This is a genomic window from Arcobacter arenosus, from assembly GCF_005771535.1.
Classification (GTDB): domain Bacteria; phylum Campylobacterota; class Campylobacteria; order Campylobacterales; family Arcobacteraceae; genus Halarcobacter; species Halarcobacter arenosus.
In genome coordinates, this window is the sequence record NZ_VANU01000004.1 from 288358 (window position 1) to 387375 (window position 99018).

95 protein-coding genes, 6 tRNA genes and 1 rRNA gene are annotated in these 99018 nt (G+C 26.7%); 23 read left to right on the forward strand and 79 right to left on the reverse strand.

The window, feature by feature from the left end:
* Positions 1 to 5 precede the first annotated feature (5 nt).
* The 4 genes from FDK22_RS10645 to rpmB form a co-directional block, all read right to left on the reverse strand.
* Positions 6 to 227 carry an HP1242/YdcH family protein gene (locus FDK22_RS10645; protein ID WP_138152941.1) on the reverse strand — a complete coding sequence of 74 codons (222 nt, stop codon included), beginning with the start codon at positions 225 to 227 and terminating at the stop codon, positions 6 to 8.
* A gap of 129 nt (positions 228 to 356) precedes the next feature.
* Positions 357 to 1538 (reverse strand): bifunctional glutamate N-acetyltransferase/amino-acid acetyltransferase ArgJ, encoded by a 1182-nt coding sequence (argJ, locus tag FDK22_RS10650; protein ID WP_138152942.1) that lies wholly within the window; start codon positions 1536 to 1538, stop codon positions 357 to 359.
* 57 nt (positions 1539 to 1595) lie between these two features.
* Positions 1596 to 2717 (reverse strand): potassium channel family protein, encoded by a 1122-nt coding sequence (locus tag FDK22_RS10655; RefSeq protein ID WP_138152943.1) that lies wholly within the window; start codon positions 2715 to 2717, stop codon positions 1596 to 1598.
* Between the two features lie 24 nt (positions 2718 to 2741).
* On the reverse strand, positions 2742 to 2930 hold the full coding sequence (gene rpmB / locus FDK22_RS10660) for a 50S ribosomal protein L28 (RefSeq protein ID WP_138152944.1): 189 nt from the start codon (positions 2928 to 2930) through the stop codon (positions 2742 to 2744).
* 151 nt (positions 2931 to 3081) lie between these two features.
* Here rpmB and FDK22_RS10665 point away from each other — a divergent pair, with 151 nt between their 5' ends.
* Positions 3082 to 3891 carry a DNA ligase gene (locus FDK22_RS10665; protein ID WP_138152945.1) on the forward strand — a complete coding sequence of 270 codons (810 nt, stop codon included), beginning with the start codon at positions 3082 to 3084 and terminating at the stop codon, positions 3889 to 3891.
* On the opposite strand, the gene FDK22_RS10670 is transcribed toward FDK22_RS10665, so the two are convergent.
* Positions 3888 to 4736: a glycosyltransferase gene (locus tag FDK22_RS10670; protein WP_138152946.1), complete on the reverse strand. Its 849-nt coding sequence runs from the start codon at positions 4734 to 4736 to the stop codon at positions 3888 to 3890. The two genes, FDK22_RS10665 and FDK22_RS10670, sit on opposite strands and share 4 nt — an antisense overlap.
* Before the next feature lie 100 nt (positions 4737 to 4836).
* On the opposite strand from FDK22_RS10670, the gene FDK22_RS10675 reads away from it, so the two are divergent.
* Positions 4837 to 5166, forward strand: a complete 330-nt coding sequence (locus FDK22_RS10675; protein ID WP_138152947.1) for a ribonuclease E inhibitor RraB — start codon at positions 4837 to 4839, stop codon at positions 5164 to 5166.
* Here the strand turns inward: FDK22_RS10675 and FDK22_RS15935 are convergent.
* The 36 genes from FDK22_RS15935 to FDK22_RS10855 all read right to left on the reverse strand — a co-directional run bounded on the left by FDK22_RS15935 (position 5163) and on the right by FDK22_RS10855 (position 42569).
* A complete protein-coding gene (locus FDK22_RS15935) occupies positions 5163 to 6926 on the reverse strand; it encodes a polysaccharide biosynthesis protein (RefSeq protein WP_171012974.1) in 1764 nt (587 codons plus the stop codon). The genes FDK22_RS10675 and FDK22_RS15935 overlap by 4 nt on opposite strands.
* A 44-nt stretch (positions 6927 to 6970) precedes the next feature.
* Positions 6971 to 7942, reverse strand: a complete 972-nt coding sequence (locus FDK22_RS10685; protein WP_138152948.1) for an MraY family glycosyltransferase — start codon at positions 7940 to 7942, stop codon at positions 6971 to 6973.
* Positions 7939 to 8796: an NAD-dependent epimerase/dehydratase family protein gene (locus FDK22_RS10690; RefSeq protein ID WP_138152949.1), complete on the reverse strand. Its 858-nt coding sequence runs from the start codon at positions 8794 to 8796 to the stop codon at positions 7939 to 7941. Before FDK22_RS10690 ends, FDK22_RS10685 begins: the two co-directional genes overlap by 4 nt.
* A 3-nt stretch (positions 8797 to 8799) precedes the next feature.
* On the reverse strand, positions 8800 to 9903 hold the full coding sequence (locus tag FDK22_RS10695; RefSeq protein ID WP_138152950.1) for a glycosyltransferase family 4 protein: 1104 nt from the start codon (positions 9901 to 9903) through the stop codon (positions 8800 to 8802).
* Positions 9900 to 10946, reverse strand: a complete 1047-nt coding sequence (locus FDK22_RS10700) for a glycosyltransferase (RefSeq protein WP_138152951.1) — start codon at positions 10944 to 10946, stop codon at positions 9900 to 9902. Before FDK22_RS10700 ends, FDK22_RS10695 begins: the two co-directional genes overlap by 4 nt.
* Positions 10933 to 12006 (reverse strand): glycosyltransferase family 4 protein, encoded by a 1074-nt coding sequence (locus FDK22_RS10705; protein WP_138152952.1) that lies wholly within the window; start codon positions 12004 to 12006, stop codon positions 10933 to 10935. Before FDK22_RS10705 ends, FDK22_RS10700 begins: the two co-directional genes overlap by 14 nt.
* Positions 11993 to 13114, reverse strand: a complete 1122-nt coding sequence (locus tag FDK22_RS10710; RefSeq protein WP_138152953.1) for a glycosyltransferase family 4 protein — start codon at positions 13112 to 13114, stop codon at positions 11993 to 11995. The genes FDK22_RS10705 and FDK22_RS10710 overlap by 14 nt, the downstream gene beginning before the upstream one ends.
* On the reverse strand, positions 13115 to 14242 hold the full coding sequence (locus FDK22_RS10715) for a glycosyltransferase family 4 protein (RefSeq protein ID WP_138152954.1): 1128 nt from the start codon (positions 14240 to 14242) through the stop codon (positions 13115 to 13117).
* A 117-nt stretch (positions 14243 to 14359) separates the two neighbouring features.
* A complete protein-coding gene (locus FDK22_RS10720) occupies positions 14360 to 14941 on the reverse strand; it encodes an acyltransferase (RefSeq protein ID WP_138152955.1) in 582 nt (193 codons plus the stop codon).
* Entirely contained in the window at positions 14938 to 16107 is a 1170-nt protein-coding gene (locus FDK22_RS10725) for a glycosyltransferase (protein WP_138152956.1), read from the reverse strand. Before FDK22_RS10725 ends, FDK22_RS10720 begins: the two co-directional genes overlap by 4 nt.
* A 1-nt stretch (position 16108) precedes the next feature.
* Positions 16109 to 17305, reverse strand: coding sequence for an O-antigen ligase family protein (locus FDK22_RS15730; protein ID WP_138152957.1), 1197 nt, complete (start codon positions 17303 to 17305; stop codon positions 16109 to 16111).
* Entirely contained in the window at positions 17302 to 18792 is a 1491-nt protein-coding gene (locus FDK22_RS10735; protein ID WP_138152958.1) for a polysaccharide biosynthesis protein, read from the reverse strand. The genes FDK22_RS15730 and FDK22_RS10735 overlap by 4 nt, the downstream gene beginning before the upstream one ends.
* Positions 18793 to 18801: 9 nt before the next feature.
* Positions 18802 to 19461, reverse strand: a complete 660-nt coding sequence (locus FDK22_RS10740; protein ID WP_138152959.1) for a class I SAM-dependent methyltransferase — start codon at positions 19459 to 19461, stop codon at positions 18802 to 18804.
* A 15-nt stretch (positions 19462 to 19476) separates the two neighbouring features.
* Positions 19477 to 20694 carry a glycosyltransferase gene (locus tag FDK22_RS10745; protein ID WP_138152960.1) on the reverse strand — a complete coding sequence of 406 codons (1218 nt, stop codon included), beginning with the start codon at positions 20692 to 20694 and terminating at the stop codon, positions 19477 to 19479.
* Entirely contained in the window at positions 20691 to 21830 is a 1140-nt protein-coding gene (locus FDK22_RS10750; protein ID WP_138152961.1) for a glycosyltransferase family 4 protein, read from the reverse strand. The genes FDK22_RS10745 and FDK22_RS10750 overlap by 4 nt, the downstream gene beginning before the upstream one ends.
* Positions 21827 to 22876 carry a DegT/DnrJ/EryC1/StrS family aminotransferase gene (locus tag FDK22_RS10755; protein WP_138152962.1) on the reverse strand — a complete coding sequence of 350 codons (1050 nt, stop codon included), beginning with the start codon at positions 22874 to 22876 and terminating at the stop codon, positions 21827 to 21829. Before FDK22_RS10755 ends, FDK22_RS10750 begins: the two co-directional genes overlap by 4 nt.
* Positions 22876 to 23496 carry a DapH/DapD/GlmU-related protein gene (locus tag FDK22_RS10760; RefSeq protein WP_138152963.1) on the reverse strand — a complete coding sequence of 207 codons (621 nt, stop codon included), beginning with the start codon at positions 23494 to 23496 and terminating at the stop codon, positions 22876 to 22878. The genes FDK22_RS10755 and FDK22_RS10760 overlap by 1 nt, the downstream gene beginning before the upstream one ends.
* Complete coding sequence (locus FDK22_RS10765) at positions 23496 to 24116, reverse strand: PIG-L deacetylase family protein (protein ID WP_138152964.1); 621 nt, start codon at positions 24114 to 24116, stop codon at positions 23496 to 23498. The genes FDK22_RS10760 and FDK22_RS10765 overlap by 1 nt, the downstream gene beginning before the upstream one ends.
* On the reverse strand, positions 24117 to 24587 hold the full coding sequence (locus FDK22_RS10770) for a DapH/DapD/GlmU-related protein (protein WP_212745002.1): 471 nt from the start codon (positions 24585 to 24587) through the stop codon (positions 24117 to 24119).
* Positions 24559 to 25254, reverse strand: coding sequence for a WbqC family protein (locus FDK22_RS10775; protein ID WP_138152966.1), 696 nt, complete (start codon positions 25252 to 25254; stop codon positions 24559 to 24561). The genes FDK22_RS10770 and FDK22_RS10775 overlap by 29 nt, the downstream gene beginning before the upstream one ends.
* Positions 25254 to 27122, reverse strand: coding sequence for an asparagine synthase (glutamine-hydrolyzing) (gene asnB / locus FDK22_RS10780; RefSeq protein ID WP_138152967.1), 1869 nt, complete (start codon positions 27120 to 27122; stop codon positions 25254 to 25256). The genes FDK22_RS10775 and asnB overlap by 1 nt, the downstream gene beginning before the upstream one ends.
* Complete coding sequence (locus tag FDK22_RS10785) at positions 27110 to 28213, reverse strand: DegT/DnrJ/EryC1/StrS family aminotransferase (RefSeq protein ID WP_138152968.1); 1104 nt, start codon at positions 28211 to 28213, stop codon at positions 27110 to 27112. The genes asnB and FDK22_RS10785 overlap by 13 nt, the downstream gene beginning before the upstream one ends.
* Before the next feature lie 8 nt (positions 28214 to 28221).
* Positions 28222 to 28800, reverse strand: a complete 579-nt coding sequence (locus tag FDK22_RS10790; protein ID WP_138152969.1) for an acyltransferase — start codon at positions 28798 to 28800, stop codon at positions 28222 to 28224.
* A complete protein-coding gene (locus FDK22_RS10795) occupies positions 28800 to 29765 on the reverse strand; it encodes a Gfo/Idh/MocA family oxidoreductase (protein WP_138152970.1) in 966 nt (321 codons plus the stop codon). Before FDK22_RS10795 ends, FDK22_RS10790 begins: the two co-directional genes overlap by 1 nt.
* 1 nt (position 29766) lies before the next feature.
* Positions 29767 to 31014, reverse strand: a complete 1248-nt coding sequence (gene tviB, locus FDK22_RS10800; protein WP_138152971.1) for a Vi polysaccharide biosynthesis UDP-N-acetylglucosamine C-6 dehydrogenase TviB — start codon at positions 31012 to 31014, stop codon at positions 29767 to 29769.
* A 20-nt stretch (positions 31015 to 31034) separates the two neighbouring features.
* On the reverse strand, positions 31035 to 32099 hold the full coding sequence (locus FDK22_RS10805; protein ID WP_138152972.1) for an NAD-dependent epimerase: 1065 nt from the start codon (positions 32097 to 32099) through the stop codon (positions 31035 to 31037).
* A 66-nt stretch (positions 32100 to 32165) separates the two neighbouring features.
* Complete coding sequence (locus FDK22_RS10810) at positions 32166 to 33461, reverse strand: Wzz/FepE/Etk N-terminal domain-containing protein (RefSeq protein ID WP_138152973.1); 1296 nt, start codon at positions 33459 to 33461, stop codon at positions 32166 to 32168.
* An 82-nt stretch (positions 33462 to 33543) separates the two neighbouring features.
* Complete coding sequence (locus tag FDK22_RS15735) at positions 33544 to 34797, reverse strand: O-antigen ligase family protein (protein ID WP_171012976.1); 1254 nt, start codon at positions 34795 to 34797, stop codon at positions 33544 to 33546.
* Positions 34787 to 35869 (reverse strand): glycosyltransferase, encoded by a 1083-nt coding sequence (locus FDK22_RS10820; protein WP_138152975.1) that lies wholly within the window; start codon positions 35867 to 35869, stop codon positions 34787 to 34789. The genes FDK22_RS15735 and FDK22_RS10820 overlap by 11 nt, the downstream gene beginning before the upstream one ends.
* Positions 35866 to 36942 (reverse strand): glycosyltransferase, encoded by a 1077-nt coding sequence (locus tag FDK22_RS10825; protein WP_138152976.1) that lies wholly within the window; start codon positions 36940 to 36942, stop codon positions 35866 to 35868. The genes FDK22_RS10820 and FDK22_RS10825 overlap by 4 nt, the downstream gene beginning before the upstream one ends.
* Positions 36939 to 37928: an ELM1/GtrOC1 family putative glycosyltransferase gene (locus FDK22_RS10830; RefSeq protein ID WP_138152977.1), complete on the reverse strand. Its 990-nt coding sequence runs from the start codon at positions 37926 to 37928 to the stop codon at positions 36939 to 36941. Before FDK22_RS10830 ends, FDK22_RS10825 begins: the two co-directional genes overlap by 4 nt.
* Positions 37922 to 38578: an SGNH/GDSL hydrolase family protein gene (locus FDK22_RS10835; protein ID WP_138152978.1), complete on the reverse strand. Its 657-nt coding sequence runs from the start codon at positions 38576 to 38578 to the stop codon at positions 37922 to 37924. Before FDK22_RS10835 ends, FDK22_RS10830 begins: the two co-directional genes overlap by 7 nt.
* On the reverse strand, positions 38571 to 39593 hold the full coding sequence (locus FDK22_RS10840) for a glycosyltransferase family 4 protein (protein ID WP_138152979.1): 1023 nt from the start codon (positions 39591 to 39593) through the stop codon (positions 38571 to 38573). Before FDK22_RS10840 ends, FDK22_RS10835 begins: the two co-directional genes overlap by 8 nt.
* Positions 39590 to 40408 (reverse strand): polysaccharide deacetylase family protein, encoded by an 819-nt coding sequence (locus tag FDK22_RS10845; RefSeq protein WP_138152980.1) that lies wholly within the window; start codon positions 40406 to 40408, stop codon positions 39590 to 39592. Before FDK22_RS10845 ends, FDK22_RS10840 begins: the two co-directional genes overlap by 4 nt.
* 1 nt (position 40409) lies before the next feature.
* Positions 40410 to 41495 carry a glycosyltransferase family 4 protein gene (locus tag FDK22_RS10850; RefSeq protein WP_138152981.1) on the reverse strand — a complete coding sequence of 362 codons (1086 nt, stop codon included), beginning with the start codon at positions 41493 to 41495 and terminating at the stop codon, positions 40410 to 40412.
* A 24-nt stretch (positions 41496 to 41519) separates the two neighbouring features.
* Positions 41520 to 42569, reverse strand: coding sequence for an NAD-dependent epimerase (locus FDK22_RS10855; RefSeq protein ID WP_138152982.1), 1050 nt, complete (start codon positions 42567 to 42569; stop codon positions 41520 to 41522).
* A gap of 143 nt (positions 42570 to 42712) precedes the next feature.
* Between FDK22_RS10855 and FDK22_RS10860 the strand changes: the two genes are divergently transcribed.
* On the forward strand, positions 42713 to 44182 hold the full coding sequence (locus FDK22_RS10860; RefSeq protein WP_138152983.1) for an MBOAT family O-acyltransferase: 1470 nt from the start codon (positions 42713 to 42715) through the stop codon (positions 44180 to 44182).
* Positions 44183 to 44189: 7 nt separating this feature from the next.
* Positions 44190 to 45032: a hypothetical protein gene (locus tag FDK22_RS10865; protein WP_138152984.1), complete on the forward strand. Its 843-nt coding sequence runs from the start codon at positions 44190 to 44192 to the stop codon at positions 45030 to 45032.
* Here FDK22_RS10865 and FDK22_RS10870 read toward each other — a convergent pair.
* Genes FDK22_RS10870 through gltB form a run of 7 tightly spaced genes read right to left on the reverse strand, consistent with a single transcriptional unit; the run spans position 45022 to position 55101 of the window.
* Complete coding sequence (locus tag FDK22_RS10870) at positions 45022 to 45897, reverse strand: ELM1/GtrOC1 family putative glycosyltransferase (RefSeq protein WP_138152985.1); 876 nt, start codon at positions 45895 to 45897, stop codon at positions 45022 to 45024. The genes FDK22_RS10865 and FDK22_RS10870 overlap by 11 nt on opposite strands.
* A complete protein-coding gene (locus tag FDK22_RS10875) occupies positions 45875 to 46783 on the reverse strand; it encodes a lysophospholipid acyltransferase family protein (protein ID WP_138152986.1) in 909 nt (302 codons plus the stop codon). Before FDK22_RS10875 ends, FDK22_RS10870 begins: the two co-directional genes overlap by 23 nt.
* Positions 46777 to 48249: a Ppx/GppA phosphatase family protein gene (locus tag FDK22_RS10880; RefSeq protein WP_138152987.1), complete on the reverse strand. Its 1473-nt coding sequence runs from the start codon at positions 48247 to 48249 to the stop codon at positions 46777 to 46779. The genes FDK22_RS10875 and FDK22_RS10880 overlap by 7 nt, the downstream gene beginning before the upstream one ends.
* Complete coding sequence (locus FDK22_RS10885; RefSeq protein ID WP_138152988.1) at positions 48249 to 48503, reverse strand: YfhL family 4Fe-4S dicluster ferredoxin; 255 nt, start codon at positions 48501 to 48503, stop codon at positions 48249 to 48251. Before FDK22_RS10885 ends, FDK22_RS10880 begins: the two co-directional genes overlap by 1 nt.
* 33 nt (positions 48504 to 48536) lie before the next feature.
* Positions 48537 to 49280 (reverse strand): inositol monophosphatase family protein, encoded by a 744-nt coding sequence (locus FDK22_RS10890; RefSeq protein ID WP_138152989.1) that lies wholly within the window; start codon positions 49278 to 49280, stop codon positions 48537 to 48539.
* A 6-nt stretch (positions 49281 to 49286) separates the two neighbouring features.
* Positions 49287 to 50663 (reverse strand): glutamate synthase subunit beta, encoded by a 1377-nt coding sequence (locus tag FDK22_RS10895; protein ID WP_138152990.1) that lies wholly within the window; start codon positions 50661 to 50663, stop codon positions 49287 to 49289.
* A gap of 1 nt (position 50664) precedes the next feature.
* The gene (gene gltB, locus FDK22_RS10900; RefSeq protein ID WP_138152991.1) at positions 50665 to 55101 is read right to left on the reverse strand and encodes a glutamate synthase large subunit; all 4437 of its coding nucleotides are present in this window, start codon (positions 55099 to 55101) and stop codon (positions 50665 to 50667) included.
* A gap of 257 nt (positions 55102 to 55358) precedes the next feature.
* On the opposite strand from gltB, the gene FDK22_RS10905 reads away from it, so the two are divergent.
* The 4 genes from FDK22_RS10905 to FDK22_RS10920 all read left to right on the forward strand — a co-directional run bounded on the left by FDK22_RS10905 (position 55359) and on the right by FDK22_RS10920 (position 59529).
* On the forward strand, positions 55359 to 56354 hold the full coding sequence (locus tag FDK22_RS10905; protein WP_138152992.1) for a TRAP transporter substrate-binding protein: 996 nt from the start codon (positions 55359 to 55361) through the stop codon (positions 56352 to 56354).
* 211 nt (positions 56355 to 56565) lie between these two features.
* Positions 56566 to 57621 carry a DctP family TRAP transporter solute-binding subunit gene (locus tag FDK22_RS10910; protein ID WP_228711697.1) on the forward strand — a complete coding sequence of 352 codons (1056 nt, stop codon included), beginning with the start codon at positions 56566 to 56568 and terminating at the stop codon, positions 57619 to 57621.
* Between the two features lie 4 nt (positions 57622 to 57625).
* Positions 57626 to 58252, forward strand: a complete 627-nt coding sequence (locus FDK22_RS10915; protein WP_171012977.1) for a TRAP transporter small permease — start codon at positions 57626 to 57628, stop codon at positions 58250 to 58252.
* Positions 58249 to 59529 (forward strand): TRAP transporter large permease, encoded by a 1281-nt coding sequence (locus tag FDK22_RS10920; RefSeq protein ID WP_138152993.1) that lies wholly within the window; start codon positions 58249 to 58251, stop codon positions 59527 to 59529. Before FDK22_RS10915 ends, FDK22_RS10920 begins: the two co-directional genes overlap by 4 nt.
* A gap of 67 nt (positions 59530 to 59596) precedes the next feature.
* Here FDK22_RS10920 and FDK22_RS10925 read toward each other — a convergent pair whose 3' ends face one another.
* The 6 genes from FDK22_RS10925 to FDK22_RS10950 form a co-directional block, all read right to left on the reverse strand.
* Positions 59597 to 60301, reverse strand: coding sequence for a peroxiredoxin (locus FDK22_RS10925; RefSeq protein WP_138152994.1), 705 nt, complete (start codon positions 60299 to 60301; stop codon positions 59597 to 59599).
* A gap of 135 nt (positions 60302 to 60436) precedes the next feature.
* Complete coding sequence (locus FDK22_RS10930) at positions 60437 to 60820, reverse strand: NifB/NifX family molybdenum-iron cluster-binding protein (RefSeq protein WP_138152995.1); 384 nt, start codon at positions 60818 to 60820, stop codon at positions 60437 to 60439.
* Between the two features lie 158 nt (positions 60821 to 60978).
* On the reverse strand, positions 60979 to 62112 hold the full coding sequence (gene cydB, locus FDK22_RS10935; RefSeq protein ID WP_138152996.1) for a cytochrome d ubiquinol oxidase subunit II: 1134 nt from the start codon (positions 62110 to 62112) through the stop codon (positions 60979 to 60981).
* A gap of 1 nt (position 62113) precedes the next feature.
* Entirely contained in the window at positions 62114 to 63640 is a 1527-nt protein-coding gene (locus tag FDK22_RS10940) for a cytochrome ubiquinol oxidase subunit I (protein WP_138152997.1), read from the reverse strand.
* Complete coding sequence (locus FDK22_RS10945) at positions 63640 to 63852, reverse strand: DUF4492 domain-containing protein (protein ID WP_138152998.1); 213 nt, start codon at positions 63850 to 63852, stop codon at positions 63640 to 63642. Before FDK22_RS10945 ends, FDK22_RS10940 begins: the two co-directional genes overlap by 1 nt.
* Positions 63853 to 64142: 290 nt before the next feature.
* Positions 64143 to 64793 (reverse strand): winged helix-turn-helix domain-containing protein, encoded by a 651-nt coding sequence (locus FDK22_RS10950; protein ID WP_138152999.1) that lies wholly within the window; start codon positions 64791 to 64793, stop codon positions 64143 to 64145.
* Positions 64794 to 65039: 246 nt separating this feature from the next.
* On the opposite strand from FDK22_RS10950, the gene FDK22_RS10955 reads away from it, so the two are divergent.
* Complete coding sequence (locus FDK22_RS10955) at positions 65040 to 65378, forward strand: MerR family transcriptional regulator (RefSeq protein WP_138153000.1); 339 nt, start codon at positions 65040 to 65042, stop codon at positions 65376 to 65378.
* Here FDK22_RS10955 and FDK22_RS10960 read toward each other — a convergent pair.
* Complete coding sequence (locus FDK22_RS10960; protein WP_228711698.1) at positions 65371 to 66855, reverse strand: cache domain-containing protein; 1485 nt, start codon at positions 66853 to 66855, stop codon at positions 65371 to 65373. The genes FDK22_RS10955 and FDK22_RS10960 overlap by 8 nt on opposite strands.
* A gap of 133 nt (positions 66856 to 66988) precedes the next feature.
* Here FDK22_RS10960 and FDK22_RS10965 point away from each other — a divergent pair, with 133 nt between their 5' ends.
* On the forward strand, positions 66989 to 67675 hold the full coding sequence (locus FDK22_RS10965) for a response regulator transcription factor (RefSeq protein WP_138153001.1): 687 nt from the start codon (positions 66989 to 66991) through the stop codon (positions 67673 to 67675).
* Here FDK22_RS10965 and FDK22_RS10970 read toward each other — a convergent pair.
* From FDK22_RS10970 to FDK22_RS10985, 4 genes are all read right to left on the reverse strand, one after another.
* A complete protein-coding gene (locus FDK22_RS10970; protein WP_138153002.1) occupies positions 67672 to 68499 on the reverse strand; it encodes an EI24 domain-containing protein in 828 nt (275 codons plus the stop codon). The genes FDK22_RS10965 and FDK22_RS10970 overlap by 4 nt on opposite strands.
* A gap of 18 nt (positions 68500 to 68517) precedes the next feature.
* Positions 68518 to 69396 carry a radical SAM/SPASM domain-containing protein gene (locus FDK22_RS10975; RefSeq protein WP_138153003.1) on the reverse strand — a complete coding sequence of 293 codons (879 nt, stop codon included), beginning with the start codon at positions 69394 to 69396 and terminating at the stop codon, positions 68518 to 68520.
* Positions 69397 to 69399: 3 nt separating this feature from the next.
* Positions 69400 to 69939, reverse strand: coding sequence for a hypothetical protein (locus FDK22_RS10980; protein ID WP_138153004.1), 540 nt, complete (start codon positions 69937 to 69939; stop codon positions 69400 to 69402).
* 54 nt (positions 69940 to 69993) lie between these two features.
* Positions 69994 to 70070 (reverse strand) — tRNA-Gly (locus tag FDK22_RS10985).
* A gap of 56 nt (positions 70071 to 70126) precedes the next feature.
* Here FDK22_RS10985 and FDK22_RS10990 point away from each other — a divergent pair.
* The gene (locus FDK22_RS10990) at positions 70127 to 70543 is read left to right on the forward strand and encodes an NUDIX domain-containing protein (protein ID WP_138153005.1); all 417 of its coding nucleotides are present in this window, start codon (positions 70127 to 70129) and stop codon (positions 70541 to 70543) included.
* Positions 70544 to 70657: 114 nt separating this feature from the next.
* Here FDK22_RS10990 and FDK22_RS10995 read toward each other — a convergent pair whose 3' ends face one another.
* From FDK22_RS10995 to FDK22_RS11065, 15 genes are all read right to left on the reverse strand, one after another.
* A complete protein-coding gene (locus FDK22_RS10995) occupies positions 70658 to 71806 on the reverse strand; it encodes an ATP-binding response regulator (RefSeq protein WP_138153006.1) in 1149 nt (382 codons plus the stop codon).
* Complete coding sequence (locus tag FDK22_RS11000; protein ID WP_138153007.1) at positions 71796 to 72197, reverse strand: response regulator; 402 nt, start codon at positions 72195 to 72197, stop codon at positions 71796 to 71798. Before FDK22_RS11000 ends, FDK22_RS10995 begins: the two co-directional genes overlap by 11 nt.
* Entirely contained in the window at positions 72190 to 75663 is a 3474-nt protein-coding gene (locus FDK22_RS11005) for an ATP-binding protein (RefSeq protein WP_138153008.1), read from the reverse strand. The genes FDK22_RS11000 and FDK22_RS11005 overlap by 8 nt, the downstream gene beginning before the upstream one ends.
* Positions 75660 to 76505 (reverse strand): TIGR02285 family protein, encoded by an 846-nt coding sequence (locus FDK22_RS11010; protein ID WP_138153009.1) that lies wholly within the window; start codon positions 76503 to 76505, stop codon positions 75660 to 75662. The genes FDK22_RS11005 and FDK22_RS11010 overlap by 4 nt, the downstream gene beginning before the upstream one ends.
* A 189-nt stretch (positions 76506 to 76694) precedes the next feature.
* Positions 76695 to 76771, reverse strand: a tRNA-Gly gene (locus FDK22_RS11015).
* A gap of 53 nt (positions 76772 to 76824) precedes the next feature.
* Positions 76825 to 76901, reverse strand: a tRNA-Gly gene (locus FDK22_RS11020).
* Between the two features lie 20 nt (positions 76902 to 76921).
* Positions 76922 to 76998: transfer RNA gene (locus tag FDK22_RS11025), tRNA-Ile, on the reverse strand.
* Between the two features lie 29 nt (positions 76999 to 77027).
* Positions 77028 to 77118: transfer RNA gene (locus tag FDK22_RS11030), tRNA-Ser, on the reverse strand.
* A 113-nt stretch (positions 77119 to 77231) separates the two neighbouring features.
* The gene (gene pyrF / locus FDK22_RS11035) at positions 77232 to 77918 is read right to left on the reverse strand and encodes an orotidine-5'-phosphate decarboxylase (protein ID WP_138153010.1); all 687 of its coding nucleotides are present in this window, start codon (positions 77916 to 77918) and stop codon (positions 77232 to 77234) included.
* Position 77919: 1 nt separating this feature from the next.
* Positions 77920 to 78315, reverse strand: a complete 396-nt coding sequence (gene nusB, locus FDK22_RS11040; RefSeq protein WP_138153011.1) for a transcription antitermination factor NusB — start codon at positions 78313 to 78315, stop codon at positions 77920 to 77922.
* A 1-nt stretch (position 78316) separates the two neighbouring features.
* Positions 78317 to 78787 carry a 6,7-dimethyl-8-ribityllumazine synthase gene (ribH, locus tag FDK22_RS11045; protein WP_138153012.1) on the reverse strand — a complete coding sequence of 157 codons (471 nt, stop codon included), beginning with the start codon at positions 78785 to 78787 and terminating at the stop codon, positions 78317 to 78319.
* Between the two features lie 29 nt (positions 78788 to 78816).
* The gene (gene kdsA, locus FDK22_RS11050; RefSeq protein WP_138153013.1) at positions 78817 to 79617 is read right to left on the reverse strand and encodes a 3-deoxy-8-phosphooctulonate synthase; all 801 of its coding nucleotides are present in this window, start codon (positions 79615 to 79617) and stop codon (positions 78817 to 78819) included.
* Positions 79618 to 79632: 15 nt separating this feature from the next.
* Positions 79633 to 81318: a potassium channel family protein gene (locus tag FDK22_RS11055; RefSeq protein WP_138153014.1), complete on the reverse strand. Its 1686-nt coding sequence runs from the start codon at positions 81316 to 81318 to the stop codon at positions 79633 to 79635.
* A 12-nt stretch (positions 81319 to 81330) separates the two neighbouring features.
* A complete protein-coding gene (locus FDK22_RS11060; RefSeq protein WP_138153015.1) occupies positions 81331 to 81708 on the reverse strand; it encodes a DUF6394 family protein in 378 nt (125 codons plus the stop codon).
* A 27-nt stretch (positions 81709 to 81735) separates the two neighbouring features.
* Positions 81736 to 82620 carry a DMT family transporter gene (locus FDK22_RS11065; protein WP_138153016.1) on the reverse strand — a complete coding sequence of 295 codons (885 nt, stop codon included), beginning with the start codon at positions 82618 to 82620 and terminating at the stop codon, positions 81736 to 81738.
* A 146-nt stretch (positions 82621 to 82766) separates the two neighbouring features.
* On the opposite strand from FDK22_RS11065, the gene murA reads away from it, so the two are divergent.
* From murA to FDK22_RS11080, 3 genes are read left to right on the forward strand one after another with little or no spacing between them, the layout of a single operon-like run.
* Complete coding sequence (gene murA / locus FDK22_RS11070; protein ID WP_138153017.1) at positions 82767 to 84032, forward strand: UDP-N-acetylglucosamine 1-carboxyvinyltransferase; 1266 nt, start codon at positions 82767 to 82769, stop codon at positions 84030 to 84032.
* A 43-nt stretch (positions 84033 to 84075) separates the two neighbouring features.
* Positions 84076 to 85173, forward strand: a complete 1098-nt coding sequence (locus tag FDK22_RS11075) for a DUF5644 domain-containing protein (RefSeq protein ID WP_138153018.1) — start codon at positions 84076 to 84078, stop codon at positions 85171 to 85173.
* Positions 85174 to 85181: 8 nt separating this feature from the next.
* Positions 85182 to 85802, forward strand: coding sequence for an HNH endonuclease (locus tag FDK22_RS11080; RefSeq protein ID WP_138153019.1), 621 nt, complete (start codon positions 85182 to 85184; stop codon positions 85800 to 85802).
* On the opposite strand, the gene FDK22_RS11085 is transcribed toward FDK22_RS11080, so the two are convergent.
* On the reverse strand, positions 85799 to 87286 hold the full coding sequence (locus FDK22_RS11085; RefSeq protein WP_138153020.1) for a type II secretion system protein GspD: 1488 nt from the start codon (positions 87284 to 87286) through the stop codon (positions 85799 to 85801). The genes FDK22_RS11080 and FDK22_RS11085 overlap by 4 nt on opposite strands.
* A 50-nt stretch (positions 87287 to 87336) precedes the next feature.
* Positions 87337 to 87861, reverse strand: a complete 525-nt coding sequence (locus FDK22_RS11090) for an IMPACT family protein (protein WP_420836717.1) — start codon at positions 87859 to 87861, stop codon at positions 87337 to 87339.
* 156 nt (positions 87862 to 88017) lie between these two features.
* Here FDK22_RS11090 and tlyA point away from each other — a divergent pair, with 156 nt between their 5' ends.
* Both tlyA and FDK22_RS11100 read left to right on the forward strand, forming a co-directional pair.
* Complete coding sequence (tlyA, locus tag FDK22_RS11095) at positions 88018 to 88725, forward strand: 23S rRNA (cytidine-2'-O)-methyltransferase TlyA (protein WP_138153022.1); 708 nt, start codon at positions 88018 to 88020, stop codon at positions 88723 to 88725.
* Positions 88694 to 89533, forward strand: coding sequence for a bifunctional riboflavin kinase/FAD synthetase (locus tag FDK22_RS11100; RefSeq protein WP_138153023.1), 840 nt, complete (start codon positions 88694 to 88696; stop codon positions 89531 to 89533). The genes tlyA and FDK22_RS11100 overlap by 32 nt, the downstream gene beginning before the upstream one ends.
* A gap of 44 nt (positions 89534 to 89577) precedes the next feature.
* On the opposite strand, the gene FDK22_RS11105 is transcribed toward FDK22_RS11100, so the two are convergent.
* Entirely contained in the window at positions 89578 to 90594 is a 1017-nt protein-coding gene (locus tag FDK22_RS11105) for an Lcl C-terminal domain-containing protein (RefSeq protein WP_138153024.1), read from the reverse strand.
* A 181-nt stretch (positions 90595 to 90775) separates the two neighbouring features.
* Here FDK22_RS11105 and FDK22_RS11110 point away from each other — a divergent pair, with 181 nt between their 5' ends.
* The 6 genes from FDK22_RS11110 to FDK22_RS11135 are packed head-to-tail and all read left to right on the forward strand — an operon-like array spanning position 90776 to position 97856.
* On the forward strand, positions 90776 to 93298 hold the full coding sequence (locus FDK22_RS11110; RefSeq protein WP_138153025.1) for a glycosyltransferase family 2 protein: 2523 nt from the start codon (positions 90776 to 90778) through the stop codon (positions 93296 to 93298).
* Positions 93299 to 93343: 45 nt separating this feature from the next.
* Complete coding sequence (cmoA, locus tag FDK22_RS11115) at positions 93344 to 94054, forward strand: carboxy-S-adenosyl-L-methionine synthase CmoA (protein ID WP_138153026.1); 711 nt, start codon at positions 93344 to 93346, stop codon at positions 94052 to 94054.
* A gap of 14 nt (positions 94055 to 94068) precedes the next feature.
* Positions 94069 to 94575: a thioredoxin-dependent thiol peroxidase gene (bcp, locus tag FDK22_RS11120; protein ID WP_138153027.1), complete on the forward strand. Its 507-nt coding sequence runs from the start codon at positions 94069 to 94071 to the stop codon at positions 94573 to 94575.
* A gap of 8 nt (positions 94576 to 94583) precedes the next feature.
* Complete coding sequence (locus tag FDK22_RS11125) at positions 94584 to 95666, forward strand: plasminogen-binding N-terminal domain-containing protein (RefSeq protein ID WP_138153028.1); 1083 nt, start codon at positions 94584 to 94586, stop codon at positions 95664 to 95666.
* Positions 95663 to 97054, forward strand: coding sequence for an FAD-binding oxidoreductase (locus tag FDK22_RS11130; protein ID WP_138153029.1), 1392 nt, complete (start codon positions 95663 to 95665; stop codon positions 97052 to 97054). Before FDK22_RS11125 ends, FDK22_RS11130 begins: the two co-directional genes overlap by 4 nt.
* 10 nt (positions 97055 to 97064) lie before the next feature.
* Positions 97065 to 97856 carry a YihY/virulence factor BrkB family protein gene (locus FDK22_RS11135; RefSeq protein ID WP_138153030.1) on the forward strand — a complete coding sequence of 264 codons (792 nt, stop codon included), beginning with the start codon at positions 97065 to 97067 and terminating at the stop codon, positions 97854 to 97856.
* A gap of 1 nt (position 97857) precedes the next feature.
* On the opposite strand, the gene FDK22_RS11140 is transcribed toward FDK22_RS11135, so the two are convergent.
* Positions 97858 to 97933: transfer RNA gene (locus FDK22_RS11140), tRNA-Thr, on the reverse strand.
* Positions 97934 to 98035: 102 nt separating this feature from the next.
* On the opposite strand from FDK22_RS11140, the gene FDK22_RS11145 reads away from it, so the two are divergent.
* Positions 98036 to 98812: a magnesium transporter CorA family protein gene (locus FDK22_RS11145; protein WP_138153031.1), complete on the forward strand. Its 777-nt coding sequence runs from the start codon at positions 98036 to 98038 to the stop codon at positions 98810 to 98812.
* A gap of 92 nt (positions 98813 to 98904) precedes the next feature.
* Here the strand turns inward: FDK22_RS11145 and rrf are convergent.
* A 5S ribosomal RNA gene (gene rrf / locus FDK22_RS11150) occupies positions 98905 to 99018 on the reverse strand; the annotation flags it as partial.

Below are 99018 nucleotides of genomic sequence, written 5' to 3' on the forward strand. Positions count from 1 at the left end.
TTCTGTTATAAATTGTTCTCTTTTTTATATTTTACAATATATGAGTATACCTCATCTTTTAGTTTTAATTTATCTTTTTTCTTAGCTTCAATTTCAAACTGATCAGCAAAATTTTTCTCTAAATCAACAATCTCTTGATCTAATTCATTATGTTTATCAAATACTGATTGAAAGTGTGCGTCTTGCTGTTTTAGTTCAGCGATAATATCTCTATGTTCATTAAACATTGGCTTATCCTTTCTTTTAAAATTAATTAATTATATCAATAGAGGACTTAATAATTTTTAAAGAAATTTAAGAAATATTTTTCTTTATAACTAAAAACAGTCTAGAAAATAAACAACAATTTTTAAATTTTATGTTCTATAATCTGCGTTGATTTCAACATATCTATAGCCTAAATCACACCCATATGCAGTGAAAGTACCCTCACCTACACCTAAATCACAAATAACTTTAAATTTGTCATTTTGTAACACTTTTCCTGCAGCTGCTTCTACTTCTTTAGTAAAAACAATCTCACCTTTATTGAAAACAACTACATCATTATAAGAGATAACCAATTTTGAATCATCACAAAATACTCTACTTGCACCAATTGTTGAAGCTATTCGTCCAAAATTTGGGTCTTCACCAAAAAGTGCAGTTTTAACAAGTAATGAATTTGAAAGTGCTTTAGCTGCAATTTCTGCTTCTTCATTAGATGCTGCATTTATAACTTCAAAAGCTACTGCTTTTTTTGCACCTTCACCATCTGCAACCATTAACATAGCCATATCATGCATTACAAGTCTTAAAACCTCTTTGAAAGCTTCTTTATCATACGAGTTTGATTTTTTATTTGCTAGAAGTAAAACTGTATCATTTGTAGAAGTATCTCCATCTACAGAGATTGCATTAAATGTAGTATGAATATTAACATCTAATAACTCTTGCATATCTTCAGTTGGAATAGCTGCATCAGTACAAATAAAACAAAGCATTGTTGCAAGGTTTGGATTAATCATCCCAGCACCTTTTGCAACTGCACCTATTTTAAAAGAGCTTCCATCTTCAAGTTTAACTTCATAAAGGCAAGTTTTAGGAAAAGCATCTGTTGTCATAATAGCTTGACTTAAATTTTCACCATTTTTTGAAGATAAATCAAATGAATTTGCTCCATCAATTATTTTTTGTTTTGGTAAAGGATTTCCAATAACTCCAGTACTACTCATAATTGGATTAGTGATTTCATGATTTAATGATGAAAAAATCTCATTAATATCATCAATCCCTTTTTGTCCTGTTAGAGCATTTGCATTTTTTGAATTAACTAATACAAAGTTTGTTTGAAAATCTTTTTCATAGTTTTGATAATGTTTTAAAGGTGCTGCTTGAAATTTGTTTAAAGTAAATACTGCTTTAACATCACACAAAGTATCACTATATATAAATCCTAAATCTTTATTTCCTTTTGGTTTTAAACCTGCATGAATTCCATCACAGTAAAATCCATCAATTGAGTCTATAAACCCTTTTATTGGTAAAATTGTAAACATAATATTATATCCTTATAAATGTCCCATTTAAAAGGGACCTAAATCTGTAAACTTCTTTTAAATCTCTTCAGGTTGTTTTTTTAAATTGATAATTCTTTTTGCTTTTGATATTGCTTTTTGATTACCAACCAGTAGAAGTTTAGAACCGGGGCTGATTACTGCACTACCTTTTGGCATTTGGATAAATCTTCCTTTTTTCTCAGTAATTCCAATAACTGAAACTTTTATCCTATCCCTTAGGTGTAAGTCTTTAATCTGCCTGTTAACAACCCATGAATCTTCTTTTACAAAAGCTTCCTCCATATCAATAGGAGTATCTGGTTTATAAAGAAACTCTTCAAGAACATTTTCCATATCAGGTCGAATAGCCATTGCAGAAACTCTTTTTGCCATAAGTGATGGTGTTGCAACCACTTTATCAGCTCCAAGTTTTTGAAGCCTTATTTTTTCATTGTTTGTTTCGGCATTTGAGATAATCAAAAATGGGCTACGTCCTAACTCTTTTTCATAAAGTCTAACTGATGCAATAAGTGTAATATTGTTTGAAATATTTTTCGAAAGTGAGATTGCACCCTTTGCTGAACTTAAATGAGATTTTAAAAAAGCTTCCTCTTTAAAAGGTTCTTCTTTTACAAAATATGGATAATTGCACTCTTTTGCAATCTCTTCAATATCATCACTTGGGTCAACTACCACAAATGGAACATGATTTTGGTTAAACTGTTTAGCTAACTGTGCTGTATACTCATTGTGATAAAAAATTACGAAATGACGTCTAAGTCTAGCAATTTTATAAAGCATATTTCGTTCCTTGTATAGTTCAAATAGATTCCCTTTGATAATTGTATCAATTAATACTGCCGTTGAAAGGGTAAATATAGCAAATCCAAAAATAATTAGAGTAATAGTAAAAAATCTTCCAGCTGGTGATATTGGAGCAACTTCCCCAAATCCAACAGTTGTAAATGTAATACCTGTTTGATAAACTGCATCTAATATTGGAAAATCATCGATTAATATATAACCCATCGTTCCAATTATCATAATAAATTGGACTAAAACAAGAGGTAATCTAAAAGGTTTTAATTGAGAATATATGATTGGGTTTAAATCATATTCTGGTTTGGCTGAATGAAGTTCCCAGCCCAGAGCTTTCTTAACTCTTCTAAAAATGCTCATGAAAGCACTTTCTTAAGTGCTCTCTTATGAGTGTTTTTTAAGAGTTCTTAACTCTTTAGCAGAAACTCTAATTTTTCTTGTTGTACCATCTTCTAAAGTAACTCTTACAGTTCTTAAGTTTGGTAAAAATCTTCTTTTAGTCTTGTTGTTTGCGTGACTTACGTTGTTTCCAACCATAGGTCCTTTTCCTGAAACTGAACATCTTCTTGACATTTTTTATTCCTTAAATTTTGTAGTGAAAAATATTCGCGTATTGTACCTTGTTAAACTTAAGTGAAGTTTAATATTTGACCATCTTGTATAAGTTATTTAATTAAAGATAGTTTTGATAATATTTTATATTATTTATAATAAGGATTTATTTATGAATTTTTTCACAAAATATATTGTACTACTTTTTTTATCAGTTTTTTCTTTTGCAGTTGATTTACAAAAGCCTAAAATATATGAAGAACAAAATATAAAAGGCTGGGTTATGAGTGAAAAACTAGATGGGATACGTGGTTACTGGGATGGAAAACAATTATTAACAAGAAAAGGTAAAAAGATATATCCACCAAAATGGTTTATAAAAAATTTCCCAGATTTTGAACTAGATGGCGAGTTATGGACAAAAAGAGATGATTTTGAAAATATACAAAATATAGTAATGGACCAAAAGCCCAGTAAATATTGGGAAAATCTAACTTATAATATATTTGAAGTTCCTAATACAAAGGGAGATTTTTTTAAAAGATTAGATAAAGCCAAGTTTTGGTTTAAAACGCATCCAAATAAACATGTAAACATAATAAAACAAATAAAAGTAAAAAATAAAGAACACCTAAATAAGTTTTTAGAAGAGATTATAAAAAATAAAGGTGAAGGTATAATTGTAAAAGATCCAACTAAAGATTATCATACAGGAAGAACTCCCCATGTTTTAAAAATAAAAAATGTTCAAGATATGGAGGGTATTGTTGTGGGAATAAATATGAATGAAAAGACTAAGCTTTTAAAAAGTTTGATTGTTAAACTTGATAATGAAATAACATTTAATCTAGGGAATGGATTTACAAAAGAACAAAGAATTAAAGGTTTTAAAATAGGTACAGTTGTAAACTTTAAATACTATGGTTTTACAAAATATGGCAAACCTAAATTTGCCTCATTTATACATGAAAGAAAAGATTAAATCTTAGAGATAATATCTTTTAGTTTTTCTAATTGTTTATCTAAAGTATACTCTTTTGAAACATCATAATTTTGCTTTTTGATAGTATTTAACTCCTCTTCGTTTTGTAAAAGAGCATCAAGTTTAAACTGCATACTTCTATCTTGGGGAGATTCCATTGTTGAAAAAACATCCACTAACTCAGATGCATCATTTATAACTGTTGTAAAAACAGCACATTTACAATACATAGCTTTTAGAATATTTGTATTAAAAGTTTTGTTTGTTGTTGGAAGCAAAAATATATCAGAAGCTATAAAAAGTTTATCTATATCATCATAATCATCTAATAAAATCAATTTTTCATTTACTTCCATACGAGATATTTTGAATTTTAGATTTGCAATCTCTTTTTTATCCCCTGCAATAATGGCTACAAAATCTTTAAAATTTATATAATTAATAATGTTTAAGAAATCATATACCCCCGAAGTTTTAAAGTTCTTTGCTGTAAAAAGAATTGTTTTTTTATTTATTCCTATATCAAGTTGTGAGTATACTTCTTTTTTAATTTTTTCTATATCATCATATTTTATATCAAGTGAAGGATAAATAACTTCAATTTTTTCTTCAAATTCACTAAGCTCTTTTTTTACTCTTTCTGAGTTTACAATTACCTTTTGTGCATTTTGAATATTTAGATGGGCTTCTTTATCTAAACTTCCACTATGAAAATATACGTCAGCATTTTCTTTTTTCTTTAGTATTTTTCCAAATACAGAAGATTTTGAAAGCTCTTTTATATTTTCATCTTCTAAAATTTTTTCTATTAATTTTGTTTTTGATTTATAAGTTATTGTTTTCATTGAGACATTTTATAATCAATGAACTTAAAGAATTGATGCCTTTATAATAATTTTATTTATAATTAGTAATAATTATAATTATATATTTAGGCCAAACAATATGATAAAAAAATCTTATATAAAAGAATATTTTAAAACAATCAATAGCATAAAAAATTTAGACCTAAAAAAAGAATTAAATTGGGGTTTTTATTTTTCTCACAAGGAAAAAGAGCATCTAATTAATATAAGTAAGAATTCTGCTTTAAATAAATATGATTTTAAAGAAATTGTTTCTTGCGATAACATTTACTATCTTCAAATTGCAAAAAATGAGATACATACAGAAGAATCTTTATATAAAAGATGTGTAGAACTTTATAAATTTTCAAAAAATCAAGGGATAGATAGATTTGATGGCTTTGATGTTGAAGAGGTTTTAAAAGCTTAATTTAATTGATGATTAAACTCTGGTACTATCTCTTTTAATTTTGCTATTTTATCTTTACATAGCAACAATTCTTCAATATCACTATTAAGTTTATCAATATTATACTCTGTTTTACTTGCAACTGTTATTGACTCATATTGTGTTTTCATGTCACTATCGTTTATTAATAACTCTTCATAAAGTTTTTCACCTGGTCTTAAACCACAAAACTCAATTTCAATATCTTTTTTACCACTTAAATCAATCATTTTTTTAGCTAAATCTACTATTTTAATTGGTTCTCCCATATCAAGAATAAATATTTCACCACCTTTTCCAATACTAGCTGCTTGTAACACTAATTCACAAGCTTCTGGAATAAGCATAAAATATCTAGTGATATCAGGATGGGTTACTGTAATTGGTCCACCATTTTGTATTTGAGATTTGAATTTAGGAATTACACTTCCACTACTTCCTAATACATTTCCAAACCTAACTGAAATAATCTCAGTATTTTTACTTTTAACATTTTGAGCATATAATTCACAAACTCTTTTTGTAGTTCCCATTACATTTGTAGGTCTTACAGCTTTATCTGTAGAGATTAAAACAAATTTCTCTGCACCATATTTAACAGATAAATCAATACAGTTTTTAGTTCCGATAATGTTATTTGAAATACCCTCTAAAATATTTTCTTCTACTAAAGGTACATGTTTATATGCTGCTGCGTGAATAACTATTTGTGGTTTATATTTTTCAAAAGTAGACTCTAAAAAGCTTAAATTTCTAACTGTTTGCATTACAGGAATTACTATATTATCATTTAATTCTTCTGTTATGTTATAAAGATTATATTCACTATGATCAAGTAAAATTAATTTTTTTGCACCAAAAAGTTTACATTGTCTACTTATCTCAGAGCCAATACTTCCACCTGCACCTGTTATAAGTATAACTTTATTTTTAATAAAAGACTCAATTTTCTCCTTATCTAAATCCTTTGGATGCCTTGCAAGTAAATCTTCAACAGATATATCTTTTAACTCTTTTGTATTAGTTGAACTTAATGTATTAATTTTTTTAATATCATTTATATTCAAATTATTTAAAATCTCAAAAATATTTATCAATCTATTTTGTTCATAATCTTTTGAGATAATTACAGCTTCAATACTTTTTGTTTTAATTATGCTTTCTATATCTTCAAAAGAAGATACTTTTAAATTCATAATATAACTATTTATTAGAATTTTATTATCATCAATAATTGCAACTGGTGTATAATCAATGTTTTTAGAATCATTTAATATATTTTTTATACTATTGTCAGCCCCTATAATAAGTGTATTTTTATATTTAGACCCCTTACCACTTTCTATAATAATTCTTTTTGAAAGTCTTAATAAAGAGATAAATACCAAAGAAAACATAAAATCTATGATAATAATACTTCTAGCTAAAGGACTAAGTTCTTCTCTAAAAAGAATAAAAACAATAATAAATAATCCATAGCTTAAGATATGAGCTAATATGATTTTTTTTATTTCATATAATGAAAAAAAACGCCAAGCAGTTCTATATAATTTGAAATAAATAAAAAAAGAAACCTTTATAAAAAATATTACAAAAAATATTATAAAAAAATTATTTAAAAAATCACTAGGTATTTCAAAATTAAATCTAAGATTATAAGATAAATATAATGACGTAAGGGACAATAAAAAATCAAATACTAAAAAAAATATTATTCTTTTTAGAGGAGAAGGTTTTAGCAAGTATCAAATCCTTTTTTATAATGGTCAGTATTATACTAAAGTAGCTATGAATATTTGATAAAGCTTTTCTTTTTATCTATATATTTCATAACAAAATTCAACAAAATTATACTAAATATAAAAGCAATAAAAATATTAGAGACAAAATAAACTAAACAAAATAAAATTATATTTACAACTACCGAATAGTTTGTAACCTTATAATGACTCCATCCAGCTTGTGTAAGTCTTTGATATGCATGTTTTTTATGAGCTTGAGATAATTTTTCACCATTTAATTTTCTTCGTATCAAAGTAACAGTAGCATCAAACCAAAACAAAGAAAACAAAATAATCCATATCCAAAAATTTTCACTAGTTTGATTTGAATAATAAATTGTAAAAACGGCAATATTGTACCCTAATAAAGTGCTACCAACATCCCCCATAAATATCTTTGCTTTATTCCAATTCCAGTATAAAAATCCAAGAACTGCAACAATTAAAACTATAAAATGATTTTCATTAAAAAGGATAAACCCAGATAAAGATAAAAATATAGCTTCACTTCCTGCATAACCATTTATTCCATCTAAGAAGTTATAAAGATTTATAAACCATATAATCATAAAAAATGCAAATATATTTGTAACTATTTGATTTTCTATAGAAAAAACAAAAAAATCTAAACTCTCAAATCCACCTAAAAAATACAATCCACCTAAGGATACTAACGATTGAAATATAAGTCTTAATTTAGCACTTAACTCATAAATATCATCAAGAAAACTAACTAAACTAATGACTATGCCAACTAAAAGTGCATAAAAAAGGTTTAAATCTATATCATCAGTAAAATACAGATAAAGTAATCCTAAAAACCAAGTGATAGCTAATGCTATACCTCCACCATGGGGAGTTGGTACAGTATGAGAACTTCGTTCATTTACAGTAGCAACTAGTGATTTTTTTATAGCATACTCTTTTATAAAATATGTAAGTGAAAATGAGATTAAAAGTAATATTAGATAAATCAATCTTTGCCTTTTATCATAAGTTTTATACCCTCTTCAACAGAATATGGATTTTTAAGATTTAATTTCTCTTTTGTAATACTATTATCAATTTCTAAACTACCATATAATCTTTTATGAAATGAAGGTTTTACTATTTTTAATAAACTCTCAAAAAATGGTATTTTAACTAAATATACTTTTTTTTCTAAATTCTTTGCTATAAGTTCACAAAGTTTTGTAGTACTAAGAGGTTCATTATCACTTGCTAAAAAGATTCCTGATTTTTTTTGACTAATCACCTCATCAACCAAATGACAAAGATTTCCGATATAAACCATACTTCGTTTATTTTCAATTTTTCCAAAGGGTAAGACTGAAATTTTATTAACTAAAGTTATGAAATTTTTAATATTTGCTTTAACTCCAAATCCATACACAATAGGAGTTCTTACAATACTTATCTTAAAATTTTCATCTTCTAATTTTTGAAGTTCAAGTTCTGCTTCTAATTTACTTTTTCCATAATCATCTTCTGGGTTGCAAATAGTATTTTCTGTATATTTACTATTTGTCTCCTCTCCATAAACTTTTACAGTACTCATGAAAACAAATTGTTTTATTCCCTGTTCTTTTGCTTTTTTTGCTAGCTCTAAAGTTTGAATAATATTTACTTTTTCATACTCTTCTTTACTTGCTCCACCCATTTGATGAACTAATGCCGAAAGATGAAAAACGACACCTATACCAGCAAAATCTAAAGTATTAATATCACCACTTCTAAAACTAAATATTTCAATTTGATATTTTGCTTTGTATTTATTTATAAAATAACTTCCTATGAATCCTGATGAACCTGTGATTAATATTTTCTTCATCTTTTAACTCTCATATATTTCAAAATGCTTTTCAACTACTTTATTTATATCAAATTCTTGTTCTGCAAGTTCTCTACCGGCTTTTCCCATACTATTTCTGAGCTCATTATCTTGTATAAGTCTTTCAATACTCTCAGCTAGAGATTTTGGATCTTTTACTTTAGATAAAAGTCCAGTCCTTTCAACTTCTATAGCATCTCTACAACCAGGAACATCAGTAGTTACAACCGCCCTTCCACAAGCTGCTGCTTCAATAAGCACTTTTGGTAATCCTTCACGATAAGATGGCAGAACTATTATATTTGAATCTGAAAATATTTTTGATATATACTTATTAAAACCATATATTTCTACTATCTTATCTTTCTTTATCTTATCAACTTCTTCATTAGTTAAACTTGCTGGATTATAAATATCTGTATCACCATAAAGCCCAAATTCTACCATTGGAAACTTTTGTTTTATCATTTTAGCAGCCTCAATATACTCAAAAACTCCTTTGTCTTTTAAAAGTCTACAGGCCATTGTTACTTTTACATTTTCACAATTTTCTTTAAAATATTTATATTCTTTTAAATTTACACCTGAACCTCTAATTAAAGTAGTAGGAGCTTTTGTTATAGAATTAACTAATGATTTATCATCAGGATTTTGAACAATTATATGAGTGTTATTCCCACTAAAAACAATTCTATAGATTGTCTTAATTATACTTCTTACAAAAGAAGCTTTTACACCCTCTTTAATAAATAAAAAACCAAGTCCAGAAATTGAAAAAACTTTTTTATCAATATTTAAAAATTTTGTGCATAAACCACCATAAAGTACTGGCTTAATAGTTACAAAATGTACTATGTCGGGTGAAATTTCTTTTAAAGTATTATAAATTCCAAAAAAAGTTTTAATTTCTCCTTTCAAACCTACACTACTTCTTGACAAATTAAGAGGGTGTACTTTTAAACCGATATCTTCTAAATAGTCCTTTTTATCAGTTAAAGCACAAGATAAATGAACTTCATATCCTTTTTCTATGGCTTTTAAAGCTAATGGTAATCTATGAGATACAAAAAACCAATCTACATTCACAACAAATAATATTTTTTTCATATTAATTCTCTATAGATTTTTTCATGATCATTAACTATTTTATCAATAGAATAAGTTTTACTAATTACATTAAATAAACTCTGACTTTTTTCTTTTGCCCTATCGTAATTTGTTATAACCTCAATCATATTTTGTTGAAACTGTTCTAAATTAGATAAATACGCATTTTCATTGTCAAGAAGAGAGGGAATACTTCCAACAGGAGTTGAAATTATAGGTAAATTAGAAGCTCCTGCTTCAAGTATTACAATAGGTAATCCTTCCCAAATAGAAGGCATTAATAAGCAATGTGATTTATTTAAAAGATTAGGTATATCATTTCGAAGACCAAGAAGTTTTATATAATTCTCTAATTTGTATTTTTCAATTAGTTTTTCTAACTCTTCTTTTAAATAACCATGACCTACTATTTGTATTTCAAAATCAAATTTATCTTTTAAATCATTTGCAAGTTCCAATAAAAACTTGTGATTTTTAACAGGTTCAAGTCTACCAATTGCTATAAAAGTAAACTTTTTATTTTTTTCTAACGCTAATACATATTTATTTATTTTTATACCATTAGGTATGATTTTATAATTCTTTTTATAAAAAAACTTTAATATGTTTTTTGAAAACACAATATCTATATCTCTAGTAAATTTTATACTCCAAACAATAAACTCTCTTATTTTAGATCCGATATTAAAACTATGAGAAGTAAAAACGATTTTTAACGAAGGATTTAAAATTTTTAAAATCGAAGAAACAATTACAGAATGTGTCATATGTGCATGAATTATTTGTATATTTTTCTCTTTTATAAATTTATTTATAATATTAACTATAGAAAATATATTAAATAATGAATTTGATTTTCCTAATATTGTAGTATTAATACCATTGGAAGTAAATTCAGATAGAAGCTCATCTTTTTTTGAAAGAGATACTACATAAGTATTAAAATCTTTTTTTGAAGTGTATTTTGCCAAATCTAATACTACTTTTTCAGCTCCACCCATTCCTAAACCTGTAATTAAATGCATAATATTAATTTTTTTCATTTATTAATCTTTCCATCTTATAATTAATATAATTTGCAACATTTTCCCATTTATAATTTTGTGCCAACTTTAAGTTAGTTTTTGACATTTTTTTCCGTAATACTTCATTTGTTTTTAATAATTCAATTTTTTCAATATATTTATTTTTATCAAAATCTTTTATAATAAATCCATTTTTGTTGTCTTTAACAATATTTCCAAGGCCTCCTGCATTTGAGCTTATTATAGGCAATCCACAAGCCATAGCTTCAAGTGCAGAGGTAGGTGTACCTTCTGCAAAAGAAGTAAGTAAAAAACAGTCACTTTTTTGATAATTACTTCTAACCTCTTGTGGAGTTTGGAAGCCTAACAACTTTACATTCAATATATTTTCACTTTTTATTTTATTAATTAATTGACTTTTTTGTGTTCCATCACCTACTATAATAAACTTATATTCTTTTAATTTCTTTGCTATTTCCAAAATTAATTCAATATTCTTTTTTGGAAATAAGTTTGCTACGGTGATGACTGTAAAAACTTCATTTTTAACTTCTAAATAATTCTCAAAAAATATCTCATTAATTCCGCTGGGTTGTACTATTATTTCTCTTTTACTTAAATACTCTAATACTTTTGCAGTATCATAACCTGTTGAAAATACCAAATCAATATATTTAACTAATTTTGGTAAAAGTTTTTGATGCATATAACTAGAAGACAGTTGGTCATGTATTGAAAATACAATAATCTTTGCATTAGTAAGTTTTTTTAAAATTTTAGAGAAGAATGCTGAGCTCCAATCTCCATGGATATGAACAACATCATATTTTTCTTTTTTTAAAATTAAATTTAATATTATTATAAAATAAAATATAAATATACCTACAAACTGTGGTCTAAATTTATGAAGTCTTATGTTACAAATTTTCTTATCATGTGAAGAGATTTTTTCCCCCTCATTATAAAATACAGTTACATGATTTCCTTTTTGTATTTGTAATTTACTCAAATTATATATGTGTTTTTCCATACCACCTTTTAATGGAGGTAACTTCGTATAGATTCTAAGTATTTTCATATTTCATACTTTTTAATTCATTTCTATAAAGTTCAAAAACCTTATTCCATTCATACTTACTTATGATATCTTGGTAACCTTGTAAAGCAAGCCTCTCTCTTAAGTTGATATTATTAATCAAAGTTTCAATAGCTTCTACTAATTCATCTACTTTATTGGGATTAATTACAATTGCATTTGTATTATTTAAAATTCCAGGAATTGCTGCAATATTTGTAGCTATTATTGGAAGTTTCATAGCCATTGCTTCAAGTATAGTTCTTGGCATAGCTTCACCAAAGTATGGTTTAGATGGTTGAATATAAATATCAGACTCTTCTAATAAAACTTTTAGCTCACTCTGTTCTATCCATTTTATCAACTTAATATTTTCATAACCTTTTGATAAATCAACATATTTATCATATAAATTACCACCTCCAATTAGATACAGTTCAATGTAATGACGATAGCTTAATTTTTTTATCGCTTCTATTGCTATATCATAACCTTTTTGTTGAACAAATCTTCCTATACTAATAATCCTAATAGGACTATGTAATTCATATGATCTTTTTTGACTTTTAAATAATTCTAGATTTACTCTATTAGGTACAACTTTTATATTTTCACTAATTCCATACCTATTTAACATATCGTTCATAGCAATACTTAATGATCTAATTTTCGTAGCATTATTAAATGTAACTTTTGTAATTTTTGAAAATATTTTATGAACTAAAGTTTTTTCTTGCATATATTTAAAATATATATCTCCGTGTATCTCCACAAACAAGGGGATTTTAAAAATTTTACTAGCAATTACCCCCATAAATCCACCCACAATAGGACACTGGGCTAAAAGGTGAGTGATCTTATATTTTTTGATTATCCAAAACATCCAAAAAGATGTAATAAAAAATATTTTAGATTTTTTTGTAATTCTTGGTAGTAAATGTAAATGTATATTTCCTTCATTAGAATAACTATAACTATTTGTCTTGTTTCTTGCTAATACATGATATTCATCAAAACCTTTAGCCAGTTCTTTCCAAATATTTTTTGTATGATGATGTTTGCCATTAAGTGGTTGATATATATTGGCACTTATGTGTAAAAGCTTATCCACCTATATGTTCCTTTTCCAAATATTTATATAATTTTTTGCTACTTTTTCTACAGTATAATTATTTGCTTTATTACGCGCATTTAAACTTAGTTTTTTTCTTAATTCTTCATATTCAAGTAATCTAATTATTGCTTCTTTTAAATCTTTAACCTTAGGATCAACTAAAATACCATCCTCTTCGTTATCTATAATTTTTTTTGTGCATATAAGATTTGTTGTAACAACAGCTAAACCACTTGCCATAGCCTCAATATAAACCCTTCCAAAACCTTGATATCTTGCTGGGACACTAAAAATATCTGAAGATTTAAAGTAATTTGGTAATTCACTTGAAGGTACTTGTCCTAAATATTTTATTTGATTTGGATACTTTAATGTATTAATCTTTTTATCTAAATAACTTTCAAAATCACCTGAACCACCTATAAATACATTTATCTTTACACGTTCATTTATTAGTTCAGTTACTGCATCTATAAAAATATCTGCACCTTTTCTTGAAGAAAGTCTTGATGCATAAATTATAATTGGATAATTATTTCTGAAAACATCTCTATACGATTTTGTTTGGGTTGAAAACCTTTCTATATTTACTGAATTTGGTGTAATCTCATATTTTTCTTTCCAATCAAGCCCATAAGGTATACATTGTTCTTCAGCAACCCAAGGGCAACAGCTTATCATCTTTGTAGCCCTTTTATGAATATATCCCGTTGTTAAGTAATCAATGATTTTTTTTGATATTGGATTACTTTCTTGTTGAACTCTACCATCTCCACAAAGCCAATGAAAAAAAGGTTTCTTATAAACCCAAGATATTGTAGCTGCTGTAATACCTAAAAACGATAATATATGGGAGTAAACTAAATCAATATTATTATTTTTTATTATTAATTTACCAACTTTATACATATCTTTTACAAGTAAAAACTTTTTTATACCCTTATATTTTTTGACAGGATAAACTTTAATATTAGGATGATTATCTTCGCTACTATAAAAATCTTCACGACAAACTATATGTAATTTATGCCCTTGCTTCGCGATTTCAATAAACATTTCAGTAAGTGGTGCATATAAATTACTTTGTTGCAAACCATAACCATTTGAAAAAACTAATACATTCAAAATATAAATTCCTTTATTTTTTTATTAAAATATTTTACTCTATTATTATGTCAGGATATATGATTAAGATATAACTAAATTTAAAATAATAAATTGAACTTTTGATATATCAATCATTTATATTCTCTCTCCAATTTTTTTTGCTGGGACTCCTGCATAAATGAAGTTTTGTTCACAGTTCTTTGTAACTATACTTCCATAAGCTATTGCAGAATTATCATGAATATTAACACCACCCATTACAGCAACTCTACTATACAACATAACATTATTACCAATATGTATCTCTTGAAAACACTCTTTTGATTTATTAACTAAAATATTTTTATCACTAATGTTATGATAATGTGAAAATATATCATTCTCTCTTCCTATGTGAGTATCTCTTCCTATAGTTACTTTTCCACTTCCATCTATTTTTGTATAAGATAAAATCTGAGTATCTTCACCCACAGCAATAGTTCCACCAAGAATACAAAATTCTTTTATAACTACTCCTTTAGATAATATTAGATTAGAGTTTCTACTAATCTTTACACCTCTATAAATCTTTACTCCATTTGATATTTCCATATTAGGAAGTAATTTCAAAACTTTTGCTCTTAATTTAGTGATATTTCTAAACCAAACACGTATCATATAAAAGTCTGGTAAATTTGATAAAATTACATATATTAGATATATAAATTTATTTTTCATATTTTCTCCATAAAGTTTTTAATATTTTCCGCTCTTTTATCCCAAGTATAACTTTGAACATCCATAAAAGCTTGATTAACTATATCATTACAATCATTCTCTAATACCCAATTTATTTTGTCACCTAGATCTTTTGAATTATCAGGTTCACACAATATAGCATTTTTTTTATCTTTCAATACTTCAACAATAGATGGTAATCTAGTAGCAATAATTGGTCTTTTACTTCCCATATATTCAAACATTTTTAAAGGAGACATATAATAAGCATAATGAGTGGTAAAAGGGAAAGGCATGAGAAGAATAGTTGAAGCAGAAATGTATTTAAATAATTCTGTAACAGGTTGTCTATCAATAAATATAAGTTTATCTTCTTGTATATTAAAACTTTTTGCTAACTTATAATAACTAGATACATTATCCATAGGGCCTCCTAAAAAAATAGCTTTCACGTCATCTTTTAAAAACTGCAAACTTTCTATTATTTGAGGTATTCCTTTTTCTTCACCTAATGTATTAAATTTACCTACATAAATAATGTATTTATAATTCTTATCAAACCCTAATAACTCTAAAGCTTCATCTTTTTCTATTGATTTAAAAGTTTCAAGGTTTACACCATCATGTGCAACTAGATTATTCTTTATACCTTTTTCTTCATTCATTTTTTTCAAATGCCCATTAAGTACTATAATACCATCAGCTTTTTTTAAATTTAGTATCAAATGGTCTGAAAATTTATGCGCTTCATAATATATTTTATTTTTTATAAGGCCTATTTTTTTTCCAAAAATAAGTGTTTTTAATACCATCCAATCTCTTGTAAATACAGTATAATTTTGTCCATATAGTTTTAGTTTCAACAACACACTTATAGCAAATGTTACAGCACTAAGATTAGACCATATAAATTGATTGAGATTATGAATCCACCAATAATTGATAGTAAATAGTTTATTTATTTCAAAATTTTTTTTTATCCCATAAAAACTATATGGATCATCTTCATAATTTTTCATCTCTTTAGTATTTATACCATTTGGCACCCACATTTGTACTTCATCATACAATTTTGAAAAGCTATTACACATTTGCATTGATTGATATGTATTTGCCTTTTCAGAGGGGACTCTTGTATTAGTTATATAAATAATCTTAGTTTTCACACTAATCCTTTTTTGTTAAATAGTATTTTTTATTCAATTTATTATCAAGTTTTGTTATTTTTAACTCACTATAAAAATAAGCAATAACAAAAAAATACCAACCTAGTAAACCTGAACCAATATAGAAAAATGTATTAAATAATGAGCTAAAATATAAAATACTTATATAACTAGCTATAGTCTTGTTAAATTTATAACATCTCAAAAAATAAATCAATATCCCAATATATGTAATAAATCCAAAAAGACCATATGCAAGAGTAATTGCTAAAAATTCATTATGTACTCTAAATCTTGAAGCACTTGAACCAATATTTATTTCGTTTTTAGAATAAGTATCCTCAATCATATTTTGGTAATTATTACCATAGCCAAATAAAAGTTTTTCAATACTTTCATTATAAATAATACTTATTGTATTTTCAGCCATTAAAATCCTCTGCATATTAGAAGATGAAGAAAATATACCATACTGTTTCAATTGATTAATTTTATATTGTAACTGGTTAGAGAATGCATACGCAACAATCATTGATAGAACAATACCAAATAACATATAAATATAATTCTTTTTTAATCTGAATTTTATTAAGAAATACAAAAATAGTGGAAGGATAACCGCTTTTATACCTAAAAATAATATAACAAATATAAAAAATAATATTAAAGCATAATTCTTTCTATTTTCAAATAAATATATAATTGACAATACTATAACTACACTAGTAAAATGATGATTAAAATATATCTGATCAATATCAAATATTGAAAATATAGACAATACCAGAGTACTAAATATTATAATATTATAAGGAATATATTTTATATAAATTATTATATTTATAGTTCCTAATGTAATTATAAATAATTCAAAAAATCTAAATAAAAAGTTAAGTTGGAACTGTATTATTAATGTTATTAAAAGCAATATAAAAAATAGAAATACAAATTTAAATGAATTTTTACTACTTAAAATAAAAGGAAAAAATAAAATAGTATATAGATCTACAAACCTTAAAAAACTGAAATATTTTAATGGCAAATGTGTATCCATTAATTGTAAAACAGCAATAAAAATCCAGCTATACAAAATAACTTTACAATATTTTATTTTTGAAATTTTAAAATCATACTCTTGTAAACGATTAAAAAAAATTTTATTATAAATATTTAAATTTTTATCTATTATTTTTTTCATATGAATTTCTTTGGTAGATACTTTTTATATTTATACAGCCCTAACTCACTGAATATAAATTTATCATCGTCAGTTATATTAAGTGTGAAATAAAATAATATAATAAATATTAAGAAAGATAAAATTGAAGCAAATATATAGTTAGTTATAAAATGTCCTACTAATAAAGCTATTGTAATTGAAAATATTGATTTAATTAAAAATAAGAATGGAAAATTAATATTCAAATATTTATTTTGTATATATATTAATGAAGATCCACTATATATTAACTGGTTGAAGAACAATCCAATCAATATTGCGTATATACCTAAAAAATCAATTAGAAACCAAAAACTTATTTGCAATGAAATAATTGCAAAAATACTTGAGTAAAGTGTTATTTTATAATGTTCATTTATTTGAGTTAGCCAATTTGCAACACTCAGAATAGAGGCAAATATCATATTAATGAAAAATAAGTTAAACAAATTATTTTCAACTTTTATAGAATATAAAATATTAATAATAGGATCAGACAAATAAAATATAATTACAAATATGATAAAAAATATAAAAATATAATATTTCAGCACAATATTGTATATTTGATTCATTTTATACTCATTTTTATCTTTAAAAGCATTAGAGAATAACACCCCAGTGACTTTACTAATTGGTATTCCAACAATATTAGCAATAACTGTTATTATTTTTAAAATAATAGCTATATACGATAACTCAGTAAGTAAATTATATTGATTCATTACAATTGCTATAAAAGAAATACTTGAAAAATAAGTAAAGAATCGAACAAGTGTAATAGTTAAAAAATGTTTAATATATTTTTTAGCTAAATTTCCACTTAAAATAGATACATTTATCAGATTTAATTTCCTTATGAATTTTAATGATCCAACAAACAATATTAATGATGATAAAAAATTTATTATTATTATTACTGATAAAATAGTACTGGTATTATAAGAACCATCAAATGAAGCATAAATAAGCCACAATGGTACAAAAAGAGAATTAATAAAAGATGATATCAATGTAGTTTTATTTTCAAGCTCTGCACTTAAAATAGATGAAAAAATATTTGAAAGTATTACTGACGAAATAATTAAAAATATCCCCCATTCGGGAAGAACTCCTATAAATGAAGTACCAAATATACTTTTAAAAGAACTAGGAAATAATAATAAAAGTATTATTAATACAATAATAAGAAATAATTGTAAAAAAAAACTTGTAATAAGCACTGATTTTCGGATTAATTCATTATCATTTTCTATCCACATTTTAATAATAGTTTGTGAAAAGCCTAAATTTGTCACTAAACTTATAGTACCACTTAATGCAGATAATATAACTATATTGGCATAAAGCTCCGTCCCTAAATTTCTTATAACAAAAACTGATGATAAAAGTCCTAGTATCATTAAAATAGGCTGAAAAACTATATTTAGTTTTATAAACTTTTTTGTTTTATTTTTTAAACTCATTTAAATTAATTACTTTTTAGCTATAACAATCAAACCGTTACCTATAATTGGTAAAGCAGGAATATTAATATATCTTTTTTTTAATAAAGGTTTAGTTCCAGTATATGTTTTAATTTGCTGAAAACTGTATTTTTTTAAATCGAATTGTAAATTAAAAATATCATAATATTTTATATGAGTTTCATCGAGATCTGCATACCACTTTTTACCGAAAAGAGGAGATATTACTCTCATTATATCAAGTCTATTAGGTGTTTTAAAGAGTATAATTCCCTTAGGCTTTAAAACTCTATAAGATTCACTTAAGTAATTTTCTAAAGATTGTAAATGTTCAATAACTTCATGAGATACTAATAGATCAATACTATTGTCTTCAAAAGGAAATTTCTCATTTTCCAAATTACATTTTAAAAAAGTGATATTTTTATATTTATTTTTTGCTTCTGTTAAAGGAATCTCAAATGCATCTAAACCCACGACATTCGAATTAGGATACTGTTTTTTTAAGAAGGCACATAAAGTCCCAGAACCACATCCTAAATCAGCTATTTCAGATGGGTTTATATCATCTTGAATATATGATAAAAATTTTGTATATTTTGATTCCATTGAAGATACAGTTTGTTCATTGATATCCAAATAATATTTCTCATTATAGGCATTTTTCATAAATTAACACTCCCATCAAAAATATTTACTTAAGTAAACTTCACTATTTATGTCAAATTCTTTACAAGTTTTTATCATATTATTTTTCATTGCATTTTTTTCTTTATTATTGAAAGATAATGCTTTTTCAACTTTTACAACAGCTTCCTCTATATTCTCATTTTCAAAAAGTAAACTATTTTTTTCATTTATTAAGAATTCATTTAGTGCCGGAACATCTGAGGCTACTATAAGTGAATCATTATACCCAGCTTCAATTGCAGGTAATCCAAAGCCTTCATATCTTGATGGCATAAGGTATATATCACATTTTTTATATAGATAGTTTCTTTCTTCATTTGACAATTTATGCAAAATTTTTATTTTTTCACTTAGTCCATTTATATTTATATCTTTATTTATAGATTGTATTAAACCTTTATTATTTGACCCACTTGCAAGAATAAAAATAGTATCACTTCTTTTTTGACAAATACTTTTTGCTACTTCCAAAAATATATCATAACCTTTTCTTTTTTTTAGCTGGCAAATTAAAAATATAACTTTTTTATTGTTTAAGGAAGAGTATTTATTTTTAATCTCTTGAGAAGTCTTTTCATTTATTAAAAAATCAAAATTCAAATAATGTCTTATAATTTTTATTCTATTTAAATCCATACCTATTAGTTTTGCATATTGTACATTATGCTTTGAATAAAATAAAATTTTATCAGCATTATACCATTTCCAATGTCTAAGATAATTTTGAATTTTATCAATAAATTTTCCGTTATGACTTTTAAATGTCTTATAATCATATATTATATTTTTGCTCTTAATTTTATTAGACAAAGGCCTATCTCTATCATCAGTAATATATTCATCATGCAATATTCCTGCTTCTGATAAAATCACTTTAATCCGAAATAACTTTGCTAATAAAACTAGACAATGAGTTCCTGAACGAAAATGGTTTACAAATAAAATATTTGGTCTTAATAATAATAGTAGAACTAATGACATTATTAATGATAGTATAACAGATATTAATCTCGTTCCATCAAATAGATAAGGCAATCTATAAATTGGAATATCATAATATTTTGAAAATATTTTATAATTTTTATTATAAGAAGTTGCAAAAATAATATCAAACTTATTTTCCATTGAAAGTTTACGCCCTAAAGTAAATTCAGGAAATAAATTATAACGTGGTTCAAAACCATTTGGAGTTACTATTAACAATTTTTTCAAATTTCATACTCCATAAATGATTTTGGCAATGGTCCATTATCTAAAATATATCTATATAAGTCACCATATATTTTACCCCATTTATTTATATCAAAATGAAGGGAAACTCTTTTTTGTGATTCCATACCAAACTCTTCTCTTAAATTTTTATTTTGTATTATTAATTCTAATTTATCTGCTAACTCTTCTGCATTTGAATTAACTATTAAACCATTCTTTCCATCTTCTACATACTTTTCGCTATCTATTTCGTTAGAAATTATAGGAGACAATCCACTTGCCATTGCTTCAAGTGTTGACAATGAGGGGACTATAAGTTCAGATATATTCACAGTAATATCACTTTGTGAATACAATTTATTCATCATATTTCCATCTACTCTATAATCTATCCATTCTATATATTTTTCCAATTGTTTCTCGTTTATATAACTATTTACTTTTTCTCCTAAGGTAGATTCTAACCTTTTTGATCCAACAATTATAACTTTAAATGTCAAGTTTTTATTTTTAAGAATATTTATAGCTTCAAAAAATACCATAGGTCTTTTGTCAGGAATTAATCTATGATTATAAAATATTGTAGGAACAACAATATTTTCTTTTTTTATTGAAAAAAATCTTTCAAAATTTATTGCATTATAAAGTAAATAATTTTCTTTTCCAACATATTTAGAAACTTCAACTAAAGTTTTATCATTGCAAATATGAAAAATTGAGTTCTGTAAAACTTTAATAACTCGCTCACTAAATTTTTTAGTTACATTTTTATTTTTATCTAAAATATATCTTTCTTTACCATATAAATTTACTAAATAATTTTTTCTAAAAATTTTACTTACTAAATAAACGATATAACTTTCTTTTGACTGAGCCATTTTTGTATCTATTAAATCATATTGATTAAATAAAAGATGTAATATAAACTTAATAATGTAACTTTTATAACTTTTAATATTTTTTCTATTTAATAATATAAAATTATCTAATTGATTCAAAGGATGATTGGATAATTCTTCATAATTCACATTCATTGGAAATATTGAAATAGTTATATCAGAATTATTTATTAAAATTGCATATATTTGATCTAATAATTGATTTTCCAAAACATTTAAACTCCAAAATACTTTCATAATAACAACTCCTTGAAAAACTCTTTTAATCCACTCTCATTAATATTTGGATATAAGGGAAAAGAGTATGTATAGTTTATAAGTGTTTGTGTATTTGGTAAAGATTCTTTAAAATATTGAGATGCAAACAGCGATAAATCTTCAAATATAGTATCCCCTAGAGCTATCTTATGTTTTCTACAAAGATTTTCAAAAAAATCTTTTTTTTCTCTATCTATTTTTATAATAAACCTGTAGTTTGAGGAAATTTTCTTTTCATTTACTTGATTTAAAACCTCTAACCACTTTATACTGCTAAATATATCAAAATATTTATTTGCTAACATCTTTCTCTCATCTAAAAATGATTTTAATTTTTCAAATTGAACTAGACCTACAGCTGCATTTATATTTTGCAGTTTATAATTAAATCTTAATTTATAGTCTCGTTTACCACCATAGTATCTCAAATCTTTTAATAGTTTTGCCAATTTTTCATCATCTGTAAGAATCATACCACCATCTATACTTGTAAACATTTTTGTCGCATAAAATGAAAATATCGATGCATATCCAAATGAGCCAACTTTTTTACTGTTATACATAGCACCAATAGATTGAGCACAATCTTCTATTATAGGAATATTTAATTTTATAAGTTCATCTATATCTGATGGTAATCCAAACATATGAGGAGCGATTATTGCCTTTGTATTATCTGTAATAATTTTTTTTGCATACTCAACAGATATATTAAAATTGTTTTCATTTATATCAGCAATTACTGGAGTAGCTCCTGTGTATTCAATAGCATGCATAACACCAGGACAAACTGAAGCAGGAAGTATAACTTCATCTCCTTTTTTAATATCCATACTGTAAAGTAAGAGATGAATAGCGGTTGTTCCACTTGATGTAGATACTGCATATTTTTTACCTACATAGTTAGCAACTTTTTTTTCAAACTCTTCTATCTCTTTACCAACAGCTATATTACCACTTTTGTAAACTTCTATAATCTTTTCTAATTCAATATTATCTAAAAAAGGTTTTGAGTGTGGAATCATTAATATACACTCCTATAGAGATTGTTATTTTTAATTTTTTTAGCAGGGACTCCAACATAAACACTATTTTCTTCCACATTTTCTAAAATTATACTTCCTGCACCGATTACACTGTTTTTTCCAATTTTAATTCCATCAATTATTTTTGCACCGATACCAATATAGACATTATCTTCAATTGTTACACTTCCTGCAATATTTACACCCGGTGCAATATTTACATTATTACCAATCTTTGAATCATGTTCGATAGTAGAATTTGAAAAAATAACATTTCCATATCCTAATCTTACATTCACTCCTATTTGTACAAAAGGTAAGATAATATTTCCAAAACCAATTTCTGTATTAGAGGAAAAATTTACATTAGGTGATATGGCATTTAATGATAATAAATTTTTATTCTTTAAATCTTTTAATATTTTTTCTCTAAGCAACATATTTGATAAAGAACCAATAGCAAGAAATGATGGAAAATTACCAATATTAGATAATTCTCCTAAATAATAATTTGTGTCGTGTAATCTATCATCGTAAAACCCCTGATATAATTCTTTTCCTAAAATATCTATGATAATATCGTGCAAGCCGCCTTTCCCTAGAATCGCATAATTGTCCATTATAGTTTCACCCTAATTACTTCAAAAGCTTCTGCATATTTTTCTTTAATTTGTACACCTCTTACTTTAGCTAAAGACCAAATAAAATCTTCATCTACATAGTTTTTACATTTTTGACTTTTATAAAAATCAAGTGCCTTTATCTTATTTTCTATATCTTCTTTTTCTACTTTAATGTGGCAATTTGATTTAAACTCTGTGTTATTCCAAGGCATCTCATATCCTAATATAGTACTACTTTTAAATACTCTTTCACATTCAATAGCAATAGTAGAGTGATCTTGATGTAAATCATTTTTTGAATGGCAAAACACCATATCTGGAGAAAAAGATTTATTTAATTCAAACATAATATCAAATATTTTATCCCTTACTTTCCATAGTTCTGTAGCTCTAAATCTGTATATATTTATATTTTCTTCTTTCACACCAAGTGATTTTGCTGCATTCGTCGCTTCACTAAAAAGTATATCCATTGGAAACTCTTTTGGTACCCACTCTTCACATATAGAAAAAGCTATATATTTAACTTCTGCACCTTCTTTTATATATCTAGAAAGTGTAGCACCACATCCAAGTTCTATATCATCTGTATGTGGTGCAAATACTATAATCTTCATTTAAACCTCAAATCTTTTTTTAATAATTTTACAAGGGTTCCCATATGCAATTACATTTTCTGGTATGTCTTTAGTCACAACACTTCCTGCACCAATAACTGAATTATTTCCAATATTAACTCCTGGCATTACTAATGTCCCTCCACCTATCCAACAGTTATTACCTATAACAACTTTCTGAGGAATACCTTTATATAATTCTTCTCCAAACTTTGTATAATCATGAGTAATAGAATAAATTTGTACATTAGGTCCCAATAATGTATTTTCACCAATTTCTATACCACCCCAACCAATCAAAATTGCATTTACATTTATTCCAATATTCTCTCCCAATATAATTTTTTTATGTGCTTCTATTGTAATAGGCTTTTTAATTTTATATTTTGTAGGTAAATTCATTTGATTTATATTATAACTATGTAATAAATTTAGACATCTATTAACAAGATAATAAAATATTTTTTGCATTATTTTTCCCTTCATTACAAAGTAAATCAATAATGGATAAATCTTTTTGAAAATCTATCCCAGACTGTTTGTAAAAGGGATGTTCAAAACTAAAATATTTAATTTTTATACCCTCTTTATTAAATTCTCTTTCATCCATATATCTCATAGAACCTGGGCCATCTCCTGTTAAATATATTGTTGCATTCAATTGTTTATTTATATCTATAATTTTATTAACAGTATTATCATAAGTTTTATTTTTTAAAATTTCTGAGGACCTAAAAAACTGTATATTTTTAAATTCTAAATAATTCAAAATTTCTTTAGTAATAAAAATATTAACTTCACATATTGTTTCAAACTTTTCTGTTTGTTCAAGTAAATTTACAATCCAATTTCTAGTTGGTGTATTTTTATAATAATTATTTATAATAGATTTGTGCTGTTTTATATATTCATTAGATGCTTTATTTATATCACAAATAAGATTACTTTTATTATTTTTTGACTTTGTGATAGTAAGCCATTTTAATTCATTTTCATACTTAATTTTTGCTCTATGTACAACTGATTTTCCTTGTGGCATTTGAACATCATCAAAAAATACATATTTATCACTTTCAATTATTTTTTTTATCTGTGCAAAAGATAGAAAATAATGTGGTTGATGTATTGATATAATCATTAATTTTTCCTTTCATTAATAAAAAAGCTATTAATACTTACTAAACTCCAAAGAAGTAATCTATTATTTTGCTTATGATTTAAATGCTCATCAAACTTATTTTTAAAATAATCCATATTAAATATTTTTTCAAGATCACTATTTCCTAAAATATTTTCTATGTATTCTTTTCTACTATCTCTCATCCATGACTCATCGGGAGCAGAAAAACCTTGTTTTTTTAATTCAACTACTTCTTTTGGGAGTAATTTACTTAATGCTTTTCTTAATATATTTTTTCCATCATGTGATTGAATATAATATTTTTTAGATTTTGCTGTTTCATTTTCATCAAGCCTTATAACATTACTTAAATTTTTAATCTTATATTTTGCAGGAATTTTTTGTGCAAGTTCTACTAAATCATTATCCATAAAGGGTACTCTTGACTCTACACCATGGGACATATTGAGCTTATCATCAAGATAAAATAATCCTTGTAAAAATGTTTTAGCTTCAAAATAAAGTGACTTATTTATATAGTCCTCTTCAGTTTCAAGGTTCCCCTTATAATTTTTAAACACATTTTTAAAAGCTTTAAATGGCCAATCTTTATCCATTTTATCATATATTTCTTTGGTAAAAAGTTTTTCTTTGTCTACATCAGGAACTAGTCTTTGCCAATAATCATAGTAACTTTTTATATAACTATCTTCTCCTAATCCATTATTTGTAGTATGATAATATCTCCATGGATATCCTCCAAAAAGTTCATCACCACCAGCTCCTGAAAATACTACTTTTACATATTTACTTGCAAGTTCAGACACATAATAGTTTGGATATGACATACCAAGGATAGGCTCATCAAGATAGTACATTACATCATCTATACACCATTCCAAATCTTTAGAATTTAAAACAATCTCATGATGTTTTGTATAGAATTTAGCTGAAATTAATTCAGCATATCTTCTCTCATCAAAATCTAGTTCTAATCCAGATACCTCAGAAAGGTCAAATCCACATGTAAAAGTAGAAAGTCTATCAATATTTGAAGCTGCTATTGCAGTAATTGAACCAGAATCAATTCCTCCACTTAAATAACTACCAATAGATACATCAGATACCATTTGTCTTTTTACAGCGTTAGAAAAAGTATCTTTTAATATCTCAATTGTTTCTTCTTCATTGTATTGCCAAGAAGATGAATTAAAATTAAAATCCCAATATTGAGTAATATCAAATAGTTTTTTATTTAAATCAAAAATTAAATAACATCCATGCTCTAGTTTTTTTATATCTTTATAAAAAGTCAAGTCAGAAAAAATATTTTGAAAAGAAAAGTACTCATTTAAAGCATTATACTCTAACTCTTTTTTATATTCAGGATGTTTTAATATAGCTTTAATCTCTGATGAAAATATTAAATTTTCATTTATTATTGCATAATAAAGTGGTTTTACGCCATGTCTATCTCTAGCAAGAATAATTTTTTGTTCTTTTTTATCATATATAGCCAATGCAAACATACCATTTATCTTTAAAAATGCATCTTCTTTAAACTCAATATACAATTTTAAAATTACTTCCGTATCAGAATTAGTAGTAAATGAATAGCCAAGCTTTTTTAAATCATCTCTAAGTTCTTTAAAGTTATAACTCTCACCATTATAAATTAATATATACCTATTTGTTTCATCATAAAAGGGTTGTATACCCCCTTCAATATCGATAATAGAAAGTCTTCTATGTCCAAAAGCAACTTTATCATCAACAAAAAAACCTTCTGAATCTGGTCCCCTATGTGAGATTGAATCTGTCATTAATTTTATAAGTTTTTGTTTATTTTCAAAATGACAATTTGAAAAACCTACTATACCGCACATTTAATTAACTTCTTTATAATATAATTGATTTCTTCATCTGTTAAATAAGGATTCATTGGTAAACTCATAATCTCTTCTGATACTAATTCAGATATTGGGAAGTCACCTTTTTTATATCCTAAATATTCAAAACATTCTTGTAAATGTAAAGGCATTGGATAATGAACTGCTGTTGGTATTCCATTCTCTTTTAGTGAGGACTGTATACTATCTCTATTTTTTACTCTTATAGAATATTGTGCCCATGATGATGTGGCATTTTCATCTACAAATGGTAAAATAAGATTAGATTTATTTTCTAAAGATTTTGTATATTTAGTAGCAACCTCTTGTCTTAAAGCTAAATCTTTTTCATAATATTTTAATTTTACATTTAAAACTGCAGCCTGAATAGTATCAAGTCTTCCACCCATACCAATATATTTATGATGATATCTTTTTGATTGCCCATGAACTCTCATAGACCTCATCTTTTTTGCTAGTTCTTCATTATCAGTAAATACTGCTCCTCCATCACCAAAACATCCAAGTGGTTTTGCAGGGAAAAAAGAGGTAGTTGATATATCTCCTAAAGCAGAATCTGTTATATTATTAAAGGTAGAACCAAAGCTTTGTGCTCCATCAATTATCACTTTTAAATTATGCTTATTTGCAATATTCTGGATTTTATTCATATCCGATGGTTGACCATAAAGAGACACTGGAATAATTGCTTTTGTTTTAGAAGTGATCTTTTCTTCTATTAAATCAGGATTAATATTATAAGTTCTTTCATCAATATCTACAAAAACAGGAGTTGCTCCTAAAAATGCAATTGTTTCAGCTGTTGCTATAAATGTAAATGGAGTGGTAATTATTTCATCACCAGGTTTTATATCAATGGCCATCATAGCAAGAAGTAAAGCATCTGTACCGGAACTACATGAGATTACAAATTTTGCTTTGGTAAACTCTTTAAGAGACTCTTCTAATTCAGTTATTTCTTCTCCCATAATATAATTTGATTTATTCAGTACAGATTGAATGGCTTCATCAATTTCTAATTTATATAATTGATATTGGTCTTGTAGTTTTGCAAAATCTATTTTCATAATTTAAATTATTCCTCTATTAAAATAACTTCATCATTTTGAAGTTTATATTTAGAATTATCAAATGAATCTATAGCAATATCATCTTCATTAAACTCTAATCTATTTCCAGCAACTGATACCCAGCCAATTTGTTTTGCGGGTACACCTACCATAAGTGCAAAATCTTTAACATTTTTATTTATAACTGAGCCAGCTCCAACTAGTGCATATTTACCAATAGTATTACCACAAACGACAGTTACATTTGCTCCAATTGAACAACCTTTTTTTAAAAGTGTTATTTTAAACTCTTCTTTACGCACTATAAAAGATCTGGGATTTATAACATTGGTAAATACCATTGATGGTCCTAAAAATACATCATCTTCTACTTCTACACCTTCATAGATAGAAATATTATTTTGTACTTTTACACCATTTCCAATCTTTACTTTTGGTCCTACTACACAATTTTGACCAAAAGAACAATTCTTTCCTATATTTGAACCTGCAAGAATATGAGAAAAGTGCCAGATTTTTGTATTTTCACCAATATTTACATTGTCATCTACATAAGAGGATTCATGAACAAAATAATTAGACATTAGATAATCTTTTTACAAAATGGATGATAATCATTTTTTAAACCAATAGCCGTCATTTTTCTAATTTGAGAAACAATATCTATTGAACCGTAAGCTTCATCAAGGCCAAATCCATTACCAGCTAAAATCTCTTCATAAGATCTTGTATGAAGATCTTTAAATCCACCAGAGAATTCTATCTCTTCACCTTCAACAGTAATAGATCTAAATGTAGTTTGTCCTTGAGCTTTTACTTCCACTGGAATATAATCATAGTTTACAGATAAAAACCATCTTACATTTGCATTTTTAAGTCTTAATAATCCTGCATTTGAATCAGGTTGTTTTAAATGAACAATATTCTCTTTTACTTCTCCAAAAATCCAAGAAAGCATATCATAGAAATGTACCCCAATATTTGATGCAATCCCGCCTGATTTAGATTCATCTCCCTTCCAAGATACAAAATACCATTTACCCCTACTTGTAAGGTAAGTTAAATCAATATCATAAATTCTATTTGGATTTTTTTCTAGTTCTTTTTGAACTTTTTCTTTAAGTGCAATAATTGAAGGATGAAGTCTTAACTGTAATATATTATTTACTTTTTTTCCTGTTTCTTGCTCTATTACTTTTAATTGATCAATATTGTGTGGGTTTAAAACCAATGGCTTTTCACAAATAGCATCACATCCACTTTTTAATGCAAATCTAATATGCGCATCATGTAGATAATTTGGTGTTGTAATAGCCATATAGTCTATTCTTTTATCACTTTCTCTATGATATTTATCTACAAATCTATCAAATCTTTCAAACTCAGTAAAAAAGGAAGCTTGAGGGAAATGAGAATCCATAATACCGATTCCATCATATGGGTCAAGTGCAGCTACTAATTCATTTCCTGTTTCGCTAATTGCTTTCATATGTCTTGGAGCTATATATCCTGATGCTCCTATCAAGCCGAACCTTTTTTTATTTGACATTTTATAACCTACCATCAGTTTCATCTAAAATAGATTTAATATCATAAACAACAGTATCATCTGTAGGTTTGATATCTAAACTCTTAAACTCATCATGCGATACAGCAAGTACAACGGCATCATAAGTCTTTGAATCCATATTTTCTTGAAGTTCTAAATTGTATTCATGTTTTACTTCATCTTTATCTGCCCATGGGTCATAAACATCTATATTACATCCAAACTCTTTTAATTCTTCAATTAGATCTATTACTCTTGAATTTCTTATATCTGGACAATTCTCTTTAAATGTAATACCTAAAATAAGAACATTACTCCCTTCTATTTTATGACCTTTTTTTATCATTAGTTTTATCACTTGATTAGCTACATATATCCCCATATTATCATTTAGTCTTCTTCCTGCTAATATAATCTCTGGGTTATAACCTATTGATTGTGCTTTATGAGTTAAATAGTATGGATCTACACCTATGCAGTGTCCTCCAACTAATCCTGGTCTAAATGGTAAGAAGTTCCATTTTGTTCCTGCTGCTTCTAGTACATCATTTGTATTAATACCAAGTTTATTAAAAATAATTGCAAGTTCATTTACAAATGCTATATTTATATCTCTTTGAGAATTTTCTATTACTTTTGCAGCTTCTGCAACTTTAATAGTTGGAGCTAAGTGAGTTCCGGCAGTTATAATTGAAGAGTATAAATCATCAACTATTTTACCAATCTCTGGAGTTGAACCAGAAGTAACTTTAAGAATTTTTGTTACTGTATGTTCTTTATCTCCTGGATTAATTCTCTCAGGAGAATATCCACAAAAGAAGTCTTTATTAAATTTTAAATTTGAAAAATTTTCTAATACAGGAACACAATCTTCTTCTGTAGCACCTGGATAAACTGTTGATTCATAAATTACAATATCATCTTTTTTAAGTACTTTTCCAACAGTTTCACTAGCTTTTATTAAAGGAGTTAAATCTGGTCTCTTATTTTTATCAATTGGAGTTGGTACAGTTACAATATAAATATTACAATCTTTTATATCATCAATATTACAAGTAAATTTAATATTATTATTCAAAGCTTCTTTTAGTTGAGTTTCATTTAATTCTAAAGTTCTATCGTATGCATTATTTAATTCATCAATTCTTGTTTGGTATATATCTAATCCTACTACATCATATTTAGATGAAAATGCAGCTGCTAGAGGTAAGCCTACATATCCTAGACCAATTACACATATTTTATTCATATTTATTTTTTCCTTTTTTATTACTTGTTGTATCCAAAAAACTCTAAGTACCAATCAACAAATTTATTAATTCCTTCTTGTACTGGAGTTTCAGGTTTATAGTCTAAGTCTTCTACTAAATCATTTACATCTGCATATGTTGCGGGTACATCTCCTGCTTGTAAAGGCATAAAGTTTTTTTCTATTGTTTTTCCAAGTTTATTTTCAATAGCTGTAATAAAGTCCATTAATTTTACTGGGTTATTATTTCCAATATTATAGATTTTATAAGGAGCTGATGAAGTTGATGTTTCATGGTTCCAATTAGGATTTGCTTTTGGAGGATTATCTATTACTCTAATAAGACCTTCAACAATATCATCAATATATGTAAAATCTCTTAACATTTCACCATTATTAAAAACATCTATTTTTCTTCCTTCTAGTGCTGCTTTAGTAAAAAGGAAAAGTGCCATATCAGGTCTTCCCCAAGGTCCATAAACGGTGAAGAATCTAAGACCTGTAGTAGCTATTCCAAACAAATGTGAGTATGTATGAGCCATAAGTTCATTTGACTTTTTAGATGCTGCATATAAAGATATAGGATGGTCTACATTATGGTTTGTAGAAAAAGGCAATTCTTCATTTAGACCATACACAGAAGAAGATGAAGCATAAGATAAATTTTTTACATCATAATGACGGCAAGATTCAAGGATATTCATAAAACCTATAATATTTGAATCCATATAAGCATCAGGATTTGTTAAGGAATATCTAACTCCAGCTTGTGCAGCAAGGTTACACACTGCATCAAACTTTTCTTGAGCAAATAGTTGCATCATTGCTTCTTTATCTTCAAGGTTTAGTTTGATAAATTTATAATTAGGATTAGTTGATGAAGTAATTAGTTTCCCATAAGGGATACCAGGACCTTTTTCTAAAGAATCAATAATACCAGTTCTTTGCAGTCTTCCATATTTCACATTTTGATCATAGTAGTCATTTATATTATCTAATCCTACTATTTCATCTCCTCTTTCTAATAACTTTATTGCTAGGTGTGATCCTATAAATCCTGCTGTTCCTGTTACTAATATTTTCAATTCTTATTTCCTTTTTCTATAAATTTGTTATCCTTTTTTTCGTTTAAAATAATATCTTCATTAGTTTCATGTTTTTTCATTATCATCCTCTTTTTTAAAACTTTTTATAAATTGAATAAAAAATACTAAAAATATTGATAATATAAATCCTGTTACAAAGGCAACTATTACTATTGATTTTTTCTTTGGTTTTATAGGATAATCATTTATTTGAATATCACCAACAATCTCACTATTTTTTACACTACTATTTGTAAGTTTAAGTTTTTCTAAATTAATACTATTTTTTAAATCTTCAATCTTTTTTGGAATATTTATATTTAAATCAATTTCTAATTTTCTTATGTTATCGTTTTTATAATTTTCTTTTTGTAATTCTAAATCTTTCACATCAATATTAAGTAAATTTTTCCTTTTTATTTCTAATTCTTTTATATCGATATTAAGTAAGTTTTCCCTCTTTACTTCTAACTCTTTTATATCAATATTAAGTAGATTTTCTCTTTCTTTTCTTAAATTTTCTATTATATTCTGGACATCTAAAATTAAATTTTGTGTATTTAATATCTGCATTGCCATGAGCATATTTTGGGTATTGTCAGATGATTTTTGTTTTGAAATTTTCAGTAAATTTACTTGATATTCATTTAACTTATTTGTATTAAACTCTAACTTATGTTCAATACTTTTTATCTCTACATTTTTAATTAATTCTATTTTTTTATCTATCTTCGGTATTGATTGAGTTTTTATTAATTCTATTTTTTTATCTATCTTCGGTATTGATTGAGTTTTTATTAATTCTATTTTTTTATCTATCTTCGGTATTGATTGAGTTTTTATTTTTTCAATATTTTTTTCAATATTTACTTTTTCAACTTTTTCAATATGCGCAATCTTTTCTTCTAGATTTTTGATATTTATATTTGTTCTTAGAATGAATTCATCTATTTTATATTTATATTCGTTTTGTAAAAAATTTACAACTTCTTTATTTTTCATAATAGCAAGTTCATTAGAAAATGCTTGAGTAGATATTTCTAAAAAATTTTCGACTTTTTTTACGGTACTTATATTTGAAACAATTGCTTTGTCTTTTTCTATACCATTAGTTTTAGTGTCTACACCAAAAATAAGTCTTAATTTTTTTTCTAATATATTACTGTCTTCAACCAAAGTATCATTTAAGTACCCAACTCTAACTACAGATTTCACTTCATAAATTGGTTTTTTTGACATAGCATAAACTATTGCCAATACTGTAACAACAAATGTAAAGACAATTATGAATTTTCTTTTATCCCAAATAATTTTTAATAAGTCTCTTAAATCTATTTCATCATTTAAATTTATTCCAGTCAATTTTATACCTACCTAATTGTTATTTTGAGAAAGAAATAGTTCATTTATATTCTTAATTTTTGGTATTTTAGCTAAAGAAATATTATGTATTAATTATTTTATTTTTAAATTCATTGTTAGAAGATAATATTATTCCAATTGCAAATGATAATAAACCTAAATATCTAACATTATTATAAAAAATTGTACTTACACCTAAAAAAATAAAAATTAAAATAGCTAAATATTTAAAGTTCTTTATTCCCTCTTCTACTCTAATTTTAATCAAAATATATAAAAAAACTAAATACAACAGTAATGCAATAATACTTCCATCCATCCAAATTTGAAAATACTGGTTATGAACATGTGGTTCCCTGACAATTATAAGCTTATTCCTATCATTCTCTAGTATATATTTTTCAAATTTTGTTTTAGTATCCCCCATACCTAAACCTAAAAGAAAATTATTCATATCACCAAGTAGTAATTCTAAACTCACTAAATTTAGTCCAATCCTAATACCAATAGGGGTACTATAATTCCCATCATTAAAAGTTTTCAGAAAATTATTTTTCCCAATGATAATTCTATTATTGAAATTTAACAATAAAAAGATTATTAAAAATAATGAACTAAAAAGTATAATTATATTTTTCATTTTTATCATATTATTTTTGAACATATAATTTAAAATTAAAAAAGTGTAAAATACTACTAAAATTAATAGCCCTATTCTTGAACCACTTATAAAAATATTATGACTAAATAATAAAACTAAAAATAATAATAAAAAATTCAAAATATAATATCTACTTATTGTGAAAAAATAATACGCAACAGATATTCCCAAAAGAAGAGCTACAGCAAAATTATTTTTATGCATATAAATTAACTCTCTAATACCTAAATCTATAAAATTAAAATATACTAAATATGAACAAATAGAAAGATATGTAACTTGAAATAAAAACCCTATCATTAAAAAAAATCTATATTCTTTTTTTAAAGATGTAGAGATAAATATTGCCATTAAAAAAAACTGAATTGGTTTATTAAGTATATAATAATAACCATTAGGATTTTTATTATACCAAAATCCATTTTCAATACTTGAACTTAAAAAAGTTAATGAGAATAAAAAACAACATATTATTAATAAATAAATTAGTATTATTTTTTGTTCATATAACTGATTAAATTTCTTTTTAAAATCGCCTTCTATTAACCAAAGTAGTGTAGCTAAATAAATACATAATCTATGTAATCCACTATCAACTAAAAAAGTTAAAGAAAAGATTAAAAAAACTATGTTTAATAATATTGATATATAATTTTTATTTATTTTAAATTTCATTTTTATTTTTTTCTACATAATTAATAAATTTTTTTTTGATTTCGACTTTATCAAAACATTTCGTATAATCTTCATGGATTTCAGGATAACTTATTAATGCTTTATTTACATTAATTGATAGTTTTTCAGCATCATTAACTTTTGATAGATATTTACTTAACTCATTAATTAGAAGTTCCCTTGGTCCAGTATCACAGTCTGTACTTACAACTGGTGTTTTAAGAATTAAACTCTCTACAATTACTCTAGGTAAGCCTTCTCTATCTGAGCTTAAAACTAATAACTTAGCATTTTTTATATAAGGATATGGATTTTGAGCAAATGACTTAAAAATAATTCTCTCTTTTTCAATATTGAATTTTTTAATTAAATTTAATATATCTTTATTTTCAGCCGTACCAAGAAGTAAAAGCTTTATCTTTTTGTCTTCTATTTTTGAAAAAGCTTCTAATAAAATATCTTGTCTTTTTTTCCTTATTCCTGAACCTATTTGTATAATATATTCTGCTTTTGGTATATCTACTTTTTCTAAAGCTAGTTGCCTAATCTTTTCTTTATCAAAGGGATTATAAATTGTTTCAATTACTTTAGGATTAATAACTTTACATATATTTGTTTCAGTATCTTTTGATATAGTAATTAAATTTTGATTATTAAAAAGTTTTTTATATAATCTTTTTCTTTTTTTATATCTAAAAGATGATTTTTCTTTTAATGTTTCAAGTTCTTGTGTAATATCAACTCTCATATAAAATATTTTTGGAAGACTTATAAACCTTACAATTTTTGCAGTAACTTCCATATGTGAGATAACTAAATCAACTTGAAGTTCATTCAATAATTTTTGAAGCTTTTTAGATAAAAGATAGTCACCAAGTAAATCAAATTTTTTATATATTTTTTTATCTTCAGATAATGAATATGTTTTAATATCAGGTATATCATAATTCCTTTTATTCTCAAGGAGAATAAGATGATTATCAAAGGTATCTGCAGTAGCTCTAATTAAGTCTATAGTACTCCTTTGACCACCACCTTTTCCTAAATTCACAATTACATGAGCGATTTTCATATTTCATTAACCAATTTTTCTAATTCTTTGTATACTGTTTCTTTTTTAAATTTATTAATATATTCTTCTTTTATTATTATATTAGATTCTAATGCTAAATCAATTTTTTTAGCCATTTCTTCAGGATTTTCCATAGGAACTAACCATTTTTCTAGGTCTTCTACTAATACTTCAGAAGGTCCAGTTGGACAATCTGTACTTACAACGGGTGTATCTAAAACTAATGATTCTACAACCACTCTAGGTAAACCTTCCCTATCAGAAGAGAGAACGAGAAGTTCGGCATTTTTTATATATTTATATGGATTTTGTTGAAAACCTAAAATAATAACTTTATCTTCTAATCCTCTTTCTTTAATCATTTTTATAATCTTTGGTTCACTTTTAACAAGTAATAAAAGTTTAATATCATGTTTGATTAATTTAAAGGCATCAAGTAATACATCATGTCTTTTTTGTTTTTTAAATGCTGCAGGAGATATAATATATTTATAATTTAACTCAATATCTTCTTTACCCTTATTTCTTATTTCTTCAAAATCAAAAGGGTTATAAATCGTTTTTACTTCTTTATAATCAATTTTTAAATCTTTAAAGTCTTCAATCATTGCCTCTGATACAGTAATAAGTTTTTCATTTTTATAGAGAAATCTATAAAGTTTTAACTTTTTAGTTGCTCTTTTTTTACTAAATCTTTCTAGTTCAGCTTTCAAAGACATATGAATTGTAAAATATTTATTATTATGTTTTAGTAATTTAACAACTCTATCAGCTCTTGGTAAATGTGAAAAAACTATATCAAAATTTACATTTGTTTTTCTCATTTCTCTTTCTAAAATTTTCATATAAATATAATCACCAATTTTACCAAAGACTTTAAATGTATTTCTATATTTAGTTAATGAAATTATAGGAAAGTTAAACTCTGACACATCATAGCTTTTAGAATCTTCTATTAAAAACATATAAATATTATGACCATTTTTTTCTAGTATTTTAGCTCTATTTAAAACTGACTTTTGTGCACCACTACCTTTAAGATCAGTTATAACAATTGCAATATTCTTTTTCACTTACAAATTACCTTTTTAATTTCATCATAAACTCGTTGAGCTGGCGAATAATCTATTTCATTAAACTTTTCATCTAAAGTTAAATTATCAATATCTTCTACACTCAAAGAAACTAAATATTTCTTTTTTGTTAAATTATTCATAAAGATAGTGAAAATTTTATCAAGATTTTTATTTTTAGAAAATATTGAATATACTTTCTTTTTAGAAAGAACTGACTCAGTAATCATACTTCCACTATCTTCTGTACAAAATACTACATCAGAGTTTTTTAAAAAATATTTTACAACTTTTTCAGGTTTTTCATTATAAAAAACTGCCTTTTCAAAAAGTTCTTTTTTCTGAGACACTAATAATTTAATTTTAGTTTCTACCTCTATAGGTGTCCTTCTTGAGGTAGTTAGAAATATCTTAAAATTTTTCTTTTCAGCTAAAAAAGTTAATTTTTCTACAATAGTATAAAATTCATCATTTGTAAAATTGTAATTCTTTGTAGCACCACCAATCAAAATTGAAAAAAACTTTCCAGGTAATTCTTTCTCTTCTATATCAATATTTATAGGAGCAATATCAACAAGAATTTCATTTTTAAAGCCATTATCAATGATAGAAACTATATTTGTAAAATGATTGGGTTTTAATCCTCGTAAAGAACTACAATAAAAATTTGGGATATTAAAATATTTTGAAATCAATATATTCAGTAATGCAGTATCTCCACCTGTTGAAATTAAAAAATTATATTCTTTTGATTTATCAATTTCAATATTTTTATACAATATTTTTATTAAAATAGAAATTATTGCTTTATTTAAAGGTAAAAAGTTAACTAAATAAACTCCTATTTTCATCAAGACCTTTATTCTTCTTTTTGCATAAACTTCATTAATTTTTAAATCATGTTTTTTTTGAATATAGCTTAGTAAACCCCTAGATATAGATTCATGACCTGCTTTTTTATCAGTAACTAGAATTACATTTAACATTCTTGATACTTTTCATTTAATCTTTTTGCAATTAGATCATAACCTTTATCATTTATATGGGTTTCATCTAAGTAAAAATTATCTAAATTTTTTTCAAATTCATCATATAAATTTACTTTATGACAATTTTTATTATTTGTTGAAATTTCATCTAATATTGAATTATATTGTTTTATATAAATATTTCTTTTTAAATCTTTGTTAGGAATTGTATCTATTAAAAAAACAAGTTTATCTTTAGAATCATTTACTATCTTTTCTATATTTCTTTTATACTCTTCAGGAGAAACAGAAAACTTACTACCAAAAAGAGTATTTAAACCTAAGGATCTTGCAATTTTCTTATATTTTTTTATAATTTTTCTTCCAAGTTTCCTAAAAAAACTATCTGGATAATATAAAACATAAGGTGAATATTTAAATGTTCTCCATGAATCTACCAAACCATATTGAATTAAAATAACATCAATCTCTTCAGATATATTGTCATTGTAAAAATTAATCATTTCTTTAGTAGTACTCATAGTGTATCCACAATTAATACATTCAAAATCTATTTGTTTTGCAAAACGCTCTGGAAAAGCATTATTTCGAAAGTGAACATCACCTTCTGTATTACAATCTCCTAATGCAAGAATTTTTTTACTCACTTTTTAATCCTTTGTAAACTTTAATTGTTTCATTCACCATATTATCAATAGTAAAATTTTTTTCAGCAAACTCAAATTTTTCTTTAAAATCATCTACTACATTTTTATAGTTATTTTGCACATAATTAACCTTATCAACAATATCATTTAAATTATTGAATTGAATAATGTATTTTTCTCCTAAAAGTTTTTTCATATCAGATACAGGAGTAGAGATAAAAGGTGTTTTACAAAACATTGTTTCAACAAAAGTATAAGGAAAACCTTCATTATCTGAACTCATTACAAAAAGTGATGAGTTTGAAATTATTTTTTTAACTTCTATATTATCTAAAGCACCTGTAAATGTAATTTTTAAATCAACATTTAATCTTGATGCTAATAATTTTAAATTATCTGACTCTGTTCCATCACCAACCAATAGTAGATGAATATCTAAACTTTTCATTGCTTCTACTAAAAGCTCAAATCTTTTAACCTTTGTAAACCTTGCAACACTACAAATTATAAATTTGTCTCTTTGAATATTATATCTTTTATATAAGTCTAAATAAAGATTTAATGAATTATCAAAATTAATTCCATTATAAATTGTCACTTTATTTGGATTTTTTAAATTTTCAGAAATTTTATCAGACACAGTTATAGCATAATCACTTTTTTCAAAAGCTTTTAAATTAGATTTATAATTATGTAAAGTTGATACAACTTTTATATCATTTATGAAAGCTCTTATTTTATTCACCATATCTGTAGCTTTATTTGCTTGTGTATGAACTATATCAAATTTTTCTTTTTTTAAAATTTTAAAAAGCTTATATAGAATAAAAAAATTGTTTCGCCCTTTAGATAAATCAAGAGGAATAAAATTTATATCTTTAAAATGTGGAGTAAAATCTTTGTGAGCTATTACACTTACGTCAAAACCTCTTTTTTTAAGTTGTTTTGATAATTCAATTGTATGTTTTTCTAAACCACCATCTTCATTTCCAGCTAAAACTTGGCATATTTTCACTTTTTTAATCCTCTAAGCCCTCTTCTTAGCTTTATTTTAAATGCGCTCATATTGTCTTTACCACTAATTGTTATTCTTTTTAATTCGTAAATATTATCATCATTTATATTATCAATACCTTTTTGTGTAGTTGTTGCATTTGTATATCCGCTATTTTTTACTAATTGTATATCTAAATTATCATATAAACCAAAAGGATAACAAAATGATTTACACTCAATATTGAAACTTTCTTCAATATTTTTTTTAGACTCTCTAATCTCATTTAATTTTTGTTCTTCTTTTAGTGTGGGTAAATTATCATGTGTCATTGTATGTGAACCAATTTCAATTAGACCAGACTCTATTAATTTTTTTATTTGATTATCACTTAATTTTGGTTCATCTTTCAATTCACCATCATTATTTTTCTTTTTTCTTTTTGATGACCATTCTCTATCATGTCTATCTATTACAAGATATATTGTCGCTTTAGCATTATATTTTTTCAATATAGGAAAGGCATTTGTGAAGTTATCTTCATATCCATCGTCAAAAGTTATAGCAACTGATTTTTGAGGTAAATTATCTTTTTTTTCTATAAGTTCACCTATAGTAAAAAATGTCCAATCATTTTCATATAAATATTTAATTTGTTTTTCAAATTCTATTGGATCAACTCTAAGTCCATTAAATTTTGTATTTTTTTTGTGTTTACTTACCATATGATACATCAAAATTCTTGGATAAGATAAGTCTACTGTTTTAGTCCACCATGCATATCTATAAGAATAATATAAAACTATAAAAACTATGATTATTAAAATATATTCCAATTTAAAGAACCTTATTATAAACTTCGATCGTTTTTTCTAACATGTTTTTTAAAGAAAATGTTTTACTAATATATTCAAAACCATCAAACTTTAAAGTTTGAGCTTTTAATATATTTTCACACAATTTTTTTTCATCTCCAACTTCAAAGTAAAAGCCATTTATATTCTCTCTAATAATATCTTTTACTCCACCATGATTAGTTGCAATTACAGGAGTATTCAAGGCTATTGCTTCAGCAACTGATCTTCCAAAGCTTTCTGGTTTTTTTGAAGAGCTTACAACTACATCACTTAAGTCATATATTTCAGCTATCTTATTTTGACTTCCCGTAAAAAGAATATTCTCTTTTAAATTTTGTTCTTTTATGAATTTTTTTAAAGAATTCAAATATTCCTCTTTATCACTTCTTACCCCACCAACAATAAGACCAACAATATTTGGTTTATCATTTTTTACCAAACTTATAGCTTTTATAAAAGTTTCATAGTCTTTAAGCTGTGTTACTCTTCCAACACTTGTAACTATAAATTTATCTTCTAATCTATACTTTATTTTAAAATTTTCAATGAAATCTTTATCAATATTTTGTGGATTAAAAACTTCTAAATCAATTCCCCTTGGAATAACTGTAATTTTATTTTCATTAGTGTTGTAATTTTTTTGAATATATTCTTTTATACTATTACTTACGCATATCACAGCATCCGCTTTTTGCATAATAGAACTATAAAATCCAACACTATTAAAACCATGAACTGTACTTACTATTTTAAAGCCCAGTGATTTATTAGCTAAAAAAACAAGCCAAGCGGGAACTCTACTTCGTACATGAATTATGTCAGGATTTATCTCTGTTAAAATCTTTTTTAACTTACTTACACGAGAAAATATTGTAAAAATGTTTTTGGAACACACATCAAATTTTATATGAGTTCCACCATCTTCTTCTATTTTATTTTCAAGTTTACCACCAGCACTAATAACAAAAGAGTCTAAACCTTCTTTTACATATTCACGATTAAGTTCAACTACACCTCGTTCAACTCCACCTTCATTTAGTTCTGGAAGTAACTGCACAATTTTCATAAAATAAATGACCTTTCTTTACAATTACCTATAAAATTCTTTATACCAAACAACAAACTGCTCAATACCATCCGCAAGTTTTGTATCTGGCTTATAATCAAAATCTTCGATTAAATCATTTGTATCTGCATATGTTGATACTACATCTCCTGCTTGCATATCCATAAAATTCTTTTTTGCTTCTATTTGAAGTTTATCTTCTAATGTCTCTATAAACTCCATTAAAGATACTGGTGCATTATTCCCTATATTATAAACTCTATAAGGAGCACTTGAAATATCTGGACTTGGATTTTCTGCATTAAAATCTTTTGAAGAAGAAGCTGGATTATCTATTACTTTTATGATTCCATCTACTATATCTTCTACATAAGTAAAATCTCTACTCATATTTCCATGATTAAATACTTTTATTGCTCTATCATTTAATATTGCATCTGCAAAAAGCATTGGTGCCATATCTGGTCTTCCCCATGGTCCATATACTGTAAAAAATCTTAATCCTGTACATTGAATTCCATAAAGATGTGCATATGTATGAGCCATCATCTCATTTGATTTTTTAGTTGCTGCGTATAATGACACTGGGTGATCTGTATGATCACTTGTTTTAAATGGTTGAGATTTATTTAATCCATATACAGAAGAAGAACTAGCATAAGATAAATTTTTTACTTCATTATGTCTACAAGCTTCAAGAATATTCATAAATCCTTTTATATTTGAGTCTATATAAGCATGGGGATTTTCTATTGAGTATCTAACTCCTGCTTGTGCTGCAAGGTTACAAACTGCATCAAACTTCTCAATTTCAAACAATGCATTTATATCATTGGTATTAGCTAAATCCATTTTTATAAATTTATGTTTTGGATATTTTGTACTACTTACAAGTTTATTAGAAGAAATCTCTTCTTTTTTTATACCAAGTTCTTCTAATCTTGCATATTTTAAATTTACATCATAATAGTTATTTATATTATCAAGTCCTATTACTTCATCACCTCTTTCTAAAAGTTTTAAAGCCAGGTGATACCCAATAAATCCTGCTGTTCCTGTTACTAGTATTTTCAAGAAAACATATCCTTATTTTTTATAATTTCTAATATTAAATATTCAAAAACTTAATAAATATCTAAAACTATGCATATTATATCTAAAACATTTTTAGATATAATATTTTTCCAGAATCGCCAATTTAAAGCTTAAGGATTTTATTGCTATTCAATAGTTATGAATTTATATTTATCTTTTTACCAATAACTTTTTTTATATATTTTTATTTAAATAGTAAAAGGCTAACTGAAGTAGCTAAAGGATTCTTAGTATTCTCTTCATTATTTTTTTATTCTTATTGGGAAATTAAATATCTGCCAATTATATTAGCATCTATGCTTTTTAATTATGTAATTGGGACTACCCTTTCTAAATATGATATTAAAAAAAATAAAAAAACATTTTCTAAAAAATCTATTTTAATATTTGGTATTATTTGTAATGTAGCATTACTTGGATACTTTAAATATGCAGATTTCTTTATAGAAAATTTTAATTTATTTGCTGGATCTGATATAGAATTATTACATCTACTGCTACCATTAGCAATTTCATTCTTTACTTTCCAACAAATAGCTTATTTAGTTGATAGTTATAGAAAAGAGACTAAAGAATATGATTTTCTAAATTATGCTTTATTTGTAACTTTTTTCCCACAACTTATAGCAGGACCAATTGTTCATCATAAAGAGATGATGCCTCAATTTGCAAATATTAAAAATAAAATAAAAAACTATAAAAATATAGCTTTAGGTATTTTTATATTTTCTATGGGATTATTTAAAAAAGTTATTATTGCTGATACTTTTGCAGTATGGGCAAATACTGGATTTGATGTAGCACAAACTTTGAATTTTTTTGAAGCATGGGCAACATCACTATCTTATACTTTCCAATTATATTTTGACTTTTCAGGTTATACAGATATGGCTATAGGTATTGCTCTTTTATTTAATATAAAATTACCAATAAACTTTAACTCTCCATATAAAGCTTTGGATATTCAAGATTTTTGGAGAAGATGGCATATTACATTATCTAGGTTTTTAAGAGATTATATTTATATTCCATTAGGTGGGAATAGAAAAGGACCAACAAGAACTTATGTTAACTTATTAGCAACATTTGTCATAGGTGGTTTTTGGCATGGTGCTGGATGGACATTTATCTTTTGGGGATTTCTACACGGAGTTGCATTAGCAGTTCATAGACTATGGCAAACAATAGGATTCAAGCTACCTAAAATGATAGCATGGATAATAACATTTAACTTTGTAAATATAGCATGGGTATTTTTTAGAGCTAAAGAATGGGATGATGCTATTAAAGTATTAAGTTCTATGTTTAGTTTAGACAATATTATTTTACCTGAAAAATGGGAAAGAAAAGTTGGTTTTTTGAATGAATGGGGTGTAGAATTCAGTAGAGTATATGAAAATATTTCAGGAAAAGATAATACTACTTGGTTTATATTTTCATCAATATTGATAGTTTTATTTTTAAAGAACTCAAATCAATACAAAACTCTTTTTAAAGCGCAGTTTCATTTATGGATATTTACAATCATAATATTTATCTATTCAATTTTTTCTTTTTCTAAAACATCAGACTTTTTATATTTTAATTTCTAGGATATTTATGAAATACAAATATTTTACTTATTCAATAATTTTACTACCCCTTTCAATTTTTTTTATAATCGAAACATATATTTATACTATTAGCGAAAAACTAGTATTTACAAATGCATTAATTGCATCAAGAAAATCAAATATTCAATGTTTAATAATGGGAGATTCTCACCTTCAAAATGGATTTAGAAATAATTTAAAAAATTGTTATAATCTTTCTATTGGAGGTTCATCTCTTCCAATGATACAAGACGCTGTAAATTCTGTTTATGATAACAATGATTTAAAAATGATTATTTTACCATTAGAACCCCATGATTTTTCAACATATAGACAACAAAATTATTCTCCTATATTTAAAGATATTTCTAAAACTTTCAATATTATGTATCAACCTCTATTCAATATTCTGCCAGTAAAAGAAGAAATTCAAGATTATATTAAAAATAATAAAAAAGAAGATTTATGGCCTAATTGGTCAATCAGAGAAAAAGAAAAAAGAGTTGAAGAAAGAATTAATATTCATGGAAATTTAAAAAACTTCGAAAAATCGAACTATTCAATTAATTATATAAAATTTATTGAAAACTTAATAAAGAAAAATATAAAAGTTTATCTAGTTAGAACTCCTGTGACATATAAATACAATAAAAAAATGTTTGAAGTATTAGACTCAAATAGATGGGAAAGATATACTAAAGAATTCACTTCAATGGGTGCAATATATATTGATTTTAAAAAGCTTAACTTTAATAACTCTGAAGATATTTATTTTGTTGATGAAGACCATTTAAATGAAAAAGGTTCATTTTTGTATACAAGATTATTAAAAGAACATATTAAATATTAACTTTATCAAGAAATTTTTTTAAATCTATTTTTTCTTTTGTATTTTTTACTAAATCAGCTAAGCTGTGAAATTTTGTATTCTCTTCTTTTGAATCTAATTTAATAATATTGATATTTGCTTCACTATTTGCTTTTGCTTCACTTAGCATTGATGTTGAATCTATTGTAATATAAAGTTCCTCACAAAGAGCCAAAAAATCAGGTATTGGATTAATATTTTGTTCTTTTGAAAATATTAGTTTATAATCAAACTTATAATTCTCAATTAAATCATCAATTTGTTTTGGTGTTCTTCTTGAAGTTGTAATATATTTTAAATGCTTTGGATATTTTAAAAATATTTCATCCAATGCACTTTTTATTTTTTCAAACTCCATTTTAAATATTTTATTATCTCCACCAATTATTATTCCAATTGCCTTTTTATTACTTTCTTTTTTTAAAATATTTTTAGGAATTGAATATGATAGATTCAAAGGGATTTCTATAATATTTTCCAATTTTGGTGGATTATCATGACTTTGTGCAACTATATAATCAAAGTCACTATATCTATATGATTTTGGAAGCATTAAAGCAATAGATTTTATATTGTATTTTTTTGAGATATATTTATTAAAATAATAAGTTCCTGATCCAGTACTAACAACTGCATCATAAAACTCATAATTAAATTTTTTGTGGCTTAAAAATAAATCATCTGTATAAAAAGAGAATTTATCAAAAACATATGAAAAAATTTTAGCAATTTTTGAACAAAATTTTACTTCTAAGATATCATAACTAATATTTTTTATTTTACAAAAAGCAATAGATTGATTTAAATGACCTGGCTTTCCATCACTAATTATTAGAATTCTTTTCATAAATCTCTTTATAATAATTTTTAAATCTTTTGTGGGGCCAAAACCATTGTTTTGGATCAGTTTTTATTATATCAGATATTGCATTAGCATGTAATTGAGCTAGTTTTTCAATATCATCTTTATCATCATCAGTTTTAATTGGTTTAATTGGTTCATAAATTTTAATTTTATATTTATAATCATCTTTATTAAATATTGCAAAGGGAATTACATATGCTTGAAATTTTCTTTGTAATACAGCTGAAGTAGAAGACTGATTTGCTTTTTTCCCAAGAAATCTTATAACTGAGCTATCTTTAAGACTCGCTTTTTGATCAATTATAAGAGAGATTATCTTTTTTTTACTAAGTGCTTTGAAAAGTTGCTTTACCGCTCCTTTTCTAAAAATAATTTTAGCTCCAGAACTTTCCCTAGATTTTGTTATAAATTTATCGATTTCTTTAAAGTTTGATTCCCTAGCAACTTGTACCATTGGTGAAACAAACTTATTAAAATAGCACCCTAAAACTTCCATATTTCCAAAATGAGCTGATATCATAATAATAGGATGACCTTCCTCTTGAAGTTTTTTAATTATCTCTACACCTTCAATCTCTACATCACTTTTAAGTTCTTCATCTGTAATTGTTAGATTTTCTATTTGAGATAAAACCCATAAAGTCATATTGAAATAAGAGTATTTTTGAATCTCTTTTATCTCTTCATTTGAAAGTTTTTTATCAAAAACTAAATCTAAATTAGCTTTGATAATTTTGTTAGTACCCCTTGCAAAAAAGTATACAACTCTAGATAAAATAAAAAAGAATCCTCTTCTTAATTTTTTAGGAAGAATTTGCATAAATTTAACAAAAATTAAAAAGAGTCTGTAAAGAATCTTTTCTAGCATGAAAGTTTAACCTTAAGTCCTTTGGGAGATTCTAGTTTTGCTATTTCATTTTCTATAAGAAAAATTGATTTTTCAAAACATATCTTTAGTTTATTATCTTTTAGCTTATAGTTTAGTTTTGGCATGGACATATCTTGATTTAATGTTAAGTTTAAACTTATCATAAAAGATAACCACTGCATTTTTTCTATAGGAGGTAGTAGTGATTCAAAATGTTTTAAATCTCTTTTTTGAGGAAGTGATTTTTTAGAAAACTTAATTGTGTGAGCAATAGTTACTCTACTTGAATGTAAAAAGCCATAATTTAAACCACTAAGTATAAAATCAAAAGTATTATCATTTGATTTATAAAAGTTTAATGTAGTACCAAGTGAATTTAATTTTGATGCAATAACTAAAAGATGTCTATATTTATCATCTAATTCATGTAAAGGTTTTAAAACATCAAATATTTCTCTAGCATTTCTTCCAAGATAAGCACTTTGTTTTTCATCAATTTGAAATCTATCAAGTAAACTTTTAACACTTACATTAAAATTAGCTGGAAATTTATTATTTGAGTTTCTTAATAAATCAGTTAAATATACACCTTCTCTAACACCAGCCCCAGAAGTAACCACTCTTTTTATATTTAACTCATCTAAAATAGTTTTAAATATAAAAGTACCCTCTTTTATAGTATCAAACCTATCTTTTTTTATACCTATATGTTTTAACGTATTGCTGTTTTTTGCATTTACAATTTGCTCTAAGATATGTCTATTTAAATCAACACAATAAGTAAAGCCATGTAAAATATCAAGAGGATAATGAGTTTTGGAGATTATAACCTTACTTAAAGCCCTTATACTTCCACCAATACCAACAACTGTTGAAGGAATTTCATGACCACACTCAAGTACCTCTTTTAATTTTTCTAAAAGATACTCTTTCGCACCTTCTATATTACCTTTAGAGAAGAAAAGTTCATTAAGTCTTACTGTACCTACATCTAAAGAGATACATTTTTCTATTTGCCCATTTCTTACTATTGCAAACTCAGTTGAGCCACCACCTATATCTACAGTGATAAACTCTTCCTCATAAATTAAATTCATAGTTGCAACACCACCATAGTAGGCTTCTTTTACACCATTTATGATTTTAATATTTAAACCCAACTCATTTCTAACTTTTTTTAAAAAAAGATTTGAATTAGGAGCATCCCTTAATGCTGAAGTTGCAACACAGATAATTTTTCTAGATTTTAAAGATTTTGAAATACTTAAAAAAGATTCTAAAGAGTTAAATGCTCTTTGCATTGGAAGTTCTTGAAGATTGCCACCATTTTCGTAACAACCTTCAGATATTTTAACTCTTGCTTTTGTTTCATTTATAAGATTAAAAGCAAAACGACTACTTTTTTCAAGCACAACCATACGCATTGAGTTAGACCCAATGTCAATTATAGTTGTTACCTTAGCCATTAAGCTTCTTCTTCTTGTAATTGCTCGTATTTAAATTGTAACTCTTCCATTGTTTCTTGGTTGTCTGGATCAACTATAATACAATCAACTGGACATACTTCAACACAAGCTGGCTCTTCAAAATGACCAACACATTCTGTACATCTATCAGGATCAATTATATAAATAGGATCACCCTCTTCAATTGCATAGTTAGGACACTCTTCCCTACATGCATCGCATGCAATACATTCATCAGTAATTATTAAAGACATAGATCCTCTTTCCTCGTAAAATATTATTTGGAGTTATAGCCTATTATTCTTAATAATTCCTTTAATTTGTAACAAATTTTGCTCATTTTTAGAAACAATTAAGAAATCACTATCCTGATAGGTAAAAAGGTCACAATTTATATGGTTTGCAGCAGCTATATCAAACTCTCTTAATTTACCTGCAAAAATAACAAAATTAAAATTTCTTGCATTTGCCAAAGATAGTGCAGCAGCACCAGGACTTCTAAATTTTAATCTATTTTCATATAAATTTTTACAAATATTTGGATAAGCATAAGCCCTTTCAAATATTCCAATTGAAGGATTAGAAATTTTTTGAAAGGTAATTTCATCTTCATTTATTAATGAAATCTCTTTTATACCCTTATCAACTCTATAAATCATACTTGCATTAACTAAATTAGTTACATATCCTGCTTTACTTTCATCATCTATAAATAAAGCAATAGAAGAACCATAATAAGGTAAAGAGCTTTGAAAGTTATGACTTCCATCGATTGGATCAATTACAATTTTTACATTTGAGTTTGAAGATATGTGACCTATCTCTTCTGAATAAATGTCTCCAAATTTTTGAAGATGTTTAATAAATATTTTTTCAGCTTTTAAATCTATATTTAAAGAGTTATCTCCTCCAAATCCTATAGTATTTGAAGGTTCCAAGTCTAAAGGAGTCATATGAGTATTAATATACCCATAAAGCTCCTTATTAGCTTTTATAACTGCATTTGTAAACGCGTTATAATCAAAGTTCATAACAGACTAAGATAGTGTTTCAACTATTTTTTTAGCAGCTTCTCTACCATCTAACGCAGCAGTAACTGCAAGGTGAGCACCTCTTTGACAATCTCCACCTGCATAAACTTTTTTATTTGAAGTTTGATAATCTTTTGTTACAACTCCTCCCCAAGAGTTTAATTCTACATTTAACTCTTTTAAGAATGCAGGAGCTTCAGGAGAGAAACCTAATGCAAATATGATTACATCTACATCTTCAGTATATTCACTACCTTCAATTATTTCAACTCTTTGTCTTCCAGATTCATCTGGTTCTGAAAGTCCTGTTTGTAATAATTCAATTGAAACTGCTTTATCACCATCTTTGATGATTTTATTAGGGCTTACATTAAATACAAATTCAACACCCTCTTCTTTAGCATTAACAACCTCTTTTTTGCTCCCTGGCATATTAGCTTCATCTCTTCTATAAAGACATTTAACACTTGCCGCACCTTCTCTAACTGATGATCTAACACAGTCCATTGCAGTATCTCCACCACCAATTACAACTACGTTTTTATCTTTAACATCAATAAAACCTTCACCAACTTTGTTGTTAAGATTTCTTTTTTGAATACCAGTTAAAAAGTCCATTGCTAAATGAACATTTGATGCATCTTCACCATCTATTCTAGCAAATCTACCTGCTTTTGCTCCAATTCCAAGATAAATAGCATCAAACTCTTTTTCAAGTTCAGAAACCTCTTTATCTTTTCCTATTTCACAATTTAAATGTAATTTCATTCCAGCTTCAAGTAACCAATTAATTCTTCTATCAACTGTAGTTTTATCAAGTTTAAAACCAGGGATTCCATACATTAAAAGTCCACCAGCTCTATCTTCTCTTTCAAACATCTCAACATCAAATCCTCGTCTAAGAAGGAAAGTTGCTGCAGAAATTCCAGAAGGTCCAGAACCAATAACTGCTACTTTAAAACCTAATTTTTTATCAGTAAATCTAGGTTTCATACCATGTTCAAATGCTCTTTCATTTAAATGAGTTTCAACTGCACCAATTGATACAGCTCCATGTCCTGTATTTAATGAACATGCACCCTCACATAATGAATCTTGAGGACAAATTCTTCCTAAGATTTCAGGGAAAGGAGAAGTTTCATTTGATAAAGCAAATGCTAATTCCATATTTTTTTCAGAAGTTTGCTTTAACCATGCAGGAATAAAATTGCTTAATGGACAACCTGTATGACAATATGGGTCACCACATTGCATACATCTATCAGCTTGCTCTCTAGCTCTGTGTTTTTCAAATACTTGATATACTTCATTATAATCTTTTAATCTTTGTAAAACATCTCTTTTTTCTGGATTGATTCTTTCAAATTTAGTAAAATTTAACATCCTAGTCTCCTTCCTCTGGATTTAGAGGTAACACCGTCATATTTTTTGGTTTAACCATCCAGAAATCTCTAATTTCTGCTCTAAAGTTTTCTAAAATTGATTCTGCTAAAGTAGACTCAGTTTCATTTAAATATTCCATCAATAATCTTTTTAAATAAAGTCTTTCTCTTTCAGTATCATCTGTATCGATTCTAACTGCTTCAATTAACTCTTGGTTCATTTTATCAACAAAGTGTTTTTCAGGGTCATAAACAAATGATAAACCACCAGTCATACCTGCACCAAAGTTAATACCTGTATTACCAAGAATAACTACAATACCACCTGTCATATATTCACAAGCGTTATCTCCAGTACCTTCAACTACTGCAGTACATCCAGAGTTTCTAACTCCAAATCTCTCACCAACAGCAGCTCTTACAAATAGTTTACCACCAGTAGCACCATATAAACAAGTATTACCAGCTCCAGCAAATTCAGGACCTTGGTGAGGAGTATTGATAATGATTTTACCACCATTCATACCTTTACCAACATAGTCATTTGCTGCACCATCAAGGTATAAATTCATCCCTTTTGATAATAATGCCCCAAAAGATTGCCCCGCAATACCTTTTAAGAAGATATTGATAGAACCATCAGGTAATCCAGCATCTCCATAGTATTTTGCAATTTCACCAGAAATTAATGTACCAAATGATCTATTTAAGTTAGAGATAGTCTCTTTAACTTTTATTGGAGTTTTTGGGTTTTCAATAGTTCTATGAACTTTTTTCAATAACTCTTTTTCAAAGTCATTAGAATCAAATGGTTTATTAGTTGGTTTTTGACAAGTATCAATTCCATCAATTCTTCTAAGAACATTTTGGAAATCAAATTTTTGTGCAAATTTATCATCAATTACTTTTAATAAATCACTTCTACCAACAATCTCTTCAATTGTTTTGTATCCTAAAGAAGCCAGAATATTTCTAACATCTTGGGCAATAAAGTTAAAGTAAGAGATTAATCTTTCAACTGTTCCAGCAAAGTGTTCTCTTAAATCTTCATCTTGAGTAGCAACCCCAACAGAACATTTATTTGTATGACAAATTCTTAAAATCTTACATCCAAGTAGTGTTAATGCAGCAGTACCAAATGCATAAGATTCAGCTCCAAGCATAGCTGCTTTTACAACATCAAGACCAGTTTTTAAACCACCATCTGTTTGAACATGAACGAACTCTCTTAAGTGATTAGCTTTTAAAGCATTGTGTGCTTCAGAAAGTCCCATTTCCCATGGATTACCAGTGTGTTTGATAGATGTTAAAGGAGCAGCTCCAGTACCACCATCAGCACCTGAAATTACAATTCTATCAGCATATGCTTTTGCAACACCTGCTGCAATTGTTCCAACACCAATAGTTGATACAAGTTTTACAGTAATTTTAGCTTCAGGATTAATTTGTTTTAAGTCAAAAATTAATTGAGCTAAATCTTCAATAGAATAGATATCATGGTGTGGTGGAGGTGAAATAAGTGTAACACCTTCAACAGTATGTCTTAAGCTTGCAATTAGTGCTGTAACTTTGTGACCTGGTAATTGACCACCCTCACCTGGTTTAGCACCTTGTGCAACTTTAATTTGAATCTCTTCTGCACTTCTTAAATATCCTGGAGTTACACCAAATCTACCAGAAGCAACTTGTTTAATTTTAGAATTTTTTAATGTTCCAAATCTAGCTGGGTCTTCACCACCCTCACCAGAGTTACTCATACCACCAATTGTATTCATAGCCATTGCCATAGCTTCATGAGCTTCAGGAGAAATTGAACCACATGACATAGCTGCTGTTGCAAATCTTTTGAAGATATCTTCTATTGATTCAACTTCAGATACATCAATAGCTTCTCTATCTGAATTAAATTCAAAGAAATCTCTAATAAATTTTTTATCTCTGTTTGCAACAAGGTCTCTTAATGTATCAAAATCAGAAATATCTTCTTTATTTGCTGCTTTTTTATTATGCATCGCATTAGTTGTTGCTGGTCCATAATCGTGGTATTCACCACCATTTGTATACTTATAGAAACCACCTAAATCTAATGGGAACATATGTTTATCATCAAAATAAGCATTAAAATGTTGTTTTTCAATTCTAGCTTCAATATCTTCATATGTTAATCCAGCTAAATCTGAATGTGAACCTGCAAAACAATCATTTACAATCTCATCACTTAAACCAATAATATCAAATAATCTTGAGTTTCTGTATGATGCAATCGTAGAAATACCCATTTTAGACATAATTTTAAGTAGTCCTGCATTCATAGCTTTTTGAGTATTTTTTAGAAGTCTTTGCATCTCATATTTAGAAATCTCTTTTCTTTCATATAAAGCAACTGTTGATGTATACATCATATAAGGACAAATAGCTGTAGCACCATATCCTATTAAAACTGCAGCCATATGTGGGTCATAAACTTCACCTGTTTGAGCTACAATTGATACGTTGTGTCTGATTTTTTCTTTAATTAATGTTTCATTAATATATCCTACAGCCATAGCCATTGGGATAAGTTTACTATTTTCACTTACATCTTTATCATCTAAAATTACAACTGAAACATTATCCTCTTTAACTGCTTTTACAACATAAGAAGCTAATTTTTCTAATGATTTTTTTAAATCTTTTTTAAATGCTGTACTAAAAATTCTGTTTTTGTAGTATTCATCATATCTTGGAGATGTAGGCTCACCAAATGATCTTAAAACATCAAATTTTTCTTTCATTAAAATTGGACTTGCAACTTTTAATCTTTTTGCATATTCTGGTTTTTCATCTAAAATATTATGTATATGACCAAAACCTGTTTCTAAAGACATTACAATCTTTTCTCTATATGGGTCAATTGGAGGATTCGTTACTTGTGCAAACTTTTGTCTAAAAAAGTCTGTAAAGTTTCTATTTACATTAGAAAAACATGCTAATGGAGTATCATCACCCATAGACCCAACTGGTTCTTTCCCATCTTTTGCCATTGGCTCAATGATTTGGTCAATTACTTCATATGTAATATTAAAATATTTTTGTCTCTTTTCAACATCATCAAATCTATATGCACTTGTATCTAAAAATGATTCATCAATATACTCTTGTAAATATTCCATATCATGGTTTAACCATTTACCATAGTTTTGAGAAGATTTTAAATAGTCGTTAATATCATCTTGCTTTAAAACTTTCCCATGTTTTAAATCAAGACCGATCATCTCTCCTGATTGTAATCTTCCTCTTTCACTAATATTGTCTTCATCTATTGTTACAGTACCATATTCAGAAGTGATATATATTTTATGATTTTTTGTAATTACATATTTTGCTGGTCTTAAACCATTTCTATCAATCAAACATCCAATATGTCTTCCATCTGTTAATGAAACAGCAGCAGGTCCATCCCATGCTTCCATCGCTGTTGATGTATACTCGTAAAATGCTCTTAAATCTGAATCCATATGTGGCGCATTTTGCCATGGTGCAGGAATTAAGCTTCTTGCAGCTTTGAAAAAGTCAAATCCATTTGCTAATAAAAATTCAAACATATTATCTAGTGATGCAGAGTCTGAACCACTTGGTTGTAAAATTGGTAATAATCTATCAATCTCTTCAGAAGTAAAAACTTCAGATTCAATTTGTTCAGATTTTATTTGAACATTTACCCTATTACCTTCAACTGAGTTAATTTCACCATTATGGGCAATTGCTCTAAATGGTTGAGCCAATCTCCATTGAGGTAAAGTATTTGTTGAAAATCTTTGGTGAAATAGTGCAAAAGAGATTTGGAAATCTTCATCTCTTAAATCAATATAGAAATGCTTAATATGCGTAGGCATAATAAGCCCTTTATATGCAATCACTTTTGACGAAAACGTAGGAATATAAAAATCTTTCTTGTCTATTAATTTGTGTTCGCACTCTTTTCTTGTAAGATATAACATAGCTTCAAATCTTTTAGAAGACATTAAAGCGTTCGCACTTACAAATACTTGAACAATATGTGGTAAACTTTCAAGTGCTTGTTGCCCTAATGCATCAGTATCAACTGGCACTTTTCTAGTAAATAATACTTTTAAATCGTTTTCTTCACAATAATCATTAAAAGTATCAATATCTTCTAAATCTTTTGCAAAAATCATAGCTACTGCGTATTTTTCTGGTAAATCAACACCATTTTCATTAGCTATTTTTCTCATAAATTTATTTGGCATTGAAAGTAGAAGCCCTGAACCATCTCCAGTTTTTCCATCTGCTGCCACTGCACCTCTGTGCATCATTCGCTCAAGCGATGTGATAGCATCCTCTAAATTTTCATGACTTGGTCTGTTTTTCAAATCAGCAACTAGACCAAAACCACAGTTGTCTTTAGAAGAAGTAAGTAAATCTAAATTACATCCCATTATTATCCTTTTATAATATAACTCTTTATATTCCTGATAAAGTCACACATAGTATCTAAAAAATGTTTAAAATGTGGTTAATGACAATTCAGTTACTTAAACTAAACTTAAAAATAATATTTTAAATTTTAAATCGCAAAATGCTATTCTAATGCTATTTTACTCTAGTTTTTTTTGAAAATTTACACTTTTTGACATACTTTCTACACAACTTTTAATTATACTTTTTTCATAACCATATAACTTAAGGAGTGAAAATGAAAAAATTTATGATTGGAGCAGTTGCAGCAGCAGTAGTTGCTACATCTGGGTTAGCAGCAGAATATACACTAAAATTCTCACACGTTGTAAGTGCTAACACACCAAAGGGTAAAGCGGCAGATTTCTTTGAAAAAAGACTTGAAGAATTATCAGGGGGGAAAATTGATGTTCAAGTTTACCCATCATCGCAGTTATATAATGATAATGCAGTTGTTAAAGCATTAAGATTAAACTCAGTTCAAATGGCAGCACCATCTTTTTCTAAATTTGGTAAAATCGTACCAAACTTAGCATTATTTGACTTACCATTTCTTTTTAAAGATATTGATCACTTACATAGAGTTCAAGATGGACCAGTAGGAGAAAAACTTAAAGATATGGTTACTGCAAAAGGTATTGTAGCTTTAGATTTTTGGGATAATGGATTTAAACAATTCTCTTCATCTAAAAAAGCTTTAATTGAGCCAGCTGATGCAGAAGGTCAAAAATTTAGAATTATGTCTTCTAAAGTTTTAGAAGCTCAAATGAAAGCAGTTGGTGGAAACCCACAAATGATGCCATTCTCTGAAGTTTACTCAGGATTACAACAAGGTGTAATTGATGCAGCTGAAAATCCAATTTCAAACATCTACACTAAAAAATTCCATGAAGTACAAACTGACTTAACTATTTCAGATCATGGTTACCTTGGATATTTAGTTGTAATGTCTAAAAAATTCTGGAAATCATTACCAGCTGATTTACAAGCAAATGTAAAACAAGCTATGAAAGAAGCAACTGCAAAAGAAAGAGAATATGCAAAAGCTTTAGAAACTGAGCAATTTAATGAAATTAAAAAGTATGCAGAAGAAACTGGAAAGTTAAAAATTCACACTTTAACAGCTGAGCAAAAAGATGCTTGGAGAAAAGCAGTGAGTAAAATCTACCCAGAGTTCTATGATGACAAATTAATTGGAAAAGATTTAATTGAAGGTGCAATCAACACTAAATAATCTTTCCTTGAACCATCGGTTTAACCGATGGTTTAACCCCAAAACCAACTTAAAATTCCCATTTAAACCCAAAAAAAATATCAAAAATAAAATTTCATTTTTTACATAAAGTGACATATTTAAATAAATTTGTGAATTTATTTTTATCTACATAATAGCTACATAACTTTTAATTATAATCGTTGTATGTATACAAAAAAGGAGACGATTTATGACAACTACAGTTAAAGGATTATTATCCGGTGTTGCTGTTTCATCAATGCTTCTATTTAGTGGTTGTACAGACAATGAAAAGGAAAAGGCTGTGGAAACAAAACCTTTAATACAAAAAGGTGAATATGTTTTAAAGTTTTCCCATGTTGTTAGTCCAAATACACCAAAAGGTAAAGCAGCTGACTATTTTGAAAAAAGGTTAGAAGAACTTACTGAAGGTAGAATTGATGTCCAAGTCTATCCATCTTCTCAGTTATACAAAGATAATGCAGTACTAAAAGCTTTAAAGCTTGATTCGGTACAAATGGCCGCACCATCATTTTCAAAGTTTGGTAAAATAGTACCACAATTGGCACTATTTGATTTACCATTTCTTTTTAAAGATATGTATCATCTTCATAGGGTTCAAGATGGAGTTGTAGGACAAAAATTAAAAGATATGGTTTCCTCAAAGGGTTATGAAGCATTAAGCTTTTGGGATAATCATTTCAAACAATTATCTTCTTCTACAAAACCTCTAATTAAACCAGAAGATGCGGAGGGTCAAAAATTTAGAATTATGTCTTCAAAAGTTCTTGAAGCGCAATTCCATGCAGTGGGAGCAAATCCACAAATGATGCCTTTTTCTGAAGTTTATTCAGGATTGCAACAAGGTGTAATAGATGGTCAAGAGAATACAAACTCTAACATCTATACAAAAAAGTTTCATGAAGTTCAAAAATATCTAACTATAACTAATCATGGTTATTTAGGATATTTAGTAGTTATGAGTGAAAAGTTTTGGGCTAGCTTACCAAAACAATTGCAAGAAAAAGTTATTATTGCAATAAATGAAGCTACACAAAAAGAAAGAGAGTATGCTGAAGAGTTAAATACACAACAATTTAACCTAATCAAGGAGTATGCACAAAAAACTGGTAAGTTAGAAATTATTCAACTAACTAAAGAACAAAAGGATGCTTGGAGAAAAGCTGTAAGTAAAATCTATCCAGATTTTTATGATAAAAATAAGATTGGAGAAGATTTAATTAAGGGCGCATTAGCCACGGAGTAGGATTATGGGGATTATTTTTAAAGTAATTAGTAAAATAATTGGGTTTATTAACCAAACAATTGCAGCAGTTGGTATTAGTGCTGGTGTTGCAATTGCGTTTACAAATGTTGTAGCAAGATATGCATTTGATGCATCTCTAGTTTGGGCTACTGAGTTGACAATTTTTTGTTTCTTGTGGAGTGTATTTTTTGCAGCAGCATATTGTTTCAAAAAAGATGCACACATTGCAATTACAATTGTTTTAGATGCGGTTCCAAGTAGAGTTGCAAAAATCATGTTATTAATTTCACACTTAGTAACATTTATTTTCTTATGTGCAGTTTCATACTATGGTTATGAGTATTTATTGTTAGTTATTGATTTAGAAGAGATGTCAATTGACTTAGGTATACCAATGTGGATTCCATATTTAGTTATTCCTATTGCATTTGCCTTTGCTGCTTATAGAGTTGGGGAGAGAATTCATGTAATTTTATCAACTTCTCATGATAAAATCTTAAAAGAGAGTGAAGCAGAACATGTTTTAGCTGAGATGGGTATTGGTGCACACAGAAATAAAGACAATGAAAATGTACAAGAATTAAATAAAATGGTTAAAGAAGTAGAAAAGAAAACAGGAGGATTACTATGAGTGTAGCTGTATTATTTGGGATATTTTTCTCATTAGCTGTATTAGGAACTCCTATTGCTATATGTTTAGGTGCTGCAACATTTGCAACACTTATGTTATTTACGCCTATTTCTCCTATTGAAATCTCTGCAATGATATTTGAAAAAGTTGAGCATTACTCACTTATGGCAATCCCAATGTTTATCTTTGCTGGTAACCTTTTATCAAAAGGATCTGCTGCTCAAAGAATTATTGAATTTGCAAAATCTTGTGTAGGACACTTACCTGGTGGTCTTCCAATCTCTGCTATTTTTGCATCTATTATTTTTGCAGCAGTTTCTGGTTCATCTCCTGCAACAGTTGTTGCTATTGGTTCAATTATGTTTGGAGCAATTATGCAAGCTGGTTACCCAAAAAGATATGCAGTTGGAACAATTGCTACTGCTGGTTCTTTAGGTATTTTAATTCCACCATCAATTGTACTTATTGTTTATGGTGTAACTGCAGAAGTTTCAATTGGTAAACTATTTATGGCTGGTGTAATCCCTGGACTTATGCTAGGTGTTATGATGATGGTTGTAACTTATATTGGTGCAAAAAAATTAGGTTTTGAGAGAACTGAACCACAACCACTAAAAGTTAGACTTTCAAAAATGAAAGATGCTTCTTGGGGGCTAATGACAATTGTAATTGTTATTGGTGGTATTTATGGTGGTATTTTTACACCAACTGAAGCTGCAGCTGTTGCTTGTGTATGGGCATTTATTGTATCTGTATTTATTTATAAAGATATTCAAATTTCTAAAATTTATATTACAGCTTTAGAATCAGCTAAAACAACTGCAATGATTATGTTTATTATTGCAAATGCAATGTTATTTGCTCACTTCTTAACAATTGAGAATATTCCTCAACACATTACAGAAGCATTAGTTGAAGCAAATGTAAATAAATATATGTTCTTATTAATGGTTAACTTACTTCTAATTTTAGCTGGTTCATTTATGGAGCCATCAGCTATTATTATGATTATGGTACCTTTATTACTACCTGTTGCAGTTGCACTTGGAATTGACCCAATTCACTTTGGTATCTTAATTACAGTGAATATGGAACTTGGAATGGTGTCCCCACCTGTTGGTCTGAATCTATTTGTAACATCAGGACTTACTGGTATGAGTATAAAAGATGTAATTGTAGCGGCATGGCCTTGGACATTAACAATCTTAGTAGGACTTATACTAATTACGTATATTCCGGAGATATCACTATTCTTACCAAATTTAATGTTTGGATAAGAAGCATTAAAAAAATAAAAAAAAAGGGCTTAGTATAAAACTAAACCCTTTTTACATTTTATTACTATTAAGACATAATCTCTTCAATAGTAATATAATCACCAACTCTACCAGTCATTTGCTCAACATCTGTATTTACTGGAAGTGTTTTCTTACCTGGTCTCCATCCTGCAGGACATACTTCACCAGTTTTAGTTGAGTGTTGCCAAGCTCTAACTTGTCTTAAGAACTCATTTACATTTCTTCCTACCATTGGAGCTTGAACTTCTTGAGCAACTACTACACCTTCTGGGTTAATTAAAAATCTTCCTCTTAGTGCAACACCTTCTTCTTCAATCATTACACCAAATGCTCTACTTACTTCTCCAGTTGGATCAGCTGCAATTGTTAATTTTAATCCTGCTAAAATTGGCTCAGTCTCAACAAATCTTTTATGTGAAAATTTTGTATCTGTTGATACTGCTGTAATCTCTACACCTAACTCTTGGAACTCATCATATTTTGCATTCATTGCTGCAATCTCTGTTGGACATACAAATGTAAAATCTGCTGGATAAAAACATACTACATTCCATTTACCTTCAAAATCTTTACTATCAACTGTTGTGTAGTGACCTGTTTTTGAATCATATGCTTCCATTTTAAACTCTGGTGCTTTTCTTAATACTAAACTTGAACTCATTTTTTCTTCCTTTTTTTCTATTTTATTTTCTTGTTGTTTGTTTGAAGTTTCTTTTTCTTCAATTGGTTTTGCTCCTGTATCGCAAGCCATTTTTAATCCTTTCATTATAGATATTTTTTATCAAACGATAATTTTTATCCTTTAAGCATTAGAAGTATATCACCACAAACTTTAAACTTATATTAAATTATTATTAGTTTTACTTATAAAAAATTATAATATAATCTAATGAATATGTTCATGACCATGAGTATGAGAACTTTCATGATTTTTTATTATAAGATTCATTTTTTCTTCATTTAATACTTCTAAATCTTTATTATTATATTTTTCTATTAATTCATTACTAGTAATTCTAGCATCACCAGCATAATAGATATTGATACTTGTATCTTTTAATTTTTTATATGGATTTATTCCCATCTCTTTTATTACAATATCTTTTACACCTTTTTTTAAAAACCAATTTATTAATTCAGATCCATGATCAAATGGGTTTTTCTCAACTGTTAAATTAGCACCATCATAAAAAGCAAAATATTTTGCTTTTCCAAAAAGTGGAGATACTGCTGCATTTTCTTTATTTGTTTTTACTGGAAACGTTATCATTTTTAATCCTTATATATTATTTATTACTATTTTGTTAAATTTACAAAACTATCAAATTTTCTTTATATTTTTTAAAATCAATTTATAAGAAATATAAATAACAAGAGGCCAAGTGCATAGCCAAATTATTGAACTTAAATATTCCATTGAGTCATCCTTTAATAAGTATGTGTATGAGGATCTTCTATCTCCTCTTTTGTAATTTTCACCTTATCCATTTGCATCCATGCATAAAAAATGTAAGCTAATACAAAAGGAACCATAAGTGACACATAAGACATCACAGTCAATGTATAATGACTTCCTGAACTATTTATAATAGTTAAAGAACTTTGTAGGTCAAAACTTGATGGATAGTATGAGGTATTATTAAATCCTACATTTAAAAATAAAGCCATAACAGTTAAAACAACACCTAACCCACCAGTTTTGATACAGCAAGTTTTATTAAAATGTATTGTTAAAAACACTGCAATAACTACCATTAATATACCAATTATAAACATTCCTAAAACAAAAGGCATCTCTAAAAAATTTATTAGATATTTATACTCTTGCATATAAATTTTTAAGTTTTCATCATAAGCAAAACCTGTTTTTGTGAATAAAAGAGATAAAAATAATAAAAAGAAAACTAAAAAAATGGGCATATCTATTTTGATACTTTTGATTGCCCTTTTCCTTATAGTCTCATTATCAATATTATTTATAAAATACAATGCACCTAAAATTCTAACTAAGAAAAAAAGTGCAAAACCTAAACTTAAATTAAATATTGAAGATAAAGCTTCTAAACCTCTTATCGAAGTATGCCAATGTGAAAAGTTATTTTCATCTACACTAAAAGCAGAACCAGAAAAAAATGTTGCAATGGCAACTCCAAGTAAAATTACACCTAAACTTCCATTTATAAATAAAAAAGTTTCATATACTTTTTGACCTAAGAAATTGTTTGGTTTCTTTCTATACTCATAACTAACTGCTTGAATAATAAAACAAAATAATATTGCCATCCATACCCAATATGCTCCACCAAAACTAGTAGAATAAAAAAGTGGAAAAGCGGCAAATAATGCCCCACCAAATAGGACTAAAGTAGTAAATCCAAGCTCCCATTTTCTACCAAGGGAGTTTATTAACATAGTTTTATATGTTTCATCACCTTTAGCGACTCTTCCTAAAAGAGTCTGACCACCTTGAACAAACATAATAAAGCCAAATAATCCTCCCAGAAGTGAAATTATTATCCACCAAAACTGTTGTAATTGTAATAAAGTTAATTCTTCAAACATATCAGTGCCCTCCTTCAGGGCCAATTTTTATCTGACCTATCATGATTTTTATCTCGGCAATTAAAAGTGCTGTAAATAAAAAAGCAAACATAAAAAATGTAGTCTTTACATTTGATGTTGAGATATCAGTAACAGCAACGCCTACTGGCATTAAATCCTGTATTGCCCAAGGTTGTCTTCCAACTTCTGCTACAATCCAACCTGCCTCACTTGCAATATATCCTAAAGGGATAGAAGCAACAGTAACTATCAAAAGCCACTTATAGTTTAAGATATCTCTTTTAAGTGTAAAGAAAAGAAGTAAAGCAAATAAAAATAAAAACCAAGCTCCAAGGGCAACCATTAAGTGAAAAGTGTAAAAGGTTAAAGGGATTGGAGGAACAATATCTTCAGGATTTTTTAAATGTCCATATCCAAAATATTTCATATTTTTAATTAGAATCTTTTCATATTTTTGGATATTTTCTACATTATTTTCTCTTTTTGCTTTTTTATACTCTTTTAAAGCATTTATAGCTATTTTTCCTTTTTCCATTTTTCTTTGAGCTGATTCAATGTTATAGGTTTCATTTCCATAAACTAAATCTTTAAGACCAGGAACAAAGGCATGAATATCGTGATAAGCTAAAAAAGAAAGGGTATAAGGAGCTTCAAGTTCAAACAAAAATGTTTCTTTATCATTTGTTAAAGTTTTTTTTGGATTTAATACTCCAATCCCAACAATTCCAGCATCAATTTTTCCTTCATACAATCCTTCCATCGCTGCTAATTTAACAGGTTGTTTTAGGGCAACTTGGTGAGCTGATTCATCACCTGTTATAGTAATAAATATTGAAGTGATTAGTCCAAAACTAGCTCCTACAATAATTGATTTTTTAGCAAACTCAATCTCTCTTTTTTTTAATAAGTACCAAGCTGAAATTCCAACAACAAAAAGTGAAGCTACAATATATCCACTTGAGATAGTATGTAAAAACTTTGAAATAGCAACAGGAGAAAAAATAACATCCCAAAAGTTTTCCATTTCATTTCTAACTGTATCTGGATTAAATTTCATTCCAGTGGGATATTGCATCCAAGCATTTGCAACTAAAATCCACAGGGCACTCAAATTTGAACCAACTGCAACAAGCCAAGTTGATAAAAGATGAAAACCTTTAGAAACTTTATCCCACCCAAAAAACATAACAGCAAAAAAAGTTGATTCCATAAAGAAAGCTAAAATTCCTTCAACTGCTAAGGGTGCTCCAAAAATATCTCCCACAAACCAAGAGTAATTTGCCCAGTTTGTTCCAAATTCGAACTCCATGATAATTCCAGTTGCAACACCAATTGCAAAGTTTATTGCAAATAGAGTCATCCAAAATTTTGTTGTTTTCTTCCAAAACTCATCACCTGTTTTTACATAAATTGTTTCCATTATTGCAATAATAAAACCAAGTCCCAAAGTTAAAGGAACAAAAAGCCAATGATATATTGCAGTAAGTGCAAACTGAGCTCTTGACCAGTCTACTAAATGCTCTTCCATTAGTTATCCTTTATAAGATTTTTTAATACAAATTCAATTTTTTCATTATCACTTTTGTATTCAGTTTTAATAGTTTTGTCATAAACAAAAATATTCAAAAAAAGTAGTATTACAATTAACTTTATAATAATGACTTTCCATAAGGTTCGCCCTATTTTTAGGTTTAAAAAACCTTCTTTGTATAGTAGATATATATTAGTTAGTTTATTCATACTTATAACTTTTATAATTTATTTTTATGTATTATACTCCAAATAAGTTAATTTCATGTTAAATTAATTATAAGTTAAAATTATAATATGTAGGATATTTATCAGTATTGATTCTAAAATATTTTAAAGTTAAAGGATTTAATTTTTATGTTTTTTGATTGTTTTGTGAGTGTTTTATGATTTTTAAAAGGAAAAGTTTTAAGGCGTATATAATTAGCATAGAAGTTTTAGTTTTCTTCTAAAAAATATTTCAAAAGTTTTGTAACTCTTTAAAATATCCATTTAGAAAACTAACTAACTATTTTATAACCTCTATGTCTAATAGTTTCAATAAAGTTATCATCGAACTCTTTTTTTAGGGCATTTCTAATTAGATTAATATTAACTTCAATAACATTATCAGATACCATTTCTGGTTCTTCCCAATTAGTTTGAAGTAATTCATCCTTTGAAATAGAACCTCTATGTCTATTTTTTAAAAGATACGCAAGAATTGAAAACGACTTACCTTTTAAATTCACAACATTTTCATTATCATCAAAAAGTTGTTCATCTTTCATATTAACGATAAATTTATCTTTATATAAAATATTTTCTTGAAAGTTTTCTCTATGAATCGATTCTATTTTTGTTAATAAATATTTAGTAGACACAGGTGACTGAAGTATATCCATTGCGCCATTTTTTAATAAATCTAATTGAAACTCTTTTGAAGGTTCATCACAAATAAATATTACCGCTGTAAACCTACAATTAATATTGTCTAAAATATCTTTACAATCATAATAATTACTTGAGTTAACAAGTATCATATTATAATATCTTACTTTACTATGATAAATAGCATCATCCATATCTTCTGCTACATCAATAATATAAAGATTATTCTCTTCTAAATGTTCAATAATTTTTTCATCAATATTATATGATAATAATCTCATAAGACCTCTACTTTTGTTATATACACTTTTACTTTAGCATTGTCGGAATAATACATAAGTTATGATAAATTCTAACTTATTTCATGTAGTTTTTTTTACACAATTACTATATCTTTACATAATGTAAAGTTTTTTATGAAATAAAGGCTCGATTTTACTAAATAATTTAAATAAAAGTTCATCACTCTTATTTTTAATATATTTTTTATATAATTACATATTTGATAATTTAGAAAAAGGAAATTGATGGCTTTATTAGATAATAATAAAGATGTATTACCATTAGCAAGTATTGCAGAGATTTTAAATGCAAAAATTAGAACACTTAGAATGTATGAAGATAAAGGTTTATTACCTAAGAAAAAAGATTCAAAAAAGCTTTATTCAATTAGTGATATTAAAATAGTAGCTTTTGTTCATTATTTAGCAAGTGTGAAAAAGATTAATGCAAATGGAATAAAATATATAATTGAAATGTTAAATACAAACATGGATGAAAAAAATAGAGAAGAATTTCTTGTAACAGTTGAAGAGAAAATGGAAAAGATTTCAACCTCTGATATAAATGAAGTAGAGATTATTTAGGTAAAATAATCTCAAACCTTGCGCCAAATTCTCCATCTCTAACTCTTAACTTACCATTCATATTTTTATCAACAATAGTTTTAGACATATAAAGACCTATCCCTGTTCCATGACTATCTTTTTTTGTTGTAAAATATGGATCAAAGATTTTACTTTTTGGTTCAACTTTAATTCCACCACCATTATCTTCAATATATAAAATTATTTTGTCACCTTGATCTTCTGTATAGATTTTTATCCAAGGTGATTCTATTTTTTTCTTTATCAATACATCTTTTGCATTTGTGATAATATTTAATAAAACCTGTTTAAATTCATTGTAATAAGTATTTAAAACAAGGTTATTATCAACACAGATAGTTATATTAATTCTATTATTTGATAAAGTACTTGACATAATTGTCATAACCGAATCCATAGCCAACTTTAATGTAAATTTCTCTTTTTCTTTTTTAGGTAAGAAAAAATTTCTAAAGTCATCTATTGTATGAGACATATATTCTAAAACCTCTTCAGCTTCTTTTGCTTTTTTATTCATAACTTCATCATCAAGTTGTCCCATTGTATATTTAAACTTTATATTCATCAAAATAGTTGAAAGTTCAGATAATGGTTGTCTCCATTGGTGGGCGATATTTGATATCATTTCACCCAAGGCTATAAATCTTGATTTTTGTACTAATAATTGTTCATGTTCCCTATTCTTTTCAACTTCCTCTTCAACTCTTTTTTCAAGAGTTAAATTTAAATCCCTTAAAGCTTGAGATTTTGATTGAACACTTTTTTGATATCGTCTAAACACCTCATCAATTTTTTGAGAAATTAATATAGAGATAAAAATTGCAATTGTTAAAAATAGTATAAACAAAAGAATGTTTTGAACAACTTGATTTTTAACTCTGTTTTGTAGATGTATTTTCTTTTTTGCAATTCCCTTTTCAATATCATCAACATAAATACCAACAGCAATTACCCATTGCCATCTTGGAAAATATTTAAAATAAGAAAGCTTTTGATTAATCTCATTAGTATAAAGCTTTGTGTATGCATATTCAGTAAAAGATTCACCTTTTAATCTTATATCATCCATAAACTCTTCTCTAAATTTTTTACCATTTTCATCTGTATAATTTGTTGAAATTGTTTTACCAATTAAATCTGGTCTATTTGGATTAACAAGAAGTTTAGCAAAACTATCCCCACCATTTATATCTAAAATTTCATATACAAAAATATAGTTACTTTTGTCATTATCAAAGGAGATATTATTTAAAAGTCTAATCATATCAGCTTTAAGTTCACTCTCATCCTCTCCACTTTTAGTCGAATTATATTTAATAATATCTATAATAGTATTTATCTCTTTTTTTAGATTTTGTTTTTGTAAGAAGTATTGGTCTTGAACAAATTGTTCCATTTCCACATGAAAATCTTCATAGGTGTTTTTTACATAAAAATAGGATATCAAAAGTATCATTGAGGTCATAATTATTATAAAAACATAAATAATAATTTTCGATATATTCTTCTCAGTAATGAATTTCAAGTCAAATTTCCCTATAAAGTAATTTTAGGTATCATACCATATCTTATATGAAAAGGCAGTTTTGATGGATAAAGCATTAATTTCTAAACTTAGTAGTTTCTCTGTTTTATATGCAGAAGATGAAGAGGGAATTAGAAATAATATTAATGAAATATTAAAACAACTATTCAAAAAAACTTTTGTAGCTAAAAATGCAAAAGAAGCATTTAATATGTATGAATCAAATAAACCAGATTTAATCATTACAGATATTAAAATGCCAAATGAAACAGGAATAGAGTTAATCAAAAAAATCAGAAAAAGAGATAGTAAAGTTAGAGTTATAATCACATCTGCACACACTGATTTAGATTATATGCTTGAAGCGACTGAACTACATTTAGTAAAATATATTATAAAACCTATAACTGAGGGTAAACTATTTGAAGCATTAGAAGCTTTTATTAAAAGTTATGACACAGCTAGAGTATACAATTTAAAAGAGGGTTGGCTTTTTGATGAAAGCAAATCACTAATTACTACAGAAAACAATGAATTTAAACTTACTAAAAAAGAGAATCAGTTTTTAAAACTTTTAATTCAAAAAAATAGAATTATTACATACGAAGAGATGGAAAATATTATATGGACTGAAGATAATATAATGACTCCAAATGCTATGAGACTTTTTATAAAAAACTTCAGAAAAAAACTACCTGAAAATACCCTAAGAAATATTCAAGGTACAGGCTATAGATTAGTTTTAGACTAACCTATTAGCTTTGTATCGTTATCTATATTATTGTCTAAATCATAACTTCTTAATTTTTCTAGTTGTATAAAATAGCTATGTCCTAGATATATTATAAAAAATACAGCAGAAAAAAGCATCAACGATGGGATTAAAGATAAAAAATATAAAAATGCTGTTCTTAATCTAAAAGCAAAAGCTTTTTTCTTATGAATAGCTTTATACTCATCTTCACTTAATATAGTTGAAGCAACATCAAAATTTAATAGTTTATGGAAGAAATAATAAACAGGAAAGTTTATTGCAATAATATTAACCAATGGAATAAAATATAAAGGGATAAAAAGAATAAACAATAACACCATAATAAATCCACTTTTAAGGGCAATCCATAAAGGTGTAAGTAAAGAACCAAAACCATTGGTTTGTAAATGGGAATAGTGCCTTTTATGTAGAACCTTTAAAATCATAGGTGTTAAAAACCCAATAATAATAACAGTTAAAAAAACTGAAAACATCATTACAAATATAGTCCCAACAGTATAAATTAAAAAACCAACTAACCATGAAGTAATAGAGTATTTAAACAAAAATGCGATTATTGAAGTCATCCAAATAAAATAAAATGGTGCTTGTTCATCTACTGTCACCTCTTGACCAGATTGCACTTGTTGCACATAAATCTCTAAAGAATCAAATCCATATCCTGCAGCAGTGTAAAAAAATATCAACATTATAATCAAAGTAAAAAGCAATGGCAAAATTGCAATTTTTAACATATCTTTTGTAAAAAAGTCTTTTATACTAAGACCTATTACTTCACCTTCTAATAAATCTCTTTTCATAAACTATCCCTTCATTTGCTAATCAAATCTTTTTCTATAATCACATTTTTGACAAAGCTCTTCTATTACTTCACCATTTTTAAAACCATTTTGAATATCTTTTACTTTTTTTGAGTTTAGGATATCTTTTAATTGTGTATTGTTCGTATTCCCTAAATTAATAACTGCATCTTTATCTAAACAACATGGAACAACAGTTCCTGAACTTAATACTCCAAAGTGAGAATCTAAACCATAACAAAAACCTTTGTTACTTACAAATTCATTGTTTAAACTTGGCCAGTTAAAATAGTCATCAAAATTAAAAAATATCATTCTATCTATTTTAATATTTTTTGGTTTCTCTTTATAAACATTTTCCATGTCTATTTTACAATCAAATTTTTCATTTACTAAATCAAATACGCTTTTATTAAACTCTTTTGCACTTTGAGACTCATCTAAATTCCAAATTCGTAAGTTAATAAAAAAGTGTTGCCGTTTCTCTTTTGCATATTCACAAAAACTTAAAATTGGTTCTAAATACTCTTTTAAACTCTTTTTATGAGAATTAGCATTATAAGAATTTATGGAAAAATTGATTTGTCTAATTGTTTCATTCATCAAACTATCAAAATGAGTTTCATTTAAATTATTTGCAGTTGTAGTAATATTTACTTTTAATTTATGTTTTCTACTAATTTCTAGATATTCTTGTAAATTTGATAATACTAAAGGATCCCCAACAATATGGTAAGCTAATTCATTGGTTACCTCTTTTAATTGATTATTTAAATCATCAAAACTTTCAAGACTCATAGTTTGATTTGGTAAATTTTTAGGAGGGCAGAAACTACATTTTAAATTACATATATTTGTAATTTCCACATGAACTTTTCTAAATTTTTTAATAATCAATTCCTATTTTAAAAGATATGGAAGATCACGTTTTAAAGACTCTAATAAATCTTCATTTAAAAAGAATTTTGCAAATTCTTGTTCCTTGTTTTTATAACAATAGCTGCAAACATATCTATTTCTTTTGATTAATTCTATTGTCTCTTCTAAAATTGTTTGTAACTCTTCATCACTATTTTTATAATGATTATACATAGTTTTTAAAGGCTCTTCTAAATTTGTATCTTTAAAGAAAACTACATTATCTTCAAGTAATTCAATAACATTTTCATCATTTGATTTTATATTTAAAAATGCTGTTTTAATATCATCCATTCTAAGGTCAAATTTATACCCTAAAAGTAAAAGTTCTTTAAAACTATTTATATCATTTTCTTGGAAATAATATTGCAATAAAAGTGTCAGATAATGCTCTTTTACATCACTATCATAACTTTCTATATAATCTAAGACATACTCAACATCATCTATTTTATTTGTTTCTAAAAGTGTTTTATGAATAATACCAACTTCTGCTATTATTTCGTGTAATCTATCACTCATTTGTATCCTTAAGCTTTATAAAAATTAATTAGAAATTGGATTAATAAATCTAAGTGGAGCGGGAGACGAGACTCGAACTCGCGACAATCTGCTTGGAAGGCAGAGGCTCTAGCCAACTGAGCTACTCCCGCTTATCAGATTGGAATTATAGCATAGATTAACTATAATTACAAAAAAGGATTAATCTATGATAAAAACTCCCCATTTAAGTACTGATGGTATTATAAAATTATATGATGAAAATGATATCTTTAAAGGAATTGTCCTAATTGAAAGATTAAATGAACCTCATGGTTTAGCATTACCAGGTGGTTTTGTTGATATAGGTGAAAGTGTTGAAAACGCTTTAGTTAGAGAGATGAAAGAGGAAACAAATTTAGATGTAAAGATATTAAATCTCCAAAATATTTATTCAGATCCATCTAGAGATCCAAGATTCCATACTGCTTCTGCTGTTTATGTTTGTGAAGCAAAGGGAAAACCAAAAGCACAAGATGATGCAAAAGAGGTTTTTATATATCCAATAAAAGAGATACCTTTAGAAAAACTAGTGTTTGATCATAGAAAAATTATTGAAGATTTTCAAAAAACTATTAGATGGTAAAATAAAAAAGAGGAGAAAGGAAAACTCCTCTGTGAAGTGATATGTATGTAAATTTATTTTAACGAAATATATACATAATCTTATTTTTAAAGTGACTATAAACTATACAAGTTTCTATCTTTTTAATAATTCTACTTTAAATAAGACTCCTCCATCTTTATTTTCTTCTAAAATCAATTTACCATTACTTTTTTCAATTATCATTTTTAAAATATATAAATTGATGTCAAACTTTTTTGTTTTTAATAAATGATTTTTATCCAAATAAATTTTAAAATTTTCAAAGTTTGAATAAGTTGAATTATCAAAATATAATATTGATATTTTCTCTTCATCATCTTTAATTTCAATATTTATCATTTTATTGTCAATTGTTGTTTTTGAAAAAGAGTTTAAACTAACTAAAAGTAATTTTGAAAAAATCTGTTTTAAATCTTCCTCAACCATATCAACAACAATTAAATTATCCCCTATAAATTTAATTTCAATTTTTTGTCTATCAAATTCACTTCTGAATTTAAATAAAACACTATCAATAATAACTTTCAAATTATGTTTTGCAATTTTTTTATCAACTTGAAAAAGATTTGAAAAATCTGATAAGCCCTCTTCTACTCCATTTATTTCAGATAAAACCTTATTAAGACTTTTAGCAAAAACATCATTCATATTTGATTCAGATATCAACTCCATAGATTGTAAATAAATTTTCATATTAGATATTGGCTTTTTAAGTTCATTAGATATTAAGCCAACTAAATCATTCATATCTTTTAATTTTTCTTGTTGAAGGATTTTTTCATCTTTTTTACGAATCTCTTCTATTTGCTCTGAAACTTTTTCATTTAAACTATTATTTAAAATTTTTAATTGTTTTGTAGTCCTTGATAACTTAAGATGTAATTGAACTCTTTTTAATAAAACTTCCGGATAAAATGGTTTTACAATATAATCCACAGCCCCTAGTTCAAACCCTTGAATAATATCTTTCTCATCATCTTTAACCGTTGAAAAGATTATTGGAATATTTTTATATTTTTCATTATTAGTAATCTCTTTGCAGGTTTCATAACCATTCATCACAGGCATAATTACATCTAAAAGAATTAAATCAATATTAGGGTTTTTATCTAAAAGTTCTAAAGCTTTTTTCCCACTTTGTGCGAAAAGCACTTTATAGTCTTTTAATATTTTCATTGCAATTTGAAGATTTTTTGCATCATCATCAACAATTAAAATTGTTTGCAAATCATCATTTTTCATAAGTACTTTCCTCTAAAAGTTTTAATTTTACATAATTATTTGCCTTAGTAACTAATTCAATATTAATAAAAGGCTTTACAACATAATCAATTCCACCTACTTCATAAGCTTGTTCAATATCTTTTGTAGAATCTTTCCCCGATAAAAAAACAATTGGAATATTTTTTGTTTTATCATCACTTTTAAGTTTTTTACAAACCTCAAAGCCATTAATATCAGGCATCATAATATCTAATAAAATCAAATCAAATTCTTGTTCTGAAGTAAGTTTTAAAGCCATTTTCCCATCTTTAGCATAAAACATTTTATGCCCTTCATTTTTTAATATATTCATGGCCATCTGAATATTTTTTGGTACATCATCTACTATTAGAATTTTTCCTTTAAACACTTAACTTCACCTTTAGCTTTTCAATATTTTCATTATATGTATTCATTAAATAATCAACTTTTTCTATATCAAATGAATTTATATTTGTTATTAAATCTTGAGCATAATTTCTTAATAAATCAATTTTATTTTTCACAGCTAGATCTAAAACTTTATTTGCAAACTCTTCAATTAAAGTAAAATCTCCACTCTCTTTTACAAAATTATACTCTTCTTTTAAACTATTTTCTAAATCACTAATTACATCTTTTAATTTTTCTAAATCATATTCTTCTTTTTCTTCTTCTTCGATAATATTTTCTTCTAGTTTTTTATATTTTAGATGTTTAGTCATTTCAATTATTAAATCTTCTAAAATAACAGGTTTTCTTAAATATCCATCAAAACCAAAATCTGTAACTTTTTCAAAATCTTTTCTCATAACTGAAGCAGTTAAAGCTATTAATGGAATTTTACTAAGTTTTTCATCAGCTTTTATTATTGTTGCAGCTTCATAACCATCCATAACGGGCATTCTTAAATCCATTAAAATTAAATTAAAATTAACATTTTTTAATCTATTTATGGCCTCTTGACCATCTTTTGCTTCTATTATCTCTAAATCAAAATTCTTTAGTGCGGCAATCACTAGTTGTCTATTTTCTTCCACATCATCAACAACTAAAATAGTAGACTTTTCAAAAACTATTGATTTTGTATCAATTTTACTTTCAACTAATTCTTCATTAATTGAACTAACATCTAAATCATATAATGTAACTTTGAAAGTACTACCTTTTCCCACTTCACTTTCTACTTCTATTTTACCATTTAACATTTTTGCTAATTTTGCACAAATTGATAAACCTAAACCTGTTCCACCATATTTTGCAGTATTTTGATTTTCTTGTTGTTCAAAGGCATTAAAAATCGATTTTAAATTCTTTTTATTTATACCTATTCCTGTATCTTCAACTATAAAAACTAAATCTACTTTACTTTTTATTTCATTTTTATAAAGGGACATAGCTTTTAGTTTTATTTGCCCTTTATCGGTAAATTTAATTGCATTTCCAATTAAATTAAATAATATTTGTCTAACCCTTACTCCATCTGTGATAATATATTTTGGTAATTTTTCATCAATTTCCATAATAAAATTGATATTTTTACTTATAATTTTAGAATGAAAGATTGACTCCATCTCAATAAAAACACTTCTTGGATTTATAGATTCTTTTTTAATTTCCATTTTTCCAGCTTCTATTTTTGAAAGGTCTAAAATATCATTTATAATTCTAAGTAAAGAATCCCCACCTTTTTTTATTGAGTTTAAATATTCTTTATGGACTGGATTATCTATTTCTTTATCTAATATCTCAGTAAAACCTAAAACTGAATTCATTGGTGTTCTAATTTCATGGCTCATATTTGCCAAAAATTCACTTTTTTGTTTTGCTAAATTTTCTGCTTTTACCTTTGCATCTTTTAATTCTTCATTTAATTCTTCAACATGATTCTTTTCATCTTCAAGTTCTTTAGTCCTAGATAATACTTTGTTTTCTAGATTTTTATTTAAATCCTTTAATTCAAAAGTTTTTTGATCTACTAAAACCTGTAATCTTCTATTATTAAGAGTAAAAAACAATATAATACCAATTGTTCCAATCACAACATACCAAACAATCCTATAGTCAACAATAGGTTCAAATGCTATATCATTAAACTTATTTTTTATCTCTAAATGTTCCATCTCATTTATTGAAGACATAAATTTAGACAAAATATTATAAAGTAAATCTTCACTTCTTTTTACAAAAAGAGTTAATGATAATTTCACATCAACTGAACCTACGATTCTTAAATCATGCAAACCAAAAGATTTAATAGAGTAACTCATTAAAGCCGCTGTACCAAGCATGGCATCATATTTTTTTGACACTAAATCTGTAAGTCCCTCTTTAATATTCTCTACTTCATAAAACTTTAAATTTGGATATTTTTTATAAATCTCCTGCACATAACCATAACCTTTAATAATTGCGATTTTTTTATCTTTTAAAGAATTTAAATCTTCAACAAAACTAGTATTGTTATCCATAACAATTACCACTTGACTCTCAATATAAGGTTCAATAGGTTTATAATATTTATATAAGGCTGTATTTTTAATATCATCGGAGATAATATCAACTTTGTTATCTTTAGCTAAAGATAATGTTTCAGACCAAGAGTCAGTTTTAATCTTATCTATTTTTAAACCAACAAAATTTTCAAATTTTTTTAAATATTCTGAAACAAATCCAATATACTCACCTTGTTCGTTAAAACCTTCAAAAGGGAGCCATTTAGGATCCCCTGCAAAAGTTATTTTAGGTGCAGAATCAAGCCATTTTATCTCTTCTGAACTAAGATTTAAACTATTTTTATCATTGATTTTATAAACTTTATTTTGTAAGGCATCTAATTTTTCTTGGGGAATTTTATTATGAGCTTTAATTAAAATTGATTGTAAAATTTTATATTTTTTACTAAGACCTATATATACTTCACCATATTTATTATAAAACTTTTTTCCAATTTTTAAATTATAGTTTTCTAAAAATTTCTCATTTAAACTATATATTAAAATTGCATCTGCTTTAGAATCCTTTTTTTCCAAAGATTCATACATCTTTGTATTTTTATCTAAAACGATGGTTTTAATATTTAAATTTAAATTCTTTACTATTTCATTTGTAATAGATTCTTTTTGTAAATAAACAGTCTTATTTTCCAAGTCTTCTATAGATTTGATATCATTATTTTCTTTTTTAACAACAATATACATAGGAGTATAGAAATAAGGCTTTGAGAACAAAAACTGATTATCTTCTCTATCTTGACTCCAACTTAAATCAAGTATACCGTGAACTTTTTCACCTTTTATAGTAGCTTTTATTCCAGTAGACCATTTATCAAAATCAGTAAGTGAAATATTTAAACCTCCATATTGACTAAGAAGATTAATATAATCTATGTGAACATTTTTTCCAAGAATATCAGATGCCCAATAACTCATTTTAGCAATTTTTATTACTGGATTTTTCTTTAACCAAAGTAGTTCTTCTTTTGTATACTCCAATGAAGCACTGTGTAAGTCTAAAATCTTTTTATCATAACAGATATCTATTCTACCTATTTTTTTAGTCTCATATTCAATAATTGATGAATCAATAATATTTCCATTGCTACATGTAAAATCTTTTTTTTCTTTTAATTTATATTGCCAATAGATTTCATCATATTCTAAATCAATTATTTGAACAGATAAAATATTGTTTTTCTGTTTTATATAAGGTATTATTAATTCATCAAAGGAATCTTTATCAAGTTCAAAAAGTGGTTTTGAACTAATATTTGCTAAAGTTAAAGTATCTTTATAAATAGCAAAAAGAGGCGTTAAGAACAAACTTAAAAACAATACAAGTTTTATTATTGTTTTCATTTGAAATCCTCAATTAGATTTTTATAATTATTCCAATAGCTTGTACTATTTTCTTTTGGTACTAGCCATTTAGAAAATATTTCTTTATATTCATCTTTATCTCTTAATTTTTCAATACTTTTATTTATATCTTCTATAACTTTTTTACCCCAAGGTGATTTTGAACAAGCTATAGAACCAAGTACACCCTTTTCATAATTTTCTTCAATTGGCAAAAAAATCAACTGATTATTATCTTTATTTCTTGCATTATAAAAACTAAGTGAACTATAATAATCTATTGTATAATCAACTCTTTTTCTTTTTATCATCTCAAAAATTGCATCTGTTATATTTTTTGATGATTTTCTAATTTTAAAATTTGGTTTTTCTTTATATTTGTTTACTATCTCATCTAAAGGTAATCCATAACCTCTTCCCATACCTTGAATAAAAATAAACTTTTCATTTGCCATTAAATTGTCTAAAGAAATGGGAATCTTCATAAAAAACTCTTTATTTTCTTTTCTTGTGATAATTCCCAATGGTTCATAATAAACATTAGGAATAGAAGTTATAACATATTCAGGAGTTGTATTATAAATCCAAGTAGAGAAGCATACATTTTTTTTATGTTGAAAATTTTTTATTACTCTTGAAAGTGCACTTTGTTTGATTTCATGATTATAATTACTTAAATCTTTTATAATCAGCTTTTGAAATAAATCACCAAAGCCTTCATTTTTAAATTTACCCTCATTTATATAAAAAGGAGGTGCATCATTAATAAGCCATGTTATTTTATCATTTTGGTTTGAATATAAAAAAGTAATAAGAAAGATTAAGGAGAGAAAACTTTTCAAAAAAAACTCCTTGAGTTACATTGTTATTATTGTAGCACAGAACTTTAATAATAATCTTATATATATGTAAATCTATTATTAAATAAGAGTTTAAGTGTATTAAAGGAGCAAATTTTATATAAAATAATATAGAAATAAAAAAAGCCCTATAAGAAAGATGAAAACATCAAACTTATAGAGCTTCTTTAGTGGAGCGGGAGACGAGACTCGAACTCGCGACAATCTGCTTGGAAGGCAGAGGCTCTAGCCAACTGAGCTACTCCCGCAAAAATGGTAAAAGAAATAAAAACTAAATAGCTTTACCAAATCTATTTAGTAGTGGAGCGGGAGACGAGACTCGAACTCGCGACAATCTGCTTGGAAGGCAGAGGCTCTAGCCAACTGAGCTACTCCCGCAAAAATTTGAACATATAAAGTGGTGGGTCATGAAGGACTCGAACCTTCGACCACTCGGTTATGAGCCGAGTGCTCTAACCAGCTGAGCTAATGACCCACAGTGGTTTTATCATATTCAAATTTTAATGGCGGACAAGGAGGGATTCGAACCCTCGGTACCGTTGCCAGTACGCATCCTTAGCAGGGATGTGGTTTCAGCCAACTCACCCACTTGTCCTCTATGAATTAGGGATGTAATTTTACTTACTGAGTACTTAAAAAACTCTTAATTTTATAGCTTTTTTTCATCTTTTTGAAAAGTTATAGGAAAAATTCAAAAGAAATGGAAAATTAAATATTTTCCAATATCTTTTTTACAACCTCTTTTGGGTTTTCTGCTTTGTAAATTGGTCTACCAACTACAATAAAATCAACTAAATTTTCTTTTGAAAAAGGGATATCAGCAACTCTTTTTTGATCACCGCTGTCTTCACCAAAAGGTCTAATCCCTGGACATAAAGTTATAAACTCATTAGATGTATTATTTTTAATATCTAAACTTTCAAAAGCAGAACAAACTACACCATCAACTTTTGATTCAAAAGTATCTATAGCCATTTTAGTTGCTTTAGTTTCTATATCTTCATTATATACAGACTTAAACTCTTCATTATCAAAAGATGTTAGAGCAGTTACAGCTAAAACTAATGGCTTATTTGGAATATCTTTAATTCTGTCCATTACAGTATTCATAGCTGTTTTACCTGAACTTGCATGTACATTAAACATATCAACTAAACCAAATTGTGCAATCTCTTGGGCTGCATCAGCCATAGTATTTGGTATATCATAAAGTTTTAAATCTAAAAATATTTTGAAGTTAGGATTAATTACTTTTAAATCTTCTAAAAACTTTTTTCCATCTCTAATATAAGATCTAAATCCAACTTTTAGCCATACATCAAAATCTTTAATTTGTTCAACTAAAGCCAAGTTTTCTTTTGCACTTGGTAAATCTAATGATACACAAAGTTTCATCTTAAGCCTTGCTGATTTTGTCTAAAAGACCATTTATAAACTTTGGAGCTCCATCACTTGCTAGTCTTTTTGAAAGTTCAATTGCTTCATTTATAACTATTGCTTTATCTAAATCTTTGAATAAAATCTCATAAATTGCAAGTCTTAGAATTGATTTTTCAACTGAACCAGTATCTTTAATTCCACCTTGATTTAAATGAGAAACTATCTCCTCATCAATTTTTTCAATGTTGTTTACTACACCATTAAATAAATCAAGGGCAAACTCTTTTTGTTTGTTTCTGATTTTTTTATCTTCTAAAATCTCATCAACATATTTAACAATACCTTCGTTACCTAAATCATACGCATATAAAAGACCAATTACTGATTCTCTAGCTTGTGTTCTTGTAGCCAAATTATTTTCCTATTTCACTATATAAATCTAACATCTCAATAATAGTAACCATAGCCTCTGCACCTTTGTTTCCAACTTTGCTTCCAGCTCTTTCAATTGCTTGTTCAATAGTATCAGTTGTTAAAACTCCATTTGAAACTGGTTTCCCATATTTTAATGTAACAGTTGCGATACCTTTTGTTGCTTCTGCAGAGATATAATCAAAATGAGGAGTTGCTCCTCTAATTACTGCACCTACACAACAAACTGCATCATATTTTCCAGTTTCTAAAGCTTTTTCCAAAGCAAATGGAATTTCAAAAGCTCCTGGAACTAAAATTAAATCTAAATTCTCTTCATTTCCACCATGTCTTACAAAGGCGTCTTTTGCACCTTCTACTAGTCTATCTGTAATAATGTGATTAAATCTTCCATTAATAATAGCGATTTTTTCATCACCTTTTAATCTTAAATTTCCTTCAATAATATTCATACTTACCTCTTTATTTTTAACTAAGGGCGTTAATTATACCCTAATACATCTTTGATAGCAAAAATGTCATCTATAACTTTATATAACTCATCTACTTGAACCATATTAGGTCCATCACTTAAAGCAACACTTGGATCAAAATGTGTTTCAAAGAAAAATCCATCAACACCAACAGCAGCTGCAGCTTTTGCTAAACTTGGAACAATTGCAGCATTCCCACCTGTTGTTCCACCTGTACTTGGAACTTGTGCAGAGTGTGTTGCATCAAAAATAACTGGAGCATACTCTCTCATAGCAATAAGATTTTTCATATCTACAACTAATGCACCATATCCAAAAGTATTACCCCTTTCACATAACCAAACATTGTTTTCTTTTGAGTTTTCATAAGAAACCTCATCACAACCTCTAGTTCTTAATACTTTTTCAACTGGGTGTTTCATAGAACCAGCTGCTAAAAATTGCCCTTTTTTAATATTGATTTTACAATCTGTTTTAGCAGCAGCTACTAATAGATCAGTTTGTCTACATAAAAAAGCAGGAATTTGAAGTACATCTAATACTTCAGCAGCAGGTGCCGCTTGATATGATTCATGAATATCAGTTACTAATCTATAACCAAACTGTTCTTTTATCTCTTGGAATAATTTTAATCCCTCATCTAAACCTGGTCCTCTAAAAGAGTCTAAACTTGTTCTATTTGCTTTATCAAAAGAAGCTTTAAAATAAAAATCCACCCTTTTGTCTTCACTTAATGGCTTTAATTTTTCTGCAATTCTCATTACAGTATCTCTATCTTCTAAAACGCATGGTCCTGTTAAAACTATCACATATTATCCTTTTTTCTAATTCCTATTAAATATTGTTCTTTTCTCTTCACCTGTGTAAACATAATGAAACTCATAAAAATTTTGTGCAATATATTCTATGTCATTTTTTGCATTTTCATCACAAGCAAAAAGTATTTCATCATCTTCACATAACTTTATATCATGTTCTGGTAAAAGTTTATATTCACCATCCCTATGAATTAATAGTGGTATTATATTGTTTTTTTGTTCTCTATTATATAAAGAGCGATTAAAAATATCTAAAAGAATCTCTTTGTCTTCTTTAATTGCCTTAAAAATCTCAGGTGAATTTGTTTTATCAATTTTTTGTTCATGTAAAATTGGGTTTTCATCTATTACTTGAATTAAATCTTTTACAAGTTTAGAAGCCCAAATATCATCTTTTTTACACATCATCCTAATAAACTTATCAGATAGTGGACTAATAAGTGCATTTGTAGTTTTATTTATTAATATTCTTGAAGGCATAAAGATATGATCAATTTTAGCACTTTTAAAAATAGAAAAGTCTTCCATCTCATTTTCTCTAGCAATTGTCATAATTTTTGGATTTAACTTTTTTGCTGTTGCTAAGATTGAAAGATTTGTTGTATCATTATTAGTAGCAGAAATAATAGCAACAGCATCTTCTATACCTACACTTAAAAGCAGCTCTTTATCATCGGCATTACCAAAGGTTATATGTCTATTTAAATCACTATTAAATGTCCCTACTTTAGCTTTATTCATCTCGATAAACTCTGCTTCAACCTTATCAGAACGTAAAACATTATAAACATGTTGTCCCATTCTACCAAATCCACAAACTATATATTTACCTTTAGGGAAAACTGGAAGATTAGCATTTAGGTTATCAATTTTATAAATCCATTTTTCAAGTTTTAATAAATTTGGTGCACTTATTGCCATCTCAATTTCACTTGAAATTATAGAAAAGGGGTTTGCTATTATCTCCACATCTAAATCCCTTAAGTTTTCACTATGGTTTGTAGTAGTAGATTTAATAGCAAGTCTTACATGGGGATTTAAAAGTTTTGATGTCAAAGCAATTCTTAAATTTAAAGAATCATTTTCAAAAATTGAAACTAAACCTTTACAATTATATTTTTTGATACCAGCTTCCTCTAAAGCCCTTGGAGTAAAGGCATCTGCAACTAGTACTGGAACTGTTGGGGTAAAATTTTCAAGTCTTAAGGCACTTGCTCTTTCTTCATCTTTTTCAATTACAACTGTTCTAATCCCTTGTTCAATTGCTCTATTTATAATCTCACTTGTAATTTGATTATAACCTAATATGATTATGAATTTATCTTTTAATCTTCTTACTTGATGAACAAATCTTGTTCTCTCAATCTCCCTTAAAAAAAGTTTATCTTGAAGTAAAGCAACTAAGGTACCAATTCCATAAAACCACCCAAGAACAGTTAAATAAATAGAAAAGCTAACCCAAAGTCTTTGAGCATATGTAAAAGTGTATGGGGTTTCACCAAAACCAATTGTTGAAGCAGTATATGATACAAAATAAAATGCATCGAAAATACTCATATGATAAATATTTCCTTTATCATCAACTCCATCAATTATTAGTAATCCAACAATTGCAATGGTATAAGTAACAATAATTACAATAAATGGTCTTCTCATCCTTTGAAGGATGATAAATAAAGAACTGTTTTTCAAAAAAAGCCTTTATTATCTTTTTGATTTTAAAGTATCACCAACATACAACATAACTGAAACTATGTTTGCTAATAATGCTCCACCAGATAAAGAGATAATCACTGAAGTAATCTCTGTGTTTATTGTATAAGCATATGCTGCAACTGTCCAAACTGTAGCTGCTGCTATTAATTGAATATCTGCAACAAGTGAAGTTGCTAATAAAACTGAACCCATTTGTGTTTTATCACCAAGTTTTAATATTGTAGCTATTACATTTATTATAATTGCTGCCATAAGTTCATATTTACTATGGTGTTCTAAAGAACTCATATCTCCATAGAAAAAACCAAAATTTAGTGTCATCGCTAAAATAATAAAAAAACCTGAGATAACCTTATCAAGATTCATATATCTTCCTTTAATTCTATTTGGAAATTAATCCTTCTTTGAAGAGACTAAAACTCCACTGAAAACTATCAGCATTATACCTAAGATAATCCAAATATCAGGAAAAGCGTCCCCTAGTATAAGTCCTATCAAAATTGAAAAAGCAATATTTGCATATGAAATAGTTCCTATAATTCCGGCTTTTGCAACAGAATAAGCCTTTGTCATATAAATTTGTGCAAAGGTAGCAACAGTACCAAGTAATATAATAAATAACCAATCTTCAGATTTGGGCATAACAAATTTAGCAAAAACAAAATCGAAACTAGGATTTGTGTAAAATTCTGAAATAATCATTAAAATAATAGGACCTAATGTTCCAATTCCCATAAACGATAAAACAATTGTTCTTCCATCATAAAACTTTCTAAGTTCCCTTATTGAAGTGTATGCAAGCCCTGCTCCAACCCCACATAAAATACCTAGCCAATCAGTTTTATCTAAAGAAGAACCATCAAATTTTGTTATAAATAAAATTCCAATAAATCCAATAAATACTCCCAACCAACCTTTAAAACCAATCTTCTCTTTTACAAATATATAAGCAAAAATTGCAGTAAAAATAGTAGAAGTTCTAGAAAAAGTCATTGCCTCACCCAAAGGGATATTTGCAATATTATAAAAAAACATCAAAAGGGCACTAAAACCAGCTAAACCTCTAAATATCAATAACCAAGGTTTTCCACCAACTTGCTTAATTGGGTTCCTATAAATTGAAATTAAGATTAAAAAAACTCCAAAAACATTTCTAAAAAATACAACCTCTAAAGAACTCATAGAGTTACTTAATTCTTTGGCAAAAGCTCCCATTAAGGCAAATAAAAAAGAGGCAAAAAGCATATACTTTATGCCTAAAGATACATCATTAGTCATTAAACGTCCTCTAAAAAACGAATTTTAGTCACTTTGCAGTTAAAGATTTATTATTAATTTACTTAAATTTAAAAATTAATATTTTTAGTTTCATTTGGGTAAAATTATTTAAATTTTAAAGATAATAGATATTTATAGGAAAATAATTGGAATATTTAAAGATTAATGGTGAATCAAAATTAACTGGTGAGGTTAAAATCTCAGGAGCAAAAAATGCAGCATTACCTCTAATAGCAGCAACAATTTTAGCAAAAAATGAAATCAGCATTTGTAATATGCCAAATGTTGTTGATATTAATACATTATTAAAACTTATTGATAAACTTGGTGGAACTTTCAAAAAAGAAGAAACATGTATCAAAATTGATACTTCAAAATTAAATAAAACAACTGCAACATACGATATTGTAAAAACTATGAGAGCTTCAATTTTAGTTTTAGGACCTATTTTAGCTAGATTTGGTCATTGTGAAGTTTCACTTCCTGGTGGTTGTGCAATTGGTCAAAGACCAGTGGATTTACACCTAAAAGCACTTGAAGCAATGGGTGCACAAATAAAAATAAATCATGGATATATTGAAGCTACTGCGCCAAATGGTCTGAAAGGAACAAAAATTGTATTCGATAAAGTTACTGTTGGTGGAACTGAGAATACTGTAATGGCTGCAGCTTTAGCAGATGGTGTTACAACAATTGTAAATGCAGCAAAAGAACCAGAGGTTCAACAACTTTGTGAAGTTATAAAAGATGCTGGAGTTTTAATAGAAGGGATAGGAACAGATACTTTAATTATTCATGGAACAAATAGAAAACTTTTAGAATTTAAAGATTTTGATGTTATTCCAGATAGGATTGAAGCAGGAACATACCTTTGTGCAGCAGCAATTACAAATTCAAAATTAAAAATAAGTAAGGTTAATCCTATTCACCTTGAAGCTATACTTTCAAAACTTGAAGAGATGAACTTTAAACTTATCCAAGATGAAACATCAATAACTGTATTACCAACAGATGAAATTAAACCTGTAAATATTGTAACAAGAGAATATCCAGGTTTCCCAACAGATATGCAAGCTCAATTTATGGCATTGGCAACACAAGCAAATGGAGTGAGTACAATTGATGAGAGACTATTTGAAAATAGATTTATGCATGTTAGTGAATTATTAAGACTTGGGGCAGACATCCATTTAAATGGAAATATCGCAACAATTAATGGAAAAGCAAATTCACTTAATGGAACTGATGTTATGGCTACAGATTTAAGGGCTTCATCGGCATTGGTTTTATCTGCATTAGTAGCAAAGGGAGAAACATCAATCCATAGAATTTATCATCTAGATAGAGGATATGAAGATTTAGAAGGAAAATTAAATCAAATTGGTGCAAGAGTTGATAGGTTTAATGAATAGTTAGTATAAAAAACAAAACTGAAATAATAAAAAAGGCTGTTAAATGAAGTTAGAAATTTCTCTATTTAGATTTGATTATAAATCAGATTATTTACCGTATTACACAAAAAATTTTATCAAAGTTGATAAACAAAAAACACTATTGGATATTTTAAATACAATAAATCAAGAATACCCTTTTGGATATGAAAAAAGTGCTGATTTTAATGTAGTAGTAAATGGTGTATACTTAACTTTAGGTATTTCAATTGATGAATTAGTGGATAATTTTGGGAAAGATTTAACAATTGAGCCTATCTCAATTAGAAGAGCGCATACAGACCTTTTAATAAATCAAGCTGATTTTGAAGATAGATTAAAAGTTTTAAGTGAGTTTATTGAAGAAGATGATAAAAAAGTTTATGAAGATTATAAAATATATTTCTATGCTTCAAACACAATAAACTATGAGTATGATTATATTGGTGATGCAATTTTATTACTTGCTTATGATTTAATTGAAAAAAATCCTTCAAATGAAAAAGAGATTTTGGAAGCTCTAAGTGAATATGAATGTTCAGCTTCATATCATACTAGTTTAAAAAATAGAGTTTATAAAATAGATTCTTCAATAGAAGAAAAAATATCTAAAATCAAAAACAAATTAGGTTTAACAAAACCTGTAAATGAACAAGACCTATTTTTAGAAAAGAAAAACCCGATAGATTTTGGAACTTTTGATGAAACAAAAGAGATAAAACATGATTTCTCGGATTTTAATTTATCATATTTCAAAGGTATTGAAACTGATGAACAAACAGTTAAACTAATCGATAGTTTAAATGCAAAAATTATAAATACTCCTTCATCAAATATTGATTTAGCTTTAGATACGTTTCATTTAAATAGTGATTTTACAATGAAGCTAGCTTCACATGCTATGTTAGAAGCATTTGATAATGGAGCTGATTTAATTGTAGTTGATGATGAAAATATATTTAATCTATTTGATTCAAATAGAAAAAGTCTAGAAAGTGCTTGTGGAAGAGAGATTCCAATTCCAGTACTTCATAAAAATGAATTACAAAAACTAGCATGTGCAGAACATGAAAGTGTAAAAGAGAGTTTATCAAAACATATTATTAACCCTGAAATAATCTAAGGATACAAATGTTTCTTGATTTCAAGTTTGTTTTTTTTGGTTCTTTAGTAACCTTAAGTTTAATACCTTTGTATATCTACAGAAAAGAGATATACAAAAGGTTTTCAAAAAAAGGTAATCTAAAAGTATTTATAAAAGATTTAAAAGCCTATTTGACCTACAACTATCCAAAAATAAACTTCAATTTTGATATTGTTGAAAAACTTGATGAAAAAGACCTACTAAAAACAAAACAAATTTTGATTATTGAAGATTTAGCTAGACAATTTGTATATTTTGAATATGAACTTAGTACGCAAAAAGGTGTACCAAAAGAGAAGCTTTGGAGTTCATATGATCAAAATTCCACTTTACACAAAGATAACAAGTTTCCTATAGATTGGCCTCAAAGAAAAGAAGCTGCTTGGAATAGAGAAGAAGGTAACTGTAATAGATGTGGTACTAAAACTAAACTTGTTGATGCAAATGCCCTACTTGCCAAACAAATGAAAAATGGTGGTGGCTTTAATCTTGAAAATGTAGTAATCTTATGTAATGATTGTGCGAGAATTATAAAATCTCAAAATTTAGAAAAAACAAAAAAAGATTTAAACTTTTTAGATAAACTTATGAAAAAAGTTTCATACTAATTAATATGAAAATATTTTTTCATTCTTAACTTATGTTTCTCTTCATTTGTTAATTGATTCTCTGAAACTTCTGAAGTACTATTTAATCCTTTTTTTGCTCTTGCTTTAGCATTTAAAATCAATAAAACTTTTTCTAAAAACTCATCCTCTAAACTTTTCAATTTTGATAATTCTTCTCTTATGTAGGTTAAATCCTTATTTATTGGAACAACATAAGGTGTAATAATTACAACTAAGCTTTTGTTTTGTACATCATTTAGCCTATTTTTAAATAACTCTCCTATTAGTGGGATATCCCCTGCAATTGGTATTTTCTCAACGGATTTTTGGTTCTTATTTTCTATTAACCCTCCAAGAATCACACTTTCTCCATTATTAACAACAGCTGTAGTTCTTAACTCTTTTTTTGAAGTATTAGGATTTGAATTTGTATAGTTTTCATTTTTTATACCTTCTAAAATAGTATCAATTTGAATTAAAACTTTATTTTCTTTCGAAACTCTTGGCTTCACCTTTAAAGTCAAACCTACATCTTCTCTTTCAAAATTTGTTTTTGTAGTTCCACCATCTGTTGTTGTGCTTCCAGTTTGAATTGAAATAGTTTCCCCAACATATATTGAACTTTGTTTATTGTTTATACATAAAATTGAGGGTTGAGAGATAATGTCTAAAGCATATGTTTTATTTAAAAGATTTAAACTAGCCCCTAAAGCAATAGAAGAACTTACATTTGGAATTTGTATATTTAAACTACTTGTATCAATTGCAATTGCTTCCCCTAGATTTAAATTTGAAGCAAAGGTATATAAACCTCCACTAAAAGCTTTCCCTCCAAAAATACCAAATCTTAGCCCAACATCTTGTAAAAGATTGTTGTTTAACTCTATAATATTTGCTTTTATATAAACTTGTTTTTTTTCAATATCCAATTTAGAAATAAGTGTTTTTAAGTTTTTAACCTCATCTGAACTTCCATCAATAATAATTGAATTAAACTCTTCATCAATTGCTATTGTTATTTTTTCTTCCCTTTTAGCAATTAACTCTTTTAGAATTTTTTCAAGATTTCTTGCTTCTATATTAATTAAAAAAACAACTTCAGTCCTAGAATCTTTTTTTATATTTTTTGTTATAGTTTTACTAATAATTTTATTTTGTTTTTGGACTACTTTTTTTCTAATTGGTGTTAAAACTTTAAAATCACTTTTTACCACCCTTAAGATATTGTCACTTTCTATTAATTTATAACCATTTGACTCTAAACTAAATTTTAGTATTGATAAAAGTTTACTCTTTTCAATTGGTTCATTTGAGATAAAATCCACTTCTCCCTCGATAGAATCAGTAACAAGAATACTTTTATTGATACTTCTTGATGTTACATCAATAAGCTCTTTTAGTTTTAAACCTTTAAAATTTACATTTATAAGTTCACCAGAGAGTAAGTTAGTAAGTAATAAAAAAAGAGAAAAAAGTAGTTTCATATAGCTTCCAAGATAATTTTATAAATTATATTAAAAGCTTACTTATAATTTTATTTATTATTTAGAATTTCAACTTCCCTTGGCAACTGGTTTTCTAAACTCTTTTTTTGTTCTAAACTAAGGGACAAAGTAAGAATTACACTATTTGTAAACTCTTTGTTAGATATTTGTATACCGAATTGATTTAATATATATTCAACCTTTGAAAGTATCGAATAATCTAATTGGATTGTCATTTTTTCAAGTTTTTTATAAGTATAAAGTTTTGAATTTTCAATCACTAAATTTACAGCATCACTATAAGCCCTTACAAGTCCACCTGTTCCTAATTTGATTCCACCAAAATATCTTACAATAATAACTGCACTATTAATTATCTCATGTCCAGATAAAACATTTAATGATGGTTTTCCACTGGTTCCTTTTGGTTCTCCATCATCACTACAGTTTTCAACTATCTGGTCAAACTCATTTAGATATCTATAGGCATATACATGGTGTCTAGCTTTTGGATGCTCTTTTTTTAATCTTTGCATAACATCATCAAAATCATCATATGGCATAATATAAGCTATAAACTTTGATTTTTTTTCTTCATAACATTGCGTAAACTCATCTTTTACAAAAAACAAACGTAAAATCATCCTTATTTTTAAAATTCTTCTTTATATTATACTTAATATAATTAAACCTAACCCAAAAATAACTTACTTTTAATTATAATTTTATCCATGAGACTAGACCAATATCTTACAAAAAACTTTGATATACAAAGTAGAAACAAAGCAAGTGAAATAATAAAAGCTAACAAAATAAAAATCGATGGCAAAATTATTACAAAACCCTCTTTTAATGTTGATGATTCAATGAATGTAGAAGTTTTAGAAGATAATTTTTATGTAAGTAGAGCTGCATATAAACTAAAATACTTTTTAGATGAGATTAATATCAATTTAAAAAATAAAAACTCTTTAGATATAGGAAGTAGTACTGGAGGGTTCACACAAATACTACTTGAAAATGATGTGTTAAGTGTGACTTGTGTTGATGTAGGTTCTAATCAATTACATGAAAGAATAAAAGAAGATAAAAGAATTAAATTTTTTGAAAATCAAGATATTAGAACTTTTCAAAGTAATGAGATTTTTGAAATTGTGACTTGTGATGTTTCTTTTATCTCAATTTTAAATATTATTGATGATATAAATAGATTATCAAAAGATAAAATAATAATACTTTTTAAACCCCAGTTTGAAGTTGGAACAAATGTAAAAAGGGATAAAAAAGGTGTTGTAAAAGATAAAAAAGCTATATTACAAGCTAGAAATAAATTTTTAGAAGAAACAAAAAAATTAAATTGGAACTTACAAAAAAGTTCAATGAGTAAACTTGAAGGAAAAGATGGAAATGAAGAAGAGCTCTTCTATTTTAATAAATAAAAGTTCTATTAGTGCAATTGCAATTGGTGGATTTGATGGGATGCACCTAGCACACCAAGAACTTTTTAAACACTTAGGAGACAATGGAGGAATTGTTTCAATTGAATCAGATTATGCAAATTTAACTCCAAAAACTTTTAGACAAGAGTATTCTAGTTATCCAATCTACTATTATGTATTAGAAAATATCAAACACCTTTCAGGTGAAGATTTTATAAGATTAATAAAAGAGGAATTCCCTAAGTTAGAAAAGATAGTTGTAGGTTTTGATTTTTGTTTTGGGAAAAACAGAAAAAACTGTACAGAAGAATTAAAAAAACTTTTTAATGGGGAAGTTGTTGTTGTTCAAGAGTTTACTTTAGATGGAACTCCTGTTCACTCAAGATTTATTAGAGAGTTTTTAAATGATGGTTTGATTAAAAAAGCAAATATGTTTTTAGGTAAAGAGTATAAAGTTTTTGGTAAACAAATAAAAGGACAAGGATTAGGTTCTAAAAAATTTGTTCCAACTATAAATTTAAAAGTTGATGAGTTTTTACTACCTAAAGAGGGTGTGTATATTACAAAAACGATTATAAACGAGGAAGAATATAACTCAATTACATTTTTAGGGCACAGACAAACTACAGATGGTTCTTATGCAGTTGAAACTCATATTTTAGATAAAGATATTAAAAATAGGTTTTCTATGGTTCAAATAAAATTTATTGAAAGAATCAGAGATAATAAAAAATTTGACTCTTTTGAAGATTTAAAGAATCAAATTATTACAGATATATCATCTGCAAAATCATTTTTTGACAAATAAAAAATAGTATAATATCTACTTTATACTATCTTTTTTACTAAAATTTATTTATCCCTTACACACCTAACATAATTACTAACATTTTTAAAATCAGCATACCCATCACCATTATCAAAATAAACACTCCACGCAAGCTCACTATTCACAGAATTTACCGTATCACTCCAATACCAATTAGAACCTGTACTTTTTAAATATTCTTTTTGAAATGAGAGATTTTTTAATTCATCTTTTGTAGGTAATCGCCAATCTTTGTAATCTCCAAGAATAAGTTTTTTACAATAAGTTGCAGCGGTATCACCATTTGTATCAGAATATTTTTTTGTATTATAGTTTTTTTCACTTATCCAAGGTTTTTTAATTTTTAAAACCATATTATCATCTTGCCAAATAAGATTTTGTTTTTTATCTATATAAAGTTTTTCTTTTCTTTCCTTTTCAATTCTCTTTTTTCTTAATTTTTCTTGTTTTAATTTCTCTTTTTTCAACTTTTCTTTTTTTAGTTTTTCTGCTTTAATTTTTTTTAAAGCTATTCTTTTTTCTTCTGCTTCAATATCAAAATCCAAAGCTATATTTATTTGAGTATCTTGTTTTAATTCAACATCCAAATTTTTATCTAAGTATTTATCAGCTTTTACAACAATCTTATAATTACCTTCCAATAACCTTTTATTAGGTTCATACTTTTCATCATTTATCATTATTATTGAATTAGAAGGATTTACCATCAAAGTTAAAAAATATGTCCTTTGATTTTCAATCTCATCAAAACTTACCCAAACATCATTTTTTAGATTTTTATCTTCTTTCAATAGAACGAAATTTTCTTTGATATCTAAAATATTATACTCTTCACCTCTTTTTAAAACTTTTAATACTTTTTTATCTTCTGTATAGCTATCATATGCTTCTACATCATTTTTAATATATATTTTTTTTGTAATGTTATTTTGTTCTAATTTAGTTTCTAATGCCTTTTGAGAAGGCAAACAACCATTTATAAAAAACACAATAAACATACCTAATAATAGATGAACTATACTTTTTCTTTTTATTACCATTTGCTCTCATTTAATATTTTTAAATTTTTTGAATGAGAATTATAACAAATGTTTATTAAGCATTAATCACTAATTAGATAAGTTCTCAATAATAAGCAGATTTGGAGCAATTTTTTTGTATAATAATATCTTTAAAAATTATCTATGTATCTTTTTTAATTATTAAAGATAAGGAACCTATTTGAGATATATTATATTTAGTGTTGTTATAGTGAGTTTGTTTCAAATGTTTTTTTGGATTTCACATAATAATTTAGTTTCATTAATTGAAGCACCATATAAAAAAGTGGAATCATTTTCATATACTCCATATTATGGATATGAAAGAAAAACTCTATCATCAAAACAAATAGAAAATGATTTAAATCTATTACTTCCAATTACTAAAAAAATCAGAACATACTCTTCAAAAGATGCAAAAATCATTTTAGAAGCTTCATCAAAACAAATATTACCTATGGATTTAGGTATTTGGTTAAGTGGTGATTATAAAGAAAACTACATAGAGATTCAAAGAGCTTTAAGGTTATTAAAAACATATCCAAATAGTATAAAAAATATTATTGTAGGAAATGAGGTTCTTTTAAGAAAAGATTTAAATAAAATTGAATTATTTGCATATATAAATTTTTTAAAAGAGTTTACAGACAAACCTATCTCAACAGCTGAAACATGGGATATATGGGAAAAAGTTAAAGACTTAACACAACATGTTGATTTTATTACAATTCATATTTTGCCTTATTGGGAAAAAAAACCTATTGAAAATTTTGATGACTTTATAGTAGAAAAATACTCTATTATAAAAAATTTATTCCCAAATAAAAAAATATATATTGGAGAGATTGGATGGCCAAGTAATGGATATAACAATGACAAGGCAATTCCAAGTTTAGAAAACCAAGCAAAAGCAATAAGAGGTTTTGTAAATCTTGCAAAAAAGAACAACTGGTCTTATAATATTATTGAAGCTTTTGATCAACCATGGAAAGGTTATGAAGAGGGAAATATTGGCCAATACTGGGGGATTTTTGATGCAAATAGGAAATTAAAGTTCAACTTAGCTGGAGCTATTATTACAAATCAATATTGGTTTTATCAGATGATGGGAGCTGTATTTATTGGTATTTTACTTACATTCTTTGGATTAAGACATAAAAAATTAAATCTAAATCATACTTTAGCCTATGCAATAGTAGCACAAGGTATGGGTTTTGGTATTGTAATGGCTTTAATATATCCATTTATCAATTATATGAATTTTGGTATGTGGATTATGTGGGGAATGGGAACATTTCTAATGATTCCCCTTGTTATTATAACTCTTGCAAAAGCAAATGAACTATTTAAATCATCCCTTGGAACACCTCCATCAAGATTAGTTCCTATTGATTTAGAATCTAAAAACATCCCTTTTGTTTCTATTCATGTTCCAGCATATAAAGAGGAGCCTTATGTTTTAGAAAAAACTTTAAGAGCCTTGTCAAAGTTGAACTATCCAAATTATGAAGTTTTAGTGATTATAAATAATACACCTGAAGAGTATTATTGGAAACCAATAGAAGAATTATGTAAAGAGTTAGGTGATAAATTTGTATTTATGAATATAGTTTGTTCTGGATTTAAAGCTGGTGCACTAAATACTGCACTAGAACAAACAAATAAAAAAGCTGAAATAATTGCAGTTATTGATGCTGATTATGTAGTTGAATCACCTTGGCTAATAGATTTAGTTCCTTTATTTGATGATCCAAAAGTAGCAATTGTTCAAGCCCCACAAGATCATAGAGATGGAGAAGAATCAATTTTAAAAACTGCAATGAATGCAGAATATGCAGGTTTTTTTGATATTGGAATGGTTGATAGAAATGAAGAAAATGCAATCGTAGTACATGGAACAATGGTTATGGTAAGACTAAGTGCTATGCTTGAAGTTGGAGGATGGGGAACAGATACTATTGTTGAAGATAGTGAACTAGGTCTTAGATTATTTGAAGCTGGTTATATAGCTCATTATACAAATAAAAGATATGGATATGGTCTGCTTCCTGATACCTTTGAAGCTTTTAAAACCCAAAGACATAGATGGGCTTATGGAGCTATTCAAATTTTGAAAAAACACTGGAGAGAATTAAAACCAAGTGCAAAAAAACTCACCCCGACACAAAAGAAAAAATTTATTGCTGGATGGTTTTTTTGGTTAAGTGACGCCATGGGTCCAATAATGGTTGTAATGAATCTTATATGGGTTCCTGTTATTGTTTTTGTGGGAGTTACAATTCCTACAATTCCACTAACAATTCCAATTATTACAATGTTTTTAGTAAATCTTTTCCATACTTTTATCTTATATAAGATTAAAGTAAAAGCAAGTTTAAAAGAGACTTTTCTAAGTGCAATTGCATCTATGAGTTTACAACTAATTATTTTTAAAGCTGTTTGGGATGGATTTGTAAAAGATGGATTACCTTTTAAAAGAACTCAAAAAGGTGGAAAAGCAAAAAAAAGTAAAAGTCCTATAATATATGAAATAATTTTGTGTTTACTATTATTAATCTCTTTTTTTACATTAATTTTTATAAATAAAACAAATATCATTGAGATTTATGTATTTGCAACAACTATATTTATTCAAAGTATCCCATATATTTCTGCTATTACTATGAGATTTTTAGAGTTGTATTCTATTAAACATCAAAGATAGTAAAAATAAATAACTATTAATCTTCATTTGGCTAAAATATCCCCTATGACAGATAAAGTATTTGAAAAAGCTATAACAAAACAGTTTGAATTTGACGAAGAAGTTGCATCAGTATTTGATGATATGCTAAATCGTTCAGTTCCCTTTTATAAAGAGATGCAAAGGCTTACAATAAATTTTGCTCTTAATTTTTTAGAAGAAAATGACAAGGTTTACGATTTAGGTTGTTCTACTGCATCAACTTTAATTGAATTGTCAAAACATTCACACTCAAAACTTGATTTAATAGGTATTGATAACTCAGAAGCAATGATTAATCGTGCAAAAAAGAAGGCCAAAGCTTTTGGTGTTGATATTAAATTAATAAATGATGATTTAGACAATATTAGCTATGAAAATGCAAAACTTATACTTTCAAACTACACTTTACAATTTATTAGACCTCTTCAAAGAGAGAAATTAGTAAAAAAAATCTATAATAATCTACGAAATGAAGGTATATTTATTTTTAGTGAAAAGGTTATTTCATCAAATAAAATTTTAGATAAACAATATATTGATGAATACTACGAATTTAAAAAGACCCAAGGATATAGTGAATTTGAAATTGCCCAAAAAAGAGAGGCATTAGAAAATGTACTTGTTCCATATACTGAAGAAGAAAATAAAAAGATGATTTTAGATGTTGGATTTGACCACTGTGAAACACTTTTCAAGTGGGTTAATTTTGCAACATTTATTGCTATTAAAAAATAAAAAGGAATATTAATATGTTAGAAATTGGACAACAAGCTCCAGATTTTTGTGTAAAAAACCAAGATGATATTGAAATTTGTTCTAGGGATTTAAAAGGTAAATGGATTGTATTATACTTTTACCCAAAAGATTTAACTCCAGGTTGTACTACACAAGCTTGTGATTTTACTGAAGCTGAAGCACAATTTGATGAATTAGATGCAATAATTTTAGGTGTAAGTCCTGATGATACTGCTAAACATAGAAAATTTATAGAGAAAAAAGAGCTTTCAATTACACTTTTATCAGATGAATCAAAAAAGATGTGTGAAGATTATGGTGTATGGCAATTAAAAAAATTCATGGGTAAAGAATTTATGGGAGTTGTAAGAACTACATTTATTATAAATCCTGAAGGAAAGATAGCTGCCATTTGGGATAAAGTTAATGTTAGAAAGAAAAAAACTGTAAAAGGTGAAAAAATAGAAGTTCTTCATGTAAATGAAGTAAAAGAAAAACTTCAAGAACTACAATCAAAATAAGGAATATTATGAAGTATTTAACAAAAGGCTTAATTACAATTTTTGCTTCAACTTTATTAGTTCAAGGTTTAAATGCAAAAACTACAATGTGTTATAAAAATGAATGGAAATCACCTTCAACTATTGAAACTGTAAAATTAGATGGTGGAGAATGTAATGGTAAGTTTTCATACAAAGAAATGATGAAAAAAGGTTGGAACTTAAAAGATATCACAATCACTAAAGGTAAAGAGGGATTAAATTATACTTATTTACTTAGTGATGAAGAGCAAATAAAAGTTGATAACTCAAATTTTATGGAAAATAAAGTTACAAAACTAGATTACAGAGCTATGGCAACAAGATTAAAAAATGTTACAGAAGATAGTGCAACAATTGATATTGGTAATTTAAGAGTTGGTCAAAGTGCAGTAATCCAACACAATTATGAAAATGGAAAATCTTTACTTGTGGCAAATGGTTTTGTTACATCATCAAATCAAAATAGTTCAACATTAAAATTAGTTCCTTTTTTAGATATTAAACAAAATGCTCTACCAACTTCAAGTAGAAAAGCTGTTGAAGGTGATATTGCTATTATTAACTATTTATATGATACATCTTTAATTATTGCGCCATCACAAGATGCATTTACAGCAACTAGAAATAAATATAGAGACAATAACTTTTTACACTCAGATTTATTTGCTGCAAAATTAAAATATGATGGAGAACCAACTCCTTCTAAAAAAATAATTCAAGATTATGCAATCTCGCAAAATATTGGGACAATATTTTTTGTTATCAAAAACAAAGTTTATATAGTAGATTCAAAAACTTTTGCAATATTAGATAGTGATTCAATCTCATATAACTATGTTGAAGATGAGCAAATGCCTTTTTATACTAGAATTGAAAAGATTGAAAAAAACATTATTAAAAAAGTTACAGAGTATAAAAAATGGTTCTCATTCCTTGATAAATATATAGGAAATGATAATAGAACTGAAGATGAAGTTTTATTAGAAGATTATGTAAAAGCTGGAGAGCTTTCTGTAAAAGCTGATGTTTATAACGACTATTATGAAAAACTATTAGGTATTAAAAAATGATAGATAATGCGCATATTGACTATTTTAAAACAATAGTTGGCGAAGAAAATGTAAAAGCTGATAAAGCACATTTAATTGCATATTGTTATGATGCAACAAGGGAAAGATTTGAACCAGATGCAGTTGTTTTCCCAAGAGATGAAGAAGATGTTTCAAAAATCTTAAAATATTGCAATGAACACAAAATTGTTATTGTACCAAGGGGTGCAGGTTCTGGATTTACTGGTGGTTCTCTACCTTCTAATGGTGGGATTATTTTAAGTCTTGAGCGACATATGAATAAACTATTAGAAATTGATATGGAAAACATGGTTGGAGTTGTTCAACCAGGATTAATCAATATGCAATTTCAAAAAGCTGTTGAAGAGGTTGGTTTATTTTACCCACCAGACCCAGCAAGTGAAGAGTATTCTACTTTAGGTGGAAATGTTTCTGAAAATGCAGGTGGTATGAGAGCTGCTAAATATGGTATTACAAAAGATTATGTTGTTGCATTAAGAGCAGTACTTCCAAACGGAGATATTATAGTTGCAGGTAAAAAAACTATTAAAGATGTAGCAGGATATAATACAGCTGGTATCTTAATTGCAAGTGAAGGTACACTAGCAGTTATTACTGAAATCACTTTAAAATTAATTCCAAAACCAAAATTCAAACAAACATATATGGGAATTTTCCCAGATGTAAATAAAGCAATGAATGCAGTATTTAAATCACTTGCTGCTGGAGCAAATCCAGTTGCAATGGAGTTTTTAGATTCACTTGTAATCAAAGCTTTAAAACAAAAATTTCCACAGGTTGATTTGCCTGAAGATGCAGGTGGAATTTTAGTTGGAGATGTTGATGGAAGTAGTGAAGCAGACATTAAAGCTCAACTTGAAACACTAAAAGAATCTTTTGCAAATAATGGTTCTATTGACTTTATTGAAGCAAAAGATGAAGATCATGGAAAGTCATTATGGTTTGCAAGAAGAAATGCAAGTCCAGCAACTGCTATTTATGGAACTAAAAAACTAAATGAAGATATTTCTGTTCCAAGAAGTAAACTTCCAGAAGCACTTGATTCAATCTATGCAATTGGTGAAAAATATGGATTTAATGTTCCTTGTTTTGGCCATGCAGGAGATGGAAACATTCACGTAAATGTAATGGTAAAAGATAAAACAAATGCAAAAGAGATGGAAGATGGACACAAAGCAATTGAAGAGATTTTCCAACTAGTTGTTGATATGGGTGGAACATTAAGTGGAGAACATGGAATTGGATTATCAAAAGCTCCATTTATGAATATTGCATTTACAGATGCTGAATTAAATCTATTTAGTAATATAAAAAAAGCATTTGATCCAAACAACATATTAAATCCTTTTAAAATGGGACTAAAATAAAGAATATGAAATGGAAGAGCCAGAGATTGTAAAACATCCAGTTAAGACAATATTAAAAGCATTGGATTCATTTTTTAATGATGACACAACTTATTATGCTGCAAGTCTTAGCTTCTTTACAATCTTCTCTTTACTTCCAATAATTGCCCTTTTAATTGCAATTATCTCAAATTTAGAGATAACTCAACAATATCTTGATATATTTATTAACTATATTTTTGATTTATTAAACCCTACTCACTCAAGAGATTTTATTGATACATTAAAAAACTACATATCAAACTCTGGAAAACTAGGTTTATTAGGTATTTTATATATGCTTTTTGTATTTATAATGTTTTTTAAAGATTATGAATATATCGTAAATAAAATACATAAGGCAAAAAGAAAACCATTATTACAATCTTTTTTCTTTTATCTATTTTTTCTAATAACACTACCCCTGATGTTAGCTGTTTTAAATATTGCACTATCTTTTTATGATAATACAATTTTTAATTGGTTAGTAACTTTTTCTTTTGCATGGTTAATTTTCTTTGGTTTATTCAAACTAAGTGTAAATAAGCCAATAAGTACAAAAGCAGCAGCTATATCATCACTATTTACGCTAATAGTACTTTCTATTACTAAAAACCTATTTATTTACTATGTGGTCTATAATAAAACCTATACGACTATTTATGGTTCACTTGCAATTTTACTTTTTTCATTTTTTTGGATTTATATTTCTTGGATTATTTACCTTTATGGGATTAAAATGTGTCATAGAATAAACATTCAAAAGAGTGTAGAAAATAAATAACTGGTGCCCACAGCAAGATTTGAACTTGCAACCTCCTCCTTACCATGGAGTTGCTCTACCGTTGGAGCTATGCAGGCACATTGTAAAATGAGAATGAAATTTTATCTTTGAAGCCCTTTGTTTATCCTTAATTGTAATTAAATGATATAATATGATTTATTTTTTATTTTAGGATTATTATGACCCATACAAATTTAGATAATTTCCATTTAGTTGATATTAAAAACCCTATTCATCCATCTATATTTTATGATGACAATGAATATGATCTTTTTATTTTAAGATTACCTCAAATAAAAAATGATAGTTTTGATTTACATAGTTATGCCTTTATAATTACAGAAGAGAGTTATTACTACTATGATAAAAATAAAGATGCATTTAATGATTTGAAAGATTTCAAACATTTTTATCACTTTTTAAATAAATTAATAAATACTACAATGAAATTAACAACAAGTTTTTCTTCAAGTATCTCCGATTTAGAGGAGCTTGTATATCAAGAAAAAACACATAAAAATTTTAACTCAATATGGTTTTCCCATAAAAATGATTTAATAAGAATCAATAGAGTACTTCTAAAAGCAATTGATGCCCTTGAAGATATAATGTTTAAATATAAAAATGAAGATGATTATCTAGAAAGAAACTTTGCTGACATTCAAGAACATATTCAAAGAGCAAATAGAAATATAGAACATAGTTTAGAAAAACTAGATACTTTATTTAGTTTTTATCAAACACAAGTTAATGAGCAATCTAATAAAATTGTATATATATTAACTTTGCTTTCAGGGATTTTTCTACCTTTAAATTTTATAGTTGGTTTTTTTGGTATGAATACAACCTCTCTACCTTTTACAAAAGAAGATGGTGGTACGTTAACAGTTGTACTTATATTAATAATTGCAGCTCTAATAAGTACATTAATAACATTGTTGATGAGAAGAAGATAGATAATCCAGAATAAAAAAGGCTAAAAAAAAGCCTCTATCCAAACTAACGATAAGTTAACTTAGATAAAGGCTTGAATTGAATTATACTCAAGAGCTGGCAGCGGCCTACGTTTCCACAAGGGGACCCTGCAGTATTATCAGCGCAGAAGTGCTTGACTTCCAGGTTCGGAATGGAGCTGGGTATTTCCACTTCGCTAAAACCACCA

Coding starts and splice junctions, on each gene's coding strand:
- FDK22_RS10945 (WP_138152998.1), bottom strand. CDS start 63,852: ATGAATAAACTAACTAATATATATCTACTATACAAAGAAGGTTTTTTA.
- FDK22_RS10740 (WP_138152959.1), bottom strand. CDS start 19,461: ATGAAAAATGCCTATAATGAGAAATATTATTTGGATATCAATGAACAA.
- cmoA (WP_138153026.1), top strand. CDS start 93,344: ATGACAGATAAAGTATTTGAAAAAGCTATAACAAAACAGTTTGAATTT.
- FDK22_RS10905 (WP_138152992.1), top strand. CDS start 55,359: ATGAAAAAATTTATGATTGGAGCAGTTGCAGCAGCAGTAGTTGCTACA.
- FDK22_RS10695 (WP_138152950.1), bottom strand. CDS start 9,903: ATGAAAAAAATATTATTTGTTGTGAATGTAGATTGGTTTTTTGTATCT.
- FDK22_RS10990 (WP_138153005.1), top strand. CDS start 70,127: ATGATAAAAACTCCCCATTTAAGTACTGATGGTATTATAAAATTATAT.
- FDK22_RS10665 (WP_138152945.1), top strand. CDS start 3,082: ATGAATTTTTTCACAAAATATATTGTACTACTTTTTTTATCAGTTTTT.
- FDK22_RS10965 (WP_138153001.1), top strand. CDS start 66,989: ATGGATAAAGCATTAATTTCTAAACTTAGTAGTTTCTCTGTTTTATAT.
- gltB (WP_138152991.1), bottom strand. CDS start 55,101: ATGGGATGTAATTTAGATTTACTTACTTCTTCTAAAGACAACTGTGGT.
- FDK22_RS11125 (WP_138153028.1), top strand. CDS start 94,584: ATGAAGTATTTAACAAAAGGCTTAATTACAATTTTTGCTTCAACTTTA.
- cydB (WP_138152996.1), bottom strand. CDS start 62,112: ATGTTTGAAGAATTAACTTTATTACAATTACAACAGTTTTGGTGGATA.
- FDK22_RS10755 (WP_138152962.1), bottom strand. CDS start 22,876: ATGATTCCACACTCAAAACCTTTTTTAGATAATATTGAATTAGAAAAG.
- FDK22_RS10720 (WP_138152955.1), bottom strand. CDS start 14,941: ATGAAAAATAAATTTATATATCTAATATATGTAATTTTATCAAATTTA.
- FDK22_RS11005 (WP_138153008.1), bottom strand. CDS start 75,663: ATGAAAACAATAATAAAACTTGTATTGTTTTTAAGTTTGTTCTTAACG.
- FDK22_RS10785 (WP_138152968.1), bottom strand. CDS start 28,213: ATGAAAATAGATTTTGCAAAACTACAAGACCAATATCAATTATATAAA.
- FDK22_RS11075 (WP_138153018.1), top strand. CDS start 84,076: ATGAAGTTAGAAATTTCTCTATTTAGATTTGATTATAAATCAGATTAT.
- FDK22_RS10750 (WP_138152961.1), bottom strand. CDS start 21,830: ATGAAAGTATTTTGGAGTTTAAATGTTTTGGAAAATCAATTATTAGAT.
- FDK22_RS10895 (WP_138152990.1), bottom strand. CDS start 50,663: ATGTTAAATTTTACTAAATTTGAAAGAATCAATCCAGAAAAAAGAGAT.
- FDK22_RS10870 (WP_138152985.1), bottom strand. CDS start 45,897: ATGAAAAGAATTCTAATAATTAGTGATGGAAAGCCAGGTCATTTAAAT.
- FDK22_RS11100 (WP_138153023.1), top strand. CDS start 88,694: ATGAAGAAGAGCTCTTCTATTTTAATAAATAAAAGTTCTATTAGTGCA.
- rpmB (WP_138152944.1), bottom strand. CDS start 2,930: ATGTCAAGAAGATGTTCAGTTTCAGGAAAAGGACCTATGGTTGGAAAC.
- FDK22_RS10675 (WP_138152947.1), top strand. CDS start 4,837: ATGATAAAAAAATCTTATATAAAAGAATATTTTAAAACAATCAATAGC.
- FDK22_RS10995 (WP_138153006.1), bottom strand. CDS start 71,806: ATGAAAAATGATGATTTGCAAACAATTTTAATTGTTGATGATGATGCA.
- FDK22_RS10770 (WP_212745002.1), bottom strand. CDS start 24,587: ATGCAAAAAATATTTTATTATCTTGTTAATAGATGTCTAAATTTATTA.
- FDK22_RS11135 (WP_138153030.1), top strand. CDS start 97,065: ATGGAAGAGCCAGAGATTGTAAAACATCCAGTTAAGACAATATTAAAA.
- FDK22_RS10765 (WP_138152964.1), bottom strand. CDS start 24,116: ATGAAGATTATAGTATTTGCACCACATACAGATGATATAGAACTTGGA.
- argJ (WP_138152942.1), bottom strand. CDS start 1,538: ATGTTTACAATTTTACCAATAAAAGGGTTTATAGACTCAATTGATGGA.
- FDK22_RS10925 (WP_138152994.1), bottom strand. CDS start 60,301: ATGGCTTGCGATACAGGAGCAAAACCAATTGAAGAAAAAGAAACTTCA.
- FDK22_RS10705 (WP_138152952.1), bottom strand. CDS start 12,006: ATGAAAATACTTAGAATCTATACGAAGTTACCTCCATTAAAAGGTGGT.
- FDK22_RS11145 (WP_138153031.1), top strand. CDS start 98,036: ATGACCCATACAAATTTAGATAATTTCCATTTAGTTGATATTAAAAAC.
- FDK22_RS11080 (WP_138153019.1), top strand. CDS start 85,182: ATGTTTCTTGATTTCAAGTTTGTTTTTTTTGGTTCTTTAGTAACCTTA.
- FDK22_RS15730 (WP_138152957.1), bottom strand. CDS start 17,305: ATGAAAAAAATAATAGATAAAAATTTAAATATTTATAATAAAATTTTT.
- FDK22_RS10950 (WP_138152999.1), bottom strand. CDS start 64,793: ATGAGATTATTATCATATAATATTGATGAAAAAATTATTGAACATTTA.
- tlyA (WP_138153022.1), top strand. CDS start 88,018: ATGAGACTAGACCAATATCTTACAAAAAACTTTGATATACAAAGTAGA.
- FDK22_RS10645 (WP_138152941.1), bottom strand. CDS start 227: ATGTTTAATGAACATAGAGATATTATCGCTGAACTAAAACAGCAAGAC.
- pyrF (WP_138153010.1), bottom strand. CDS start 77,918: ATGAAACTTTGTGTATCATTAGATTTACCAAGTGCAAAAGAAAACTTG.
- FDK22_RS11105 (WP_138153024.1), bottom strand. CDS start 90,594: ATGGTAATAAAAAGAAAAAGTATAGTTCATCTATTATTAGGTATGTTT.
- bcp (WP_138153027.1), top strand. CDS start 94,069: ATGTTAGAAATTGGACAACAAGCTCCAGATTTTTGTGTAAAAAACCAA.
- FDK22_RS10655 (WP_138152943.1), bottom strand. CDS start 2,717: ATGAGCATTTTTAGAAGAGTTAAGAAAGCTCTGGGCTGGGAACTTCAT.
- tviB (WP_138152971.1), bottom strand. CDS start 31,014: ATGAATAAAATATGTGTAATTGGTCTAGGATATGTAGGCTTACCTCTA.
- FDK22_RS10700 (WP_138152951.1), bottom strand. CDS start 10,946: ATGAAAAAAATTAATATTATGCATTTAATTACAGGTTTAGGAATGGGT.
- FDK22_RS10960 (WP_228711698.1), bottom strand. CDS start 66,855: ATGATACTTTTGATATCCTATTTTTATGTAAAAAACACCTATGAAGAT.
- FDK22_RS11060 (WP_138153015.1), bottom strand. CDS start 81,708: ATGAATCTTGATAAGGTTATCTCAGGTTTTTTTATTATTTTAGCGATG.
- FDK22_RS10890 (WP_138152989.1), bottom strand. CDS start 49,280: ATGAACTTTGATTATAACGCGTTTACAAATGCAGTTATAAAAGCTAAT.
- FDK22_RS10915 (WP_171012977.1), top strand. CDS start 57,626: ATGGGGATTATTTTTAAAGTAATTAGTAAAATAATTGGGTTTATTAAC.
- FDK22_RS10930 (WP_138152995.1), bottom strand. CDS start 60,820: ATGATAACGTTTCCAGTAAAAACAAATAAAGAAAATGCAGCAGTATCT.
- FDK22_RS10980 (WP_138153004.1), bottom strand. CDS start 69,939: ATGAGTGATAGATTACACGAAATAATAGCAGAAGTTGGTATTATTCAT.
- FDK22_RS10865 (WP_138152984.1), top strand. CDS start 44,190: ATGAAATACAAATATTTTACTTATTCAATAATTTTACTACCCCTTTCA.
- FDK22_RS10940 (WP_138152997.1), bottom strand. CDS start 63,640: ATGGAAGAGCATTTAGTAGACTGGTCAAGAGCTCAGTTTGCACTTACT.
- FDK22_RS15735 (WP_171012976.1), bottom strand. CDS start 34,797: ATGAAATTTAAAATAAATAAAAATTATATATCAATATTATTAAACATA.
- FDK22_RS10830 (WP_138152977.1), bottom strand. CDS start 37,928: ATGTTAAATGTAATTCTAGTTACTGATAAAAAAGCAGGTCATGAATCT.
- FDK22_RS10850 (WP_138152981.1), bottom strand. CDS start 41,495: ATGAAAATTGTGCAGTTACTTCCAGAACTAAATGAAGGTGGAGTTGAA.
- FDK22_RS10955 (WP_138153000.1), top strand. CDS start 65,040: ATGGCTTTATTAGATAATAATAAAGATGTATTACCATTAGCAAGTATT.
- FDK22_RS11130 (WP_138153029.1), top strand. CDS start 95,663: ATGATAGATAATGCGCATATTGACTATTTTAAAACAATAGTTGGCGAA.
- FDK22_RS10670 (WP_138152946.1), bottom strand. CDS start 4,736: ATGAAAACAATAACTTATAAATCAAAAACAAAATTAATAGAAAAAATT.
- FDK22_RS11085 (WP_138153020.1), bottom strand. CDS start 87,286: ATGAAACTACTTTTTTCTCTTTTTTTATTACTTACTAACTTACTCTCT.
- asnB (WP_138152967.1), bottom strand. CDS start 27,122: ATGTGCGGTATAGTAGGTTTTTCAAATTGTCATTTTGAAAATAAACAA.
- FDK22_RS10790 (WP_138152969.1), bottom strand. CDS start 28,800: ATGTCTAATTATTTTGTTCATGAATCCTCTTATGTAGATGACAATGTA.
- FDK22_RS10875 (WP_138152986.1), bottom strand. CDS start 46,783: ATGCTAGAAAAGATTCTTTACAGACTCTTTTTAATTTTTGTTAAATTT.
- FDK22_RS11065 (WP_138153016.1), bottom strand. CDS start 82,620: ATGACTAATGATGTATCTTTAGGCATAAAGTATATGCTTTTTGCCTCT.
- FDK22_RS10735 (WP_138152958.1), bottom strand. CDS start 18,792: ATGAGTTTAAAAAATAAAACAAAAAAGTTTATAAAACTAAATATAGTT.
- FDK22_RS10970 (WP_138153002.1), bottom strand. CDS start 68,499: ATGAAAAGAGATTTATTAGAAGGTGAAGTAATAGGTCTTAGTATAAAA.
- FDK22_RS10880 (WP_138152987.1), bottom strand. CDS start 48,249: ATGGCTAAGGTAACAACTATAATTGACATTGGGTCTAACTCAATGCGT.
- ribH (WP_138153012.1), bottom strand. CDS start 78,787: ATGAATATTATTGAAGGAAATTTAAGATTAAAAGGTGATGAAAAAATC.
- FDK22_RS10760 (WP_138152963.1), bottom strand. CDS start 23,496: ATGGACAATTATGCGATTCTAGGGAAAGGCGGCTTGCACGATATTATC.
- FDK22_RS10795 (WP_138152970.1), bottom strand. CDS start 29,765: ATGTCAAATAAAAAAAGGTTCGGCTTGATAGGAGCATCAGGATATATA.
- FDK22_RS10920 (WP_138152993.1), top strand. CDS start 58,249: ATGAGTGTAGCTGTATTATTTGGGATATTTTTCTCATTAGCTGTATTA.
- FDK22_RS10885 (WP_138152988.1), bottom strand. CDS start 48,503: ATGTCTTTAATAATTACTGATGAATGTATTGCATGCGATGCATGTAGG.
- FDK22_RS10910 (WP_228711697.1), top strand. CDS start 56,566: ATGACAACTACAGTTAAAGGATTATTATCCGGTGTTGCTGTTTCATCA.
- FDK22_RS10775 (WP_138152966.1), bottom strand. CDS start 25,254: ATGATTATATCAATACATCAACCACATTATTTTCTATCTTTTGCACAG.
- FDK22_RS10820 (WP_138152975.1), bottom strand. CDS start 35,869: ATGAAAATCGCTCATGTAATTGTGAATTTAGGAAAAGGTGGTGGTCAA.
- FDK22_RS10690 (WP_138152949.1), bottom strand. CDS start 8,796: ATGAAGAAAATATTAATCACAGGTTCATCAGGATTCATAGGAAGTTAT.